This is a genomic window from Aeromicrobium wangtongii (assembly GCF_024584515.1).
In the GTDB taxonomy this organism is placed as follows: domain Bacteria; phylum Actinomycetota; class Actinomycetes; order Propionibacteriales; family Nocardioidaceae; genus Aeromicrobium; species Aeromicrobium wangtongii.
The window spans coordinates 2,642,661-2,754,218 of record NZ_CP102173.1; the positions used below are offsets into that span (position 1 = coordinate 2,642,661).

Consider the following 111,558-nt stretch of genomic DNA (forward strand, 5'->3'; position numbering starts at 1 on the left):
TCCATCGGCGTCGTGTCGACCGTGCCGGCGCAGCTGTCGATGACCAGCCCCCAGGCCGAGCCGTAGTCCTGGGACGGCAGCGTCATCTCGATGTCCTCGTGATGGGCGTTGAACGCCATCAGGAAGGAGTCGTCGACGACCCGCTCGCCGCGGGGGTCGCGATCGGCGATGGCCGCGCCGTTGAGGAACACCACGATCGACTTGCCGAAGCCGTCATCCCAGTTCTGCTCCTGCATCTCCTCGCCGGCGGGCGTGAACCACGCGATGTCGCGCAGCTCGTCGCCCTTGCGGATCGGCTTGCCCTCGAAGAACCGGCGACGCCGGAACACCGGGTGCTGGGCCCGGAACTTCGCCAGCGCGCCCACGAAGTGGGTCATGGCGTCATCGTCCTCGGCGCTCTTCCAGTCGACCCAGGCGACCTCGTTGTCCTGGCAGTACGCATTGTTGTTGCCGCCCTGCGTCCGTCCCAGCTCGTCGCCGTGCAGGATCATCGGCACACCCTGCGACAGCAGCAGCGTCGCCATGAGGTTGCGGCGCTGGCAGTCACGCAGCTGCATGATCTCGGGGTCCTCAGTCGGTCCCTCCACCCCGCAGTTCCACGAGCGGTTGTCGTCCGCGCCGTCCCGGCCGTCCTCGCCGTTGGCCTCGTTGTGCTTCTCGTTGTACGAGACCAGGTCGGCCAGCGTGAAGCCGTCGTGCGCCGTGATGAAGTTGATCGACGCGTACGGGCGGCGGCCGTTGTCCTGGTACAGATCGGACGAACCGGTGATGCGCGAGGCGAACTCGCCCAGCGTCGCCGGCTCGCCGCGCCAGAAGTCGCGCACGATGTCGCGGTACTCGCCGTTCCACTCCGTCCACTGCGGAGGGAAGCCACCCACCTGGTAGCCGCCCGGGCCGACGTCCCACGGCTCGGCGATGAGCTTGACCTGACTGACCACCGGGTCCTGCTGCACGAGCTCGAAGAAGGTCGCGAGCTTGTCGACGTCGTAGAACTCACGGGCCAGGGTCGCCGCGAGGTCGAAGCGGAAGCCGTCGACGTGCATCTCGGTGACCCAGTAGCGCAGGGAGTCCATGATGAGCTGCAGCGCGTGCGGGTTGCCGACGTTCAGCGAGTTGCCGGTGCCCGTGTAGTCCATGTAGAACTGCGGGTCGTCCTCGACGAGGCGGTAGTACGACTGGTTGTCGATGCCCTTCATCGACAGCGTCGGCCCGAGGTGGTTGCCCTCGGCGGTGTGGTTGTAGACCACGTCGAGGATGACCTCGATGCCCGCCTCGTGCAGAGCGCGCACCATGCCCTTGAACTCCTCGACCTGCGCACCGGGGCGCGAGGTGTAGGCGTCGTGCGGCGCGAAGAAGCCGATCGTGTTGTAGCCCCAGTAGTTCTTGAGGTTCTTCTCCACCAGATAGTGATCGGTCACGAACTGGTGCACCGGCAGCAGCTCGATCGCCGTGACGCCCAGGCCCTTGAGGTGATCGATGATCGACGGGTGGCCCAAGGCGGCGTACGTCCCGCGCAGCTCCTCGGGGACGTCCGGGTGGGTCATCGTGAGGCCCTTGACGTGCGCCTCGTAGATGACGCTCTCGTTGTACGGGGTGCGCGGCAGGCGGTCGTTGGCCCAGTCGAAGAAGGGGTTGGTGACCAGCGAGTACGGGACGTGGCCGGCCGAGTCGAGGTCGTTGCGCTCGTCGGGGGCGTCGAAGGAGTAGCCGAACAGCGAATCGTCCCAGTCCACGCCGTGCGAGAACGCCTTGGCGTAGGGATCGATCAGCAGCTTGTTGGGATTGCAGCGCAGGCCCTGCTCGGGCTCGTACGGGCCGTGCACGCGGTAGCCGTAGCGCTGGCCGGGCCCGATGGCCGGCAGGTAGCCGTGATGGACGAATCCGTCGACCTCTTCCAGCCGGTACCGCGTCTCGGTGCCGTCCTCGTCGAAGAGGCACAGCTCGACGAGCTCGGCCACCTCCGAGTACAGCGCGAAGTTGGTGCCGACGCCGTCATACGTCGCGCCGAGCGGATAGGCGCTTCCTGGCCAGGGTCGCAAGGGGTCTCCAGTGCTGGTGGGTGTGGGACGTTCGCGCAGTACCCCCGACCGCGCGGTGCAATCCGATCAGCGGTGTGATGCTGCCGAGGGCGGACGCTCCGCGCGCAGCGGCGCGATGACGGCGCGGACGTGGGCATCGTCGAAGAACTCCTCCAGCGACACCGGCAGGGGGATGCGCCAGTTGGGGTACTGGTCGATCGTCCCGGGCAGATTGGGCTGGCGCCGTTCCCCCAGGACGTCCGTCGGGGCACTCAGCACCAGCCGTGAGGCGGCGCGCGCGATGACGGCGTGCAGCGCGACGACCGGATCGTCGTCCGTGATGCCCTCGGCGGCCACGAGGTCCATCAGCGCCGCCCGGTCGGAGGCTGCCGCCGCGTACGCGTCCTCGGCGCTGCCGTCGAGCAGGTCCAGCGAGGCGCGCAGCCGGACGTGCTCGGCCTCCAGCCAGCCGGTGGCCGTCGGCAGGTCGTGCGTCGTGACGCTGGCCATCGTCTCGGGCTCCCAGTCGGCCGGCCGCTCGAAGGGCTGCCCGGGGGCGTCCCAGTCGCGCTCGAACCACAGGACGGCCGAGCTCAGCATGCCGCGCTCGTGCATCGTGGTGGTGACGACGTCCTCGACCGTGCCGAGGTCCTCCCCCACGATGATCGCCCCGGCGCGGTGCGCCTCCAGGGCCAGCACCGCCAGCATCGCGTCGGCGTCGTAGTGCACGTACGTGCCGCGGTGGGCCGGCTCTCCCGGCGGGATCCACCACAGCCGCCACAGACCGGCGATGTGGTCGATCCGGATGCCGTCGGCGTGCTGCAGCACGCTGCGCACGACATCGCGGAAGGGCGCATAGCCGGCGGCTGCGAGCTCGGCCGGCTTGAACGGGGGCAGGCCCCAGTCCTGGCCGAGCTCGTTGAACGCATCGGCCGGGCAGCCCACGCGCACCACGGGCGCGAAGACCTCGCGCTGCGACCAGGTGTCCGGGCCACCCGCGCTGACGCCCACCGGCAGGTCGTGCACGATGCCGACGCCCATGCCGCTGCCGTGCGCGGCAGCGCGGGCCGCGTCGAGCTGTTCGCGGCACAGCAGCTGGAGCCAGGCGTGGAAGGCGATCCGCTCGGCCAGCTCGACCCGCACCTGCGTGACGGCAGTGCTGGTCGGGTCCTGCAGCGACGCGGGCCAGTCGCGCCAGTCGTCGCCGTGCTGCTCGGCCAGCGCACAGAACGTCGCGAAGTCGCGCAGCTGGTCGTCCGGTTCATGGGCCTGCTCATCGGCGGGACGGTGCGGCCACAGCAGCTCGAGGGCGGCGTGCTTGGCGTCCCAGACGGCGTCGTAGTCGATCAGCTCGGTGTTGCGCTGCGGGGCGAGCGCGAGGACCGCTGCCTGCGTCGCCGGGTCGGCCGCGGCGTAGGCGGCGGTGTCGGTGACCCGCAGGTAGAGCGGGTTCGCGAAGCGCCGGCTGGCCGGCGAGTACGGCGAGCGCTGGATCGGGTGGGCCGGCGCCACGGCCTGCACCGGGTTGACCAGGATGACGCCCGCCCCCTGCTCGGCGCCGGAGCGGCGGGCGAACTCGGCCAGGTCGCCGAAGTCGCCCATGCCCCACGAGTGCTCGGACCGCAGCGCGTACAGCTGCAGCATCCAGCCCCAGGTGGGGTGGATGTCCGGCATCCGCTCGGGGGCCACGATCAAGGTGACGTCCTGCTCGTCGGTGACGATGCGGTGCCAGCCCAGCGGCAGGTCGTCCGGCAGCTCGTCGCCGACCTCACGGCTCGAGCCGTCCTCGAGCTCGACCCGCGCCGCGACCCCGAGGGGCCGCGACCGTCCCTGCAGCGCGACCACCGTTGGCGGCAGCACCGTCCGGCGCTGCTGCTCCCGGACGTCCGCCAGGGCGGCGCGGACGCTCTCGGGCGTCGTGGCATCGACCTCGAGCATGCCGAGGACCGCGACCACCAGCTCCTCGTCGACGACGACGGGCGTGCGGTCGGATCCTTCGTACTCGGTGGCGACTCCGTGGGCGTGGGCCAGCTCGACCAGTTCGGGAGACATTGTCACGGGTCCAGCATGGTGGCCCGGTCCAAGCGACGCGAGCCGGGCGGGCTCAGGAGCCGGTGAAGGTCGCCTTGCCCGGGCCGTTCTCCACGAATGAGGTCATGCCGGCGGTCCGGTCGTCGGTCGCGAACAGGCCCGTGAACTCGGCCCGCTCGATCTCCAGGCCCGTCTGCAGGTCGACCTCGAGGCCGCGGTCGACGGCACCCTTGGCGGCCCGCAATGCGAGCGCCGGTCCGCCCACGAACTGCGAGGCCCACTCGACGGCCTTGGCGTAGACCTCGTCGGCGGGGTGCAGCTGGTCGACCAGGCCGATCGCGAGCGCCTCCTCGGCGTTCACGAAACGTCCGGTGAAGATGATGTCCTTGGCCTTGGCCGGGCCGATGAGCCGCGACAGGCGCTGCGTCCCGCCGGCCCCGGGGATGATGCCGAGCAGGATCTCCGGCTGGCCGAGCTTGGCGTTGTCGGCAGCGAAGCGCACATCCGTGGCCAGGGCGACCTCGCAGCCACCGCCCAGCGCGAAGCCGGTGATGGCCGAGATCGTGGGCTTGCCGATCGCCGCGAGCTCACGCGTGAACGCCTGGATGCCGTGGGCACGCGACACCATCTCGGCGTACGTCAGCGTCGCCATCTCCTTGACGTCCGCGCCGGCTGCGAACACCCGCTCGCCGCCGTAGACGACCACGGCCGCGATGTCGTCACGCGCATCGGCCTCACGGGCGATCTCACCGAGCTCGCCCTGCATCTGCGCGTTGAGGGCGTTCATCTTGGGACGCTCGAGCCAGATCGTGCCCACGCCGTCCTTGACCTCGAGCCGGACGAATTCACTCATCGATTGCCTCCACACCGTCGCGGACGGCTGGCGCGCCGTCGTCGCGACCGAGCATAGGAGGTGCGTCACGTCCTGCGGCGCGGGACCCGTGTCGAGCCTTGACGAGAAACAGTGGCGCGGCTGCGGCCAGCACGACGCCTCCCACGATCATGGCCGAGCCCGTCGAGGCGGACGTCGCGATCGCACCGAGCGTCACCCCGCCGAGCGAGGCACCCGGGTGCAGCAGCATCGACGCGAGCGACAGCACGGTGGCCCGGTGCGTGTTGTCGACCTGCTCGTGCAGCAGCGTCTCGAATACCGCGGCTGACGCCGAGTGCAGCGCATACGTCGCGATCAGCCCGCCGATGAGCCCGACCGGCCCCATCGCGAGCCCCATGCAGACGACCGTCGACCCCTGCAGGAGGCGCAGGGCCACTGACACCTGCACCATGCTCCACCGCCTCAGCAGCAGAGGGACCGCCGCCACGCCCAGCGCCGAGAAGGCCCACGCCGCTGCGGTGACCGGACCCATGATCGAGGCGGCCTCGTCGCGGTCGCCGAGCAGCTCTCCCAGACGAACGGGGGTCAGCGTCTCGAACGCGATGATCCCGAATCCCCAGAACAGCTCCACGGCCACGAGCGCCCGCAGCACGCGCGATGACCTGAGCAGACGGACCCCGTCCCCGATCATGCGCGGCGACTGCCCGATCGCGTGTCGCAGGCTCGCCGGACGGTCGGCCCGGCTCTCGTCCATCAACAGGAGCGCGGCCACGACCTGCACCACCGCGAGACCAGCCGCGATCCAGTACGGCAACGCCAACGACTCGACGCCGTCCAGCGGCGCCCACGCGACCAGGAGCCCGGACAGCACGGCTCCCGTGGCGATCGAGGCCCCGACCACGCTGGCATGCCCCGACAGCCCCTTGGCGACCGTCGCGGTCCGGTCGGTGATCGTCTCGTCGTCGTGCACGGAGTCGACGAACCAGGCGTTCAGCGGACCACTGTCGAGCGCGCGGTAGAGCCCCGCCAGGCCGGCCGCCGCCATGTACGCGCCGACGCTGTGCGCCAGGGCGAAGGCGGTGTACGACCCGACTGCGGCCACCGCGGACGCCACGAAGACCGGCCGGCGTCCGAGGACATCCGTCAGAGCACCGGTCGGCAGCTCGAGGCACAGGACGACCACCCCCTGCAGCGCGAACGCCGCACCCATCTCGGCCACGGACAGCCCGCGCTCCAGCGGGAGCAGCGCCACGACGGGCACGACGAGGCCGGTCGGCAGCCATCGCAGGGCGGCGAGGAACCAGAAGCGCGTCCGGATCGTCATGCCGTCTGCGGCAGCGTCAGGACGTGCAGGGCGACGTGCACGGCTCCGCCGCGGTGCGCATATCCCTCGATCACCGCGTGCACGTCGTCGAGCATCTGCTGCAGCTCGTCCGGGTCGAGCCGCAGGTCGTAGTCGCTGTGCCCGATGCCGGGCATGGGCTCGGTCCATGCCTCGAGACCGTCACACAGGTGCTGCTCCTGCCGGCGGCGCACGGCGTCGAGATACTCCCGGCCGCCGTCGAGGTCGGCGAGGGCGGACGGAAGGACGGTCGCGTCGTGCAGGGCCTGCCACCGACGCTCCCGGCCGGACGGCTGTTCGGGAGCGTCCCCGACGAAGCCGAAACGCTCCAGCTGTCTCAGGTGGTACGACGTCGAGCCGCTCGACTCCCCCAGCGCCCGGGCGAGCTCCGACGCCGTCGCCGGGCCCTCGATGCGCAGGAGCCCCAGCAGCGCCATGCGCAGCGGGTGAGAGACGGCCTTGAGCGTCTCCAGGTCCTCGACGGTCTTGCGGGTGATCGCCATGCCCCGACCCTACGACCGCAAAGAATTCTTTGCAACGAACTCTTTGCATATATTCCGGGCGTATTCCAGCCTGTGCGACACGCGGGCTGCTGGCACACCTGCATCCGGCTAACCTGAGCCCATGACGGTGACACTGCGCGACGGCGACCTCGTCCTGGAGCCCACCTCCGGTTCCGCGGAGTTCACCGGTTTCGCGATCGTGCTGGACGGCGAGCGCGTCGGCACGGTCGCCCTGCGCACCGAGTCGTCGGACATCTGCTCGATCCGCTGGAACTCGCGGATCGAGCAGCCCTTCCTCGTGGCCCGCGCGCTGCGCCTGGCCCTCCAGCACGCCTTCGTGGCGATGGCCGTCGGACGGGTCGAGGTGCGCCTGCCGGTCGGCTCGACGCGCGACATCCGCGCCGCCTCGATGGGTGGCCTGCGCCGTGAGGGCATCATCCGCCTGCCGGGCGAACGTCCCGACCAGCTGCTGATGGCACGACTCGTGGACGATCCCCCGTCCGACACCAGCGCCGGGTTCACCGCGATCCTCAACGCCGGCCTGCCGACCAAGCGGGTCATCGGGCAGGGACTGGTGCGCGACGAGCGGGGCCGGGTGCTGCTGTGCGAGCTGACCTACAAGCGTGAGTGGGATCTTCCCGGGGGCGTCATCGAGGTGGGCGAGGCGCCGTCGGTCGGCCTGGTGCGCGAGCTGGAGGAGGAGCTCGGCATCACGGTCGAGGTGCACGACCTGATCACCGTCAACTGGCTGCCCGCGTGGCGCGGCTGGGACGACGCCTGCATCTTCTTGTTCGACCTCGGCGTCGTCAACAGCTCGATCACCCAGGACATGTCGTTGCAGCCCAGCGAGATCAAGGCCGTGCACTGGTGCGAGCCGGACGAGGTCCGCGACCGGGCGACCGCCGCGGCGATCGAGCTGCTCGCGGCCATCGAGACCGGTCACGTGCCCACCTATCGCGAGGCCCCCAAGGCCGCCGAGTAGCCCCCGGGTTGGACCGAGGATGAGGGTTTTGGGCAGCTGGGACTACCCCAATCCCTCACCCTTGCCCGCGCCGTGGACCGAGGATGAGGGTTTGCGGTAGCCCTGACGACCCGAAACCCTCATCGTCAGTCCCCCCTGGGGCTCAGCGGACGGCCGTCTCGCCGCCCTCGCCGCTGACGACGCCGCCGTACTGGCCCAGCGCGCGCGGCTTGCCGGCGTCGCCGGGTATCTGCAGGAGCACCTGGTGCAGGTAGCTGAGCTTGCCCGAGCCGGAGATGCCCTGCGACAGGAACGCCTGCTGCGGGGACCCCTCGGGCCAGGTGATCGTGAGGCCGTCCTGGACGGTGTAGGTGTCCTGGCGCAGGAGCGTGACGAATGCCAGCGCGCCGCCGTCGGACGTCCGCAACGCGTACCGGACGTCCTGGGCCTCCCAGGTCTGCGAGAACTTCACGCCCTCCAGCCCGCCGTTGGTCGCCGCGGCCGCCCGCATCTGCTTGATGAAGGCGTCGTCGGCGATCGAGGACGCCTCCGGCGCCTTCGGATCGGCGAGCACCGCGGCATACGCCGTCGCGGCGTCCTGCGCCGACATCGGCAGGCCCGAGCCGTTCTTCGGGTCGACGGTCACGGCCGCGCCCGACGAGCGCCGGATCGTCGGGATCGTCGTGCCGGCGAGGGTCTCGGGGCTCGCGGTCAGCAGCCACGGGTCGACCGATGAGGAGCGCTCGAAGATCTGGACCCGGTTGACGCCGAGTGCCTCGTCCCGCACGACGGCGTAGAACCACAGCGGGTACTTGCCGAAGCGGGGCGTCTGGACGTCGGTGACCTCGACCTTCGCGGTGTCACCCTTCTGCGTCTTGGCCAGGCGCTGGGAGACCTCGAAGGATCCGGTGTCGATGGCCAGCACGGCATCGGTCTCGACGGTCGACAGCGGCTTGGGGTCCAGCAGCTCGATGGCCGAGTTGCGGACCTCGCGATAGCGCTCGAACACCTCGGAGACGTCGGCGGGACGCGCCGCGGTCTTCTCCGGCGTGAGGTCGTCGCGCTGGTGCGGCACGGCGCACCCGGCCAGCGCCAGGCAGCAGGCCAGACCCAGCAGGATCGTCCGCCTCATGGCCGCTCCTGCTCGTCGACGACCTCGAAGTCGGCCAGCTCGTCCGCGCTGACCTCGTGCTCGACGCCGTCGTCGTCGACGTACACGTAGACGACGTCCTCGGGCCCGGCCGGCTCCGGATCGGGTGCGGGGGTCCGCTCGACGTTCTCGACGACCTCGACCTCGACCTCCTCGGTGACCTCGAGCTCGGCTGCCTCCTCCGGTGAGATCTCGCGCTCCACCCCGTCCTCGTCGACGTACACGTAGACGATCTCCTCCTCGACGGCCTCGGGGCCCTCGTCGTCCGGGTCGGGTCCGTCCGGGTCCTCCCCGTCGTCCGGCCACGCCGGTCCGCGCAGCAGCCAGAAGCCCGACCACAGCATGGCCAGCCCCACCAGCAGCACTGCTGCGGCCTTCCAGAAGCCGCCCGCGACGCCGTACGCCACCGTGACCTGCAGGCCGGAGAGGTTCGATGAGCCGACCGACAGGATCGCGATCGACACGGTCTCGTCGGGCAGCCGGGTGCTGATCGAGGCACCACCGAGGCCGGCCCCGCTGTCGATCCACCAGTCGAGCGCGGTGGGCGCGCCCGGCAGGTTCGGCTCGCCGTCCATCTCACGGGTCGCGATCTTCCACGGACGGGAGAACCGGGTGATCTCCAACCGCTGCGTGCCACCGACGAAGTCCTGGACGTCGACGGCGTTGCCGACGCCGACGAAGATCGGCTTGCGCACGGGGACCTCGGCCAGGACGTCGACCTGCACGTCTGCCCACCGGATCGCCTTGGGCGCGGTGACCACCGCGATGTCATCGGTCTCGATCGGGTGCGGTCCGGTCGTGATCCGGTTGTCCGGGCCGAGCACCGCCATCACGGCGATGCCCGCGACGGCCACGAGCGCACCGAGCAGGCACAGCGCCCAGCCCGCCCAGGTCGACCGCATCCCCCACGCTTCCTCTCACGACACCGCCCCACGGCGCCGTGCCGACCCTACCGTCGCGAGGCTCCTGACGCCGGGAGGAAACGACCGTTGCGGGGCGGGTCGTCGCGCGACTCAGAACAGGGCGGTCGCCAGTGAGCGACGGGCTGTCATGACCACCGGGTCGGCGATGCCCACGACGGTGAACAGCTCGAGCAGACGTTCGCGGACGGTCTCGCGCTCATCGCCCGATGTCCGGCGCACGAGATCCAGCAGCCGGGCGAAGGCATCCTCGACGTGGCCACCGCTGATGTCCAGGTCGGCCACCAGCATCTGCGCCTGCAGATCATCCGGGTCGGCGGCGGCCGCCGCGCGTGCCGCCTGCAGATCGGCGCCCTTGGTGCGCGAGAGCCACTTGACCCGGGCCAACCGCTCGGCGACCTCGACATCGGCCGGGTACTGCACGCGCAGCTTCTCGTACTCCGCGACCGCGGTGTCGAAGTCGCTGGCCATGAAGGCCTCCTCGGCGGCGGCGAAGCGCGGGTCCTCGGGCTCCTCGGCCTCCTGGTCCTCTGCGGGCGCGCCGCCGACCGGTTGCGCCCGGCCGGTCACCCCGTTCTCGGCGGCGATCTTGACCAGCTCGTCGAAGAACCGGCGCATCTCGGTCTCCTCGACGGTGCCCTGGAACAGCGGCACCGGCTGGCCCTTGACCAGTCCGGCGACGTACGGGACGCCCTGCACGCCCAACGCCTGGGCGATCTGCGGGTTCGCGTCCACATCGACCCGGGCCAGCACGATCTGCCCGCCGTAGCTGTTGACGACGGCTCCGAGGGTGTCGTTGAAGTCAGCGCTCTGCGGCGCCCGGGCCGACCACAGGCCGAGCACCACGACGTACGACATCGACGCCTCGAGCGCGGCGGTCTGGAACGACCTCTCGTCGATGTCGACGACGTACGAGCCCGCTCCCCCTGTCGCAGCGGGCGCCGGGCGCGCGGCGGACTGCTTGAGCGCGGACAGATCGATGGCTCCGGGGCGCGAGAAGTTCATGACGCCATTGTAGGAACAGGGTGCCGCTGAGGTCAGTTGCCGTCCATCAGCCGTTGTTCCATGGTCTTGCCGCGCAGGCCCGAGCGCTGGATGACGCGCTGGATCGTGAGGTCACGCCCATCGGGGTCGCCGATGAAACGGATGTGCCGCAGTCCCTGCGCCTGGGCGGCGGACTCGAAGATGAAGTGCCCGAACCCGATCAGCCGGCCCAGCAGCGGCTTCTCGACGGTGATGTCCAGGATCCGGGTGATGGGCATCGTCGCGATGCGCACCGAGAAGACCCCGCTCATGCGGAAGACCCGCATGTTGGTGATGACGAAGACGTCGCGCTGCTCACGGGCGGTCAGGTACACGGCGTGCAGCACCAGTCCGAGGAACAGCACGATGAAGAGCCAGCCCAGCGAGATGGGTCCGATCACGGCCAGCACGAGCAGCAGCACCGCCGCGATCACCTCCGCGACGGCGCGCCAGTACACGATCCAGTGATGGCGCACGAGATCGATCACCATCTCTCCCTCGTCGGAGAGCAGGTGTCGGTCGACGTCCTGGTCGGGCAGACGATCCAGCAGCGCCCGGATCATCGTTCTCCTAGCTGCTCAGCTCGTTGAAGAAGACGCCGATCTGCTCGAAGGCGTCCATGATGCCCTCGAAGGCGTCGCTCACGGCGTCCGCTGCACTGGCCGGGGTGTTCAACAGGTAATAGATGATGAACCCGACGAGGAGCAGCCCGATGATCTTCTTCAGCACGCGCCAAGTCTGGCCCGTCATCCCGGCCGGCGACGGCAGGCGCGCCGGGCGCGACGCACATACCGCGCCGGTCTCAGAGCGTCTCGACGAGCGTGTCGGCGGCCGCGAACGGGTCGGTCCGCCCGTCCAGCACCTCGGCCGCCAGCGTGTCGAGGCGGGCGTCGCCGGACAGGTGGGCGAACCGCGACCGCACCTCGGTGAGCGCGAGCGCCTCGATCTCACGTCGGACGCGGGCGAGCCGGCGACGGGTCAGCTCCCCCGACTCGTCCAGGTGCCGGCGGTGTTCCTCGATCGCCTCGACGACCTCGTCGACCCCGGCACCGGACGTCGCGGTGGTCAGCAGGATCGGCGGTTTCCAGGCGCCGTCCGGGCGGTCCGTCATGCCGATGACCGACCGCAGCTCGCGGCGGGTCGACTGGGCACCGTCCCGGTCCGCCTTGTTGACCACGAAGACGTCACCGATCTCCAGGATCCCGGCCTTCGCCGCCTGGATGCCGTCGCCCATGCCGGGCGCCAGCAGCACCAGGGTCGTGTCGGCGAGCCCGGCGATCTCCACCTCGGACTGCCCGACGCCGACCGTCTCGACCAGCACGACATCGCAACCGGCCGCGTCGAGCACCCGCAGGGCCTGGGGAGCCGTGGCCGACAGCCCGCCGAGGTGCCCACGGCTGGCCATCGACCGGATGAAGACGCCGTCGTCGAGCGCGTGGTCCTGCATGCGCACGCGGTCACCGAGCAGCGCCCCGCCGGAGAACGGCGAGGTCGGGTCGACCGCGAGCACCCCGACGCGGCGGCCCTGGGCACGCAGCGCGGCCACCAGGGCGGAGGTCGACGTCGACTTGCCGACCCCCGGCGAACCGGTGATGCCCACGATGTGGGCCCTGCCGGTCAGGGGCGCCAGCGCCGCGCTGACCTCCCGCAGGGACGGCGACCGGTCCTCCACCAACGAGATCAGTCGCGCCACCGCCCGTGGTTGCCCGGCACGTGCTTGCTGCACGAGCTCGGCCACGGGAATGGCGCGACTGTTCTTCGTCACGTGAACGCGGTGCCGCGTGCTACTGCTTGGGGACGCGGATGATCAGCGCATCGCCCTGACCACCGCCGCCGCACAGGGCCGCCGCACCGGTGCCGCCACCACGACGGGCCAGCTCGAGGGCGAGGTGCAGGACGACGCGGGCGCCGCTGGCGCCGATGGGGTGGCCCAGGGCGATCGCGCCGCCGTTGACGTTGACGATGTCCTCGGAGATGCCCAGCTCGCGGGCGCTGGCCAGGCCGACGGCGGCGAAGGCCTCGTTGATCTCGACCAGGTCCAGGTCGGCGGGCGTGATGCCCTCCTTGGCGACGGCCTGCTTGATCGCGTTGGCCGGCTGGCTCTGCAGGCTCGAGTCGGGTCCGGCCACGACACCGGCGGCACCGATCTCCGCGATCCAGGACAGTCCGAGCTCCTCGGCCTTGGCCTTGCTCATGACGACGACCGCTGCGGCGCCGTCGGAGATCTGGCTGGCCGAGCCGGCCGTGATGGTGCCGTCCTTGGCGAACGCCGGACGCAGCTTGCCCAGCGACTCGACGGTCGTGTCGCCGCGAACGCCCTCGTCGGCGGACACCACGATCGGGTCGCCCTTGCGGGTGGGGATCTCGACCGGGACGATCTCGTCGTCGAAGACGCCGTTCTTCTGGGCCGTCGCGGCCAGCTGGTGCGAGCGGGCGCTGAAGGCGTCCTGCTCCTCGCGGCTGAAGCTCTGGACGTCCTTGTTGATCTGCTCGGTCAGGCCGCCCATGGCCTGATCGGTCATGGCGTCCCACAGGCCGTCGAAGGCCATGTGGTCGGTGAGCTTGGTGTCGCCGTACTTGGTGCCCTCACGGGAGCCGAGCAGCAGGTGCGGCGCCTGGGTCATCGACTCCTGGCCACCGGCGACGACGACGTCGTACTCACCGGCGCGGATCAGCTGGTCGGCCAGCGCGATCGCGTTGATGCCCGACAGGCACACCTTGTTGATGGAGACCGACGGGACGTCCAGCGGGATGCCGCCCTTGAACGCGGCCTGGCGCGCGGGCATCTGACCGGCGCCTGCGGTCAGGACCTGACCCATGATGACGTAGTCGACCTGGTCGCCGGTGATCCCGGCCTTCTCCAGTGCTCCCTTGATGGCCAGACCACCCAGGTCGGAGCCGGAGAGGGTCTTGAGACCGCCCAGCAGGCGGCCGATCGGGGTGCGTGCGCCGGCAACGATGACGGACTGGGTCATGAGGAGCTCCTTCGAGGACAGTCTCGGTGAAAGACAGTATGTGCACTTTACCCAGCGGTAACGCGCCAGCGACCTGAGTGTGCCTCGGATCACCCGCCCGGGCCGGGTCGGTTGCCATACCCTCATCAGCATGACGTCCCCGTTGGTTCCTGACCACCTCCTGCTCACGATCGATCACGTCGGCATCGCCGTGCCCGATCTCGACGACGCCCTCGAGTTCTACGCCAACACCTTCGGCCTGCACTCGGTCCACGAGGAGGTCAACGAGGAGCAGGGCGTCCGCGAGGCGATGCTGGCCGTCGGCGACTCCGACACCCGCATCCAGCTGCTCGCTCCCCTGAGCGAGGAGTCGACGATCGCCAAGTTCATCGCCCGCAACGGCCAGGGCATCCAGCAGCTGGCCTACCGGGTCGCCGACATCGAGGCCGTCTCCGCGATCCTGCGCGAGCGCGGCGTCCGGCTGCTGTACGACGCGCCCAAGCGTGGGACGTCGGACTCGCGAGTCAACTTCGTGCATCCCAAGGATGCCGGCGGAGTCCTCGTGGAGCTGGTCGAGCCGGCCGCCGCACCGTCCGCACACTGAGTTCTGGATCACACACCTTGCGGATGCCGAGTCAGGTTACGGCTCGGTAACATCGCCGGAATATCTCTACCTGGAGGCCCACCCGTGCAGCAGATTCTCGATGCCATCCTCGCCGGCGACACCGCCCCCGAGGACTTCGCGTCCATCCCCCTTCCCGACTCCTACAAGGGCATCACCGTCCACAAGGACGAGGTCGACATGTTCGAGGGGATGGCCAGCCGCGACAAGGATCCGCGCAAGAGCCTGCACCTCGACGACGTGCCGATCCCCGAGCTCGCACCGGGTGAGGCCCTGGTCGCGGTCATGGCCAGCGCGATCAACTACAACACCGTGTGGACCTCGATCTTCGAGCCCGTCTCGACGTTCGGCTTCCTCGAGCGCTACGGCCGCCTGAACGAGTACTCCAAGCGGCACGACCTGCCGTACCACGTGGTCGGATCGGACCTGGCCGGCGTCGTCCTGCGCACGGGACCGGGCGTCAACGCCTGGAAGCCGGGCGCCGAGGTCGTCGCCCACTGCCTGTCGGTCGAGCTGGAGAGCCCCGACGGCCACGACGACACGATGATGGACCCGCAGCAGCGCATCTGGGGCTTCGAGACCAACTTCGGCGGCCTGGCCCAGCTGGCCATCGTCAAGGCCAACCAGCTGATGCCCAAGCCCGATCACCTCAGCTGGGAGGAGGCCGCCAGCCCCGGTCTGGTGAACTCCACGGCGTACCGCCAGCTGGTGTCCAAGAACGGCGCGCACATGAAGCAGGGCGATGTCGTCCTGATCTGGGGCGCCTCGGGCGGCCTGGGCTCCTATGCGACCCAGATGGCGCTCAACGGTGGAGCCATCCCGGTCTGCATCGTGTCCTCCCCCGACAAGGCCGAGATCGTGCGCTCCCTGGGTGCCGAGCACGTCATCGACCGCTCCGCCGAGGGCTACAAGTTCTGGAAGGACGAGCACAACCAGGACCCGAAGGAGTGGAAGCGCTTCGGCACCAAGATCCGTGAGCTCACCGGCGGCGAGGATCCCGACATCGTCTTCGAGCACCCGGGCCGTGAGACCTTCGGTGCCAGCGTCTACGTCGCGCGCAAGGGCGGCACGATCATCACCTGCGCGTCGACCTCGGGCTACATGCACCAGTACGACAACCGGTACCTGTGGATGAACCTGAAGAACATCAAGAGCTCGCACTTCGCGAACTACCGCGAGGCCTACGAGGCCAACCGCCTGATCGACAAGGGTCTGATCCACCCGACCGTGTCGCGCGTCTACTCCCTGGAGGAGACCGGGCAGGCCGCCCTGGACGTGCACCACAACCTGCACCAGGGCAAGGTCGGCGTGCTCTGCCTGGCCCCCGAAGAGGGCATGGGCGTGCGGAACGAGGAGAAGCGCGCCAAGCACGTCGACGCGATCAACCGCTTCCGCGGCGTCTGAAAACCGACACCACCGACAGGCACCCGTACGGCCGGCAGCGGTCGTACGGGTGCCTGTTTTCTGCGGGTAGGGTTGATCTCACCAGACGACGCTGCCTGCTACCAGCCTCTTCCTTGTCACGATGGGATTCAGCATGTCCGACCAGCCCGGTTTGTCCATCTTCGACTCAGCCTCGAGCGCCCGCCCGACGTCATTCCCGGTGGCGCGCCGCGGCGGCTACGACAGCGATGCCGTCGATGCCTGGGTGCGCACCCAGACCGCGGAGTTCCACCGGCTGAGCGAGGCGCTGCGGATCAGCCAGAGCGAGAACGAGAAGCTCGCCGAGACCGTCCAGGAGCTCACCGAGCGGGTCGAGAACATCCAGACCCCCAGCTACGCGGGGCTCGGACACCACGCCGCGCAGCTCCTGGGACTGGCCGAGCAGGAGGCCGATGACGTCCGCAGCCGGGCGGCTCGCGAGGCCGAGGAGCTGGTCAGGCACGCCGAGGAGGAGGCCGTCATCGTGCGGGCCACCGCACAGCACGAGGCCGAGGAGCTGCGTGGACGTGCGGTCGTCGAGCTGGAGCAGAAGCGCAAGCAGCTGCTCGAGGACGCCGAGGCCATGCGCGCCCAGGCCGCCGCCGACACCGCCGACCTGCGCGCGCAGGCCGAGCGTGAGGCCGCCCAGCTCAAGCTCGCCGCCGAGCAGGAGGCCCAGAACCTGCACCTGACCGCGACCCGCGAGGTCGAGCAGGCCCGCGCCGCGGCCGACCGTGAGGTCACCGAGGCCCGCCGTGTGCTGGCCGTGGAGAAGGAGCGCCTGGCCCGCGAGGCGACCGAGAACCACGCCTCGGCCATGGAGAAGACCGCCAAGCTCGTGCAGGACGCCGAGACGCGTGCCAGTGCCGCCGAGGAGCGCGGCCGCGACGTCATGGCCCAGGCCGCCAAGGCGCGTGAGGCCGCGGTCGCCGAAGCCGCTCGTCTGGTGGAGGCCGCCAAGGTCGAAGCAGCACAGGTGGTCGCCAGCTCTGGTGCCGAGGCCAAGAAGATCCGCGCCACCGCGACCGCCGAGGTCGACCGCCAGACCCGCGCGCTGCGCGCCGAGGTCGAGGAGCTGCAGCGCCGCCGCGACGGCATCATGGCCCAGATGGGTCAGCTGCGCGACATCGTGGCCAGCTTCGCCCCCGAGATCAGGGTCGAGAACCCGACCGTCGCGGCCGACGACACCGCGGCATCGGTCGAGGACGACGAGGACACCGTCGAGGCGGCGGATGCCGGGGTCACGGACGTCGAGCCCGAGGCCGACAACGACAGCACGCCGGAGAAGCGCGCCCCGAAGGCTGGCTGAGGCTAGTCCGCCGGCTGCACGGGGACGTCGCTGAACGCGGCGACCGTGCGGTCGGCGTACGCCGAGGAGTCCGCGCGCTCCATGGGGCCGTCCCAGGTGTCCGGCAGCGGCACGCGGACCTCCGGGGCGAGCTTGCGGGTGATCTCGTCGAGCACCCGCTCGGAGTCGCCGACCCACAGGTGCTTGGCGCCGTCGACCGCGATCACCTCGGCCTGCGGGATCGCCGCGAAGCGCTCGCGCGCCTCCGGCGGCTGCAGGTAGTCGTCGTGCTCGGGCACGATCGCGGTGACCGGCTTGCCCGACTGCGCCCAGGCGTCCAGGTGCTCGGGCTTGGAGTAGCGCAGCGGCGGTGACAGCAGGACGATCCCGGCGACCGACGGCTCGAGGCCGTACATCAAGGTCAGGTCGGTGCCGAAGGACCAGCCGACCAGCCAGATGTTGGGCAGGTCGGCGAACTCGGCGTGCTCGACCGCAGCCGCGACGTCGAACCGCTCCCCCACCGCGTTGTCGAAGGCGCCCTCGCTCGTGCCCTGCACGCTGGAGGTGCCCCGCGTGTTGAAACGCAGCACGGCGATGTCGGCCAGCGCCGGCAGGCGGTAGGACGCCTTGCGGAACAGGTGGCTGTCCATCATGCCGCCGTGCGTGGGCAGCGGGTGCAGGCAGATCATCGTGGCCACCGGCGGCCGCTCGGGCGGGAGCGCCAGCTCACCGACCAGCTTCAGGCCGTCGGCGGTCTCGAGGGTGATGGGCTCCCGCCGGGCAGGCAGGACGGAGTTTCCACGGATTCGCTGAGTCAATGATCTAGTGCTTCCTCGTCCAGCAGGCGGTGTGCCAGTGCCGGCGTTCGTCGATGGCGGCGTCGCTGAGCAGGGACTTCTCGACCGGCCAGGCCACGACGTGCCGCATCCCGCGGCGGATGAGCTGGGAGCAGCCTGGGCACCGGTAGTCCTTCAGGGACGAGCCCTGGGTCGGCCGCACGAACCAGTCGCCGTCGGCCTTGCGCTCCTGCACCTCGCTGCTCGCCCTCAACGGCGGCGCCGTCGGTCGGGCGACACGTCTGCGGGGCATGCGTCCAGTCTACGGTCGGACCGGACGCTGCCCGCAGCCCGCACGCGCCGTCAGTAGGTGTGGAAGCCCTCGCCGGTCTTGCGCCCCAGCTTGCCCTCGGCGACCTTCTGCTCCAGGGTCCGGGCGGGCTGCCAGCCGGCGTGGCCGAAGGTGCTGACCAGCGATCGCTGGATCGCCAGGGACACGTCGTTGCCGACGACGTCCAGCAGCTGGAACGGGCCCATCGGCAGCTGGGTCGACCGCAGCGCCTCGTCGATCTCCTCGACGCTCGCCACCCCGGCCTCGGACAGCTTGATCGCGTCGTTGAGGTAGGGGAACAGCAGGGCGTTGACGATGAAGCCCGCGCGGTCGCCGCACGAGACCGGGTGCTTGCCGATGGCCAGGCACAGGGCGCGGACGGTCTCGTCGACCTCCTCGGACGTCTCGTCCGCCGTGACGACCTCGACGAGCTTCATGACGGCCGCCGGGTTGAAGAAGTGCATGCCGATGACGTCCTGGGGACGCTTCGTCGCCGCGGCGCAGGCGTTGATCGACAGCGATGACGTCGTGGTGGCCAGGATCGCGCCGGGCTTGGCGATGGCGTCCAGGTCGGCGAACAGCTCGAGCTTGACGTCCAGGTCCTCGGCGATGGCCTCGACGACCAGATCGGCGTCGGCCAGGGCCGAGCGCTCCGTGGCGCCCGTCAGGCGGGCCAGGACCGTCGCCTTGCCGTCCTCGTCGAGCTTGCCGCGGGAGACGGCCTTGTCCAGGCTCTTGGTGATCGCCGCGACGACACCGGCGATCTTGTCGTCGCTGCGGCCGATGACGGTCACGTCGTAGCCGGCCTTGGCGAAGACCTCCACGATGCCGGAGGCCATCGTGCCGGTGCCGACGACGCCGACCCGGCTGATCTCGTGGCGCAGCTGCGGCACCGGGACGTCCCCGGCGGCGGCGCTGGCGAAGGTCGTGCCGTCGGCGGCCTGCGTCGTCAGGACCGAGGCCGGCTGGTGCACCTCGTCGCCGGTCTCGGCGTAGAGCTTGTCCAGACCCGTCACGAGGGCCTGGGCGCCGATGGCGTCCGCCAGCGCAAGGGGCCCGACGGGGTAGCCGCAGCCGAAACGCATCGCCGCATCGATGTCGTCGCTGGTCGCGTACCCGCTCTCGTACATCGTGGCGGCGTGGTTCAGATAGGGCAGCAGCAGTCTCCGGACGACATCAGCGGCCGGGTCACTGTGGGTGAGACGATCGACGATCTCCTGCATGGCTACTCCTCAGTAATAAAGCGGTCGTGCCACACTAGCGTGACCTTGTCCACTGCCCTAGGGGGAAGCATGCATCGACGCGTGACGCTCGCCACTGCCATCGGCGGCGCCATTCTGACCGTTCTCGCGGGCTGCGGTTCTGACGGCTCTGCCGGCGAATCCACACCCGCTCCGACGACCCCGTCGGAGACGGCCAGCGCGACACCGTCGGTCGATCCCAGCAGTCCTGATGCGACCACCCTCAGCGGCGACTGGCAGATCCCGGCCGAGGACTACGTGCTGCACCTGGCCGATGACGGCACGTTCGTCGAGGACTTCCAGGGGGTCGTCGACTTCCGCACCGGCAAGTACCAGGTCGACGGCGACACCATCTCGCTGGTCGGCGACGACGGCAACACCGACAAGGGCACGATCGAGGGCGAGACGCTGAAGTTCACGCTCGGCACCGCCACCCGCGTCGAGTGAGACTGGTCATCGCCCGCTGCCAGGTCGACTACGCAGGACGACTGGCGGCACATCTTCCGTTGGCCACCCGGCTCATCATGGTCAAGAACGACGGCTCCGTGCTGATCCACTCCGACGGCGGCTCGTACAAGCCGCTGAACTGGATGAGCCCGCCGTGCACCCTGCGCGAGGGCCAGTCCGATGACGGGGTCATCGAGTGGACGGTCACGGCCGGCAAGACGGACGACACGTTGCGCATCCGCATCGAGGAGGTCCTGCACGACTCGGCCCACGAGCTGGGCGTCGACCCCGGCCTGCAGAAGGACGGCGTCGAGAAGCACCTGCAGGAGCTGCTGGCCGAGCACACGACCGCGCTCGGCCCCGGCATGAGCCTGGTCCGACGTGAGTTCATGACCGCGATCGGCCCGGTCGACCTGCTCTGCCGCGATGCGAGCAATGCCTCGGTCGCGGTCGAGATCAAGCGCCGGGGCGACATCGACGGCGTCGAGCAGCTGACCCGCTACCTGGAGCTCATGAACCGCGATCCCGCACTGCGCCCCGTCCGGGGCATCTTCGCGGCGCAGGAGATCAAGCCCCAGGCGCGGGTACTGGCGGCGGACCGCGGCATCGAGTGCGTCGTGGTGAACTACGACGAGCTGCGCGGCATCGACGACCCGTCCCTGCGCCTGTTCTGACCCCGCTGCGCTTACTGCAGCGGGACGTTGAAGAACGTGGTGCCGAGCTTCTCCCAGCGCTCGATCTCGCAGCCGTCGGCGCGGCTGAACGTCGCGTCGATCTTCTCGCCGTCGAAGGTGCCGGTGACCGACGCGGTCTGGGGGCCGCCGTAGATCGTCGTGCAGGCCCGGTCCTTGGGCACGGCATCGAACACCGAGGCCCCGGCCTCCGCGAGCGCGTCGCAGGCCTGCTGCGCCTGCGGGTGATCTCCCCCAGCCGGATCGCAGGTCAGCCGGTAGGTGGACGTCTTGGCGTCCTCCGCAGGCGTGACCACGATCTTCAGGGACGTCGCGGACGCCGACGGGTCGCCGGACCCCTTGGGGGCGGAGTCGTCGCTCGAGCCGTCCGAACCGCATGCCGACAGCACCGCCAGCACGGCGGCTGCGGCGATCGTCGCGCTACGCACCGGCGATGGGCGGTGCGGTCGGGTCGGACTGCTCGCCCTTGTCCTCACGGGCGACCCAGTCCTCGATGCGCTCGTAGTCGTGCTTGGAACGAGTCACCACGGCCAGCAGATCGCTCATCTTGGCCAGCTCCTCGACCTGCTCCTTGATGAACCACTGCATGAACTGGTCCGAGGCGTAGTCGTGGTTCTCGCGCGCGATCCGGGTCAGGTCGTTGATCTGCTCGGTCACCTGCTTCTCCTGCGCCAGCGCCGCGACGACGGGCTCGACGACGTCCTCGAAGTCCAGCCGGGGCGCGGGCAGGCCGGGGATGCGCGGCGTGTGATCGGCGTCCAGCAGGTACTGGACCATCATCATCGCGTGATCGCGCTCCTCGCGGGCCTGCTGGTAGAACAGCGCGGCCATCTGGGGCATGGTCAGCGCGTCGTAGTACGTCGCGATCGCGATGTACTGCTGGTGAGCGCTGAACTCGTGACCGATCTGCTCGTTGAGCCGTTCGACGAATGCTGGTGCAGCCATGTGTCCCATGTTCCTTGTCTAGCACCAAAGTGAGGTGAGCCTCACCTTGCGCTGGTATCGTCTCGAATGTGTCACCGAAGCCCAAGAAGAAGTGCTGCAGCGACAAGCCTGCCTGCAAGCGCTGCCCCTTGCGCATGATGCGCGAGGGAACCCTTCCCGAGGGCTACACCGTCAAGAAGCGCAAGCTCGTCAAGGTCAAGTCATCGGCCAAGAAGTCCGGTTCGAAGACCTCGACGAAGATCGCCGCCTGAGCGGTGACCCGAGCGTAGGGCAACGTAGGCCCTCGGTGCCACGAAGGCGTGGCTAGCCTCAGGACCCGTTGAGCCTGCGAGACGAGCGGCGACCTCCTACCGTGGAGCGATGACCGATCTCACCGCACAGTCGCAGAAGCTGCTGGCCCTCCACGCCGATCCCGCCCTGCTGAAGGTCGTGAACGTCTGGGACGCCATCACCGCCCGCGTCGTCTCGGGCGTCGACGGGATCGAGGCGCTGGCCACCGCGAGCCACTCGATCGCCGCCGCGCACGGCTACGAGGACGGCGAGCACATCCCCGTCGACCTGATGATCGAGGCGATCGGCACCGTGGTCGCCGCGACCGATCTGCCGGTGACCGCCGATCTGGAGGCGGGCTACGGCAATCCCGGCGAGACGGCCCGCAAGGCGATGTCCGTCGGCGTGGTGGGCGCCAATCTCGAGGATCAGATGAAGCCGCTGCCCGAGGCCGTCGCCGCCGTCGAGGCCGTCCTGGCCGCCGGCCACGCCGAGGGCATCGACTTCGTGCTCAACGCCCGCACGGACGCCTTCGTCCTGGCCGGTGACCGGCCGCACGCCGATGTCCTGGCCGATGCGATCGAGCGCGGCTCGGCGTACCTCGCCGCCGGCGCCCCGCTCGTGTTCGTCCCCGGCCTGCTGACCGAGGACGACGTAACGGCGTTCGTGGACGCCTGGGGACCGCAGAAGCTCACCGTCATCGGGGTGCCCGGCTCGCTGCCGCTGGAGCGCCTGGAGGAGCTGGGCGTCGCCCGCGTGTCGTACGGCCCCACCAGCCAGTCCGTCGCCCTCATGGCCCTGCAGGACCTCACCCGGGACATCGTCGCCGGCGGCGCCCTCCCCGCCGACTTCCGCCCCCTCAACTGACGCCGCTGGCCCTGACGTCTTGACCACGACACGCCGAGCGGGTCGGTCAAGACGTCAGGCCCAGCGTCAGGCGAGGTCGTTGGCGGCGCGGATCTCGTCGACGATGCGGTCCATGATCGCGGTCATGCCGAAGTCCTTGGGAGTGAACACCGCGGCGACCCCGGATGCCTCGAGCCGGCGGGCGTCCGACTCGGGGATGATCCCGCCGACGATGAGCGGGACGTCGCCGATGCCAGCCTCGGCCATCGCGGCCTGCACGTCCGGCACCAGCTCCATGTGCGACCCCGACAGGATCGACAGGCCGATGCAGTGGACGTCCTCGGCCACGGCCGCGGCGACGATCTGCGCAGGCGTCAGGCGGATGCCCTGGTAGACGACCTCGAAGCCGGCGTCACGGGCACGGACCGCGATCTGCTCGGCACCATTGGAGTGACCGTCCAGCCCCGGCTTGCCGACCAGGAAGCGCAGCCGCGTGCCCAGCTCGTCGCCCGTCTGCTGGACCCGCTCACGCACGGCGGTCAGCTCGGCGCCGGCCTCGGCGGCGGCGGACACGCCGCTGACGCCCGTGGGGGCCCGGTACTCGCCGAACACCTCACGCAGCGCGCCGGCCCACTCCCCGACCGTGGCGCCCGCCCGGACCGCGGCCAGCGTCGCCTCCATCAGGTTCGCATCGGTCTTGGCCTCGCTCTGCAGGCGAGCCAGCGCCTCGTCGACGGCACCCTGGTCACGCTGCTCGCGCCACTGCTGCACGTCGGCGATGGCATTGGCCTCCGCCTGCGGATCGGCGGTCATGATCGCGGTGTCCAGATCGGCGGTCAGCGGGGACGGCTCGGTCTCGACATAGGAGTTGACGCCCACGACCAACAGGTCACCGGCCTCGATCTTGGCCCGGCGCTCGGAGTGCGAGCCGACGAGCGCCTGCTTCATGTAGCCGGACTCGACGGCCGCGACGGCGCCACCCATGGCCTGCACCCGGTCCATCTCGGCCTTGGCGCCCTCGCACAGCTCGGCGACCTTGGCCTCGATGACGACCGAGCCCTCGAAGATGTCGTCGTACTCCAGCAGGTCGGACTCGAAGGCCAGCACCTGCTGCAGGCGCAGCGACCACTGCTGGTCCCACGGACGCGGCAGGCCGAGGGCCTCGTTCCAGGCCGGGAGCTGCACCGCGCGGGCGCGGGCGTCCTTGCTGAGCGTGACTCCCAGCATCTCCAGCACGATGCGCTGGACGTTGTTCTCGGGCTGCGCCTCGGTCAGGCCCAGGGAGTTGACCTGGACGCCGTAGCGGAAGCGGCGCATCTTCGGGTCCTGCACGCCGTAGCGCTCGCGGGTGATCTCCTCCCACAGGCGCCCGAAGGCGCGCATCTTGCAGGTCTCCTCGACGAAGCGGACGCCGGCGTTGACGAAGAACGAGATGCGGCCGACGACCTTCTCGAACTCCTCCTGCGGCACCTGCCCGGAGTCGCGCACCGAGTCGAGCACGGCGATCGCCGTGCTGAGGGCGTAGGCGAGCTCCTGCGTCGGGGTCGCTCCGGCCTCCTGCAGGTGATAGCTGCAGATGTTCAGCGGGTTCCACTTGGGGATCGTGCTGACGGTGTACGCGATCATGTCGGTCGTCAGCCGCAGCGACGGGGCCGGCCCGAACACGTACGTGCCGCGGGACAGGTACTCCTTGATGATGTCGTTCTGGGTCGTGCCCGACAGCAGCGCCGGATCGACACCCTGCTCCTCGGCCGCGACCTGGTACATCGCCAGCAGCCACATCGCCGTGGCGTTGATGGTCATCGAGGTGTTCATGGTGTCCAGGGGGATGTCCTGGAACAGACGCCGCATCGCGCCCAGGTGCGGGATCGGGACGCCGACCTTGCCGACCTCTCCCCTGCTGAGCTCGTGATCGGGGTCGTAACCCGTCTGTGTCGGCAGGTCGAAGGCGACCGAGAGACCGGTCTGACCCTTCGCCAGATTGCGCCGGTACAGAGCATTCGACTCGGCAGCGGAGCTGTGACCGGCATATGTGCGCATCACCCAGGGCTTGTCAGGCATGCGGGTCAGGTTACCTGTCCGTAACCTGCCACGGCGAGACTGCGGCGCGGATCACATGCACGTCCTGCTCGCACCCGCCCCGGCCGCGAGCAGGACGCGGCGCCTCTACACTCCAGTCCATGGTGAACCTGACGCGTATCTACACCCGCACCGGCGACGACGGCACGACGAACCTGGGCGACATGAGCAAGACCAGCAAGCTGGACCTGCGCATCGCCGCCTACGCCGACGTCGACGAGGCCAATGCGCAGATCGGCTTCGCGATCTCGCTCGGCACGCTCGACCCGGACGTCGTGGCCATCCTGACCCACATCCAGAACGACCTGTTCGACGTCGGGGCCGATCTGTCGTGCCCCGTGGTCAAGAACCCGGAGTATCCGCCTCTGCGGGTCGAGACCGACTACATCGACCGCCTCGAGGCGTGGTGCGATCACTACAACGAGCAGGTGCCGAAGCTGCGTTCGTTCATCCTGCGCGGGGGGACGCCCGCTGCCGCGGCCGTCCACATTGCGTGCACGGTGACACGCCGTGCCGAACGATCAGCCTGGGCGGCGATCGAGCAGCACGGCGAAACCATGAACATCCTCACCGCCAAGTACCTCAACCGGCTCAGCGACCTGCTGTTCATCCTGGGCCGTCACGCCAATCGTGAGACGGGCGATGTGCTGTGGGTGCCGGGCGGCGAGCGCTGAGGATCAGTCCCAGTCGATGCGCAGCGTCGAGACGCCGCCGCCGATCGGCTTGGGGGCATCCCAGTCGATGGCCTTGCTCGGCTTGGCCGGCTTGGGCGCGTCCCAGTCGATGATCTTGGCCTTCTTGACCTTCTGAACCTTGGCCGAGACCGAGTCACTGGCCGGGGCGGCAGAAGCTGCGGGAACCACTCCGAAAAACGCGACGGACGATACGAAAACTCCGACGACAAGACGCTTCATCACTGCGGTCACCTTTGGTCCGGGGGGAACGGGCCGAGACCCGAAGAATGTCCCATGATTGTGCCCGCCCCCGGGGCCGGCGTCAATCAATTTCAGACAACGTTGTTGACACGTTGTCCAGGCGGGGACGACTCGAGCCAGGACAGCAGCCCGGTGAGCGCGTTGGGGCTCATCGCGAGCTGCTTGACCCCCACCGGGTTCTCGGTGCTCACGATCAGGTGACCGGGGTGGATCGCGTGCACCTCGTCGCCGACCGGGTCACGCCTGCCATCGATCTGCACCTCACCGCGGGTGAAGCGGTACCGCGGACGCCACGACAGCGAGAACGTGCGGAACCAGCACAGCTCGGTGTCGCCGTAGACCGCCAGGCCGTGCATCCAGCCCTTGGCCTGGGCCTCGCTGCTGCGCGTCACGCTCATGTCGAAGGTGCCGCCGGCGCGGGCGATCACTCGCCCGCGCACCAGCAGCCCCACGAGAAGCAGCACCAAGAGGACCACGACGAACAGCAGGGAGTCGACCATCCACCACCACAGCGGCACGGCAAACCCTCCTCAGCCAGACCCCGAGTCCTAGGACGTCTTGTCGACGAGACGCAGCTTGGCCTCGGCGCGACGCACGGCGGCGTCGTCATCGTCGGCGCGGGCAGCGTCCAGGTCGGCCTTGACCGCCGCGGCGTCGATCTCCGAGGCGAGGAAAGCGTCCTCGCTCAGGATCGACACGTGGTTGTCCGAGACCGACAAGAACCCCTCATCGACCGCTGCACGAACCGTCTCGCCGTCCAGCGGCCTGATCTCGACGACGCCGGCGACCAGCAGGGACAGCAGCGGAGCGTGCCCGGGCAGGATGCCCAGGTCGCCCGACACCGTCCGCGCCAGCACCTCGCCGGCCTGGCCCGACCACACGACGCGGTCGGCGGCCACGAGCTCGACCTGGATGGCCTTGCTTGCATCGTTCGCCATCAGAGGCTCTTCTGGATTTCTTCCCACTTCTTGTCGACGTCTTCGAGACCGCCGCACATGAAGAAGGCCTGCTCAGCCACGTGATCGTACTCGCCGTCACAGATCTTGGTGAAGCCGTCGATCGTCTCGTCGATGGAGACGGTCGAGCCCTCGATGCCGGTGAACTGCTTGGCCACGTAGGTGTTCTGCGACAGGAAGCGCTGGATACGACGCGCGCGCGACACGAGCGTCTTGTCCTCTTCGCTGAGCTCGTCGACACCGAGGATCGCGATGATGTCCTGGAGCTCCTTGTTGCGCTGCAGGATGCTCTTGACGCGGTTCGCGGTGTTGTAGTGATCAGCGCTGATGTAGCGCGGGTCGAGGATGCGCGAGGTCGACGTCAGCGGGTCCACGGCCGGGTAGATGCCCATCGACGCGATCTCACGGTTAAGTTCGGTCGTGGCGTCCAGGTGCGCGAACGTCGTGGCCGGAGCCGGGTCGGTGTAGTCATCGGCCGGCACGTAGATCGCCTGCAGCGAGGTGATCGAGTGACCGCGCGTCGAGGTGATGCGCTCCTGGAGCACACCCATCTCGTCGGCCAGCGTCGGCTGGTAACCCACGGCGGACGGCATGCGGCCGAGCAGCGTGGAGACCTCGGAACCGGCCTGCGTGAAGCGGAAGATGTTGTCGATGAACAGCAGCACGTCCTGCTTCTGCACGTCGCGGAAGTACTCGGCCATCGTCAGGGCCGACAGGGCGACGCGAAGACGCGCTCCCGGCGGCTCGTCCATCTGGCCGAAGACGAGGGCGGTCTGTCCGAGGACGCCGGCCTCCTCCATCTCGACGATGAGGTCGTTGCCCTCACGGGTGCGCTCACCGACACCGGCGAACACCGACACACCACCGTGGTCGCGGGCCACGCGGGCGATCATCTCCTGGATCAGCACGGTCTTGCCGACGCCGGCGCCACCGAACAGGCCGATCTTTCCGCCGAGCACGTACGGCGTCAGAAGGTCGATGACCTTGATGCCGGTCTGGAACATCTCGGTCTTGGACTCGAGCTGATCGAAGGCAGGCGCCTTGCCGTGGATGCCACGACGCTCCTTGACCTCCCAGACCTCACCCTCCTTGAGGTTCATGACGTCGCCCGTGGTGTTGAACACCTTGCCGAGCGTCTCGTCACCCACCGGCACCATGATCGGTCCGCCGGTGTTGATGACCGTCGAGCCGCGGACGATGCCGTCGGTGGGACGCAGGCTGATCGCGCGGACCAGTCCGTCACCGATGTGCAGGGCGACCTCGAGGGTCAGCGTCTCGGTGACGCCGTCGATCGTGGCGTCGACCTTCAGCGCGTTGTACATGTCGGGGATGGCGTCGCTCGGGAACTCGATGTCGAGCACCGGGCCGATGACGCGCGCGACCCGGCCGGTGGCCAGCTCGGTGGTCTGGGTCTCTGCGGTGTTGGTAGGCATCTCTCTCACTCACTCCCAGCGGAGGCGTCAGCAAGCGCGTTGGCGCCGCCCACGATCTCGCTGATCTCCTGGGTAATACCGGCCTGGCGGGCCTGGTTGGCTGTTCGGGTGTACTTCTCGATGAGGTCCTGCGCGTTGTCAGTGGCCGACTTCATGGCCTTCTGACGGGCCGCGAGCTCCGAGGCCGAGGCCTGCAGCAAGCAGTAGTAGATGCGGCTGTGGATGTACTTGGGAAGCAGCGCGTTGAGGACCTCGTGTGCCGACGGCTCGAACTCGTAGAGCGGCAGGAGGTCTTCCTCGGCCGGGGCCTCGGTTCCCGCCACGACTTCCAGCGGGAGCAGACGGATGACGTCCGGCACCTGCACCAGCATCGACTTGAACCGGGTGAACACCACGTGCAGCTCGTCCGCCGCAACGAGCGGGTCGAGCTCGTCCGCCTCGTCATCGCCGTCGATGTGGAACGTCCGGACCAGCGTGTTGCCGATCTCTCGCGCGTGGGAGTACTCCGGCTTGTCGGAGAAGCCCGTCCACGACTTCACGTAGTCGCGGCCGCGGAAGTTGTAGTACGCCTCGGCCTTGCGGCCCGAGAGGTACAGATCAACGTCCTTGCCCTCGCTCCTCAGCTTCTCGACGAGACGCTCGGCCTCCTTCATGACCGATGCCGAGTAGGCACCCGCCAGACCGCGGTCGCTCGCGATGACCAGGACCGCGGCCTTGTTCCGGTCGCTCTTCTCCGTGGTCAGCGCGTGCTCGACGTTGGAGAAGGTGGCGACAGCAGCCACGGCGCGCGTGAGCTCACGGGCGTACGGCGCTGCCGCCGCCGCCCGCTGCTGCGCCTTGATGATGCGCGACGCAGCGATGAGCTCCATGGCGCGGGTGATCTGCTTGGTCGCCTGGGTGGACCTGATCTTCGCGCGTAGCTCGCGTACCGATGCTGCCATCGTCAGCCCCGCTTCTGCTTGACGATCTGCTCCTGCGAGACCTCGTCGTCAGTCAGCGGCTCGAACTCTTCGTGCCCGGCCTTGATCGAGTGACCCTCGGAGGTCTCGAACTGATCGGTGAACGAGTCGTACGCAGCCTCGAGAGCCTGCTTGTTGTCGTCCTCGAACTTGCCGGTCTCACGGATGGCAGCCAGCACATCGCTGTGCGAACGCTTCAGGTAGTCCAGGAACTCGGACTCGAAGCGGGAGATGTCCTCGACGGGGACGGCGTCGAGCTTGCCCGTCGAAGCGGCCCAGATCGAGACGACCTGGTGCTCGACCGGGAACGGCGCGTACTGACCCTGCTTGAACAGCTCCATGATGCGCTGACCACGGGCGAGCTGCTGCTTGGACGCGGCGTCGAGGTCGGACGCGAACATCGCGAACGCCTCCATGGCCCGGTACTGGGCCAGCTCGACCTTGAGCGAACCGGTGACGGCCTTCATCGACTTCTGCATCGCGGCGCCACCGACGCGCGACACCGAGATGCCGACGTCGACGGCGGGACGCTGGTTGGCGTTGAACAGGTCCGACTGCAAGAAGATCTGGCCGTCGGTGATCGAGATGACGTTGGTCGGGATGTACGCCGAGACGTCATTGGCCTTGGTCTCGATGATCGGCAGGCCGGTCATCGAGCCCGCACCCAGCTCGTCGCTGAGCTTCGCGCAACGCTCGAGCAGCCGCGAGTGCAGGTAGAAGACGTCACCCGGGTAGGCCTCGCGGCCCGGCGGACGACGCAGCAGCAGCGACACGGCGCGGTATGCCTCGGCCTGCTTGGACAGGTCGTCGAACACGATCAGAACGTGCTTGCCCGCGTACATCCACTCCTGGCCGATGGCCGAGCCGGTGTAGGGGGCGAGGTACTTGAAGCCGGCCGAGTCCGAGGCGGGAGCCGCGACGATCGTCGTGTACTCCAGCGCGCCGGCCTCTTCGAGGGCGCCACGCACGGCAGCGATGGTCGAGCCCTTCTGACCGATCGCGACGTAGATGCAGCGGACCTGCTTGGTCGGATCGCCCGACTCCCAGAAGGCCTTCTGGTTGATGATCGTGTCGATCGCGATCGCGGTCTTGCCGGTCTGGCGGTCGCCGATGATCAGCTGACGCTGGCCACGGCCGATCGGGGTCAGCGAGTCGATCGCCTTCAGGCCCGTCATCATCGGCTCGTGCACGCTCTTGCGCTGCATGACGTTGGGCGCCTGGAGCTCCAGGGCGCGACGCTTGTCGGTCTTGATCTCGCCGAGACCGTCGATGGGCGTGCCCAGCGGGTCGACGACACGACCCAGGTAGGCGTCGCCCACGGGGACCGAGAGGACCTCGCCCGTGCGACGGACGGTCTGTCCCTCTTCGATGCCGGAGAACTCACCCAGGATGACGACACCGATCTCGCGGACGTCCAGGTTGAGCGCGAGGCCCAGCGTGCCGTCCTCGAACTCGAGGAGCTCGTTGGCCATGGCCGAGGGAAGCCCCTCGACGCGGGCGATGCCGTCACCGGCACTCGCCACGATGCCGACCTCTTCGGTCGATGCAGCGCTGGGCTTGTAGTCGGCCACGAACTTCTGCAATGCGTCGCGGATCTCGTCCGGACGGATCGTGAGTTCCGCCATGTGTCTGCCTGCCTTCTTGGATTTGGAGAAAGTGCTGTCGGGGAGAGTGTTACTAGCCTGCAAGGCGCCGGCGGGCGATCTCAAGGCGAGTGGACATGGAGCCATCGACGACCTCTCCGGCGACGGAGACGGTGATGCCTCCGATGACCGCGGGGTCGATGACGATGTTCAGGTGGACGTCGCGTCCGTACTTCGCGGCCAGCGCGGCCGCCAGACGGTCTTCCTCGCTGGCGTCGAGCGCCGTGGCGACCCGCACCTCGGCGAGCAGCCGGTTGCCACGAGCCGCTGCCGTCTCGGCGAACGCAGTCAGCGCCCGCTCGAACGAACCGGTCCGTGCCGCGACGGCCTGACGGGTGAGCGCCAGCGTGGTGCCCGTGACCTTGTCGCCGAGCAGGTCGTCCAGCAGCTGCGCCTTGGCCGCCACGGGCTGCGCCCGGTCGGAGACGGTCTGGCGCAGCTCGCCGTCGGACCGCACCAGGCGGCCCACCTCGAACAGCTCGGTCTCGACCGCGCTGAGCTCGCCGGCGGCGTCAGCCGCAGCGACCAGCGCGGTCACGCCGGCCAGCTCCAGGCCATCGCTCATGTCGCGACCCGATGCCCAGCGCGCGGCGGCCGCGATCTGGACGATCTTGGCCGTGTCCGGGCTGACCCGCGGGCCGAAGACCTGCTGGGCCAGTCCGGCCCGGGCCGGCTCCTCGGTGGACGGGTCGGTCAGGACCCGCCGCAGGACCGGGTTCTGGTCGAGCACGGCGACGACGCCGAACAGCTCGCCGCCGAGGTCACCCAATCCGGACGTGACCGCACCGACGGCGGCCAGGACCTCGTCGAGAGACTTCGCAGAAATGCCTCGCATCAGTTCGCCGACTCCTCGAGCTCGGCGATGAACCGCTCGACCGTGCGCTTCTGGGCCGCGGAGTCGTCGAGAACCTCGCCGACGATGCGACCCGCGAGTGCGGTGGCCATGGATCCGACCTCACCCTTGAGCTGCGCGAGGACCTGAGCACGCTCGGCCTCGACCTGCGCGTGCGCGGTCGAGGTGATGCGCTCGGCCTCGGCCTGGGCCTGGGCGCGCAGCTCGATGATGATCTGCGTCCCCTGCTCCTTGGCCTCCTCGCGGATGGCGGCAGCTTCCTGACGCGCTCCCGCGAGCTGGGCGGTGTACTCCTCGAGGGCGGCCTTGGCTTCCTTCTGGGCAGCCTGAGCCTCCTCGATGCCACCCTCGATGGCAGCGGTGCGTGCGGCGTACGCCTTCTCGAAGTTCGGGACGACGTACTTCCAGACCGCGAACACCACGATCGCGAAGACGACCAGGCCGAGGACCAGCTCGCTCCATTCAACCGCGAGCGGGCTGTGCTCTTCACCCTCGGCAGAGGCGAGCAGTGTCGTAAACATGGCGATTCCTGTCGGCTACTGGATCAAAGAACGAATGCGAGGGCGATGCCGATGATGGCCAGTGCCTCCGCGAGGGCGAAGCCCAGAATGGCAATTGCCTGCAGGCGAGCCTGCGCCTCGGGCTGACGCGCGACGCCGTTGATGTAGGCGGCGAAGATCAGGCCGATGCCGATGCCGGGGCCAACTGCAGCCAGGCCGTAGCCGATCATGTTGAGGTTGCCGTCCACGGCAATTCCTTTCGTTGTGACGCAAGAGACGCGTCGGTGTTGGGACGTATGAAGTTGTGGGTATGGGGGCTGCCGGTCAGTGCTCGTCGGCGAGCGCGCCGCCAATGTACATCGCGGTGAGCAGCGTGAAGACGTATGCCTGCAGGAACATGACCAGCAGCTCGAGGAAGCTCACGAGGATGCCGAGGACGAACGACAGGACGCCGACGGGGGCGTACGCGAGCTTGTCGGACTCGAAGATGAGGTAGGCCGCACCGGTCGAGAACAGGATCAGCAGCAGGTGGCCGGCGAACATGTTGGCGAACAGACGAAGAGCCAGCGTGGCGGGCCGCACGATGATGTTGGACAAGAACTCCAGCGGGATCAGCAGGACCAGGATCGGGCCCTTCATGCCACCGGGGACGGTCTGGCGGCGCAGGTAGCCGAAGAATCCGAACCGTGCGATGCCGACTCCGTTGTAGATCAGCCAGGTCAGCGCCGCGAGGCCGTAGACGTAGCTGATGCGCGAGAACGTCGGGAACTGCAGGAACGGGATCACGCCGTAGTAGTTGTTCACGAAGACGAACAGGAACAACGAGAACAGGTACGGCACGAACTTCATGAAGTCCTGCGTGCCGATCGAGTCACGGGCGATGCCGTTGCGGACGAAGCCGTAGACGGCCTCGCCGGCGAACTGCAGGCGGCCGGGGACCACCGCGGCCGGGCGGGCCATGACATAGGTGACGGCGATGATCAAGATGCCGGACAGGACGATCAGGAGCATCGACTTGGTGACGTCGAGGCCACCGATGCTGAACGCGGGCGGGAGCTGGAAGTTGCCCGGGCCCGGGGCGGTGAAGCCTTCGGCTACGAAAGTCAGCGATGCTGCGGTCGTCACGTACATACCCTTCAGATGGCGCGGTCACTAGTCGGTGCGGCTACGGCCTGCGTCATGCTCTGCGGAACCGGCGGTTCCGCTGGCGTCAGTGCCCGCGGTGCCGTCTGATGCCACAAGGGACGTGACTCCTCGACCAGGTCTTGGTTGTTCCCGTCCTTGCGCGCTTAGGTTATCAGGCCCTCAGCGTTCGGTGTCGTCCAGGTCGTAAGTGGGAATTCTGGTCCGCTTGGACGCCCGTATCTGCAGGAAGGTCCACGCCAGCGTGGCGACGATGACGGTGCCTCCCAAGGACCGGTCGTCCAGGTGCGCCCCCAGTCCGTCCCGGTCGAACAGCACCGTGAACAGGGCGAGCAGTGCGATCACCTTGGTCAGGAAGAACATCATGGCGACCAGCAAGGACAGGTGCGGGCTGACCTTGGTGATCGGCCCGAGTGCCGCTGGGCTCGAGACGAAGAACAGGCAGACGATGGCTCCGCCGACCAGGGCGCCGGCGACTCCGTCACCGCCCTCGATCAGGCCGGCCACGACGGCACACAGGGCGGTCACGACCAGGGTCGGCAGCACCACGGTGCGCAGCGTGGTCATCGGTGGTCCTCGTTCATGACCAGACCTTCTCTTCGAGCTTGGGGAGCAGGAACACCGCTGCGACGGTCAGGACCGCCAGCGCGCCGAATCCGGCGATCGACTGCCAGCCGCTGAACAGGCTGATGACGACGCTGCCGAAGGCCACGAGTCCCGCGAAGGTGTACATCAGCAGGACCGCGCGCCGGTGCGAGTGGCCGATCTCCAGCAGGCGGTGGTGGATGTGCATCTTGTCCGGGCTGAACGGTGAGCGCCCCGCACGGGTGCGCCGGACGACCGCCAGCGCCAGGTCGACGAACGGGACCAGCAGGATCGTGAACGGCAGGATCAGCGGCAGCAGGGTTGGCAGGAAGCTCCGCTCGGCTCCCCCGATGCCCTCGGAGATCGCGGTCGCCGGGAACTGACCGGTCAGGCTGATCGACGAGCAGGCCAGCACGAAGCCGATCAGCATCGAGCCGGAGTCGCCGATGAACATCCGCGCGGGAAAGAAGTTGTGCGGCAGGATGCCGATGCACGCGCCGGCCAGCGCCGCCGTGAGGAGCGCGGCCGCGATCGCGCGGGTCTCGCCGTTCTCGACCGCCAGGACGAAGGCGTAGGCGAAGAAGGCCACCGCGCCGATCGCGACCATGCCCGCGGCGAGGCCATCGAGCCCGTCGACGAAGTTGACCGCATTGGCGGTGCCCACGATCAGCAGGACCGTGAAGATCAGGGCCTGCGCCTGGTCGAGCCCGATGTAGTTGCCGTACAGCGGCAGGTAGACGAACTGCACGCCCTGCGCGACCACGATGATGCCGGCCAGCACCTGGCCGGCGAACTTGCTGAGCGCGTCGAGCTCGAACAGATCGTCCACGATGCCGACGATGCAGATGACCGTGCCGCCCAGCAGCACCGCCCGGACGTCCTTGAAGACGCCGTCGTCGGCGAGCGACAGGAAGGGCAGGCTCATGGCGACGACCGAGGCGGCGAGGATCCCACCGAGCATCGCCGGACCGCCGAAGTAGGGGGTGGGGATCGCGTGCACATCGCGGTCGCGGACCCGCGCGACCGCCCCGAAGTGGTGGGCGGCCTGGCGCGCGATGGACGCCAGCAGGTACGTCACGCCCAGGGCGACGCCGAAGACGACGAGGTACTCGCGCACTACGCGGCCGGCTCGATCGTGTTGTTGAAGCGGTGCAGGACCTCGAGCGGAATTGCGCCCTGCCGCAGCACGCGCGGCGTGGAGCCGGCGGCGTCCAGGATCGTCGAGGGCGTGCCGGACGCGGTGGGGCCGCCGTCGAGGTACACCGCCACCCGGGGGCCGAGCATCTCCTGCGCCTCCTCCACGGTCTGCGCAGCGGGTCGGCCGGTGGAGTTGGCGCTGCTGACGGCCAGCGGGCCGGTCTGCTTGAGCAGCGCGAGCGCGCGCGGGTCGTTGGGCATGCGCACCGCGACGGTGTTGTGGGTCTCGCCCAGATCCCAGGTCAGCGACGCCTGCTGCTGGCAGATGACCGTCAGCGGCCCGGGCCACAGCTCGGCGACCATGGATCGCAGCCACGCCGGGATGTTGATCGCGAGCGCGTCCAACGTCGTCGGTGCCCCGATCAGGACCGGCGGGGGCATGTCGCGTCCACGCCCCTTGGCGTCCAGCAGGTTCTGCACGGCGCGGGGCGAGAACGCGTCCGCGGCAACCCCGTACACCGTGTCGGTGGGCAGCACGACCAGCTTGCCCTCCTCGAGAGCCGCCTGTGCTGCCAGCAGCCCGCGGCTGTACTCCTCGTCCACGCTGCAGTCGAACTTCACCCGGTCATCCTAGGGCGCGGCATCTCCTACGTCGCTGCCCCCCGTGGCTCGTTCCTCACCACGGCCGGGCTTCGCCCGGGCGCCTGCCTTCGCTCGCTTCGCTCGCTCGGCCTGTGGTTGCGGGGGGTGCACTAGAACCAGCTGATGTGGTGGAACAGGAAGGCGATCGCCAGGAACTGGATCAGCCGGCCGGTGAAGACCATCGTCAGGAACAACCACTGGGGCTGCTTGGAGGCACCGGCCAGCAGCGTCACGATGGCCAGCGGCGGGATGCCCGTCAGCGAGGAGACGAAGGCCGTCAGTCCCCCGCTGTAGGGGCGGTCCAGCAGGGTCAGCAGCCAGTCGTTGACCCGCCTGATCCACCGGACGAAACGGGTCCGCCCGAGGCGTCTGGTCCCCCGCCGCGACCACGCGCTCAGCGCATTGCGCGGCGGTCTGGGCTCGACCATGCGGATCTTGCGGGTTCCCTGCCGCGCGAGCTGGAAGACGACGGCCTTGCCGATCGTCGTCGCGAACACGTGCACCAGGATCAACAGCACCAGGAACGGGCGGCTGTTGACCATGGCGCCCGTTGCGACGACGTAGACCTCGGCGTTGACGAAGATGGGGACGAGGGCCGCCCCGATGCCCACGGCGAATGCGACACCGATCAGTGCCAGCTCGTCACCGCCCATGACGTGACAGCCTATCGCCGCGGCTTGCGCGCGGTGACGAAGCGGGGACGGCCGGCGAGATCGTCATGATCGCGCACGTCGGCCCACCGGGCGGCGAAGACCGCCGGGGCGGACTCGCCCTGCGCGTCGGCGTGCTCGGCACCCACCACTCCCCCGGCCTTGAGCAGTCGCCAGGCGACCTGGTCGATGACGCGCATCGCGTCGAGCCCGTCGTCGCCGGACCACAGTGCCAGCGCCGGGTCGTGGTCGCGCGCCTCGGGGGCGACGCTCTCCCACGCGTCCAGCGGGATGTACGGGGGGTTCGCGACGACGATGTCGACCTGCCCGTCGAGGTCGCCGAAGGCATCGGCCATGTCACCCAGCCGCAGGTCGACACCCGTCCCGACCAGGTTGCGCTGCGCCCACTCGAAGGCCGACTCGTCCAGCTCGACGGCGTGCACCTGCGCGGTCGGCACCTCGTGGACGACGGACAGCGAGATCGCGCCCGCGCCCGCGCACAGCTCGACGACGACCGGCGAGTCGAGGGTCTTGGCGTGGTCGATCGCCCAGCCCGCCAGCAGCTCGGTCTCGGGCCGCGGCACGAAGACACCGGGGCCGACCTCGACCTCGACGTAGCGAAAGCCGGTCGACCCGGTCAGGTGCTGCAGCGGGACGCGGGAGGCCCGCGCCGCGACCAGGTCGTTGAACTGCTGCACCTGCATGCCGTGGGGCTTGGCGCTGCCGATCAGCATCATCCGCGGGACGCCGGTGACGTGGCTCAGCAGCACCTCGGCGTCGTGGCGGGGCGACGACACGCCACCGGCCGCGAGCTCGGCCGTGGCCTGCTCCAGCAGGCGCTCGGCCTGCGTCCGCAGGGTGCTCACGAACCGGACTCGACCGACGCGAGCCGCTCGGCCAGCTCGGCGTCGACCAGCGACTTGATGACGTCCTCGAGGGCGCCGTCCATGACCTGGTCGAGGTTGTAGGCCTTGTAGCCCGTGCGGTGATCCGACACCCGGTTCTCGGGGAAGTTGTAGGTGCGGATGCGCTCGGAGCGGTCCATCGTCCGGATCTGTGACTTGCGGACGTCGGACGCCTCGGCGTCGGCGGTCGCCTGGGCGGCCTCCAGGAGCCGGGCGCGCAGGATGCGCATCGCCTGCTCCTTGTTCTGCAGCTGGCTCTTCTCGTTCTGGCAGCTGGCCACGATGCCGGTGGGCACGTGGGTGATGCGCACCGCGGAGTCGGTCGTGTTGACGCTCTGGCCACCGGGGCCCGACGAGCGGTACACGTCGATGCGCAGATCGGCGTCGCGGATCTCGACGTCGACGTCCTCGGCCTCGGCCAGCACCAGGACACCGGCCGCGGAGGTGTGGATGCGGCCCTGGGACTCGGTCACCGGGACACGCTGCACGCGGTGCACACCGCCCTCGAACTTCAGCAGGGCGTGGGGGGCCTCCCCCGGCTCGGGGGTGCCCTTGGACTTGACGGCCATCGTGACGGACTTGTAGCCGCCCAGCGCCGACTCGGTGGCGTCCAGGATCTCGGTCTTCCACCCGCGGTGCTCGGCGTAGCGCGTGTACATGCGCAGCAGGTCGCCGGCGAACAGCGCCGACTCCTCGCCGCCCTCGCCGCCCTTGATCTCCATGATCACGTCCTTGGCGTCCGCGGGGTCGCGGGGAACCAGCAGCCGCTGCAGCCGCTCGGACAGCTCGTGCAGGCGCGGCTCGAGGGACTCGATCTCCGCGACGAACGACTCGTCCTCGGCGGCGAACTCGCGCGCCGCCTCCAGGTCATCGGTGGCCTGCTGGAAGTCGCGGTAGGTCTTGACGATCGCGCTCAGCTCGGCATAGCGCTGGCCCAGCTTCTTGGCCAGACCCGGGTCGGAGTGCACCGAGGGATCGGCCATCTTCTGCTCCAGCTCGGCGTGCTCGGAGACGAGGGTCTCGACGGCCTCGAACATGGACAGCTCCTGAAGTGTGGTGATGGGCGGACGGATCCGCGGGGGCGACACAAACAACAGCGCCGACCCGTGCCCGAGGGGCAGGGGTCGGCGCTGGGAGGTCGCTACTGCTTCTTGGCGTAACGCTTCTCGAAGCGGGCGACGCGTCCGCCCGTGTCGAGAATCTTCTGCTTGCCCGTGTAGAACGGGTGGCAGGCGGAGCACACGTCGGCGCGCAGGACGCCCTCGGGAGCGGTGCTCTTGGTCGTGAACGTGTTGCCACAGGTGCAGGTGACCTGGGTCTCGACGTAGTTGGGGTGGATGCCGTTCTTCATGGATGTCCTCTCGGCGGTCGCTGGGTCGTCCCGCGGGGTGCGGAGCCGTGAACCAGAACCAAGGATGAATTGTGCCAGTTGACATGCGGTACAAGGAAATCGGTCCCGGATTAATTCCCCTGCCGCGCCGGATTCGCCTACGGTGCAGCATGGCCACCGTCACCTCGGCCGGGCCGGGCCGACACGCGCTGCCGTGGCTCGTGCGCCTCGGCGTGGGTGTCGGCTGCCTCGCGCTGATCGTCGCCAAGGACGTCAGGGAGCACGGGCTCGAGCGCGACGGCGCATGGGGCCTGAGCCTTCCCATGGCGGTGGCGATCCTGGTGGCCGGGGTGGTTGCCGCCTTTCCCTTCGCGGTCATCGAGGGTGTCCTCGCCCGCAGGGACAGCCACCTGCGGATCCAGTGCCTCGCCGCCGCGGCCGGCGCAGCGGTCGTCGGGTGGTTCGCCGGCCTGCCCGTCGGCCTTCGCTTCTTCGGGAGCAGGGACCCGGCGAAACAGGAGTACATCGAGATGGCGGCATCTTCGTTCCTGGTGATGGCGGCGGCGTACTCGCTGCTGGTGCTCCTGATGCGGTCGCACCGGGTGCGGGTCCGCTCACGGCGGTGACCACCACGTGGGCAGTCACGACTCACGCCCCCTCCCGGCTGGCACACTGCTGGCTGTGTCCCCCGCCACTTACGCCGTCATCGGCGCCGGGCCCTCTGGGCTCGCCGCCGCCCGCAACCTGGACCGCCGCTCCATCGCGTGGACGGGGTTCGAGCTCGGCCCCGACGTGGGCGGCCTGTGGAACATCGACGCCCCACGCAGCACCGTCTACGAGTCCGCGCACCTGATCTCGTCGCGCACCACCACCGAGTTCACCGAGTTCCCGATGCGCGACGACGTCGCGGACTACCCCGGTCACCGCGCTCTCATGGCGTACTTCAGTGATTTCGCCGACACCTTCGGCCTGCGTGATCGGTTCCGGTTCGGCACCGAGGTGATCCGCGTCGAGCCGGCCGATCCGCGCTCAGGAGGGTGGGACGTCACGAGCCGCGGGCCGGACGGCGTGACGACGACCGAGACCTTCGCGGGCGTCATCGTGGCCAACGGCACGCTCTCCGAGCCGAACGTCCCCCGGTTCGAGGGCGAGTTCAGCGGCGAGGTCATGCACACCAGCGCGTACAAGTCGGCGGAGGTGTTCCGTGGCAAGCGGGTGCTCATCGTCGGCGCCGGCAACAGCGGCTGCGACATCGCCGTCGACGCGGTCCACCACGCGGCCTCCGTCGACCTCAGCGTGCGCCGGGGCTACTACTTCGTGCCCAAGTACCTGTTCGGCAAGCCCGCCGACACCCTCAACCAGGGGCGTCCGCTGCCGGCTCGCATCAAGCAGGCGATCGACACCCGCGTCCTGCGCATGTTCACCGGCGACCCCGTCCGCTTCGGCTTCCCGAAGCCGGACTACAAGATCTACGAGTCCCACCCGGTGGTGAACACGCTGGTGCTGCACCACATCGGGCACGGCGACGTCGACGTGCGCAAGGACGTGGCCCGCCTCGACGGCGACGTCATCCACTTCGTCGACGGGTCGTCCGGGACGTACGACGTCCTGGTGCTCGCGACCGGCTACCGGCTGCACTACCCGTTCATCGACCGCTCCCACCTGGGCTGGACCGGCGCCGCGCCCGACCTGCACCTGAACATCTTCCCCGCCCAGCACGACGACCTGTTCGTCCTGGGGATGATCGAGGCCTCCGGGATCGGCTGGCAGGGACGGTACGAGCAGGCCGAGCTGGTCGCGGCGTACATCGCGGCGAAGGCGGCCGGCAGCCCGGCCGCAGCCCGGTTCCGCGAGCAGGTGCACGGCCCGCGCCCCGACCTCACCGGTGGCTACCACTACCTGGGGCTCGAGCGGATGTCGTACTACGTCAACAAGGACGCCTACCGCCGGGCCGTGGGCCGGGCCATCGAGGAGCTGACCGCATGATCACGAGCGCCGATGTCGACACGATCTCGATCGCCTTCAACGAGAGCTCCCTGACCCTGCTCAAGATCGTGATCGGCACGATCCTGTTCGGAGTCGCCCTGGACACCCGCATCGAGGACTTCCGGGCCGCACTGCGCAAGCCGCGGGCCATGGCGGTCGCGATCGGCGGCCAGTTCCTCCTGCTGCCGGCGATCACGTTCCTGCTGACGCTGGTCCTGGACGTCCGGGGATCGGTCGCGCTCGGGATGATCCTGGTCGCGTGCTGCCCGCCGGGCAACGTCTCCAACATCTTGACGCACCGCGCGCGGGGTGATGTCGCGCTGTCGGTGTCGATGACCGCGGTGTCGAACGTCCTCGCCATCTTCCTGATGCCGCTGAACTTCGCACTGTGGGGCGGGTGGCACCCCACCGGTGAGAAGTTCCTGCGCGACATCGACGTCACGCCGTGGGACATGCTCAGCGAGGTGGTGCTGGTCATCGGCGTGCCCTTCGTGCTCGGCCTCACGGTCGCCCGCCTGTGGCCGCGGGTCGCGTCAGGCGCCCACGCCTGGGTCAGCCGGATCGCCTTCCTGGGGCTCGCGGCCATCATCGTGGTCGGCGTTGCGAAGAACTGGGACATCTTCACCGACTACATCGGCATCGTCCTGCTCGCGGTGTTCCTGCACGACGCGCTGGCGCTGGCGCTGGGCTACGGCATCGCCCGGGGCTCGGGGCTGGCCGACTACAGCCGGCGGGCGATGACCTTCGAGGTCGGCATCCGCAACGCGGGCCTCGGCCTGCTGCTGGTCTTCGAGTTCTTCGACGGACTCGGCGGCATGGCACTGGTCGCCGCCTGGTGGGGCATCTGGGACATCATCGCCGGTCTGGCCGTCGCGACGTGGTGGGCCCGCCGCGCCCCCACCCGCGAGCGGGTGGACGCATGAGCGGCCCCCGCGTCCTCGTCACGGGCGCCAACGGCTTCCTGGGACGATCGGTCGTCGCGGGCCTCGCCGCCTCGCCGGACGTCGAGCTCGTGGTCGGCACCGATCTGCGCCTCCCCGATGCGCCGACTCCCCGAGTCGTCCACGAGATCGCGGACGTCACTCATGCCGCAGCGGTCGACGACGCGATCGGCCGCCACGGCATCGACACCGTCGTGCACCTGGCGTCGATCGTGAACCCGGGCCCCGGCATGTCGCAGGACCTGGCCCACCGCGTCGACGTCGACGGCACCCGGCACGTCCTGGACGCGTGCATCGCCCACGACGTCCGCCGGCTCGTGGTCTCCTCCAGCGGCGCCGCGTACGGCTACCACGCGGACAGCCCGCCGTGGATCACCGAGGACCAGCCGGTGCGCGGCAACGACGCCTTCGCCTACAGCCGGCACAAGCGGCTCGTCGAGCAGATGCTGGCCGTCGAGCGGGAGGCGCACCCCCGCCTGGAGCAGGTGGTGCTGCGCATCGGCACGATCCTGGGTCGCACGGTCGACAACCAGATCACCGACCTGTTCCGGGCCAAGCGCCTGCTGCGCATCGCGGGCTCGGACTCCCCGTTCGTCTTCATCTGGGACGAGGACCTCGTCGCGATCGTGCTGCAGGCCGTGACCGGCGACGTGACGGGGATCTTCAACGTCGCCGGCGACGGGGCGATGCCCATCCAGGAGATCGCCGCGGCGCTCGGCAAGACGACCCTGCCGGTCCCCGAGCCCGTCCTGCGGGCGGCGCTGGCGGTCGCCAAGCCGTTGCGCCTGACGCAGTACGGCCCCGAGCAGACCAAGTTCCTGCAGTTCCGCCCCGTGCTGGACAACACCCGGCTCAAGGACGTCTTCGGCTACACGCCGACGCACACCTCGCGGGAGGCGTTCGCCGCCTGGCAGGCCGCCCAGGACCCCACCCGGCTCTGAGCCTCCGCAGGCCCGGCGTCCCCCGTGACGGTCAATGGCGAAGCGGCACCGCCCAGACCTCGCCGTCGACCGTCACCACGTAGGCCGTCCGGTGGATGATCTCCAGCGACGTGGGACGGTCGAGGTCGGCGGCGACGACGTCGAAGCCCCCGGACCCGTTGGCCTTGATCAGCGAGCCGGTGTCGGGCAGCCCAGGCGCACCCGCGGGGTCACCGCTGTACGTGCCATTCGAGATCGCGTACAGGGCGCCACCGTGCCGACCCCCTCGGCCGGAGCCGGCGAGCTCGACGTCCGTGAGGATGCTGGCCCCGGACGCCACCTCGCGCGGCTCCGTCGAGCCCAGGCGGACCGCCATGATCTTCCCGTCAGCCGGGTCGTGCGGGACCGCCCCCGCCTCCGCGAAGTAGAGGCGGCCGTGCCTGATGTCCATGCCGGCGGGAACGACGTTGCCAAGGGTGAGGATCTCCCTGACGGCGCCGCTCGTCGTGACCGTCAGGATGCGGTTGTGGTGTCCGTCGCTCACCAGGAATCCACCCCGCCACGGTTGCAGGGCGAACTGGAGCCCGGACGGGACGTCGAACGCAGTCGCGGGCGGGTGGGTGATGGACCACCTACCGATGTCGGCGACCACGGTGTGCGCGCCGCCGCGGGTGTTCACGCGGTACAGCCCGGCCGTCGAGGTTCCCCCGACATCGGGTCCGACCAAGGTGACCAGCGCGTAAGCCGTGTGCCCGCGGAACGCGACGTCCGTCACTCCGCCGAGCCCGACGCTGGGGAGCATTTTCGGCAGGCCGGACGCGAACGGCGACGTCGCCCCGGTGCGTGGGTCGATCCGGACGATCGTGCCGGCCACCGGCTCGGCCACGTACAGGGCGCCATCTGGGCCGACGGTGCTTCCCGACCCACTCCCCAACCCTCCGGCGAGGAGCCGGGGCGCCGAGGCTGACGACGGGGAGGGGTGGTCCAGGTGGCGCGAAGGGCTGGATCCGCCGGCGACGGCAGGGGCCGTCGTCGCCATGACCAGCGCGACGGTTGCGAGCAGCGAGGTGCGACGAGCTGACTTCATGCTTGCCTCCGATGAGTTCGGGCGCACTCACCGGGGCCGAGGCCTTGTGGTTGGTCGCGGCGCCAAGCGGCGCGCGTACTTCGTGCCCATGCTTCACCTCTTGCGCCCGGATGACAATGGACGCAGCAGCCTTTCCGTGCGGCTAGGCCGGGAGCAGCTTCTCGATGTCGGCCTTGATCTTGTCGGGCGTGGTGGCCGACGAGATGCGCTTGACCACGTTGCCGTCGGTGTCGACCAGGAACTTGGTGAAGTTCCACTTGATCGCCGACGGGCCGATGCCGCCCTTCTCCTCCTTGAGCCACTTGTAGAGGGGGTGGGCGTCCTTGCCGTTGACCTTGATCTCGGAGAACAGCGGGAACGTCACGCCGTAGTTCTTCTCGCAGAACGCGGCGGTCGCCTCGTCGCCGTCCGGGTTCTGGTGACCGAACTGGTCGCACGGGAAGCCCAGCACGACCAGACCGCGGTCGACGTACTCCGCGTACAGCTCCTCGAGGCCCTTGAGCTGCGGCGTCAGTCCGCACTGCGTCGCGGTGTTGACCACCAGCAGGACCTTGCCCTTGTAGTCGGCCAGCGAGCGATCGGTGCCGTCGATGGCGGTGGCGGTGAACTCGTGTGCGGTCGTCATGGGGACATCGTAGGGTCGCCGTGGCTCACGGCCACCCGAATATCGGCTGTCGGGACGTGCTTGCCCCCAGACATGCGAGAGGGACGCACCCGGTCTCCCGGATGCGCCCCTCGTCGTGGGACGCGGTCAGCTCTTGCGCGCGGCGCCGTCCTTCAGCGTCGTGTTGACCTGCATCAGGAACTCGGCGTTGCCCGGCGACTTCTTGAGCTGGTCCAGCACGAGCTCGAGGCCCTGCTGGCTGTCCTGCTCGGCCAGCGACCGGCGCAGCTTCCAGATCACGTCGAGCTCGGCCTTGGGCATCAGCAGCTCCTCGCGGCGGGTGCTCGACGCGACCAGGTCGATGGCCGGGAAGATGCGCTTGTCGGCCAGGTCGCGGCGCAGGCGCAGCTCCCAGTTGGCGGCACCCTTGAACTCCTCGAAGATCGCCTCGTCCGTGCGCGAGCCGGTCTCGACCAGCGCGGTGGCCACGATGGTGAGCGAGCCGCCGTCCTCGAGGTTGCGGGCCGCGCCGAAGAACTGCTTGGCGGGGTGGAGCGCCGAGGAGTCGACGCCACCGGACACGACGCGTCCGGACGTCGGGGCCGTCTGGTTGTACGCGCGTCCGAGCCGCGTGATGCCGTCCAGCAGCACGACGACGTCGTGCCCCAGCTCGACGAGACGCTTGGCGCGCTCGATCGCGAGCTCGGCGACCATCGTGTGATCCGAGGCCGGGCGGTCGAACGTCGAGGCGATGACCTCGCCCTTGACGCTGCGCTGGAAGTCGGTGACCTCCTCGGGTCGCTCGTCGACCAGGACGATCATCAGGTGGCACTCGGGGTTGTTGGCCGTGATCGCGTTGGCGAGCTGCTGCATGGCCATGGTCTTGCCGGCCTTGGGCGGCGAGACGATCAGGCCACGCTGTCCCTTGCCGATCGGGGCGACCAGGTCGATGATCCGGCCGGCGACCCCACCGGCCTCGCCCTCGAGGTGCAGACGCTCGGAGGGGTGCAGCGGCGTGAGCTTGGAGAACTCGACCCGCTTGTTGGCCTCCTCGAGGCTCATCCCGTTGACCGAGTCGATCTTGACCATCGGGTTGAACTTCTCCTTGCGCTCGCCCTCACGGGGCTGGCGCACCTGGCCGACGACGGCGTCCCCGCGGCGAAGGCCCCACTTGCGGACCATGGAGAGCGAGACGTACACGTCGTTGTCGCTGGGCAGGTAACCCGTCGTGCGCACGAAGGCGTAGTTGTCCAGGATGTCCAGGATGCCGGCGGCGGGCACCAGGACGTCGTCCTCGGTGTAGGAGGTGTCGACGTCGAGGGTGCCGCGTCCGGCGCCGGCGTTGCGGTTGCGTCCGCGACGGTTGCGGCGACGTCCGCCCATCTCGTCGTCCTCATCGGTGGCCGGACCGTTGTGCTGACGGCCCTGGGCCGCGGCGCCGGCCTGGTTGTTCTGGCCGTTCTGCTGGCGGTTGGTGTGACCGCCCTTGTCGCGCTCGCCCTGGTTGCGCTCACCCTTGTCGCGATCGCCCTGGTTGCGCTCACCCTTGTCGCGATCGCCCTGGTTGCGCTCACCCTGGTTGCGCTCACCCTTGTCGCGATCGCCCTGGTTGCGCTCACCCTGGTTGCGGTTGCGGTTGCGCGAGCGGTTGTTGCCGCCCTCGTTGTCCTCGTCCTTGACGGAGTCGTCGGCGGACGAGTTGTCGCTCCGGCCGTGCGATGCCGAGTCGGACTGGTCAGCGCTGTCGTCCTTTGCGGACTTGTCGTTCTTGGGGGCCTTGGCGGTCTTCGCGGCGCGGGCCGGCTTGTCGTCCTTCTCGGGGGCGTCGACCTTCTCGGCGTCATCGGCCTTGGCCGGCGCGGCTGCCTTGGCACGGCGCGCACGGGCGGGCTTCTCGGCCTTGGCCGGTGCCTCGTCGGTGGCGGGTGCGGTCTTCGCGTCGGGGACCACAGCGGCGGGCGGCGTCGTGTCGACGGCCTTGCCCGACGCCGCCTTGACAGCAGCCTTCGTGGAGGTGCCCGCATCGCCGCGGGCGATCTTGATGGCGTCGATGAGAGCGCCCTTGCGCATCTTCTCGGCGCCGGTGATGCCGAGCTCGGAGGCGATGTCCTGCAGCTCGGCGAGCACCTTGCCACCGAGTCCGCCGCTGGTGCGCTTGGGGGCGGAGGACGCCGCTACGGGCGTGGAGGCATCAGGTGTCGTGGTGGTGTCAGTCACGTAGTTTCCTTTGGATGAGGCCACACGGCCAGTGCTCCGGGAAGCCGGATCGCATCAAAGCGGGGCCCGTATCTGACGGGCAGCTCGCGTGGCGCTGCTCACTTGCGTTGTCACGTGTCGGGGAGTTGAACTCGACTCCGACTTGTCCACCATAACATCACGGCGTCGCGGCGTATTCCATTCAAGACGTCTTGGCAGCTAGGGCCGGACGACCGTCGCGCCGTCTGCGTCGACGGCCAGCTCGTGCACGGTCCACCCCTGCGGAGCGGCCTCGGCCACCCCCCGCGCGAAGGCCAGGACCGTGGGTCCGGCTCCGGAGATGATGGTCGGCACGCCGTCGACGCGCAGCTGCCGCAGCAGCTTGTACGAGTCGGGCATCGCCTCGGCGCGGTAGGACTGGTGGATCCGGTCCTCGGTCGCGGAGATCAGCCGGTGCGGCCGGCCGGTCAAGGCCGCGACGAGCAGCGCCGAGCGTCCTGCGTTGAGCGCCGCGTCCCGGTGCGGCACCGTCTCGGGCAGCAGCCCTCGGGCCTTGGCAGTCGACACCGCCGACGGCGGGATGAACACCGTGACGTCCACATCGGTCGTGAGGCGCTCGACCTCGGCCGCGGCCCCGTCGATCCAGGCGATCGTGAGACCGCCGAAGAACGCGGCGGCGACGTTGTCGGGATGGCCCTCCAGGTCGACCGCCAGCTGGTAGGCGGCGGCGTCGTCCAGCAGCTCGTCGCCACCGTCGACCATGGCGCGGGCCAGGACGATGCCGCCGACGATCGCGGCGGCCGACGAGCCGAGCCCGCGTCCGTGCGGGATGACGTTGACGCACGTCAGGCGCAGGCCGGGCGGGCGTCCGCCCATCAGGTCGAAGGCCGCGTGCATCGCCTCGACGACCAGGTGCGTCTCGTCGAGCGGGACGCCGTCCTTGCCCTCACCGGAGACCCGGACCTCCAAGCCGTCGTCGATGACCTCGGCGGTGATCTCGTCGTGCAGTGCCACGGCAAGGCCCAGCGCGTCGAAGCCAGGACCCAGGTTGGCGCTGGAGGCCGGGACCCGGACGGTGACCGGCCCGTCGACGAAGCTCACGCGAGCCCGGCGGCTGCCGCGGCGGCGTCGACGTCCGCGTCGATGATGGCGTCGACCAGTGCGCCGACGCCCGACAGCGCCGTGTCGATGTCTTTGAGGCCGTGACCCGTGACGGTCACCGCGATCGTCTGGCCTGCCTCGACCTCACCGGCCGCAGCGGCGGCGAGCAGCCCGGCGACGCCGGCTGCCGACGCGGGCTCGACGAAGATGCCCTCATGGGACGCGAGGTCGCGCTGGGCCTGCAGGATCTGCTCGTCGCTGACCGACGCGATGCGTCCGCCGGACTCGTCGCGGGCGGCCGTCGCGAGGTGCCACGAGGCCGGGTTGCCGATGCGGATGGCCGTCGCGATCGTCTCGGGCAGCGCGATCGGCGCGCCCTGCACGATCGGGTCGGCGCCCTGGGCCTGGAAGCCCCACATCGCGGGGGTGCGGGTCGCGATGCCGGCGTCGGCGTACTCGCGGTAGCCCAGCCAGTAGGCCGAGATGTTGCCGGCGTTGCCGACCGGCAGGACGTGCAGGTCAGGGGTCGCGCCGAGGGCGTCGACGATCTCGAAGGCGGCGGTCTTCTGCCCCTGCAGGCGCACGGGGTTGACCGAGTTGACCAGCGCGACCGGATAGTGGTCGGCCAGCGCGCGCGACAGCTGCAGGCACTCGTCGAATCCGCCGCGGACCTGGATCACCTCGGCGCCGTGCATCACGGCCTGCGCCATCTTGCCCGCGGCGATCTTGCCGTGCGGCACGAGAACGATCGGGGTCAGCCCGGCCTGCGCGGCGTAGGCGGTCATGGAGGCCGAGGTGTTGCCGGTCGAGGCGCACACGACGGCCTTGGCACCCTCACCGACGGCGACCGAGACTGCCGCGGTCATGCCGCGGTCCTTGAACGAGCCCGTGGGGTTGCTGCCCTCGACCTTGATCCACACGTCGCCGCGCACGATGCCCGACAGCCACTTGGAGTGCACGAGCGGCGTGCCGCCCTCCCCCAGCGTGACGACGGGGGTCTCGGGGGTCACCGGGAGCCACTCGCGGTACTCCTCGATGACGCCTCTCCACAGATGTGCCATCAGAATCCTCCCTCGACGCGCATCACCGATGTCACGTCTCGAACCATGTCCAGCTCCCGCAGCGAGGCGACGGTCGCCGACAGGGCGGCGTCCTGCGCCTCGTGCGTCACGATGACCAGCTGGGCGTCCGACCCGCTGCCCTCCTGACGCACCGTCTTGATCGAGACGCCGTACTCGGCGAAGGCGCCGGCGACCGAGGCCAGCACACCGGCACGGTCGTCGACGTCGATCGACACGTGGTAGCGGGTGCGGGCCCGTCCCATGTCGAGCACCTCGAGCTGGGCGTGCGTCGACTCACCGGGCCCGAACACGTTGCTGCGTCGGTTGCGGGCCACCGAGACCACATCGCCCAGGACCGCGCTGGCCGTCGGCGCGCCGCCGGCACCCGGGCCGTAGAACATCAGCTCGCCGGCCGACTCGCTCTCGACGAACACCGCGTTGTAGGCACCGCGGACGCTGGCCAGCGGGTGTGTCTGCGGGATCATCGCCGGGTGCACACGGGCCGACACGGCCTCGCCATCGGGGGTCTCGTGGCGCTCGCAGATCGCGAGCAGCTTGACGACGCACCCCATCTCCTCGGCCGACCGGACATCGGCAGCGGTGACGTCGGTGATGCCCTCACGGTGCACGTCGCCGATCGTGACCCGGGTGTGGAAGGCCAGGCCGGCCAGGATCGCGGCCTTCGAGGCGGCGTCGAATCCCTCGATGTCGGCGGTCGGATCAGCCTCGGCGTAGCCGAGGCGCTGGGCCTCGTCGAGTGCCTCGGAGAAGCCCTGACCCGTCGTGGTCATGGCGTCGAGGATGAAGTTGGTGGTGCCGTTGACGATGCCCAGCACCCGCTCGACGCGGTCGCCGGCCAGCGACTCGCGCAGGGGCCGGACGATCGGGATCGCGCCGGCGACGGCGGCCTCGAAGTACAGGTCACGCTCGGCCTTGTCGGCTGCCTCGAACAGCGTCGCGCCGTCCTCGGCGAGCAGTGCCTTGTTGGCCGTGACGACCGATGCACCGTGGTCCAGCGCCGTCAGGATCAGCTCACGGGCCGGCTCGATGCCACCGATGACCTCGATCACGACGTCGATGTCGCCGCGCGAGACCAGTCCCATGGCATCGGTCGTGAACAGCTCGTCGGGCAGGTCCAGCTCGCGGGCGCGGCCCAGCCTCCGCACGGCGATGCCGGCCAGCTCCATCGGCGCGCCGACCCGCTGGGCCAGCTCGTCGGCGTCCCGCGTCAGCAGCCGCGCGACCTCCGTGCCGACGACTCCGCAGCCCAACAGGGCGACTCGGAGCGGACGTCCGGGGGTCCACGAGGAGGTGCTCACCGGGCAAGCGTATCGGCGACGACGTCATCCCGGTCCACTCCCCTCGCTGGGCGAGACATCCATGCACTGAGCCACCGGTGCCCGCGACTCAGGCCCGAGCAAGACATCGTGTCTGACTAGGATCTGCCCGGCGGGGTCAACGGCTTCCGCCTGATCTGCTTGCACGATTGGTTCTGGGAGGACCTCGATGACCATTCCACTAGTCCACCGCCCGAGGCGCCGATCGACGGCGCTCGTCGGCGCCGTCGTCGCGATCTGCCTGGCCCTGACCGGCTTGACGGCGCAGTCGGCGTCGGCAGCCGACACGGGCTCGATCACCGGCGCGGTGTTCACGCAGGCCGTCGGCGGAGCAAAGACACCGGTCACCGGGGGGTACATCTTCCTGCACCGCCTGAACGCCGACGGCTACTACGACAGCGTCGACAGCGATCCCACCGATCCGGGGACCGACGGCTACCCCTTCACCGGCAGCACGTTCGAGCTCGGCGGACTGGCGGCCGGCACCTACACGTTCGAGGTGGCCAGCGTCGGCACCAACGATGCCAAGTTGTACCAGCGCGAGTACTACAACGACGCCGAGTACCTCCACGACGCGACGCCCATCCAGGTCGGGACGACCCGGGTGCAGCTCCCCGACATGGTGCTGGAGCAGGCCGGTCAGATCTCCGGAAGGGTCACCGACGCGGCCGGCAAACCACTGGCCGGCGCCAGCGTGATGTTCGAGCGCACCAGGTCCGGCGGCAGCAAGGGCGTGCAGACCGATGCCAACGGCTACTACACCTCCGTCCAGGATCCCGGCGAGGGATTCGGTGAGGGTCTGGTCAGAGGCGACTACCGCGTCGTCGCCTCCAAGTACAGCTCCTCGTCCGACCCGGACGCGCCGTCGTACGAAGCCGAGTACTGGAACAACGCGACCAGCTATGACAGCGCCACGGCCGTGACCGTGCAGCCCGGCAAGACCGCCACCAACATCAACTTCACGCTCGCTGAGGCGCCCCGCGTCCGGCTGACCGTCAAGGATCCGGCCGGCAACCCGGTGCCGAACGCCGATGTCGGCATCTACTTCTTCAACGAGGGCGCGTGGGCCCCGTACGCCGCGGGCCCGAACGTGACGGGCCCCGACGGCGTCTACCGCAAGACGGTCCGGATCGGAGAGCGCTACAAGTTCTTCATCGAGCCTCCGGCCGGCGTCGGCGGAGTCACGGAGTGGTACGACAACGCGTACTCCGAGGCCACGGCACGCGAGGTCAAGGCCACCTCGCACGGTGAAGTCATCGACATCGAGATCAAGCTCGGCCCCGCGCCCGTGGTCGACGGCTCGACGCCCACCATCACCGGGACACCCCAGGTCGGCCAGCAGCTCACCGCGAACCCCGGCACCTGGGGACCGGAAGGCGTCAAGCTCGCCTACCAGTGGTTCGCGAGCGGAACACCCATCCAGGGCGCCACACAGGCCACGTACACGCCCTCGATCGGCGACGCCACCAAGGCCCTCACCGTGCGGGTCACCGGCACCCTCGCCAACCACACCACCACGGTCAAGACGTCCGCAGCGACGGCCCCAGTGGCGACACCCGCGGTCGTCGGCTCGACGCCCACCATCACCGGGACACCCGAGGTCGGCCAGCAGCTCACCGCGAACCCCGGCACCTGGGGACCGGCAGGCGTCAAGCTCGCCTACCAGTGGTTCGCGAACGGAACACCCATCCAGGGCGCCACACAGGCCACGTACACGCCCTCGATCGACGACGCCACCAAGGCCATCACCGTGCGGGTCACCGGCACCCTCGCCAACCACACCACCACGGTCAAGACGTCCGCAGCGACGGCCCCAGTGGCGACACCGCCCGTGGTCGCTCCCGTCGTCACGGGAGCTGCCCCGGTGATCAGCGGGACGCCCCGCAGCGGCAGCACGCTGGTCGCCTCGCCCGGCGCCTGGGGTCCGGCAGGCGTCTCGGTGGCCTATCAGTGGCTCGCCAACGGCGCCCCGATCCCGGGGGCCACCGGCGCACAGCTCCGGCTGACCAATGCGCAGGCCGGCAAGCGGATCACCGTGACCACCACCGGATCGCTCCCCGGGGCTGCACCGGTCACCACGACGTCCGCGGCGACGTCGGCCGTCAAGGGCGTGCTGACCCCCAAGAAGGTCTCGATCACCGGCACGGCCAAGGTCGGCAAGAAGCTGCGTGCCAAGACGAGCTCGTGGGGTCCGTCCCCGGTCAGGTCCAGCTACACCTGGTACCGCAACGGCAAGCGGATCCCGGGGCAGACGAAGAGCACGTACACGTTGCGCAAGGCCGATGCCGGCAAGCGCATCACGGTGCGCATCACCCGCACCAAGAGCAACTACGTCAGTGCCAAGAAGGTGAGCGCGAAGACCGGCAAGGTCAAGAAGAAGTAGCGCCCGGTCGGTGCCGCGGGCCCCCGCCGCGGCACCGACCGTCGGGTGCGAGGGTGTACGCGTGCCTGCCCCACCCGAGCCCCCTGACCCGGGCGATCGGCGACAGTCGTGCAGAGCCGGGTTCCGCGCCGCGATGCCGTACTCCGCGGTCGGCTTCCTGCTGTCGATGTCCTTTGGCATCGTTGCCCGCGAGGCCGGGTTCTCGGCCGTCGCGGCGATCGTCATGTCGGCGATCGTGTTCGCCGGATCCGCGCAGTTCGCCGCGGTGTCGATCATCGCCTCGGGCGGAACCGCCGGGGCCGCGGTCGCCGCCGCCGCGCTGATGAACTCGCGATTCCTGCCGATGGGCATCGCCCTGGGGCCGTCCCTGCCCGGCGGCCCCGTCGTGCGCGCGGCCCAGGGACAGGCCGTGATCGACGCGTCGTGGGCGATGTCCAACCGCGGCGACGGGACGTTCGACCGCTGGTTCCTGTTCGCGTCGACCGCCCCGCAGTACCTCACCTGGATCGCCGGGACGGCATGCGGGGCGCTGGGCGGCGACCTGTTCCGCGATCCCTCCCGCTTCGGGCTCGACGCGATCTACCCGACGTTCTTCCTGGCCCTGCTGATCGCCGAGATCAAGGATCGGACGACGCTGGCCGTCGCCGCGACCGGCGGCCTCGTGGCGCTCAGCCTGGTCCAGGTCGCGCCGCCGGGACTGCCCGTGCTGGCCGCCAGCCTCGTCGCCCTGTGGGGACTGCGCCGGGACAGGGGCACCGCGTGACCGCGACCATCTGGTGGACCATCGCCGGGTGCGCCCTGGTCACCGCGGTCATCAAGGCCATCGGCCCGGTGGCGCTGGGCGGCCGGGACCTGCCGCCCAGGCTGGTCGGCGTCATTGCCCTGATGGCGCCCGCGCTGCTCGCAGCACTGGTCCTCACCAGCACGTTCGCGGTCGGCGACGAGTGGCGGATCGGCGCGAGCACCGTCGGCGTGGCCGTGGCCGGCGTCATCCTGTGGCGACGCGGTCCGCTCCTGCTGGCCGTCGTGACCGCGGTCGCCGTCACCGCCCTGCTGCGGGCCGTGACCTAGACGTTCACCGGGGCGGCGCCTCCACCCGCATCGCCATGACGACACCGAGCGCTGCGACGGCACTCGCGAAGCCGAGCACCAGGACGTACCCGACCATCTCGTCGACGTGCAGCATCACGGCGAACAGGACGCTGCCGAGGGCGAGCAGGAGCGACTGCGCCACGGCATCGCTGATCTGCATGCCGGCGCTGTTCGCGCCCTGCTCGGCCGCACCGGAGTGGTCGAGCAGCAGCACACCCAGCGTCGACAGGGCCATGCCCATCCCGAGTCCACCGACGCCCCAGACCGCAGCCACGACCGCCACCGGCACCTCGTCGCGGAGGGCGAGGAAACCCGCCGCGGTCCCGGCCAGCACGCAGACCGAGCCGAGCCTGACCCGCAGCGGCTTGGACGCCAGGACGGGGACGTGGGCAGCGAGCCACGAACCGGCGAACCACAGGACGGCGCCACTGGTCAGCAGCAGTCCTGCCTGGGCAGCGCTCAGTCCGCGGTGCTGGACCAACGAGAGCGGCACGTACGTCTCGGCGCCGACGAAGGCGGCACCGAGCAGGCTGCGGGTCGCGATCACCCGCGGGAGCCCGGGTCGGCCGCGCCACGAGCCCGGCGGCACGAGCCGGGGTCCGTACCGCAGGGTGACCGCGAGGGCGGCGACCAGCAGCACCGGCCACCACGTGACCGCCCGCTGACCGGCAAGGCTCACCGAGAGGACGCCTGTGGCGACGAGCGCGGCCCACCACACCCGCCGACCCTCCAGGACGACGGCAGGGTCCCCGCCGATCCGGTCGAGCGCCTGCCAGATGAGTCCGAGCGACGCGAGCGCCACGGCGGGAACGGCGAGGAACACCCACCGCCACCCGACCAGGTCCGCGATCGTCCCGGCGATGAGCGGGCCCACGAGGGCCGGCAGCACCCAGGCACTGGTCATGACGGTGAACACCCGCGCGCGCACGCCCTCGTGGAACGTCCGTCCGATCACGACGTAGAGCCCCACCGAGATGAAGCCGATCCCGAGGCCCTGCACGGCCCGGCCGATCAGGAAGACCGGCATCGAGGAGGCGAGCCCGGCGACGAGCAGCCCCAACGAGAAGACCATGACGCCGCTGCGCACGCCCAGCGCGGGTCCGTGACGGTCCATGAGCGGTCCGGCCAGCGTCATCGACACGACGCCCACGGCCATCGGCGCGGCGAAGGACAGGGCGTACAGCGCGAGCCCGTCCAGCTCCTCGGCCACCACGGGCATCACGGTGGCGACCGCGAGGGACTCGAACGCGACGAGGAACGCGAGGGAGAATATGCCGGCCACCACCCGCCCGTGCGGGCCGAGCCAGAGCCGCTCCCCCGCCGGTGCCGGCGGGACGTCCTTTGTCCCGGGCCGGCGCTGTCCGGTCACGCGCATGCTGCTCCTTCGTCGTCGGTGCGACCACTTCACAACCTCAACTGCAGTTGAGGTCAAGTCGGCGCGGGGTCTACGGTCGGGACATGACGTCCCGGCACCCGGAGCTCACCCCCGGCCAGGTGGCCGAGCGATCCGGCGTCGCGGTGTCGGCCCTGCACTTCTACGAGCGCGAGGGTCTCATCGCAAGCCATCGGACCGCCGGCAACCAGCGACGCTATCCCCGCGAGGTCCTGCGCCGCATCGCCTTCATCCGCGTGTCGCAGGGGCTGGGCATCTCGCTGGCGCGGATCCGCGAGGCCCTCGGCACGCTCCCCGACGACCACGTCCCGACCAAGGCTGACTGGTCGCGACTGTCCCGGCGGTGGCGCGCCGACCTCGACGCCCGGATCGACCAGCTGCAGCGCCTCAGGGACGACCTCGACGGCTGCATCGGGTGCGGCTGCCTGTCGCTCACGAGCTGCGCCCTCTACAACGCCGAGGACGTCCTCGGGACCACGGGACCGGGGCCCCACCGGCTCCAGCGGCGCGAACCCACCGGGGACGTCATCCCGGGCGGAGCGCCTCCGCCACGTACGGGATGACGTCCGCGGGGTCAGCCGACGTCGAGCGCCAGCAGATCGTCCTCGGTCTCGCGGCGCAGGATCACCCGGGCCTCACCGTCACGCACCGCGACGACCGCCGCCCGCGGCACGTGGTTGTAGTTGCTCGCGAGCGAGCGGCAGTACGCCCCGGTGCCCGGAACGGCGAGCAGGTCGCCGGCGCGCACGTCACCGGGCAGGAACTCGTCCTTGACCACGATGTCGCCGGACTCGCAGTGCTTGCCGACGACGCGGCTGAGGACCGCCGGGGCGTCCGAGGCGCGGGAGGCCAGCGTGCACGAGTAGTCAGCGCCGTAGAGAGCAGGCCGGATGTTGTCGCTCATGCCGCCGTCGACCGACACGTAGCGGCGTGACGCGCCGCCGTCCAGCGCGACCGTCTTGGTGGTGCCGACCTCGTACAGCGTGAAGGTCGACGGCCCGGCGATCGCCCGTCCGGGCTCGATCGACAGGTGCGGGACGGCGATGCCCATCGCGGCGCACTCGTCGCCGACGATCTTGAGCATCCCGCGGGCCAGGTCGTCGGGCGTGGAGGGAGTGTCCTGGGTCGTGTACGCGATGCCGAAGCCGCCGCCGAGATCGAACTCGGGCAGCGCGACCCCGAGCTCGGACTGGATCTGGGCGTGCAGGCGCAGCACCCGCCGGGCCGCGACCTCGAAGCCGTCGGTGACGAAGATCTGCGAGCCGATGTGCGAGTGCAGGCCCCGCAGCTCGAGGCCCGGTGCCGCCAGCACCCGCCGGACGGCGTCGAGAGCATCGCCGCCGGAGATCGAGAAGCCGAACTTCTGGTCCTCGTGCGACGTGGAGATGTACTCGTGGGTGTGCGCCTCGACGCCCGCCGTGACCCGGATCATGACCGGGGCCGTGACTCCGAGCTCGGCGGTGAGGGCGGTCAGCCGGTCGATCTCCTCGACCGAGTCGATGATGATGCGGCCCACGCCCACCTCGAGCGCGCGGCGCAGCTCGCCGACCGACTTGTTGTTGCCGTGCAGGCCGATGCGGGCCGGCGGGAAGTCCGCCTTGAGGGCGACGGCCAGCTCACCGCCGGAGCAGACGTCCAGGTTGAGCCCCTCCTCGGCGATCCAGCGGGCCGTGGCGACGCACAAGAAGGCCTTGCCGGCGTAGTAGACGTCGGCACCGGGGAATGCCTGCTTGAACGAGCGCGCGCGACGCCGGAAGTCGTCCTCGTCGACGACGTAGGTGGGCGTGCCGAACTCGGCCGCCAGGTCGAGGACCGACTCCCCCGCGACCGTCAGCACGCCATCGACCTTCGACACCCCGTCGGACCACAGCTGCTGGACCAGCTGGTTCGGGTCCTCGGGATTCCTCAGCCAGGCCGGACCACGGTCGCCCGCCTGTCCGTGCAGGGCGCCCGCTTCGTGGGACCTCACATCCGCTCCGGCGCGGTGACGCCGAGCAGGCCCAGGCCGTTGGCGATGACCTGGCGGGTCGCGGCCACCAGCATCAGCCGGGCACGGTGCAGGTCGGACGGCTCCTCGTCACCCTTGGGCAGCACGTGGGCCGCGTCGTAGAACTTGTGGAACGCCGCGGCGGTGTCCTCGAGGTAGCGGGCGACCCGGTGCGGTTCGCGCAGCTCTGCGGCGCGGGCGACGACCTTCGGGTAGTCCGCCAGCGAGCGCAGCAGCGCGCCCTCCTGCGGGACGACGAGCAGGGACGGGTCGAAGGTCGCCTCGTTGATCGTGACGCCCAGGTCGACCGCGTTGCGCAGGATCGACGACAGCCGGGCGTGGGCGTACTGCACGTAGAAGACCGGGTTGTCGCTGGTCTGGCTGGCCCACAGGTCCAGGTCGAGGTCGATCGTGGAGTCCATCGAGTAGCGCGCCAGCGCGTACCGCGAGGCGTCCACACCGATCAGGTCGACCAGGTCCTCCAGGGTGATGACGGTGCCGGCCCGCTTGCTCATGCGCAGCGGCGCGCCGTCCTTGACCAGGTTGACCATCTGGCCGATCAGGATCTCCAGGTTGACCTCGGGGGTGTCGCCGAACGCGGCGCACATGGCCAGCATCCGCGACACATAGCCGTGGTGGTCGGCACCCAGCATGATCAGGCAGCGGTCGAAGCCGCGCTCGCGCTTGTCCAGGTAGTAGGCCAGGTCGCCGGAGATGTAGGCCGGCTCGCCATCGGACTTGATGACGACGCGGTCCTTGTCGTCGCCGAAGTTCGAGGTGCGCAGCCACGTGGCGCCCTCGTGCTCGTACATCATCCCGAGCTCGCGCAGCCGGCTGATGGCCCGGTCGACCGCACCGGACTCGTGCAGGTCGTTCTCGTGGAAGTAGACGTCGAAGTCGACGCCGAAGTCGTGCAGGCTCTGCTTGATCTCGGTGAACATCAGGTCGACGCCCTCGGCGCGGAACGTCTCCAGCGCCTCGTCGTCGGGCAGCTCGGCCGCGCCGGGCACCTTGGCCGTGACGGTCGCCGCGATGTCGGTGATGTACTGGCCGCCGTAGCCGTCCTCGGGGGCATCCTCACCGCGGGCGTCGGCCAGCAGCGAGCGGGCGAAGCGGTCGATCTGCACGCCGTGGTCGTTGAAGTAGTACTCGCGCGTCACGTCCGCACCGATCGCCGACAGGATGCGGCCCAGCGAGTCGCCCACTGCCGCCCACCGGACGCCGCCGATGTGGATCGGCCCGGTCGGGTTGGCGCTGACGAACTCCAGGTTGACCTTCTGGCCCGCGTACAGGTCGCTGGTGCCGTACGACGAGCCGGCCGCGACGATCTGCGGGGCGATCGCGCCCTGGGCGCCCGCGTCGACCCGGATGTTCAAGAAGCCGGGCCCGGCGATCTCGGCGCTGGCGATCCCGTCGGCGGCGGCCAGGCGGTCGGCGAGCAGCTGCGCGAACTCACGCGGGTTCATGCCGGCCTTCTTGCCCAGCTGCAGCGCGATGTTCGTGGCGTAGTCGCCGTGCTCCTTGACCTTGGGTCGCTCGACCGTGACTTCGGCCGGGACACCGCCCGGCAGGTTGATGTCGCCCGCCTCGCTGAGGGAGGTCAGGGCGTCGATGATCGTGGTGGAAAGCTGCTCGGGGGTCACCGCACAAGCCTATCTCCCGGCAGGACAGGGCCTTGAACGTGGACGACCCGCAGGGCTGCGCTCGCGTCCGGGAAGCAGATCCCGGGAGTGCAAGCGCTGGTCGAGCGGACAAGACTCGACGCCCTGCGGGTCGGGTGACTGCGGGAATTCGCCGCCACCGTCCAGTTCACAAGAACTGAGGTCCTTGTGGCTAGCGGACAGCCACCTCACAAGTCCAAGACGAATACATTCTTCGGACCACCTCCTCTCCGTGTACCAAAAACGGTACGACGAGCGGACGGGTCGTTCAAGGGTTTTCGCGTCGGTCCTTGGTGCGCTCCAGTACCTCGGAGACGGTCTCGACCAGGAAGTCGGGGTCGAAGGGCTTGGTGACGTACGCATCGACACCGGCCTGCTTGGCGCGCTGGATGTCGGCCGGATGACCCTGGGTCGTCACCATCACGATCCCGATGCCCCGCATGCGCTCGTCGGCGCGGATGGCCGTGACCGTGGCCATCCCGTCGAGCCGCGGCATCATGACGTCGACCGTGATCAGATCGGGCATCACATCGCGGTGGGCAAGGATCTGGAGACAGTCAGCACCGTCCACCGCCTCGTCGACGTCGAACCCGGCCAGCTGGAGGTTGGTCCGGATCAGGAAACGAATCGAGGCGGTGTCGTCGACGACGAGCACACTGGGCATGGACATCACCGTAGTGGGCGTGCGGTAGGCTCACACCGCAGTTGGCCGCATTGGCCCCCGTAGCTCAGGGGATAGAGCGCCGCCCTCCGGAGGCGGAAGCGCAGGTTCGAATCCTGCCGGGGGCACCACCACTGGAATCGGCCGGGACACGGTCCTCCCGCAGGGCACAGGCCGTCCGAGCCGCAGCCTGCGAGGCGGTTGCGACGTCGTCGGACCGCGGTAGCGTCGGGAGCACGCCGACGAAGGGACACATCATGCCCACACGCACAGCACGCACCGCCTGGGATGGCGGCTTCGAGGACGGCTCCGGCCAGGTCGAGCTCACCGACTCCGGCCTCGGCACGTTCGAGATGTCGTTCAAGAAGCGCTCCTCCGAGGACGGCGGCGGAGCGACGAACCCCGAGGAGCTGCTCGGGGCCGCCCACTCCTCGTGCTTCACGATGCAGCTGACAGCCGTGCTGGGCCAAAAGGGTGCCACGCCGATCTCGATCGAGACGACCGCCAAGGTCACGCTCGGCGAGGACTCCGCGGACGGCGGCTTCAAGATCAGCAAGATCGCCCTGCGGGTCCGTGGCGAGGTCGAGGGCATCGACGAGGCCGGCTTCCTGGAGGCAGCCGAGGCCGCGAAGGTCGGCTGCCCGCTCAGCAAGGCGCTCGCCTCGGTCCCCGAGATCACGCTGGACGCGGCGCTCGAGACCGCGTAGCCGACCGGCGCCCGACGGCTCTGTCGGTGCCGCGCGGGATGCTCCTGGCATGAAGCCGGTCATCGGACGCCTGCACGCGCACGGGCTGGACACCCCGCGGTTCGACACCGCCGTCGAGGTCGTCCGCCATCTCGGCTGCGTGCAGTCACAGCTGCACGACATGGCGCTGTGGGGCGTCGCCCGGCGCACCACCGATCTGACCCTCGCCGATCTGCAGACCGCCTTCGACCGGGGTGACTTCGTGCGCACACACGTCCTGCGACCCACATGGCACTTCGTGGCTCCCGAGGACGTCCACTGGTTGCTGGCGCTCACCGGTCCACGGGTCGAGCGCCAGCTCGCCGTCACCAACCGCACCCTGGGCCTCACCCGCCAGACGGTGGAGCGCGGAGTGGCCGTGATCGCCGAGGCCGTCTCCCCCAGCGCCCCGCTCACCAGGGCCGAGCTCGCCGACTGCCTGGCCGGTGCCGGCCTCGACCCGACCGGCCAGGCGCTGGCGCACATCGTGATGCAGGCCGAGCTCGACGGCCTCGTCGCCAGCGGGCCGATGCGGGGCAAGCAGCACACCTACCGGACGCTGCCGCCTGCCCCGGCGCTCCCCGGGCGCGACGACCTGCTCGCCGCGGTCGCCCGCCGGTACGCCGCCGGGCACGGTCCGTTCCGGGACAAGGACCTGGCGTGGTGGACGAGCCTGACCCTCACCGACAGCCGGCGGGCGATCGAGCTGGCCCAGCTCCAACCGATCGAGACCGATCATGGGCCGCACTGGACACACGAGGCACCCGTGGACGTCGAGGTGCCTGCGGTCCTGCTGCTGCCTGCCTTCGACGAGTACATCTCCTATGCCCGCGATCCCGACGACCTGGCCGATCTGCGCGGACCCGCCGCCGACCTGGCCCGGGGAACCGGGCTGCTGGTGGTGCGTGGCCGCCTCGCCGGCACCTGGACGCGCAGCGTGTCCGCCCGCCGTCTCGAGGTCCGCATCGACACCCCTTCGCCGGCCGCGACGCTGCATCGCGCGATCGATCAGGAGGCCGCCGACTTCGCCAGATTCCTGGGCCGCGATCCGGTCGTGACATACACGTCCTAGGGCTTGGGAGCGGTCCGCGCACGTCGCGCAGGCTCGCTGTGACCAAGCCGTCACGACACCGTGCCGGTTCCGGGTCGAACCTGCCTGCGCCGGACTGGACCGCCGCGTTACTCTGTCAAGGAACTTTTCGCATGTCTGCCAGCACACAATCGGAAGAGGCGATCGAGGCTGTGGCCGAGTCCTCACAAGACCATTCAACCCCTGATTTCGGCACCAACCAGTGGCTCGTCGAAGAGATGCACGACCGCTTCACGGCCGACCCCTCGTCCGTGGACGAGACGTGGGTGAAGTTCTTCACCACCGGTGACGGCGCTTCGTTCAACAGCAGCGCGTCGACGTCGTCCAACGGCACCGCCGCTGCGGCCGCGCCGGCGGCCGAGGCCCCCCGCGCGCCGCTGACCTCGCCGGAGTCCGATCGCAAGCCTGCTGCCAAGACGCAGCCTGCGACGGCGTCGGCTCCCGAGGAGAAGGCCCCGGACTCCCCCGCCCCGGTCGCTCCGGTACCGGCCACGCCTCCCGCGGCGGCCAAGAAGTCGCCGGCCAAGCCCGCCGAGGCCAAGCCGGCCGCCGGTCCCGGCGATGTCGAGAAGGTCGTGCTGCGCGGCGCCGCCGCCCGCACCGTCCAGAACATGGACGCGAGCCTGTCGGTACCGACCGCGACCAGCGTCCGGTCCGTACCGGTCAAGCTGTTGTTCGACAACCGCACGGTGATCAACAACCACCTCGCCCGCGCACGCGGCGGCAAGGTGTCGTTCACCCACCTGATCGGCTACGCGATCGTGCAGGCCGTCAAGGCCATGCCCGAGATGAACACCGGCTACGAGGTCGACGCCAAGGGCAAGCCGAACCAGCTCAAGCCCGAGCACATCAACTTCGGTCTCGCGATCGACCTGCAGAAGCCCGATGGATCCCGTCAGCTGCTGGTGCCGTCGATCAAGGCCACCGAGACCATGAGCTTCGCGGAGTTCTGGGCGGCCTACGAGACGATGGTGCGCAAGGCCCGCGACGGCAAGCTGGAGGTCTCGGACTTCCAGGGCACGACGTTGAGCCTGACCAACCCCGGTGGCATCGGCACCAACCACTCGGTGCCCCGCCTCATGGCCGGCCAGGGCGTCATCATCGGCGTCGGCTCGATGGAGTACCCGCCGGAGTTCCAGGGCGCGTCCGAGCACACGCTGGCGCAGATGGCGATCTCCAAGATGGTCACCCTGACGTCGACGTACGACCACCGCGTCATCCAGGGCGCCCAGTCCGGTGAGTTCCTCAAGCGCGTCCACGGCCTGCTGCTGGGCGAGAACGGCTTCTACGACGAGATCTTCCGCTCGCTGAAGATCCCCTACGAGCCGATCCGCTGGGCCCAGGACATCGCGGTCAGCCACGATGACCAAGTCCACAAGCAGTCCCGCGTCCTGGAGCTCATCCACGCCTTCCGCGTGCGCGGCCACCTCATGGCCGACACGAACCCGCTGGACAGCTCCCCGCGCAGCCACCCCGATCTCGACACCGCCTCGCACGGCCTGACGCTGTGGGACCTGGATCGCGAGTTCGCGACGGGCTCGTTCAAGAGCGACAAGCGCTTCATGAAGCTGCGCGAGATCCTCGGGATCCTGCGCGACTCCTACGCCCGCACGATCGGCGTGGAGTACATGCACATCCAGTCCCCGACCGAGCGCGAGTGGTTCCAGGAGCGCATCGAGCGCCCGCACACCAAGCCGCCGCGCGAGGAGCAGCTGCGCATCCTGCAGAAGCTCAACCAGGCCGAGGCCTTCGAGACCTTCCTGCAGACCAAGTTCGTCGGCCAGAAGCGATTCAGCCTCGAGGGTGGCGAGACCACGATCCCGTTCCTCGACGAGATCTGTGAGGCTGCTGCCGCCGACAAGCTCGAAGAGGTCTGCATCGGCATGGCCCACCGAGGCCGCCTCAACGCGCTGGTCAACATCGCCGGCAAGCGTGCCAGCCAGGTGTTCCGCGAGTTCGAGGGCAACATCGACCCGCGCACCGTGCAGGGCTCCGGCGACGTCAAGTACCACCTGGGCGTCGAGGGCGAGTTCACCTCGGGCAACGGCGACAAGGTCAAGGTCTCCATCGCGGCCAACCCGTCGCACCTGGAGGTCGTCGACCCCGTGCTCGAGGGCATCGCCCGCGCCAAGCAGGACCGCCTCAACCGCGGACAGGAGTACCCGGTCCTCCCGGTGCTCGTCCACGGTGACGCGGCCTTCGCCGGCCAGGGTGTCGTCGCCGAGACGCTCAACCTCTCGCAGCTGCGCGGCTACCGCACCGGCGGCACGATCCACCTGATCGTCAACAACCAGGTCGGCTTCACCACGTCGCCGTCCTCGTCGCGCTCCTCGACGTACTGCACCGATGTCGCCCGGATGATCCAGGCACCGGTGTTCCACGTCAACGGCGACGACCCGGAGGCGTGCATCCGTGTGGCCCAGCTGGCCTACGAGTACCGCCAGACGTTCAACAAGGACGTCGTCATCGACCTGGTCTGCTACCGCCGTCGCGGCCACAACGAGGGCGACGACCCCAGCTTCACCCAGCCGCTGATGTACGACACGATCAACGCCAAGAAGTCGGTGCGCAAGCTCTACACCGAGGCCCTGGTCGGACGTGGCGACATCACGCTGGAGGAGGCCGAGGCCGCCCTCAGCGACTACCAGGCGCAGCTCGAGCGCAACTTCGCGGAGGTCAAGGAGGCGTCGAGCCCCGACCTGGACTACACGCGGACACCGGACTACCCCGAGAAGCCCGAGCACACCGGTGAGCTGATCACCGCGATCACGCCCGAGACGATGAAGGCCGTCGCGGACGCCTACACGAATGTCCCCGAGGGCTTCACGGTCCACCCGAAGGTCCTGCCGCAGCTCCAGCGCCGCGCGCAGTCCATCTCGGCGGGACCGATCGACTGGGGCACCGGCGAGATCCTGGCCATGGGATCGCTGCTGCTGGATGGTCGTCCGATCCGCATCTCGGGTCAGGACACCCGCCGTGGCACGTTCTCGTCACGCTTCGCCACCATCATCGACCGCACCAACGCGGACGAGTGGACGCCGCTGGCCAACGTCGGCGACGAGCAGGCCACGTTCCACGTCTACGACTCGCTGCTGAGCGAGTACGCCGCACTCGGCTTCGAGTACGGCTACTCGGTGGCCCGTCCCGAGGCGCTGACGATCTGGGAGGCCCAGTTCGGCGACTTCGTCAACGGCGCCCAGTCCGTCATCGACGAGTACATCTCCTCGGGCGAGACCAAGTGGGGTCAGAAGTCGGGCGTCGTGCTGCTGCTGCCGCACGGCTACGAGGGCCAGGGACCCGATCACTCGTCGGCGCGCATCGAGCGCTTCCTGACGCTGTGCGCGGACGATGCGATGACCATCGCGCAGCCCTCGACCCCGGCGTCGTACTTCCACCTGCTGCGTCGCCAGGCGCTGGAGAGCGAGCACCGTCCGCTGGTGGTGTTCACGCCGAAGTCGATGCTGCGCAGCAAGGCAGCGGCATCGCAGCCCGACGACTTCACGGCCGGCTCGTTCCGTCCGGTCATCGGCGATGACAAGGTCGACCCGGCTTCGGTCGAGCGCGTCCTGGTCTGCTCCGGCCGCGTGACGTGGGACCTCATGGCCGAGCGGGAGAAGCGCGAGTCGGGTCAGTCCCGCACCGCGATCGTCCGTCTCGAGCAGATCTACCCGCGTCCCGTCGACGAGCTGAACGCCGAGATCGCCAAGTACCCCAATGCCCGCGAGGTGCGTTGGGTGCAGGACGAGCCCGCCAACCAGGGTCCGTGGCCGCACATCGCGCTGCACTTCAGCGGCGAGTTCGGTGGTCTCCCGCTGCTGCGGGTCTCGCGTCCGGAGTCGTCGGCCCCGTCGGTCGGTTCGCACAACCGTCACGTCGAGGAGCAGGCCACGCTCATGCAGCAGGCCTTCGCCTGAGGTCTGGTCACGATGTACTTCACGGATCGCGGTATCGAGGAGCTCCAGAGCCGGCGAGGTGACGAAGAGGTCACCTTCGCCTGGCTCGCCGAGCAGCTCAGCACGTTCGTGGACCTGAACCCGGACTTCGAGATCCCGGTGGAGCGCCTCGCCACGTGGCTCGCCCGCCTGGACGACGACGACGAGTGAGACCGTGGGCGCCCGCGCCAGGCTCTGAGCCAACACGACAAATAGCCACCCCGCCGCACCTCGGTGGGGTGGCTATTGTCGTGTCATGGCCAAGATGATGAGCTGCCCGTGCGGGCAGCAGCTCGTGGGACGAACCGACGACGACTTCGTCGGCGCAGTCGATGCGCACCTGCGCGACGCCCACGGCGGGCGCTCCTACCCGCGCGAGGCGATTCTGTCGATGGCGACGTCGATCCCCGACGACACCGTCACGGACTGACCCACACCGGCGACGTGCGCTTCGACCAGCCCCCGGTCGTGCGGGTCAGCCGCGACCCGCACGCGACGTACGACCGCCGCGTCTGGCCGCACACGATCCCGGCGGTGGCACAACTCATGGCCGATGGCCTGGACCTGCCTCCCGGCGTCACCTTCCTCGTGGGCGAGAACGGCTCGGGCAAGTCGACGCTGGTCGAGGCCATCGCGGGCGCGTACGGGCTCTCGCCCGCGGGCGGCAGCTCGCACGGGCTCCACCAGACCCGGGCCACCGAGTCGCCCCTGCACCGCGATCTGCTCGTCCAGCGGGGCATCGGCACCGGCCACTGGGGATTCTTCCTGCGCGCCGAGACGATGCACGGCTGGTACACCTACATGGACCAGCACGGTGGCGGCAACGACGCGGACTACCACGCGATGAGCCACGGGGAGTCGTTCCTGGAGGTGCTGACCCGCAAGTTCGACTCGCCGAGCTTCTACTGCCTCGACGAGCCGGAGGCCGCGCTGTCGTTCAGCTCGACGCTGAGCCTGATCCGCGTCCTGCACGATGTCGTGCAGGACGGTGGGCAGGTGCTGTGCGCGACACACTCCCCCGTCCTGGCGTCGATGCCCGGAGCGCACATCCTCGAGGTCGGCGCGTGGGGACTGCGCGAGACCGCCTGGAACGACCTCGAGCTCGTCCGGCACTGGCGGGCGTACCTGGACGCCCCGATGCGCTACCTGCGGCACACCCTCGCAGAGGACTGACCGCGCCCAGGGCTCACCAAGATTTGGCCCCTTAGCAACCGTTTCGTGCCGCGTGAGCGTTCGAAATGGTTGCTAAGGGGCCAAATCTTGGTCGGGGCGTGGCTAGAGGGTCAGGACGATCTTGCCGAAGACCGAACCGTCGATGATGCTCTGCAGGCCATCGGCGGCCTGGTCCATCGGGATCTCCCGGTCGATCAGCGGACGCGTCCCGGTCACGTCCATGAACTGCGCGAGCGCGTGCAGCTCGTCGCGGGTGCCCATCGTCGAGCCGTGGACGCGCATCTGCTGGAAGAAGATCCGGGTGAGCTCGGCGTGCGAGGGCGCGTCGCCGGACGTCGCGCCCGAGATGACGATCGTCCCGCCGGGACGCATCGACTTCACCGAGTGCGACCACGTCGCGGCGCCGACGGTCTCCATCACCGCATCGACCTTCGTGGGCAGCCGGGCGCCGGACTCGAACGCCTCGTGGGCGCCGATCTCGACGGCCCGGGCCCGCTTGTCCTCGTCGCGGCTGGTCGCGTAGACCCGGAAGCCGGCCGCGCGGGCCAGCGTGATCGCCGCCGTCGCGACACCGCCGCCGGCGCCCTGCACCAGCACCGTGTCGCCCTGCTTGAGGCCGGACTGCGTGAACAGCATCCGGTAGGCCGTGAGCCACGCCGTCGGCAGGCAGGCGGCCTCGGCGAACGACAGGCCCGCCGGCTTCGGCACGATGTTGCGGGTCGGCACCGCCACCCGCTCGGCGAACGTCCCCTGGTGGCGCTCCGACAGCAGCGACCGGCGGGGGTCGAGGGTCTCGTCACCACGCCACGACGGATCGCTGATCACCGCGTGCACCAGGACCTCGTTGCCGTCCTCGTCGTACCCGGCGGCGTCGCAGCCCAGGATCATCGGCAGCGACTTCTCGGCGAGGCCGACGCCGCGCAGGCTCCACACGTCGTGATGGTTGATCGAGGCCGCCTTGACGGTCACGGTCGTCCACCCGTCGGGGACCTCGGGCTCGGGGCGCTCCCCCACGACGAGGCCGTCCAACGGGCTGTCGGGACGGATCTGGCCGGCGTAGACCGCGAACATGGGAGCTCCTTCAGTAGGGACGGCGGGCGAGGCCCTCACGACGTGCAGTGTCCGTCACGGCCCGCGCCACGGCGGTCGCGACACGCGGGTCGAACGGCGAGGGGATCACGTAGCTCTCGCTGATCTCGTCGCCCACCAGATCGGCGATCGCGGTGGCGGCGGCCAGCTTCATGCCCTCCGAGATGCGGGTCGCGCGGACGTCGAGCGCACCGCGGAAGATCCCCGGGAAGACCAGCACGTTGTTGATCTGGTTGGGGAAGTCCGAGCGGCCGGTGGCGACCACGCGGGCGTACTTGTGGGCGACATCGGGATGGATCTCCGGGTGGGGGTTGGCCATCGCGAACACGATCGCCTCCGGCGCCATCCGGGCGACGGCCTCCTCCGGCACCGTTCCGCCGGAGACACCGATGAACACGTCAGCCCCGTCCAGCGCGTCCGCGATCGTGCCGGGACGGGCCCAGGCGGACGTCTGCTCGGCCAGCCACCGCTTGACGTCGTTGAGGTCCTCACGGCCGGGGTGGATGACACCCGACCGGTCGACCACGGCGATCCTGCGGACCCCTGCGGACTGCAGGATCTTGGTGATGGCGACACCGGCGGCGCCCGCGCCGGAGATGACGACCTTGAAGTCCTCGAGGTCGCGGTCGGTCAGCCGGGCAGCGTTGATGAGCGCCGCGAGGGTCACGACCGCGGTGCCGTGCTGGTCGTCGTGGAAGACCGGGATGTCGAGCCGCTCGATGAGTCGGCGCTCGATCTCGAAGCAGCGGGGACTCGAGATGTCCTCGAGGTTGATGCCGCCGAATGACGGCGCGAGCCGCACGACCGTCTCGACGATCTCGTCGACATCGGTCGTGTCGAGGGCGATCGGGATCGCATCGACGCCGCCGAACTGCTTGAACAGGATCGCCTTGCCCTCCATGACCGGCATGGAGGCCGCGGGGCCGATGTCCCCGAGGCCGAGGACCGCGGTCCCGTCGGTCACCACGGCGACGGTGTTCGAGACCCAGGTGTAGTCGTGGGCGAGCTCCGGGTCGGACGCGATGGCCTCGCAGACCCGCGCGACACCGGGGGTGTACGCCAGGGAGAGGTCATCGGTGTCGCGGATGGGCACGGACGACTCGATGCTCATCTTGCCGCCGCGGTGCAGGGCGAAGACCGCATCGTCGGGGTCGATCAGGTCGTGGGGCAGGTCGATGTCTGTAGCAACCATTGAAGGTATTCCTCGGGAAACGTGAGCTGTCTCAACGGGACCGATCAGGTCGCCGGATGCGGCGTCAGGCCGCAGATCTGTTCGTACCGCCGAAGCGGGATGTCACGGGTTGTGCCCGGGCCAGCAGTCTTACACGGATCGGTCGTCGCGGAACGCCCGGGTCACGGGCGGAGCGAGCAGACAGGCCAGCACCGCCACCGCCGGCAGCGCGATGGCCGCGCTGATCCAGGCCGCATCCCCGCGGAAGTTCCAGGCCAGGCCGAGCTGGATGAGCTGGGCGAAGACCAAGGGGCTGCGGGCCCACGCATCGCCGGCCACCAGGCGCCAGGCGGCCCAGAGCAGACCCGCGGCGATGATCGCCAGGAAGAGGGTGGTCACGATGCCCAGGCTCACCCGGTCCGAGGACACGCTGAACAGCTCGAGCGCCGCCAGGACGGCAAAAGCCAGCCCCTCCAGCGACACGATCACCGCGGCAGTCACGAGCAAGGTGCGGGCCGTCCCAGACGGCCGTCCGGGAGACGTCACGAGGCAAGCCTAGAAGACACGCCCAGGCAAGCCCGAACGGCATGTGACTCATCCGACAATTCGCCGGGTCCAGTTGCCCTTGTAAAGCGCCCCGAATGTTGAAACCATGGAGTCACTGCCCGCTGAACAGGTCAAACAGGCCTGCCTGCGGGCGCAACACCGAACGGGAAGGAGTGTCCCCATGGATTGGCGCCACAAGTCGGCATGCCTCGATGAGGATCCTGAGCTCTTCTTCCCCATCGGCAACACGGGTCCCGCCATCTTGCAGATCGAAGAGGCCAAGGTCGTATGCCGCCGCTGTGATGTTCGCGAACAGTGCCTTCAGTGGGCACTCGAGTCCGGACAGGACCACGGTGTGTGGGGAGGCTTGAGCGAAGACGAACGTCGAACGCTGAAGCGTCGCAATGCTCGTGCACGTATTCGTACGGCTTGAGCAAACGCACGTATCGGTGAACCCCGTGGCCAGACGGCCGCGGGGTTCTTTGTATCTCCGGGACCTCACCGGCCCGGCACTCAGACCTGCAGCGAGATCGCGACCGTCGTGCCGCCACCGACGCGCTCCTCGAACGACAGGGTCCCCCCCAGCTCACTTTGGACCAGCGTCGTCACGATCGACAGCCCCAGGCTGCTGGCCGGATCGAAGTCCGCGGGCAGCCCGACGCCGTCGTCGCTGACCCGCAGGCGGATCTTGTCGCGGATGCGATTGACCGCGAGCGTCAGCGTCCCGCCCGATCCCTCGTAGGCGTGCGCCGACGCGTTCTGGATGAGCTCGGTCAGCACCATCGACAACGGCGTGGCGATCTCGCCGGGCAGCAGCCCGAAGCTGCCGAACCGCTCGGGCTTGACCAGGCTCCCCCCGGCCGGGCCGTTGGAGACGTCCAGGACGTTGCGCAGCAGACGGTCGGCGATGTCGTCGAACTCGACGAAGTCGCTGAACGACTGGCTCAGCGTCTCGTGGACCAGCGCGATCGACCCGACCCTGCGCACGGCCTCCTCCAGCGCTGCGCGTGCCTCCGGGTTCTCCATGCGTCGCCCCTGCAGGCGCAGCAGCGCGGCCACGGTCTGCAGGTTGTTCTTCACCCGGTGGTGGATCTCGCGGATCGTGGCCTCCTTCGAGACCAGCTCGCGCTCGCGCAGACGCAGCTCCGTGACATCACGCAACAGGATCAGCGCGCCACTGGGCTGTCCGGCCGAGCGCAGCGGGATGACCCGCAGCAGCAGCGAGGCCGAGCCGTTCTCGACCTCGGCCTCGGCGCTCTCCCGGCTGCCCAGCAACGCCCGCGCACCGCGGTCGGTGGGACGGCGTCCGACCAGCCGGGTCGTCACGTCGCCCAGCTGGGTGCCCACTAGATCACCGGCGAGTCCGAGCCGGCGGTAGGCCGACATCGCATTCGGGCTCGCGTACCGGACCGCACCGCGGGAGTCGGTGCGGATGAAGCCATCGCCGACCCTCAGCGAGTCGGACAGATCGGTTCGGGTGCCCGGGACCGGGAACTCGCCACGGCGGATCATCTCGGCCAGCTCGCCGGCCGCCTCCAGGTAGGAGTTCTCCAAGGCGCTGGACGAGCGCAGGGCGGTCCCGCTGCGGCGCCGGGAGATGACCGCGACGGTGTGGCCGGCCCGGCGCACCGGGATCACCTCGGCCGGCCCCCGGCTGCCATCGGGCTGGTCCTCGGCGCCGGCCACGGGACGTCCGGTGGCCAGGGCGATCTCGAGCGAGTCGTCGCGCCCGGTCGGCAAGAAGGTGCCTGCGACGTCCTCGAGCAGCGTCGTGGGGCCGGTCGTGGGACGGATCTGCGCCCCGGCCCACATCCCCTTGGCCTCGCTGTCGGGGACCCAGAGGACGAGATCGGAGAAGGACAGGTCGGCGATGATCTGCCAGTCCGCGACTAGGTCGTGCAACCACGCCACGTCGTCGGTGGACAGGGAGGTCTGGAACTTGGCGATGTCGTCCAGCGAGGGCATCGACTCAGGGTAGGGCAGAGGTCCCACCCGAGCCGCGTGGCAGGATGTGTGGGTGTCTGGGACGTACTGGCAATCGGTGATGCAGAGCGGGATGGATGTGCCCGCGGACCGCAGCCTGGACGAGTCCACCGTGGAGCTCGTCGAGATGCTCGGCCATCCGAATCCCCGCATGCGCGAGGACCTGGCCTATCCCCTGCTGACCACCTGGCTCACGCGCGGCGTCTACGACGACCTGCTCACCGGGCTCGGCGACGGGATCACCCCCGGCATGCGTCAGGGGCTCGGCCGCGACGGCGACATCTCGGTCGTGCGCCGCTCCTACAGCGCCCTGATGCTGGCCGAGATCATCGGCCGCGACAACAACGAGCACCTGGTGTCGTCGTCCTCGGTGCTGGACTGGGGCGACCGGGCCACCACCTGGTACGTCCGCGAGCAGGACCACCGCGGCTGGATCCCCGAGCTGGGCTGGGCCAACACGATCGCCCACGGCGCCGACCTGCTCGCTGCGCTGGCCCGCTCACGACACTTCGGGCGCCTCGAGCTCACCGTGCTGCTGGACGTCATCGCCGATCGCGTGCTGGCGCCGACCGCCTACATCTGGGGCCACGGCGACGTCGACCGCCTCGCCTACGCCGTCATGACCCTGCTGCACCGCAACGAGCTCGACCCCGGCATCGTCGAGCCGTGGCTCGCCCGGCTGGGCGAGGGCATCAGGCCACCACGCACCCGTGGCCACCTGGCGGCCGAGTGGCCACCCCCCAGCGTCCGCAACACCTCATCGTTCCTTCGGGCGCTGCACCTGCAGCTCGCCCTGGGCGTGCAGGGCCGCGACGACCTGCGCACCGACGCCGAGCTCTTCGCCCAGCCTCCGGCCCACCGCGCCGACCTCCTGCTGGCCGTGCTGGACCAGATCCGGGCCGAGCAGCCGTGGCTGTACCGCCCCACGACGAAGGCGCGTCCACTCGGCGGAGAGCGTACCGTCAAGTAACCTGCGTCACATGACGACTGAAACCGACGGACAGGCCGACCCGACCACCGCTGCCGCGCTCCACGGGGGGATCCTGGCCCTCGACGTGGCCCGCGCCCACGGGGTGGAAGCACTGTTCACCCTGTCGGGCGCGCACGTCTTCCCGATGTACGACGCGGCGGTCAAGACCGAGCCGGCCATGCCGATCATCGACGTGCGCCACGAGCCGACCGCGGTGTTCGCAGCCGAGGCGATCGGCAAGCTGACCCGCACCCCCGGCCTGGCCGTGCTGACCGCCGGCCCCGGCGTGACCAATGGCGTCAGCCCTGTGGCGCAGGCCAGCTTCGCCGGATCGCCGCTGGTCGTCGTGGGCGGCCGGGCACCCAACAACCGCTGGGGAACGGGCAGCCTGCAGGAGCTGGACCAGCCGCCGATCTTCGCGTCCATCTCGAAGTCGGCGACGACCGCGCGCACCGTCGACGACATCGCACCGACGATCGACGAGGCGTTCACCCTGGCCGGCTCCTCGCACCGCGGCCCGACGTTCGTCGACGTGCCGATGGACGAGTTCTTCAACAGCAGCGCACCCGGCCACGAGTCCCGCGGACGGACGCGCGACGTCATCGAGCCGGACACCGACGACCTGCGGCGCATCGCCGGGCTGCTCACCGACGCGGCGCGTCCCGTGCTGGTGCTGGGCACCGATGTGTGGGCCGACGGGGCGGAGGACGCGGCACTGCACTTCGTGACCGAGACCGGCATCCCGGTCATCGCCAACGGCATGGGCCGCGGCATCGTCCCCGGCGGGCACCCGCAGCTCGTGACGAAGGCCCGGTCGACCTCGTTCAACACCGCCGACCTGGTCATCGTGGTCGGCACGCCCCTGGACTTCCGGCTCGGCTACGGCGTCTTCGGCGGCAAGGACGGCGCCACGCCCGCCCGGACCGTGCACCTCGCGGACTCGCCCGGCCAGGTGTCGGGCCACGCCGAGCTGGCCGGCTCGGCCAGCGGTGACCTGACCGCGGTGTTCACCGGTCTGCTGGCCGCCCTGCAGTCGGCCCCCGGCAGCCGCCCGGACTGGACTCCGTGGCTGTCGACCCTGCAGACCGAGGTCGCCGCCGCGACGGCGCGCGACAACGAGCTGCTGACCGCCGAGGCGGACCCGATCCACCCGGCCCGCATCTACGGCGAGCTGCTGCCGCGCCTGGCCGATGACGCCGTCGTGATCGGCGACGGCGGCGACTTCGTCTCGTTCGCCGGCAAGTTCGTCGAGCCCAAGCGCCCCGGCGGCTGGCTCGACCCCGGACCCTACGGCTGCCTCGGCGCCGGCATGGGCGCCGCGATGGCCGCCCGCATCACGCGCCCGTCCAGCCAGGTCGTGCTGCTGTACGGCGACGGCGCCGCGGGCATGTCGCTGATGGACGTCGACACGCTCGTGCGCCATGACCTGCCGGTCGTCATGGTCGTCGGCAACAACTCGGCATGGGGCCTGGAGAAGGGCCCGATGCAGTGGATCTACGGCTACGACGTGGCCGCCGACCTCGCGCCGCAGACCCGCTACGACCAGGTCGTGACCGCTCTGGGCGGCGGTGGCGAGATGGTGACCGATCCCCGCGAGATCGGGCCGGCCCTGGACCGGGCCTTCGCCTCGGGCATCCCGTACCTCGTCAACGTCATGACCGATGTCGACGCGGCCTACCCCCGTGCCACGACCGGCATCTGAGGTCGTCGTCCGGATCGCCCGCGAGGACGAGTACGAGGCGATCGGCGCGCTGACGGTGGCCGGCTACCAGGCGGACGGGTACCTGACGCGCGCGAACGGCTCCTACGACGACGGGTACGCCGGCTGGCTGGCCGACGCCGCGGCACGCGGGCGGCACGACACGCTGCTGGTGGCGACCGTCGACGAACGTCTGGTCGGCACGGTCACGTGGTGCCCGCACGGCTCCGCCTCGGCGCAGATCGCCCAGCGCCCGGACCAGGGCGAGTTCCGCACGCTCTCGGTCGACCCGGTGGCGCGCGGACGCGGCGTGGCACGGGCCCTCGTCCAGGAGTGCCTGGATCGGGCACGGGCTGAGGGGCTCACCGAGGTGCTGCTGTGCTCACTGGACGAGATGACACCGGCGCACCGCCTGTACACCTCGATGGGCTTCGTCCGGCGGCCCGAGCTGGACTGGTCCCCCGCCCCGGGCACGAATCTGCTCACGTTCTCGATCGACATGGCCGGGGAGGGTCGGCGGGGCGACGGCAGATAACCTTGCTCGGATGCCCGTGGACGTTGCTGCTCCCCGATCCGCCGCGGCCCTCATGCGCCGCGGCATCTGGCGGCACCGGCGCAAGCTGCTCGGCTGCTATGCGCTGATCTGCTGCTGGATGCTGTGCGAGGCGCTCGTCCCGGTGCTCATCGGCGTCATCATCGACCGGGCCGTGGCCACCGGCGACTTCGCCGAGCTCGCGATCTGGGGCGGTGCCCTCATCGCGCTGTTCGCCGTGCTCAGCTACGCCTACCGGTTCGGCTCTCGGCTGGGTGTGGCCGCGATCCAGCTGGAGATGCACCAGCTGCGCCTCGAGGTCGGCGAGCACGTGCTCGGCCCAGCCGGGGCGCGCACGGGGCTCCTGCCCGGCGAGACGCTGTCGTTGGCGACCTCCGACGCCGAGACGATCGGCGAGTTCCTGTGGCACGTCGGGTACACCTTGGCCGGGCTGGTCGGCATCGCCCTGAGCGCCGTCGTCCTGCTGCGCATCGACCTGGGCATCGGACTGGTGGTGCTGCTCGGGGTGCCCCTGGTGCTGGTGCTGATCCAGGTCGTGACGCCGCTGATCGCCCGCGACACGAACGACCAGCAGGCCGGCATCGCCCGCGCGACCGGCATCGCCACCGATCTGGTGACCGGCCTGCGCCCGCTGAAGGGCGTCGGCGCCGAGGACGTCGCGACGCAGCGCTACCGGGTGCAGAGCGCCCTGGCCCGCGACGCCAGCATCCGCACCGCCCGCTCGGTGGGCTACATGTACGGGCTGACCGGGGCGCTCAGCGGGCTGTTCCTGGCCCTGGTGGCCTGGCTCGCCGGAACCCGGGCGCTGGACGGGGACATCAGCATCGGTGAGCTCATCGCGATCGTGGGCCTGACCCAGTTCCTGGCCGAGCCCATCGCCGGGCTCGGGCAGACCAGCGCGCAGGCCGCGCGGTCGTTCGCCTCGGCCGGACGGCTGGCGGAGTTCCTCGGCACACCACCGCTCGCGACGTCCGGCATCACGGTGCTGGACGACCCGGACGCCGAGCTCGTCGTGGGTGACCTGACCAGCGGTCCGCTGCACGACGTCGACATCGCGCCGACCCGCGGGGAGCTGCTGGGCGTCGTCGTGGACGACACCGCGAGCAGCGACACCCTCGTGCGGCTCGTGCGCGGTGAGGTGCTGCCCGAGGACCGGCAGGGCGCGCTGACGCTCGGCGGGCACCCGGTGGACGAGCTCACGATCGACTCCCTGCGCTCGCGTGTCGTCGTCAGCCAGCACCACGTCGACCTGTTCGAGGGGACGCTGCGCTCGACCATCGACCCCGACGACCATCTCGACGAGGCGAGCCTGGCCGCCGTGCTGGAGGCCTCGGCCGCCGGAGACGTCGTGGGCCTGCACCCCGACGGACTGCTGCAACCCATCACCGACGGCGCCGCGACGTTCTCGGGCGGCCAGCGGCAGCGCATCGCCCTCGCCCGGGCCCTGGCCACGCGCGCACCGCTGCTGGTGCTGGCCGAGCCCACGAGCGCCGTCGACGCCATGACCGAGCAGCGCATCGCCGACGGCATCCGTGCCCTCCGGCACCCGGACGGCAGCGACCTCACGACCGTTGTCATCACGTCCAGCCCGGCGCTCCTGGCCGCTGCCGACCGCGTCCTGCTGGTCCACGCCGGCCGCATCGTCGCGGCCGGGACCCATCACGACCTGGCCCAGCGCAACGACTACCGGGACGCGGTGCTGCGATGAGCCGCCACCTGCTGCCCATCGCCACCCGGGGCGAGACCACCCGCCTGGCCGCGTCCCTGCTGCGCGCCCACCGGGGTCCGCTGACCGTGGCAGCTGCTGCCTTCGTCGTGGTGGGACTCGCCGGGCTCGTCGGCCCCTGGGTGCTGGGACGGATCGTCGACGCCGTGACGACGGGCGGCGACTCGTCCGTCGTGCTGAACGGCGCGCTCCTCATCGCGGCGGCGAGCATCCTGATCGGCGTCGGCACGTCGGTGTCGGTGCTGTTCCTGGCCAGGGCCGGGGAGCCCGCGCTGGCCGACCTGCGGGAGCAGGCACTGGACCGCGCCCTGCACCTGGATGCCCACCGCCTCGAGGAGGCCGGGGCGGGCGACCTGCTCTCGCGCATGGGCGACGACGTGCGCTCCGTGGCCCAGTCACTGACGCAGATCGTCCCGCTGCTGATCCAGTCGCTCGTCGCGATCGTCTTCACCGCCGGAGGCCTGTTCGCCCTCGACTGGCGACTCGGGCTGGCCGGGCTCGCCAGCGCGCCGTTCTACGCGATGGGCCTGCGCTGGTACCTGCCGCGATCGGGGCCGTACTACGCCCGCGAGCGCATCGCCCAGGGCGAGCGCGCCCAGGTGCTGGTCAGTGGTGTCCAGGGGGCGTCGACGCTGCGGGCGCTGTCGCGCGAGCGCGTCCAGCTCGACAGCATCGCCCACCACTCGCGCCACGCCATGACGATCTCGCTCGACGTCTTCCGGCTGTTCACGCGCTTCGGCGCCCGGCAGAACCGGTCGGAGCTCATCGGCTTGTGCCTCGTGCTGGGCACCGGCTTCGTGCTGGTGCGCCATGACCTGGCGACCGTGGGAGCCGTGACGGCGGCCGCGCTGTACTTCCACCGGCTGTTCAACCCCATCGGCGCCCTGCTGATGATCTTCGACGACATCCAGTCCGCAGGGGCCTCGCTGGCACGGCTCGCAGGAGTCGCGCGGCTCGAACCGTCCCCCGCCTCGGACGCCCCGTCGCCGGTACGCGACGGACGCTTCGAGCTGGTGGGCATCAGCCACGAGTACGTACCGGGCCACCGCGTGCTGTCCGATGTCACGATCCGCGTCGCCGACGGCGAGCGGGTCGCCCTCGTCGGCGCGACGGGTGCGGGCAAGAGCACATTGGGCCTCATCGCCGCGGGGCTGCTGCGACCGACTGCCGGACGCGTCTCGGTGGGCGGATTCGCGGAGTCCTCGCTGCACCCGTCCCACCTGCGCGCCGCCGTCGCGCTCGTGACCCAGGACGTCCACGTGTTCTCGGGGACGGTGCGCGACAACGTGGACCTCGCCCGTCCCGGCGCGAGCGACCCCGAGATCCGTGGCGCGCTGGAGACGGTGCGTGCGATGTCGTGGGTCGACGCCCTCCCCGACGGACTGGACACCGTCGTGGGCGATCACGGACACCGGTTGACCCCGGCCCAGGCGCAGCAGCTCGCGCTGGCCCGCGTCCTGCTGCACGACCCGCTGGTCGCGGTGTTCGACGAGGCGACGGCCGAGGCCGGGTCGAGCGGTGCCCGCGAGCTGGAGGAGGCGGCCGTTGCCGTCGCCCGCGGCCGGACGTCGCTGGTCGTGGCGCACCGGCTGACCCAGGCGCGCACGGCCGACCGGGTCATCGTGATGCACGAGGGACGCATCGTCGAGGAGGGCACCCACGACGAGCTCGTGGCCGCCGGCGGCCGGTACGCCGACCTGTGGTCCGCCTGGTCGACCTGACCCCACGCTGACGCGTGGCTTACGCACGCCGACGCGTGGCTTACGCACGCTGACGCGTGGCTTACGCACGCCCACGCGTGGGTTACGGACGCCGACGCGTGGGTTGTCATCGACGACAACCACACCCCACGGTTCGCAACCCACGCGTCACGGTTCACAACCCACGCGTCAGCGTGCATAAGCCACGCGTCACGGTTCACAACCCACGCGTCACGGTGCGCAACCCACGCGTCGGCGTGCGTAAGCCACGCGTCAGCGTCGTCTACGGTGTGGGGATGCAGTCTGCGAGCATCACCCGCGTCGTCACGTCAGATGACACCGCCCGGGCCCTGGGCTCGGGCGACCTGGACGTCCTGGCGACGCCACGACTGCTCGCCTGGCTCGAGGAGGCGACCTGCGCGGCGCTCGACCTGCCGGCCGAGCGGACCAGCGTCGGGACGCGCGTCGAGCTCGAGCACCTCGCTGCCAGCCCGGTCGGCGCAGAGGTCATCGCAGCCGCCCACGTCATCCATACCGACGGGCGGCTGGTGCGCTTCCAGGTCGTGGCCCAGGACTCCGGCGGCACGCTGCTGGCCACCGGTGAGGTGCGCCGGGTCGTGGTGGACCGGGAGCGATTTCTGTCCCGCATCAGGCCTGTGGGAGACTGAGACATCGACTTTTGAGGAGGAACACCATGGGCAAGACTGGCCGCAAGCGTCGCGCACGTCGCAAGAAGGGCGCCAACCACGGAAAGCGCCCCAACGCGTGATCTGAGTGCACCTGCACCGAAGCCCCCGTCCATGATGGACGGGGGCTTCGTCGTACGTGGGATGCGAAGGAGCTAGGCGCGCTGCTCGGTGATCTGGACCTGCACGGTCCGGATCCTCATCAGCACCTTCTCGCGCAGTGGATCGGGCGCGACCTCCGAGCACGAGCGGGACACCAGCGACTTCACGACGCGCTCCAGGTCGTACTCGGTCAGGCAGCTCGTGCACTCGTCGATGTGCGACTGGATCTCGGCCGAGCTCGCGGTGTCGATCTCGTGGTCGATGAACAGGTAGAGATTCTCCAGGGCCTTCTCGCAGTCGGGGCCCTCGCAGTTGCTCGACGTCGTCATGCCTTGTCACCCGCTCCCGTCACTGCCATGCCACGATCGCGGGCGTAGTCGGCCAGCATCTCGCGCAGCAGTCGGCGTCCACGGTGCAGACGCGACATCACGGTGCCGATCGGCGTGCCCATGATCTCGGCGATCTCCTTGTACGGAAAACCTTCGACATCGGCCAGGTACACCGCGTACCGGAAGTCGTCCGGGAGCGCCTGCAAAGCATCCTTGACGTCGCTGTCAGGCAGGTGCTCGAGCGCCTCCATCTCGGCCGACTTGAGGCCGGACGATCCGTGGGACTCGGCCCGCGCGATCTGCCAGTCCTCGATCTCGTCGGTGACCTGCTGCGGCTGGCGCTGCTTCTTGCGGTACGTGTTGATGTACGTGTTGGTCAAGATGCGGTACAGCCAGGCCTTGAGGTTCGTGCCCGGCTTGAACTGGTGGAACGCGCTGAACGCCTTCGAGTACGTTTCCTGGACCAGATCCTCGGCATCGTGCGGGTTGCGCGTCATGCGCAGCGCAGCCGAGTACAACTGGTCGAGGAAGGGCAGCGCGTCGACCTCGAAGCGTGCTTGCTTCTGCTCCGGGGTCTCGGTGTCCCGTGCGTCGGGAACGTCAGGGGTTTCGGGGGTGACGGTCATCGCATCCCAGCCTACTCCCGGGGGCCGAGTCCCGCGCAGCGGCGTGATCGTACGATCCAGCGCCGGATGGGTCTGTGTCAGCATGTGTCCTCCTGCCGTGTTCAACGGCGGGAGGGGGGCCGCTATTCCGTCGGGAGCGGCGCGATCAGCTCGGGCCCGTTGTTGCGGACGTTGTTGACCGCGGTGGACACCGGGTACGCGGCCAGCCGCCCCGGGGCGGCGGGGATCAACAGGTCCAGCAGCTCGTCGGTGGCCCGCGGGGCGGGGTCGAGCCAGGTGTCGTAGGCATCCTCCGGCAGGAACATCGGCATGCGCTCGTGGATGTGGCCCAGGTCGTCCTCGGCGGTGGTGGTCAAGATCGTGTAGCTGACGACCCACTCATCGGCCTCGCGGTCCTTCCAGAACTCGTAGAGACCGGCCATCGCCAGGACCGAGCCATCCTTGGGCGTGATGTAGAAGGGCTGCTTGACCGGCTTCTTCTTGCCGTCCTGCGGCTCCCCCGCGTACCACTCGTAGTAGCCGTCGGCCGGCACCAGCGCCCGGCGCTTGGCGAAGGCCTTCTTGAACGCCGGCTTCTCCGCGACGGTCTCCGAGCGCGCATTGATCATGCGGTTGCCGATCGACGGGTCCTTGGCCCAGCTGGGGATGAGCCCCCACCGGGCGGTCAGCAGCTCGCGGTGCACGGCGGGCGCCGAGGCGTCCTCGCGTCGCCCGATCACGACGGGCGCCAGCTTGGTGGGCGCCATGTTGTAGTCGGCCTCGAGCTCGACGAAGGAGTTGGCCAGATCGGTCTCGAACACCCGGCTGAGGGTCGAGGACGTCTGGGTCGTCGCATAGCGGCCGCACATGCGTCCAGCGTGCCACAGCGCACCGACACGACGCTGCGCCCGACCGGCCCGGGCACGGCGTTCGGGCAGGCTGTCCGGTATGAATGGATCATGACCCTCTTGCGCATAGTGGCCCGCCCGATGCTCGCGTCGATGTTCGTCTACGGGGGCGCGATGGCGCTCAAGCAGCCCGGCGCGCGCGCCGCGAAGGCGCAGCCGGTGGCCGACCTGATCAAGAAGATCGCCCCGCAGGTGCCGGTCAGCGGCTCGAGCGTGACCCGCGTCAACGGCGCCGTGCAGCTCACCGCCGGCCTGGGGCTGGCCACCGGGCACCTGCCCCGGCTGTCGGCGTTCGTCCTGGCCGTGACGCTGCCGCCCACGACGGTCGTCGGCCACCGCTACTGGGACGAGACCGACCCGGCCGCCCGCACCAACCAGCGCATCCACTTCATGAAGAACATGGCACTGACCGGCGGCCTGCTGATGGCGACGCTCGACCCGGAGCCGCACAAGAAGTTCATCGGCCGGCGCGCCAAGGACAAGGTCACGGGCGCGGCCGCCTCGGTCGCCGATCAGCTGGAGAGCCTGCGCGGCTGATCGTGCGGGCGTCCCGGCGATAGGCTGACCTGCGATGACTGCCCCTCTGCCCTGGCCCGCGCCCCATCGCGACACGCCGTTCGTCGGCGACGTGATGGTGCCCGGCTCCAAGTCCCTGACCAACCGCGTCCTGATCCTGGCTGCCCTGGGCGACGGACCGTCGGTCATCACCCGTCCGCTGGCCTCCCGCGACACCGACCTGATGGCCGCGGCGCTCACCGCGCTCGGCGCGACGATCGAGCGCGACGCCACGACCTGGACGGTCACCCCGCCGGCGGCGGTGCGCACCGACGCCGTGACGATCGACTGCGGGCTGGCCGGCACGGTCATGCGCTTCGTGCCGCTGCTGGCGGCGCTGGGCGGCGCCCCGGTGACGTTCGACGGCGACGAGCACGCCCGCGTCCGCCCCATGGCGACGACCATCGCGACGCTGCGCAGCCTGGGCCTGCAGGTCGACGACGAAGGACGCGGCAGCCTGCCGTTCACGGTGCACGCGACCGGCGGCGTGACCGGCGGCGAGATCCGGATCGACGCCTCCGCGTCCAGCCAGTTCGTGTCGGCGCTGCTGCTGGTCGGCGCCCGGTTCGAGAAGGGGCTCGACCTGCGCCACACCGGATCGTCCCTTCCGTCGATGCCGCACATCGACATGACGGTCGCCGAGCTGCGCCGCCGCGGCGTCCGTATCGACACCGACGAGCCGGGCCGCTGGATCGTCCATCCCGGCACCATCCGGGCCCTCGACGTCGAGATCGAGCCCGATCTGTCCAATGCCGGCGTGTTCATCGCCGGTGCCCTCGTCACCGGCGGCAGCGTCCGCGTCCGCAGCTGGCCGCGTCACACCGACCAGGCAGGCGACGCGTGGCGCACCATCGTGCCCGCCTTCGGTGGCACGGTCGCCGAGGACGGCGCCGATCTGCTGTTCTCCGCCGGCGAGAGCCTGACCGGCGTCGAGCTGGACCTGCACGACGTCGGCGAGCTGACCCCGGTCATCGCCGCGATGGCGGCGCTCGCCGACGGACCGTCCCGGCTGAGCGGTGTCGCGCACCTGCGCGGGCACGAGACGGACCGACTGGCCGCCCTCGTCACCGAGATCAACCGGCTCGGCGGGGACGCCGAGGAGCTCGAGGACGGCCTGCTGGTCCGGCCCCGGCCGCTGCACGCCGAGACGTTCCGGACCTACGACGACCACCGGATGGCCCACGCGGCCGTCGTCCTCGGGCTGCGGGTGCCCGGTCTGCTGGTCGAGAACGTCGACACGACGATCAAGACCTATCCCGACTTCGCGCCGGTGTGGGAACGACTCATGACGCAGGCGCCATGAGGGAGCGCGACGAGCACGAGCGCTTCGACCGTCCGCGGCGGCACACCAAGCCGCGGACGAAGGTCCGGCCCAACTACGACGATGCCGCCACCGCCCGCGTCGTGACGATCGACCGGGGCCGCTACACCGTGACGCTGGACCCTTCGACAGGCTCAGGCCCTTCGACAGGCTCAGGGGGCGGGGACGGCTCAGGGGGCGATGGGGGCAGCCGGACGATCACGGCGATGAAGTCGCGCAACCTGGGACGCAAGGGGGTCGTGGTCGGCGACCACGTCCGCGTCGTCGGCGACGTCAGCGGAGCCGAGGGGTCGCTGGCGCGCATCGTCGAGGTGACCCCGCGGCGCACCGTGCTGCGGCGCACCGCGGACGACGACGACCCCATCGAGCGCATCATCGTGGCCAATGCCGACCAGCTGGTCATCGTCGCCGCACTGGCCGATCCACCGCCCCGCCCAGGCCTGATCGATCGCTGCCTCGTCGCCGCCTTCGACGCCGGCATGGAGCCACTGGTGTGCCTCACCAAGTCCGATCTCGGCTCCCCCGACGAGCTCGTCGCGATGCTCGAGCCGCTCGGCGTCCGGGTCGTCGTGACCCGCCAGGACGGTGACCTGGACAGCGTCCGTGACGCCCTGCGGGACCGCACGAGCGTCCTGGTCGGCCACAGCGGCGTCGGCAAGTCGACGCTGGTCAACGCACTGGTGCCCGATGCCAACCGGTCGGTGAGCTACGTCAACGCCGTGACCGGCCGCGGCCGGCACACCTCGACCTCGGCGATCAGCCTCGAGCTGCCGTTCGGCGGCTGGATCATCGACACCCCCGGCATCCGCTCGTTCGGCCTGGCCCATGTCGAGGTCGACGACCTCATCAAGGCCTTCCCGGACCTGCAGGACGTCACGCGCGACTGCCCCCGCGGATGCCTGCACTCGGCCACCGAGCCGGAGTGCGCGCTGGACGTCGCGGTGGCCGACGGGACGCTGGCGCCCGAGCGGGTGGAGTCGTTCCGGCGCATCCTGGCCAGCATGAACCAGCGCGACGACTACTGATCGACCCGTCCTCGCAGGTGTGCCGCGACGTCGGCGTGGTCCCGCACGCCGTACCCTGAGGGTCATGGCTCACTCGTACAACGACGACCTGCGCCTCGCCCACGTGCTCGCCGACAACGCCGACAACTTGTCGATGGAACGGTTCCTGGCCAACGACCTGCAGGTCGACACGAAGCCGGACATGACGTACGTGACCGAGTCCGACCAGGCCGTGGAGGCCGCGATCCGGCGCACCCTCAAGTCCGCCCGTGGACGCGATGTCGTCCTCGGCGAGGAGCAGGGTCAGGACGCCGTCGAGTCGGTCGGCGGCCGACGATGGATCGTCGACCCGATCGACGGCACCGCCAACTTCGTGCGCGGCGTCCCCGTCTGGGCCACGCTGATCGCCTTGGAGGAGGACGGCGAGATCGTCGCCGGCTGCGTCTCCGCCCCCGCCCTCGGGCGCCGCTGGTGGGCCAGCAAGGGCACCGGCGCGTTCACCGGCAAGTCCTTGATGTCATCGCGCCAGATCAAGGTCTCCCAGGTATCCGACCTGGAGGCCGCCTCGCTGTCGTACGCCTCGCTCGGCGGCTGGGACGTCATCGGCAAGGGGCAGGCCTTCGCCGCCCTGATGCGCCGCTGCTGGCGCACCCGCGCGTACGGCGACTTCTGGTCGTACATGCTGCTGGCCGAGGGTGCCGTCGACATCGCGACCGAGCCCGAGCTGAACCTGTGGGACATGGCGGCCCTCGACATCATCGTGCGTGAGGCGGGCGGCACGTTCACGAGCCTCGCGGGGGCCCCGGGCCCGTGGGGCGACAACGCGCTGGCGTCCAACGGCCGGCTGCACGATGCGGCGATGGCCTATGTCGGCCACTTCCCCGACCAGGGGCCGCCCGACCAGTCGTGGACCGACGAGCCCGAGGACGACGCGCCGCCCGCGGAACCCAGCAACGTCCACGCCTTCGAGTTCTCCCGGGAGCCGGCGGACGAACGTCCCTGAAGCATCGCCTTGGGGGTGTGACCGGCGCTACAGTGCGAGGATCCGATGAAGGAGCCCGCCATGCGTGTCCAGGACGTACTGACCTCCAAGGGAAGCACCGAGGTCTTCACCATCTCCCCCGGCGCCACGGTTCGCGAGCTGCTGGACGTGCTCGCCGAGCTGAACGTCGGTGCCCTCGTCGTCAGTGATGACGGCACCTCGATGCTCGGCATCGTGTCCGAGCGTGACATCGTCCGCAAGCTGCGCGGTGTGCAGGACGCCAGCTCCGTGACGGTCGCCGACCTCATGACCACCGATGTGCAGGTGTGCTCCCCCGACGACTCGTTCAAGGCGCTGATGGCCGTCATGACCGAGCACCGTGTGCGCCACGTGCCGGTGATCGACGACGGACACCTGCTCGGCGTGCTGAGCATCGGCGATGCCGTCAAGCACCGGATGGATCAGCTGGAGTTCGAGCGCGACCAGCTGAACAGCTACGTCGCCGGCGGCTGACCGCCCGCGCGTCGGCGATGTGCCGCATACTGGCCGACGATGAGTCATGACGGACGCCTGAGCCTGCCCGAGGGCGAGATGAGCTGGCGCTTCTCCCGGTCGTCCGGGCCGGGCGGCCAGCACGTCAACACGACCGACAGCCGCGTCGAGCTGATCTGGTCGCTCGCCGACACCACTGCCCTGTCCCCCGCGCAGAAGGAGCTTGCCGCGACCCGGCTGGCCGGACGTCTGGTCGACGGGACCATCACCGTGGTGTCGTCGCAGTACCGGTCGCAGCACCGCAACCGCGAGGCCGCACGCGTCCGCCTCGAAGAGCTCGTCGGCCAGGCCATCGTCCCGGAGAAGGCGCGGCGCACGACGAAACCGAGCCGGCGGGCGAAGCAGCGCCGTCTGGACACCAAGAAGCGCCGCGGGGCGATCAAGCAGGGCCGCAGCGGGACGTGGGAATAGCCCGCGGGTGGGAATCGTTGTCATCTGTCCGGGAAGATTCCCGGTCACGGAAGGACGATCGCCATGAAGGTCCGCAACTCGCTGTCATCGCTGAAGAACCAGGCCGGCTCGCAGGTCGTGCGTCGCCGCGGCCGCACGTTCGTCATCAACAAGGCCAATCCCCGCCTGAAGGCCCGCCAGGGCTGACCAGCCGGCACCGTGCCCCGATCCGCCCGCGGCGGGTCGGGGCATCTGCATGATTGGCCGCCCCTCCGGCGGGTACCCGCTGCGGAACCGACACCTTGGAGGAACCGTGACCGAAGCCCCGCCCGAGCCCGGACTGCCCGAGCAGGACGCCCCCGAGAAGCCAGAGGCGCCCGATCTGCCGGACCCGGCCTTCCCCGAGGCGCTGCCCGATGCCGAGCCGGGCGCCGAGCCCGATCGCGAACCGGCCACCGAGCCCGCAGCCGAGTAGAGCGCGGCGTGCCCGGCCGCGTGCCCGGGCACGCCCTAGGCTTTCGGCCATGGCCACTGTGATCCTGGTGCGGCACGGCCGCACCACTGCGAATGCCAGCGGCGTCCTCGCCGGCCGCACCGCCGGCGTCCGGCTCGACGACGTCGGGCGCCGTCAGGCCGACCGAACCGCCGAGCGACTGGCCGTCGTGCCGCTGGCCGGTGTCGTCACGAGCCCGCTGGAGCGATGCCGGCAGACGACGCGCGCGATCCTCGCCCACCAGGACGCGGCGGTGCCCACCTCCGTCGAGCGCGGCATCACCGAGTGCGACTACGGCGACTGGCAGGGACGCAAGCTCGCCGAGCTGGCCAAGGAGGAGCTGTGGTCGGTCGTGCAGTCACAGCCGTCCGCGGCCGTCTTTCCCGGCGGTGAGTCGCTCGCCATGATGCAGGCCCGCTCGGTCGCGGCGATCCGTCGCCACGACGCGGCCTTCGAGGCCGAGCACGGACGCGGCGCGGTGTGGGTCGCGGTCAGCCACGGCGACATCATCAAGTCGATCCTGGCCGATGCGCTGGGGATGCACCTGGACCTGTTCCAGCGCATCAACGTCAACCCGGCCTCGGTGTCGATCATCCGGTACGGCACGAGCCGCCCCGACGTCCTGGCCACCAACACCGATGCCGGCGATCTGTCCTGGCTGCGCACGAAGCCGGCCGACGAGGACGCGCAGGTCGGTGGCGGGGCAGGCCATGAGGCGCCCGCTGCGGCGCGCTCCTAGGATTGTTGGCATGCCCCCGATCGTGCACGGATTCGACTGGCCCGACCGTCTGGTGGTCGGCACCGTCGGCCTGCCGGGAGAACGCACCTTCTACCTGCAGGCCCAGACGGGCGCTCGCCTGGTCAGCGTCGCCCTCGAGAAGGAGCAGGCCGCGGCCCTGTCCGAACGCGTCGAGGAGGTCCTGGACGCCCTGATGGGCGAGGAGGGCAACCCGTTCAGCGTCCCGGCCCTCACCCCCGAGGGGCTCGTCGACAACGCTCCGCTCGCGCAGCCCGTCGAGGAGCAGTTCCGCGCCGGCGCCCTCAGCTTGGGCTGGGACCCGACGACCGCCCAGCTGGTGATCGACGCCTTCCCGATCCCGGTCATCGACCCCGACGAGCTGGAGGGCCTGGAGCCCGACGACGAGATCGAGATCGAGCCCGACGAGGTGCTGCGCGTCCGCATCCCGGTGGGCCTCGCGCGGGCCTTCGCCAAGCGCACCCGCGAGGTGGTGGGGGCCGGACGCCCGATCTGCCCCCTGTGCCGCCAGCCGATGGACGGCGACGACCACGTCTGCGAGCTCCCTGACGGGTTCCGTTGACCACGGACGCCGATCTCCAGTGCGGCGACATCGAGCTGGAGGGGCGGATCATGCCGGCCTCCAACGCGACCTTCGTCGGGAGCATCGGTGCGGTCAAGATCGTCTACAAGCCGGTCGCCGGCGAGCAGCCGCTGTGGGACTTCCCCGACGGCAACCTGGCCAGACGCGAGGTGGCGGCGTACCTGGTCTCCGAGGTGCTCGGGTGGGACGTCGTGCCACGGACCTGGCTGCGCGACGGGCCCATGGGGCCGGGCATGGTGCAGCTGTGGCAGGACGTCGACCCCACCCAGGACGCCGTCGACCTGGTGCCGTCCGACGCGGTGCCGGAGCACGGCTGGCGGCACGTGTTCGACGGCTTCGACGCCCACGACCGTCCGGTCTCGCTGATCCACGAGGACTCCCCCGAGCTTCGCCGGATGGCGGTGTTCGACGTCATCACCAACAACGCCGACCGCAAGGGCGGTCACGTGCTTGAGATGCCCGGCGGGCACCGGTACGGCATCGACCACGGCCTGACGTTCCACGCCGAGCACAAGCTGCGGACCGTGCTGTGGGGCTGGGTCGACGAGGCGCTGACCCCGTACGAGCTGGAGGGAGTCGAGCGGGTCCGCGCGGCGCTGGCCGGTGAGCTCGGCAGCGCCCTGGGCGATCTGCTGACGGAGTGGGAGATCAGCGCCTTCGCGGCGCGCTGCGACGCGATGCTGCGTAAACCTCGCTTTCCCCGTCCCCGCGGGCACATGCCGGCCATCCCGTGGCCGCCGTTCTGATGGCCGCCGACGCGCTGCTGATCGGCTGCGGCGACCTGGGAGCCGACATCGGTCTGCGCCTGGCCGCCCAGGGGCACGATGTGGTCGCGATCCGCCGCCGCGGCGATCTCGTGCCGTCGCCGCTGACCGGTGTGTCGGCCGATCTCACCCGGGAGCGCCCCGTCCTGCCGGCGCTGGACCTGGACCGTCTCGTGGTCGCCCTCACCGCCCGGCCACGCAGCGAGCAGGCGTACCGGCAGACCTATGTCGAGGGCATGCAACGGGCGCTGGACGCCGTGGACGCAGCCGGGCAGCGACCGGCACGAGCCGTGCTCGTGTCGTCGACCGCGGTCTACGCCGATGCCGACCCGGGCCGGCTGCTGGACGAGACGACGCCGCCGGAGCCCGGCGACGGGCCGGGTCGGATGCTGCTCAAGGCGGAGCGGGTGTTCCTGGACCGCGTGCCGGCCGGGACGGTCGTGCGGTTCTCCGGCCTGTACGGGCACGGCGAGCCGCGCCTGGTCGCCCAGGTGCAGCGCGGCGAGGTCAGCGATCCGCACCGTTGGACCAATCGCATCCACCGCGACGACGCCGCGGCAGCCGTCGTCCACCTGCTGACCATGGACGACCAGCCTGAGCGCCTGTACATCGGCACGGACGACGAGCCGGCGCTGCTGGGCGATGTCGCCGCGCACGTCGCGGCGCAGCTGGAGCTGCCCGCCCCACCGAGGGCGGATCCGGCCCGCGGCCACGGCAAACGGCTGAGCAATGCGCGCCTGCGTGCCAGCGGCTGGGTGCCACAGTTCCCGACCTACCGGCAGGGATACGTCGCCGACCAGTGAGCCGCGCGGGTGGACTGCGGGTGAACTGTCTCGAAACGCGAGATGACGGCCCGTCACGACAGGCTCTCCCCTAGATTCGGGCAGTGACCGACAGCGAGCCACCTCTTGTGTCCACCGCCTGGCTGGCGACACATCTCGAGCACCCCACGCTGCGGATCCTGGACGCGACCGTCGACCTCACCCATCCCGGCGACCCGGGCACCAGCTGGGCGGTGGCGTCGGGAGCCGCTGAGCACGCGGCCGAGCACATCCCCGGAGCGCTGCACGCCGATCTGCTCTCCCAGTTCTCGGCGCCGACCGGGATCTTCCAGCGGCCCGACGCCGATCAGGTGACGGCCGCGCTGGCCGAGCTCGGCATCGGCAGCTTCTCGCGCATCGTGATCTACGATCGCGCCGCCACGGTGTGGGCCGCCCGCCTGTGGTGGGTGCTGCGATCGTTCGGGATCGAGGCCTCCGTCCTGGACGGCGGGCTCACGGCCTGGCAGGCGGAGGGCAGGCCCACCACGTCCGAGCCGACGCCGGTCACCCCGTGCCGGCCCCCGGCCGTGACCGACCGGAGCGAGCTGTTCGCGGACTGCGAGGAGGTGCTGTCGGTGGTCAGGGACGGCGGCGCCTGCCTGGTCAACACCCTGAGCACATCGGAGTTCACGGCGTCCGAGCCCACCTTCTTCGCGCGCGGTGGCCGCATCCCGGGCAGCCTGAACGTGCCCTCCTTCACCCTGCTGGCCGGCGACAACACCTTCCTGCCCGTCCAGGCCCTGCGCAAGCGGTTCGCCGATGTGTTGACCGGGCCGGACCGCAAGATCCTGTACTGCGGCATCGGGGTCGCGGCCTGCGTCGACGCGCTGGCCCTGACCCTGCTTGGAGAGACCGACGTCGCGGTCTACGACGCCTCGTACGAGGAGTGGGCCGCCGACCTGTCCCTCCCGGTCGAGGTGCACGCCTGAGAGGGCGGTGAGCTCAGTCGCCCGTCCGGGCTCCGGCCGGCGCGGTACGCCCGGGCCGCGACCTGAGCCCGCCCGGTCACGGATCGGGCCAGGACTCCTGCTCGGCACCGCCGGCCAGCCCGGGCCACAGCCGCAGCAGCAACGTCAGGGCGAACCGCTGACCGGAGTCGAGCAGATCCACCTCGCCGACCTCCGCGACGCGGCGCAACCGGTACCGGAAGGTGTTGGTGTGCACGAACAGGGCCTCGGACGCCTTGGTGACGTCGCCGAAGGCGTCGAGCCAGGCCTGGAGGGTCGGCACCAGCTGACCGTCGTGCTGCCGGTCGTACTCGACGAGCCGGGCCAGCGGACCGGTCAGCTGCTCGCCGCGCGCGATCGTCCGGTCCCGCAGCTCCATCAGCAGGGACTCGGTCTGCACGTCGGCCAGCCGCGCCACCGATCGGGATCCCCCGGCCTCGCGCAGCACCCGCAGGATGCGATCGGTCGTGGCCCGGGCGCGCACGATGTCGGACAGATGGGTCGCAGCGGGCCCGACCGCCACGATCGGCCGGGACCGGTCGCCGATGCGTCCGAGGAAGTCCGTCGCGATGCGGGTCGCCCGCGCCTCGGCCTCCTCAGGCGATCCGCCCGCCGCCACCAGGCCGTACGCGACGCCGTCGATCAGGGCTGACGCCGAGCGGGGGTTGACCGCGCTGAGGTGCATCGCGAACGCATCGGCCAGCCTTTGCTGCTCGTGCGCGGCCGACGGATCGCCCTGGTGGGATGCGCCGGGGCCGGCCAGCGTGCAGGCCAGCACCAGCAGGCGCGCATCGGCAAGGCCCAGCCGCTCCAACGACTCCCGGGCGCCCTGGCCGCCCTCGAGCACCGAGCTGAGCAGGTCGGCACGCACCCGGCGGCCGGTGTCGGCGCCCGCCCGGACCCGCAGCAGATGCAGCGCGACCAGCTGCGCCGTGTCCCGCAGCGCCCCGGCACGCGCCTCGCTCAGCGGGCCCGTGACGGCCGCCCAGATCGAGCCCAGCACCTCGTCGCCGGCGCGGACCGCCACCGCGACCCGGGGCAGCGTCACCGAGCCGTCGTCCGCGACGATCTCGTCGACGTAGATCGGCTGATCGGATCGGTGCAGGTCGCGGAAGACGCCGCGCTCGTTGAGGATGCGCGCATAGCGCTCCGGCACCTGGCGACCCAGGATCGTCTCGACCCGCGACGAGTCGGCCTCGTCCTGCCGGCTGGAGAAGGCCAGCACCCGCGAGCTGTTGTCCTCGATCGTGACCGGGGCGTCGAGCAGCGACGAGATCGCGTTGGCGACCGCGAACAGATCACCCGACGGCAGACCGCCCAGCGTCTCGGAGGCCGGACCGCCCACATCGCCCTCGGCGAGCACGGACCGCAGCATGGTCGCGATGTGCGCCCACGGCGCTCCACGGCTCAGCCCCAGCAGTGCCACACCGGATGCCTCGGCGGCTGCCCGCACCTCGTCGGTGAACGGGACGGGAGCGCGGATGACCAGCCCTGCCGCGTCCTGGCGGCCCAGGTCGCCCAGCAGCCCGGCGATCTCGGTCGGGTCGTCGATCGCGACGCCCAGGACGAGCGCGTGCCGGGGCAGCACCGGCGCGTCGACCCGGTCGTGGATCACGATCCCGCCGATGTCGTCGACGCGGCTCGTGTCGCCGTGCACCAGGTCGAGCAGGGTCGCGCCGAGGTCGTCCAGGACGCGCACCAGGCTGGCACGAGGACGCGGGGTGGAGCTCGGCATGGCACTGCTTTCGACACGGAGCGGGGCGGCACCAGCGTACGGCGTGCCGGTCCGCCCCACGCCCCTTCCGGCGTGCCCGTCGCGTTCAGCCGCTGACCCACTCGGTGTGCGTCGTGACGTCCGCCAGGCGCTCGGGGACCGGCAGCACGCCGATGCCCGGTCCGGTCGGCACCGACAGCATCCCGTCGTCGAGGACGAAGGGCTCGGTGATGTCGGTGCGGTAGTAGCGGTCCGACGCCGAGGTGTCGCCCGGCATCGTGAACCCGGGCAGCGCCGCCAGGGCGATGTTCGCGGCGCGACCGATGCCGGTCTCGAGCATCCCACCGCACCACACCGGCACCCCGTTGGCGGCACACACATCGTGGATGCGGCGTGACTCCAGGTAGCCGCCGACTCGTCCGGGCTTGACGTTGACCACCTGGCAGGCGCCCAGCCGGATCGCCGCCGCGGCCGACTGCGCCGAGGTGATCGACTCGTCCAGGCACACCGGCGTCGTGATCTGCCGCGCGAGGTCGGCGTGCCCCAGGATGTCCTCCTCCTCCAGGGGCTGCTCGATCAGCAGCAGGTCGAACGGGTCGAGGCGCGCCAGGTGCCGGGCGTCGGCGAGCGTGTAGGCGGTGTTCGCGTCGACCTGCAGCAGCACGTCGTCACCGAACCGCTCCCGCACGGCGCGCACCGGCTCGACGTCCCAGCCGGGCTCGATCTTGAGCTTGATGCGGACGTACCCCTGGTCCAGGTAGCCGTCGACGGCGTCGAGCAGCTGCGGGACGCTGTCCATGATGCCCACCGAGACACCGCACGGCACCCGGTCGTGGACCGCGCCCAGCTCACGTCCGAACGATCGGCCCTCGGCGCGCAGCTCGGCGTCCAGCACCGCCATCTCGAGCGCGGCCTTGGCCATCCGGTGGCCCTTGAACGGCGACAGGACCGTCGCGACCCGCGACGCGTCGAGGGGCCCGGACGCGGCCAGGGCGGGCACGAGGAAGCGGCGCAGGACGTCCGCGGCGCCCGCGACGTACTCCGAGGAGTAGAGCGGGTCGGGCATCGTGACGCACTCGCCCCACCCCTCCCCCTCGTCCGTCACGAGACGCAGCAGGAGCAGGTCGCGGGTGACCTGCGTGCCGAAGGAGGTGCGGAACGGCGAGACGAGCGGCATCGAGACGTGGATCAGCTCGACGCCCTCGAGCTTCACAGCTGCCTCCTCACGACGTACCACCCGGATCGGTCGAAGCCGGTGATGCGCGCGCCGTCGGCCAGCAGCTCCGACAGCACGTCCCTGACCGCGGTTCGCCAGCGGTGGGCCAGCTCGGGGTCCGTGGACCGCAGCAGGCTGATGTCGCGCGGGACGGCGACCAGCGACACCGCGCCGTCGAGCCGTCCGGCGACCGGGCCACCGTCCGCTCCCAGGCCGACGGCCGTCACCGCCCCGGCCCGCAGCTCGTCGTCGACGGCCTCGGACGTCCGGTCGCCGGAGCAGGCGCGCTCGACCGCGGGATCGCGCAGGCGCCAGCGCACCAGCAGCCGGTCGGACTCGTCGCTGCCGTTGATCGTGTCGGTCAGCGGACCGTAGAAGTTGGGCAGGTACTCGGCCGGCCGGGCGGCGAGCTTGACCAGGTTGAAGTAGGCGTTGCGGCTCACCAGCGGGTCGAACGTCCAGGCGATCTCGGAGATGTCGCGCTCGAGCGCCCACGCGCGCTGGTGCAGCTTGAGCGCGAAGCCGACGTGCCGGCCGACCATCGTGCGGTCGACCCCGGCGATGTGGCTGTGGAGGGCGTCATCGGCCGGCGCGTGGAAGAAGCCCACGCACGCCCCGACCAGGCGGCCGTCGGCAGTAAACGCACCGCCGACGTAGTTGCCGGCCTTCGTGAAGGCACGCAGCAGCTCGAGCGTCAGGGGCGGGTTGTCGTTGCGGCCCCACACCCGCGCATACAGGTCGAGCACCTGCTCGAGCTCCGGGAGCCCGCTGAGCTCGCGCACGTCGACACCGGCGGCCGACGCCGCGGCCTCCGCGACGCGCGCGGCGTCGAGCTGGGGGGCGAGGGCAAGCTTGGTCATGGCATCCGTCCTGTGGGGGTTCTGGGGTGTCGTCATCGCCGGCCGGCCCCTGCGGTGTCGCACTCGGCGGTCGGGACCGCCAGCAGCTCGGTGATCAGCGAGCGGACGAGCCGGGTGCGTCCCGGCAGCTCGTCCACGAGGACGTGCTCGTCGTCGGCGTGGGCGCCACCGCCCACGGCTCCGAGCCCGTCCAGCGTCGGCGTGCCGACCCCGGCGGTGAAATTGCCGTCGGATGCGCCGCCGACCGCCATCGCCGGGACGGGTGGCAGCCCGAGCCGTTCGGCGATCGCGCGGACCCGGTCCAGCAGCTGGGCGGAGGACTCGGCTTCCATGGGCGGCCGGTTGGGGCCGCCGGTCACGAGCGTCCGGGCGCCGGGCAGCACGGGGCCGAGCGACCGGATCGCCAGGTCGACGCGGTCCTGCTCGGCGAGCGTGCGGACCCGGACGTCGACCGCGAACGATCCCTCGGCGGGGATCGTGTTGGTCGTCGCGCCCGCCCGCGCCGCGGTGGGCGTCACCGTCGTGCCGGTCAGGGGGTCGCCGAGCGCCGCGACGGCCAGCGCCTGGTGGGCCAGCTCGAGCGTCGCGTTGATGCCGCGCTCGGGCTCGAGGCCGGCGTGCGCCGCACGTCCCCGCACGACGACGTCGTAGAGCGAGACGCCCTTGCGGGCGGACTTCAGCGCCCCACCGGGGCCGGCACCTTCCAGCACGAGGGCGGCCGACGCGATGCGCGCCTCGTCCTCGATCATCGCCCGTGACGACGGAGAGCCCAGCTCCTCGTCGCCGGTGACCAGCACGGTGACGCCGTCCAGCCCTGCGGCGGCCTGGAAGGCCATCGCCAGCCCCGCCTTCATGTCGAAGCAGCCGGGACCGCGCAGGACCCCGCCCTCGACGGTGCACGGCCGGGTCGCGAGGGAGCCCGTCGCCCACACCGTGTCGTGGTGACCCACGAGCAGCACGCGCGACGGTCCCGTGCCCAGGCGCCAGCGCAGGTGGGTCCGGCCGTCGAGCACGATCCGCACCGGCTCGACCCCGAGCCGGCGACGGCCCACCCGCGCGACGACCTCCGCCGAGCGGGCGACCGCCTCCAGGTCGGCGGAGGGCGACTCGCACTCCACCATCTCCCGCGTGTCGGCGATGAGCGCGTCGAGATCCATCTCAGCTCACCCGCGGCGTCGCGCGGACGCCGAAGTGCAGGTAGCGCTCCCCGGTCGGCAGCTCGAAGAACGTCACCGGCGCCCACGTCTCGGCCTCCGGCGGCTTGGTCACGAAGACGTTCTCCGAGAACGGCACCAGCGGGTACTCGTCGACGGGATCGGGCACCATCTCGGCCAGCGGCCCGACCAGCGTCGTGCGGAGCCAGGGCTCGCCATCAGCCACGAAGACCTCCATGATGACCGACGACCGTTCGTAGCGGCCGACGTACGGCGCGATGTCGACGTCCACGGCCGGCTCCGGCGGCGCGATCGGGCGCGGCATCGTGACGCCGGCCAGCTCTGCGACGATCTCGCGGTACAGCGCCTCGTACAGGTCGCGGCTGCTGTCGCTGTTGGTCAACATCGTGACCGCCAGCCCCGCCTCGGGCAGGACCCGGAGGAAGGCGGACTGGCCGATCGTGTTGCCGTCGTGCCCGTACAGGCGCTGGCCGTCCCAGCCGAACCGGATCCAGCCCAGCCCCCACGAGTCACCCAGGGAGTACTTGTCCGGCAGGTCGGCCTGGTGGGCCGACATCGCCGCGGCCGAGGCCTCGCTGAGCAGCCGGGTCCCGTCGGGAGCGACGCCGCCCGCCATGTGCAGCCGCGCGAACGCCAGGACGTCCGGCGCGCTCGCCGCGACCAGGCCGGCGGGGCCGATCGAGCGCGGCAGCTGCCAGATCGGCGCCACCTGGGGGCGGTCGTCGACCGTCAGGTGACCGACCGCGGCGGCGTGCAGCAGCGCGTCCTCGGGGAGCGTGAGGGCGTGCTTCATCTGCAGCGGCGTGAAGATCCGGTCGCGCAGCGCCTGGTCCCACGTCGTGCCGGTGAGCCGCTCGATGACCAGTCCCAGCACGGAGAACCCGGAGTTGCAGTACGACCACGTGGCGCCGAGCGGGTGGTTCTGGGCCTCGCCCTCGAGCAGGGCGACATACTTCTCCAGGCAGTCGTCGCCGCGGCCGGTGTCGGTGAAGACGTCGCCGTCGATGCCGCTGGTGTGGGTCAGCAGGTGGCGCAGCGTGACCTGCTTGGTCACCTCGGGATCGGACAGCGTGAGGTCCGGCAGGATCTCGACGACCGGGGCGTCCAGGTCGGCCAGGCCCTCGTCGACCAGCTGCATCACGACCGTCGCGGTCCACACCTTGGTGATCGAGCCGATCTGGAAGACCGAGTCCGCAGTGACGGGTGCGCCGGTGTCGACGTTGAGCACGCCGTGGGACGCCACGACCATCTCGTCGTCCCCCTGGGCGTCGAGGCGCAGCACGCCGAGCTGCACGCCGGGGACGCCGTAGCGCTCGGCCAGCTGGGACAGGCGGCGCTCCCAGTGCGCGGTGTCGATCCGCGCGCGGCCGGCGCGCAGCGTGTGCTGCTCGACCCAGTCGACGACGCGATGCGCGTAGTCGAGTCGCTGCGACGGCGGTCCGAGCAGGATGAACGCGTGCGATGCCCCGGGGTACAGCACGAGCTCGGTGGGCACCCCGCGCGAGCGCAGCGCGCTGTGCCACTGCTGGGCCTGCCCGACGGGGCAGGTCAGGTCGGCCAGCCCGTGCAGCACCAGGGTCGGGGTCGTCACGTTCGCGACGTTGGTCAGCGGCGACATCGCCGCGTAGTTCGGCGGATCGTCCCAGGGCGCGCCGCCGAGCTCGTAGGTGCTCAGGCAGGTGCCGTCGTCGGCGGTGCCGAACTCGCTGACCAGGTCGCTGACGATGCCGCCCGCGACACCGGCCTTGAACCGGTCGTCGTGGCCGGTGAGCCACCCGGTCATGAAGCCGCCGTAGCTGTAGCCCGTGACGGCCAGCCGGTCCGGATCGGCGACACCCTCCGCCACGAGGGCGTCGATCGGCTGCAGGAAGTCCTGCGCGTCCGCCACTCCCCACGCGCCGTTGACGCCGTCGAAGAAGGCCTCTCCGTACCCGTCGCTGCCGCGCGGGTTGACCAGGAGCACCGCCCAGCCGCGTTCCACGAGCTCCTGGTGGTACGGGTGCATCTCGTCGGCGGCCCCGTTCCACGCATTGTGCGGCCCTCCGTGCACGTCCAGCAGCAACGGCCGCGGCCCCTCGCGCTCGGGGTCGCGCAGCAGCCAGGCCTGCACGTCGGTGCCGTCGGCGATCGAGAACGTCCGCGCCTCGGGACGGAACATCTCGATGCCGGCCAGGGCCGCACCGTGGTCGGTCAGGACCGTCTCCTCCCCGCTGACCAGGTCCAGCGCGACGATCTCGCCGTAGGACGTCGCCGTGGCCAGCGCGACGACGGCGGTGTCGCCGACGACCGACAGGCCGGAGACGACCCGGTCCGCCCCGTCGAGCAGCGCCCGCCCCTCGGGCGCTGCCGGGTCGTCGAGGGTCCAGACATGCGTGCAGCCGCGGTCGCGGATGCAGAACAGCAGCCGTCCGGCTGCATCACGCTGCGGTCGGCCGCCGGGGTACGCCGGCGCACCTGCCATGACGTTGCGGTCCAGGTGGGCCGTGAGGCTGACCGGCTCCCCGCCGGCCAGGGGCACCCGCAGCAGGTGCTGGTGGCCGACTGGGTCACCCGGGTGGCCGACGACCAGCAGGTGCTCGCCGTCGGTGTCGTACGCGACCGTGCCGGCGACTCCGTCGGCCAGCGCCACGGTGTGCGGGACGGCCAGGCGGTCGTCGACGTCGAGCAGCAGCACCCCGGTGCGGAAGGTCAGGTCGCTGTCCTCGCCGATCCTGCGGGTGAAGGCCAGGGTTCGTCCGTCGGGGGCCCACGCGGGCTGGCCGGCGTGCTCGACCCCGTCGGTCACCTGACGGCAGGAGCCGGACACCACGTCGAGCACGTGCAGCTGGTGCCGCACCGCGCCGAACATCCCGGCGCCGTCGGTCTGGTAGTCCAGTCGGGACGCCACGAGTGGGCCGGAGCCGTCGGTCGGGTCGACCGGCGCCGTGAAGGCGAGCCGCTGGCCGTCGGGGCTCCACACCGGTGCACCCGCGCCGGACGACAGGTCGGTGAGCCGACGCGGCTCGCCACCGCCCGGCGTGAGCACGTGGACCTGCCCGGCACGCAGGAACGCCAGCTGCGATCCGTCCGGCGACCAGGCCGGAGCCGTGTCCTCGGGACCTGCGGTCAGTCGCTCGGGCCGTCCGCCGGCGGCCGGGACGAGCCACACCTCGTCGTGGTTGCGGTTGTGCTCGGTGTCGAGGGTGCGCAGGACGTACGCCACCTGGGACCCGTCGGGCGACAGCGCCGGCTGGGACGGCACCGCGATCGCGGTGAGGTCGTCGATGCTCATGCGGCGGGTCATGGGGAACTCCTTCGTCGGGTGCGTCCGGGCACGGCGGCCAGCAGGTCACGCGTGTAGTCGTGGGCCGGGGCCGTGAGCACCTCGGCGGTGGGGCCGTGCTCGACGATCCGGCCGCGGTACATGACGGCGACCTCGGAGGCGACGTAGCGCACCACCGCCAGGTTGTGGGAGATGAACAGGATCGACAGGCCCAGCTCGGCCTGCAGCTCACGGACCAGGTTCAGGACGGTGCCCTGGATCGACACGTCCAGTGCCGAGGTGATCTCGTCGGCGACGACGACCGAGGGCCGGGCCGCGAGCGCCCGGGCCAGCGCGACCCGCTGACGCTGGCCGCCGGACAGCTCGGACGGTCGCGAGTAGGCGCGGGCCGAGCCGATGTGGACCAGGTCGAGCAGCCGGTCGACCTCGCCGCGTCGCTCCCTCCGCGGGACGCCGCGTGGGATCGCCTCGGCGACGCTCTCGCCGATGCTCATGCGGGGATCGAGCGACGAGAACGGATCCTGGAAGATCATCTGCACGGGGCGGTGGCGTCCCTTGGTCGGCACCGGCTCCCCGTCCAGCAGGATCCGTCCGCTCTCCACGGGCGCCAGCCCGACCGCGGCGCGCGCCAGGGTGGACTTGCCCGATCCGGACTCGCCGACCAGGCCCACGACCCGCCCCGCGGGCACCACGAGACTCACCCCGTCGACGGCGGTGTTGCCGCCGTAGCAGACCCGGACGTCCTCGAATCGCAGCTCGCTCACGATGCCTCCGTCCGGGTCGGCTGGAGCGCCAGGTCGACGGGCTCCCTCGCATCCATCGGCTCGCCGGCGTGCCAGCACGCGACCCGGCTGCTGCCGTGGGGCGCGAGCGGAGGGTCCTCGACCACGCAGCGCTCGGTCGCCAGCGGGCAGCGGGCCGCGTAGGCGCATCCCTGCGGGACGTCCGACGGGTCGACGGGACGTCCGGGGATCACCACCAGCGGGACGTCCAGGTCGGTGTCCATCGACGGCACCGCAGCGACCAGCGCCCGCGTGTACGGGTGCTGGGCCGCGGTGGTGAGATCGCCCGCGGCCAGGTCCTCCACGATGCGTCCGGCGTACATGACCAGCACGCGGTCGCACACCTCCGCGACCACCGTGACGTCGTGGCTGATCAGGATCAGCGCGACGCCGTCGTCATCGCGGATCGTCGCCAACAGGTCGAGCACCTGCTGCTGCACCGTGACGTCGAGGGCGGTGGTGGGCTCGTCGGCGATGATGAGCTCGGGACTGCCCATGACGCCCATGCCGATCATGGCGCGCTGGCGCATGCCCCCGGAGAACTCGTGCGGGTACTGGCGAGCGCGCTGCTCCGGATCGGGGATGCGCACGGCGCGGAGCCGGTCGACGGCGCGGGCCATCGCCTGCTTGCGGTCCATGCCGTGGTGCTGGCGCGAGAGCTCCGCGAGCTGGGCGCCGATCCGCCGGGTGGGGTTGAACGAGGTCATGGGGTCCTGGAAGACCATCGCGAGGGACGTCCCCAGGAAGCGGCGCTGGGCCCGGCTGTCGGGGGCGAGCAGGTCCTCGCCGAGGAACCGGATGCGCTCGGCGTCGACCCGGCCCGGGTCGTCGATCAGCCGGGAGATGGCCAGCGCGGCCAGCGACTTGCCGGAGCCGGACTCGCCGACGATGCCGACCGACTCGCCGCGGCGCACCCCGAAGCTGATGCCCCGGACGGGACGCACAGGGCCGCCCTGCGCCGGGAACGTGACCTCGAGGCCACGCACGTCGAGCAGGAGGTCGTCGGCGGATGACGTCCGGGCCGGCTCGGGTCGGTCGGTCAGGCGGCGCAGCGGCGCGGGGACCGGCGTCCGGGAGCGGCCCAGCGGCACCCCCGTCGAGACGCCCGCGACCTTCGCGAGCGACTCGCCGAACAGGTTGAAGCTCAGCCCGGCGATCAGCACCGCGAGCCCGGGGGCCAGGGCGGCGCCGGGATTGACGTACAGCGAGCCGACGCCGTCGAAGAGCAGACGGCCCCAGTCGTACGCGGGGGCCTGCACGCCGAGCCCGAGGAAGGAGAGGCCGGCGAACGACAGCAGCGCACCACCGGCGCCGATCGTCGCGTTGACGATCAAGGGCTCGGCGACATTGGGCAGGATGTGGCGGATCAGCACCCGGAAGCGTCCGACCCCGGCGGTCCGTGCCGCCGCGACGTAGTCGAGCGAGGCGACGCCCGCGACCATCGTCTGCACCAGGCGGGCGAACGCCGGCGCACCGGCCAGACCGATCGCCAGGACCGCACCTGTCGCGCCGATGCCGAACACCACCGCGAAGAACAGCGCCAGCAGCAGCCCCGGGAACGCGACCGCGATGTTGACCGCCGCGACGACCAGCCGGCCGGCGCGGCGGCCCAGCACCAGCGGCGCCGTGCCGAGCACGAGCCCCACCACCACGGCGATCGCCGTCGCACTCAGCGCCAGCTCGATCGACAGCCGGGTCGCGACCAGCGTCCGGAAGAAGATGTCGCGGCCCAGGTTGTCGGTGCCGGCCCAGTGCTCGGCGCTCGGCCCGGCCAGGATGTCGTTGGTGTCGGTCTCGCGGGCGGCATCGCCCCACAGCAGCGGGGCCACCACCGCCAGCACCAGCATCGCCACCGCGAGTGCCGCAGCGGCCAGGCCGAGCGGACTGCGTAGCACCGCGGTGTAGCGGTTGGGGCGGCGCGGGACGGTCGCGGTCGTGTCCTGGCTCATCGGTCACGCCTCCCGGATCATCGATCGGGGGTCGAGCAGCGCCAGGGCGACGTCGACGATCGTGTTGATCAGCAGCACGCCGATGCCGTACATCAAGATGATGCCCTGCACGACCGGGTAGTCCTTGTTGAGGATCGAGGACACGATCGTGCTGCCCAGGCCCGGCCACGCGAACACGTTCTCGACCAGCACGGTGCCGGCGACCATCGCGCTGAGCAGGATGCCCGACAGCGTCAGGGCGGCCGTGAGGGCGTTCGGCAGGGCGTGGGACAGGTACACCCGGGCATTCGGCAGTCGCTTGGCGCGCGCCGTGCGGATGAAGTCCTGCTGCAGGACCGTCACCATCTCGACCCGGATGACCCGCGCCAGGATGGCTGCCGGCCCGATCGCCAGCGAGAGGACCGGCAGCACGTAGGCCGATGGCGATGCGTTGCCCGCGACCGGCAGCACCGCCAGCTGGACACCGAACACGTACACCAGGGCGACGCCGATCATGAAGTCCGGGATCGTGCCCAGCACGACGCTGGTGGTGGTGAAGCCGAGCTCGGTGCGCCGCCCGTGGCCGCGGCGGGTCAGCACCCCGGCACCGATGCCGACGGGGACGGCGATGGCCAGTGCCAGCAGGAACCCGAGCGCCGCCAGCCACAGGGTGGCCGGGAGCCGCTGGGAGATGATGTCGGCGGTGGACAGCTGCGAGATCAACGACGTGCCGAAGTCGCCGGTGAACACGCCCTTCAGGTAGTGCAGGTACTGCTCCCACAACGGGTCGTTGAGCCCCAGCGACTCCCGCTTGCTGGCGACCAGCTCGGGGGTCGCGGTGGAGCCGAGCGCACCACGCACCGGGTCACCGGGGATCAGGTGGATCATCAAGAAGGCCGCGGTCACCAGCACCCACAGCGACACGACCAGTCGGCCGAGACGTCGGACGGCGAACCGGGCCCACGGGTTGGCGGTCCTCGCCACCCGTGGGACCGGTGCGACCACCGGGGTCTGCATCGCGACCATGGGTCAGTTCGCCAGCATCCGGATGCTCGTGGGAACCATCTGGCCGGGGTAGTCGAACTTGGCCTTGGCGCGGTACGCCTTGCCGATCGTGTTGGCGAACGGGATGACGTCGGCCGCCTCGACCAGGGCCGACTCGGCCTCCAGCCACGTGTCACAGCCCTCCTGCCCGTCCATCGCCGCGGCCTTCTTGACGCCGGCCTCGTACGTCGCGTTCTTGATGTTGGCGAAGTTGGTGCCGTCGGGCGCCCCGGGCCCGGACAGGAACGGGACCAGCTGGTCGGGGCTGTTGACGTTGACCGGCAGCCACGCGATGTCCCAGTCCCTCGTGCCGAACACGGTCTCCTGGATCGCGGTGGAGTTCTGGGACTTGGCCTTGACCTTGACGCCGGCGTCCTTCCACTGCTCGACCGCCAGCTCGGCCGCGGCGCTCACGCCGCCGCCGGCGGACGGGCTGTACACGAAGGTGAGCTCGGGCAGGTTGGCCGCCGACAGCACGGCCTTGGCTGCGGCGACGTCCCTCTTGGGCATCGCCCCGGAGACGGAGTCCCCCTGGCAGGCGATCGGGTCGAGCGCCGCGAACGTCGTGGCCGCCTTGCCGCTGCCGGAGGTCAGCACCTTCTGCAGCTCGCCGAAGTCCAGCGCCTGCGTCAGCGCCATCCGCACCTTCGCGTCAGCCGTGGCCCTGCCCTCGGTCTGGTTGTAGAACTGCTCGCCGGACAGCACCGCGGTGTCGTACGTCGAGAGCTTGGCCGCGTCGAGGCGCTTGCGGTCCGACCCGGTCACGACCGCGCCGTTGAGCTCGCCCGACAGCAGCAGGTTGGCCGCGGTCGACTCGTTCTCGATGACCTTGACCACGATGTTGTCGGGCATGCCCTTGGTCGCGGTGGTGGCGCCGTCCGGACCCCACGTGTAGCCGTCGCGGATCTTGTAGGTGAACTGGTTGCCCGAGGCGGCCTTGGTCAGCTCGTACGGCCCCGTGCCGACGGCGGAGCTGGCCAGCAGCTTGCGGTCGGCGAGCCCCTTGGAGCACACGATCGAGATGTTCGCGAGGCCCTGCAGGACGAACGGAGCCGGCTCGGCCAGCGTGATCTCGACGGTCCGGGTCGCGTCATCGGCGGTGGTCTTGGCACCCGCCGGCAGGAACGTGCCGAGCAGCGGGCTCTCGTTCTTCGGGTCGGCGATGAAGTCGTAGTTCGCCGCGACGTCCGATGCCTTGAGCTCGGTGCCGTCGGAGCAGGTGATCTTGTCCTGCAGGGTCGCGGTGACCTTCGTGCCGTCGACCTTCCAGGTCTTGGCGAGGCCCGACTCGAGCGAGCCGTCCTTGAAGTTGATGTTGACCAGCGGGTCGTAGACCAGGTGGCTGATGGAGATCTGCTGGTTCGACACCGACATGGCCGGGTCCAGGGTTCCCGGGTCGGCGTTCAGCGCCATCGTGAACGTGCCGCCGTCGACGATCGTGCCGCCGCCCGACGAGCCGGACGATCCGCCACCGCACGCCGCGAGGACCGAGGCGGTGAGGCACACGCCGGCCGTTGTCGTGATGATCTTTTTCATCGAAGTCCTCATGTCTCGTGGATGTCGCGTGCGGTTCAGGCGCGCCGGATGGCGCGGCCGATGTGAAGGTACTGCGCGTTGCCGTGGCCGTCGTCGCCGAGGAACCAGTGGGGCATGTGCATGCCGTGCTCGCCCTGTACCGGGATCAGCGCATCGTCCCGGAAGAAGACGAGCTCCTGACGCGGCTGGTCCTCCATGTCGGCGAACATGCCCTTGAGGACCGTGTCGATCCACACCCGGCCGTCATCGTCCTGCGACACGATCAGGTCCATCACGTCGGCGGAGTAGGTGCCGACGTACCGACCGGCATCGATGCGCTCCGGCTCGGCCGGCGGCGTGGGCAGCTCGGGCAGCGCGGTGTCGGACAGCTCCTCGACGATGTGCCCGACGATCTCGTGGTACAGCGAGATGACATCGCCGCCGTTGACGAGCAGGGCGACCGCCAGCCCGGCCTCGGGCACCAGGCGCAGGAAACCGTTCTGGCCGATCGTGCTGCCGTCGTGACCGATGATGTCGCCCTCGGCGACGTCGAACCGCTCGAAGCCCAGGCCCCAGGACGAGCCCATGATGCCGGTGTACGGCACCTCGACCGCGTGGGCCTGCATCGCCGCAGGCGTCCCCGGTGCGAGCACCTGGGTTCCGTCGGGGGCCGCGCCGTCCTCCATGTGCATGCGGGCGAAGGCGATCAGGTCACGCGGACGCATCGCCAGCATCGACCCCGCCGGGGCGTTCGAGCGGGCCATCGCCCAGATCGGGGCGGGCACGTAGCCGGAGTCCGGCCCGGTCTGGATGTGTCCGACCGCGGCGCGGAACAGGATCGCCTCGTAGGGGCCGGTGGCCGTGTGGGTCAGGCCGAGCGGTGCGATGACGTGCTCGCGCAGGGCCACGTCATAGGGCTTGTCGCGCAGCACCTCCACCAGGCGCCCCAGCACGCAGTACCCGGCGTTGTTGTACGAGAACTGCTCGCCGGGCTCGAACAGCTGCGGGACGTCGGCCAGCAGCGCCACGTACTTCTCGAGGCAGTCGTCGCCGGTACCGGTGTCGGTGAAGATGTCGCCCTCGAAGCCGGCGGTGTGGTTGAGCAGGTGTCGCGTGGTGATGATCGCGGCCGCGGACTCGTCGGCGATCCGGAACTCCGGCAGATACGTGCGCAGTGGCTCGTCCAGGTCGACGGCCCCCTCGTCGACCAGCTGCATCACGAGGGTGCTCGTCCAGAGCTTCGTGATGGAGCCGATCTGGAAGACCGAGTCGGGGGTGGCCGCCACGTCGGTGGCCTTGCTGAGGACGCCCGCCGCGCCGTCGACGACTGCCCCGTCGTGCAGCACCGCCCAGGCGGCGGCGGGGACGTCGTGCTTCTCGAGGAGCGCCGGGAGCTGCTCGTCGAGCCAGGTCTTCGTGTCGTTGAGGGTGGTCACGCCCTCGACGGTAGAAGTCATCCCCCGTGCTGTGTTCGTCCGCACCGACAAGCCGGGCCGGGCCGAGTCGTCGGTTGCGACAGGACGACCCGTCCCGCGTCCCGATCCACCGCGTGGCCGCGGGAGGGCGGTGGCTCAGCCACGTGTCGTGGACAGCGCCGGTGGCTCACCCACCCGTCGATGCCCACGACAGGTGGCTCACGCACCGACGCAGCGCGGACGGGTGGCTCAGGCACCGCCCCACGCGTCGGGCGGCTGTCCACAGCGACGTGACCGGTACCTTGTGGGCATGACAGCCGACCGCGCACGCCGGGCCGCGCCTGCGTGGCTCGACGGCGTGGGACTCGCGCTGCGTCAGCTGGTCGGCGGGCTCGGTACGGCAGCCCTCGCGTTCCTGGTGCTGATCTGGGTCGTGCTCGTGCTGGCCGCCTGCCTGTTCGGCATCGGCCTGGTGCTGGTGCCCGAGACCGTGCGCGCAGTCGGCGCGGTGGCCGCCCGCGAGCGGGCCCGGCTCGGCCGGTGGGGCCGTCCCGTCCCCGAGGCGCCACCGCTGCCGGAACGCCCGACGCTCGGCTGGGCCGTGCGCGACGCGACGGTGCGGCGCGAGGTGCGCTGGCTGGCGATCCACGGCACGTGGGGGCTGCTGCTCGGCCTGGTCGGCCTCGCCCTGCCCTGGTCCGCGATCAGGGACGTCACGCTACCCCTGTGGTGGTGGCTGGCTCCCAGCGGCGAGGTCAGCGCCGCCCTGTGGTTCTGGCTGGTCCACTCCTGGTCCGATGCGCTGTGGGTGTGCCTGTCGGCGTTCGGCTGGGCGCTCCTGACCATCCTGCTCGCCCCGGGGCTGGCCCGTCTCCAGTCCCGTCCGGGTCGTGCCCTGCTGACTCCCCCTCCCGGCGTCGACCTGTCCCTGCGGATCGCGACCCTGACCGCGACCCGCGCCGCGGCCCTGGACGCCCACGCGACCGAGCTGCGCCGCATCGAGCGATCGCTGCACGACAGCACGCAGAACCCGCTGGTCGCCGCCAACGTCCTGATCGGCGCCGCCCGGCGCAAGCTGGCCACCGATGCCGGTGCCGCCGACGAGCTGCTGGAGCTGGCGCAGACCTCGGTCGAACGGGCACTCGGCGAGCTGCGGGCGACCGTCCGCAGCATCCTGCCCCCGGTGCTGGCCGACCGCGGCCTGGCCGGGGCGATCGCCGGCCTCGCCTCGACCTCCGGCGTGCCGGTCGAGGTGGACGTCACGGCCGACCGGTGTGCGGCGTCAGTCGAGGCCAGCGCGTACTTCATGGTCTCCGAGGCGCTCACCAACATCTCGCGGCACAGCCACGCCGCCCGGGCCCGGGTCACGGTGCGCCGGCACGAGGGCGACCTGGAGGTCGTGGTGACCGATGACGGGGACGGCGGGGCGAACGAGGACGCGGGCTCGGGACTGGCCGGCATCCGCCGCCGGATCGAGGCGCACGACGGATGGTTCGAGGTGTCCAGCCCTCCGGGCGGCCCGACCGTCATGACCGGGAGGATGCCATGCGGATCGTGATCGCCGAGGACGACGCCCTGCTGCGCGAGGGCCTCGCCCTGCTGCTGCGGGCCGAGTCGCTGGACGTCGTCGCCACCGCGTCGAATCCTGCCGATCTGCTGGCCGCGATCGACGAGCACCACCCCGACGTCGCGGTCATCGACGTGCGGATGCCGCCCACCCACACCGACGAGGGCATCGTCGCGGCGGTCGAGGCGCGGCGCCGCCAGCCCGGTCTCGCGATCCTGGTGCTGTCGGCGTATGTCGAGCAGGCCTTCGCCACCGAGCTGCTGACCCACGGCGTCCAGGGCCTCGGATACCTGCTCAAGGAGCGGGTCGGGCGGGTCGAGGAGTTCCTGGAGGCACTGCACCGCGTCGCGGCAGGCGGCACGGCGCTCGACCCGGACGTCGTGGCCCAGCTGCTGTCGCGCCACCAGCGAGATCCCCGCCTGGCCCGCCTGACCGGGCGCGAGGACGAGGTGCTGGCGCTGATGGCCGAAGGGCTGGGCAACATCGCGATCGCGGCCCGGCTGCACGTGACCGAGGGAGCGATCCACAAGCACGTGCGCAACATCTTCGCGAAGCTCGACCTGGCTCCCGACGACGAGGCCGACCGGCGCGTGGCGGCGGTGCTGCGCTACCTCGACGGCGCCGGATGAGCGCCCGCCCGCGGCGCCGGTGGTAGTGCTGGCTGTACCTCGAAGAGGCCCGTTCGCAGGATCGTGACGGGGCCCCCGGGCTCCTAGCGTTGGAGACATGTTCTTCACCTCTGATCCCACCGAGCGTCCGGTCTCCCCGGATGCGCCCGCGATCGCGCTGGACCACGTCAGCCACACGTATGACGGAGGCGTCCTCGCCCTCGACGACGTGTCCCTGACCGTCCAGCGCGGGGAGTTCCTCGCCGTCATGGGCCCCTCGGGCTCCGGCAAGTCGACGCTGATGCACAGCGCAGCAGCCCTCGAGGTCCCCACGTCCGGCACGGTCCGGATCGACGGGCGCGACACCCGCGGCCTGTCCGAGACCAAGCGCACCGAGCTGCGTCGCGACCTGGTCGGCTTCGTGTTCCAGTCCTACAACCTGGTGCCCTCGCTGTCGGTCTCCGACAACATCACGCTGCCGCTGCGGCTGGCCGGGCGTGCGCCGGATGTGGCCTGGATCGCGTCGCTGGTCGACCGTGTCGGCCTCAGCGGCCGGCTCGAGCACCGCCCGGCCGAGCTGTCCGGCGGCCAGCAGCAGCGCGCCGCGATCGCCCGGGCCCTGGTGGCCCGGCCTGCCGTGGTCTTCGCCGACGAGCCCACCGGCGCCCTCGACCTGCGCACCGCGCAGGAGGTCCTGGAGCTGTTCGGCGAGGTCGCCGAGGACCTCGGCCAGACCATCGTCATGGTGACCCACGACCCGGCGGTCGCGGCCCGCGCCGGTACCGCCGTCGTCATGGCGGACGGACGCATCGTCCAGACCGTGCAGCAGCCGACGGCCGCCGACCTGGCCGGCCGACTCGTCGCGATGAGCGGGGTCTGAGCCATGATCACGATCGCCCTGCGGATGGCCCGCCACCGCATCACCTCCCTCATCGCCGTCGCGTGCGCCGTGCTCGGCGGCGCCGCACTCGTCACCGCCACCGGCGTGCTGGCCGAGTCCGGCCTGAGCTCGCACGCCCCCCTCGGACGTCTTGCCGGCGCCGACATCGTTGTCACCGCCCAGCAGAGCGTGCCCGTCCCCGAGGACCTGGATGCGGCGCTGCCGGAGCGCCGGCGCATCGACAGCTCGGTGGCCGACGACCTCGCCGGCGTCCCCGGTGTGCGACGGGCCGTGGCCGATGTGTCCTTCCCGGCGTCCCTGCTCGGCCGCGACGACCGCCCCGTCGACCTCGGCGACCCGGCCGTCGCGGCCCACAACTGGTCGGCGGCCCACCTGCTGGGCGACCGCCGGACCGACGGCCGCGCGCCGACCGGCACCGACGAGATCGCGCTGGGCGCCACCGCCGCGGCCAGGGCCGACGCCGCCGTGGGCGACACCGTGCGCGTCGTCGCGGCCGGTCGCCCGCAGCAGGAGTACCGCGTCTCGGGCGTGCTGCCCGGCGGCGGGGACGAGCTGTACCTCAGTGACTCGGCCGCCGCGACGCTCGTGTCCGACGGGACCGGGCAGGGCTCGCCGCAGGCCGACCTCATCGGCCTGCAGGTCGAGAAGGGATCGACCGGTTCGGTGGCCGCCGCGGTCGAGAAGACGCTGCGGGGCACGGACCTGGTCGTGTCCACCGGAGCGGCCCGCGGCGACACCACCGCCCCCGACGTCACCGCAGCGCGCGGCCTGCTGCTGATCGTCGCCGCCTCGTTCGCGGGGACCGTCGCGATGCTCGTGGCCTTCGTCCTGGCCGGCGCCGTGACGGTGTCCGTCGCCGGGCGTCGCCGCGAGCTGGCGCTGATCCGGTCGATCGGCGGCACCCCGGCGCAGGTGCGCGGGCTCGTCGCGAACGAGACGGCCATCGTCGCAGCGCTCTCCGCGCTGCCGGGCATCGCCCTGGGCTATGCCATCACGGGCCAGCTGGCCGATCTGCTGCGCTCGGTCGGCATCCTGCCCGACAGCCTGCCCCTGACCGTCGGCCCGCTGCCGGGCCTGGCCGCCCTCGTCACGATGGTGGTGGCGGCCTACATCGCCGCCCAGGCCGCGTCCCGCCGGACCTCGCGGATGACGTCGACCCAGGCGATGGTCGAGTCCGCGACCGAGGCCCGCCGCCCGTCGCGGGTGCGCGGCTGGGTCGGCCTGGGCCTGCTGGCCGCCTCGTTCGTGATCTCCGTCGGCCCGCTGGTCATGCCGGACGAGAACGGTGCCGCGGCGACCGCGTCCGTCGGCATCCTGGCGGCGATCGGCCTGGCCGTCTGCGCACCGATGCTGCTGGGCCGCGTGGTCGAGGCCTTCGCCGGCCGGGTCCGGACGGGCGCCTCGGCGCCGACCTGGCTGGCCGTCGCCAACCTGCGGGTGTTCAGCCGCCGCTTCTCGGGGGTCATGGCCGCCTCGGCGATGCTGATGATCTTCACCCTGACCTACGCCTTGTCCCAGACCACACTGATCCGCGCGATGGAGGACACCGCGCGCGACGGGACCATGGCGCAGCTGAGCGTCACCGGCGGCGCGCTGGGCGGTGTCCCCAACGACGTGCTTGCCGACATCCGCGCCGCGGACGGCGTGCAGGCCGCCGCACCCGTGTCGACGACGTCCGTGGCGTGGACCCACCGCACGCTCGGCGATGAGGCGACCGAGCCGGAGTCGGCGATGATCCTGACGCCGCAGGCGTCCAAGGTCCTCGACCTGGACGTCCAGCACGGCAGCCTCCGGGGACTGACCGGCAACACCGTCGCGGTCGGTTCCGACGTGGCGTCCTCGCGCGATGCCGAGGTCGGCAAGGTCGTCCGGATGGCCCTGGGCGACGGGACCGACGTCAAGGCACAGGTGGTCGCCGTCTACGGTCGCCAGCTCGGCTTCGGCTCGATCGTCCTGTCCCGCGACCTGGCGCTGCAGCACACGACGTCCCGTCTCGACCAGGGCATCCTCGTCCGGGCCGACGACATGGACCGGGCCACCCGGTCGCTGGCGGCGCTCACCGCGTCCCACCCCGGCCTCGCCGTGGAGGACGTCGCACACCCGGACGGTCCGTCCGCGACCACGCAGAGCCTGGCGCTCAACGCGGCGACGCTCGTGGTCCTGCTGGGCTACCTGACCCTGACGATCGCCAACCGGATCGTCGCGATGACGACCCAGCGGCGTGGCGAGATCTCCGCGATCCGGTTCGCCGGGGCCACCCGTCGCCAGGTGCTGGCCATGACCCGTCGTGAGGCGTTGATGACGGCCACCGTCGCCAGCGTCGGCGCGCTGGTGGTCGCCGCGGTGCCGCTGCTGTTCCTCAGCATCGGCTTCCTCGAACGCCCGTGGCCGGCCGGACCGGTCTGGCTGCTGCCCGCGACGGTTCTGCTGGTCTTCGCGATCATCCTGGGCTCGGTCGAGCTGCCCACCCGCCACCTGCTGCGCTCGTCCCCTACCCAGACCGGACGATGACCTCGCCCCGAACCGAAATTTGGCGTCTGAGCAACCGTTCCACGACGTGTAACCGTCAAGAACGGTTGCTCAGACGCCAAAATTCGGTCGGGTCAGCCTAGAGTTGGTCCGTGCCAGAACAGTCCTCACCGCCAGCCGAGCCCACAGCGACCGAAGGCCGAGGACGAGCCCGGCAGAGCGCGATCTATCGCGACGGGGTGCTGGGACGGCGGCCATCGGTGCCGACCGACTTCGCGGAGCTCGAGCGCCGGGCGCGCCGCGCCAGCTCCGCCAAGGCCTGGGCCTACGTCGCCGGCGGAGCCGGCGAGGGACAGACGATGCGCAACAACCGGGCCGCCTTCGACCGCTGGTCGATCGTGCCCCGGATGGCGCACGGCGAGGCGGTCCGCGACCTGTCGGTCGACCTGCTCGGCACGCGACTGCCCACCCCGCTGCTGCTGGCGCCGGTCGGCGCCGGCCAGCTCATCGATCCCGACTGCGACCTGCACGTGGCCCGCGCCGCCGAGGCGACCGGTGTGCCGTACATCTTCACCAACCAGGGCGGGACGCCGATGGAGCAGGCCGCTGCGGCGATGCCCGGCGGCCGGCACTGGATGCAGCTGTATTGGAGCACCGACGAAGGGCTCGTCGACAGCCTCATCGGCCGGGCCGAGGCCAGTGGCGCACAGGCGCTGGTCGTCACGCTCGACACGACCCTGCTGGGCTGGCGGCCCCAGGACCTGAACCTCGGCTCGCTGCCGTTCGCCCAGGGCAAGGGCATCGGCCAGTACACGTCCGACCCGCGTTTCCGCGAGATCGTCGCCGAGCGCATCGCGGCGGCCAAGAGCTCCGGGGCCGCCTCGGACGTCAAGATCACCTTGGGCGCCATCCGCTCGCTGCTGACGATGACCCGCGAGCACCCGGGATCGTTCTGGTCCAACCTGCGCTCCCCCGTGCCGCGGGCCTCGGTGGAGACCTTCCTGGACATCTACTCCAACCCGGGGCTGAGCTGGGACCACCTCGAGACGCTGCGCGGCCGCACCCGCCTGCCGATCGTCCTGAAGGGCATCCTGCACCCCGACGACGCCCGACGCGCCCTCGAGCTGGGTGTCGACGCGATCGTCGTGTCCAACCACGGCGGACGCCAGGTGGACCGGTCGATCGCCTCGCTGGACGCGCTGGTCTCGGTGCGGGACGCGATCGGTCCGGAGCCCACGGTGCTGTTCGACAGCGGCATCCGCACCGGGGCGGATGTCTTCATGGCGCTGGCCCTCGGGGCCGATGCCTGCCTGCTGGGCCGCCCCTACATGTACGGCCTCGCCGTGGCCGGCCAGCAGGGCGTCGAGGACGTCATCTCCAACATCATCGCCGAGCTGGACCTCACGATGGCGCTGACCGGCGCCACCCACGCCGGCGCGATCCCGGGGGACCTGGTGGTCGCGAACCCCTCGCGCTAGGCGCGGCGCCTGTTCACGGTCAGCGCTGCTGCGGTGACCGCGAGCACCACGGCCGCGACCACCGCGCCGACGACCACCTCTGTGGTGCCGTCGTCCCGGCCGGTGACGGCGATGCCGATCATTGCCCAGATGCCGGCGGCGGCGTAGGCCAGCAGGCCGCCCGTCCTGACCAGCACAGCCAGCAGGACCACCGCGGCCACCGCCAGCACGACGAGCTGCCACGTCAGCTCCTCGGCCTCGACCGGCCCGGCATCGACCAGGGCGGTGGACGCATTGAGGAAGAACGCGGCGGTGACCCAGCCGGCGTACAGTCCCACGGACGCCTGCGTGAGCACCGCGAGCCAGCCGGGCGTGATCCGCGCACCGGCGACGGTGAGCACTGCGTCGACGCCGGCGACGAGCATCAGGAGCAGAGCGGCCGCGGTGGCCAGGCTGCTGTCGAGCCCGGCCAGCACGATCCACAGCGCCCCGCCGAGGTACAGCACGAGCAGGTCGACCTGCAGGCGGCGCGGCACGCTGCCGGGCCCGCGCACCAGCACGGCGACGGCCTGCACGATCGCGAGGGTGTAGATGACGCCCCAGATCGAGAACGCCCAGCCGACCGGGGTGATGAGCAGCTCCGGTCCTGATCCCTCGCCAGGCGAGCTGCCCGGCCCGTTGGCGGTGATGACGGGAGCGACGACCTCGACGACCG

The 111,558-nt window shown here is 70.5% G+C and carries 112 protein-coding genes and 1 tRNA gene (2 of these 113 running past the window's edge); 50 read left to right on the plus strand and 63 right to left on the minus strand.

What is annotated here, in order from left to right; translation table 11 throughout:
• The 5 genes from glgX to NQV15_RS12975 form a co-directional block, all read right to left on the minus strand.
• Positions 1–2,039 carry the 5' portion of a glycogen debranching protein GlgX gene (gene glgX / locus NQV15_RS12955; RefSeq protein WP_232401990.1) on the minus strand. Its footprint begins 76 nt before the window's first position, so only the first 2,039 of its 2,115 coding nucleotides appear in the window; the start codon lies at positions 2,037–2,039; the stop codon falls past the left edge of the window.
• A 66-nt stretch (positions 2,040–2,105) separates the two neighbouring features.
• Positions 2,106–4,070, minus strand: a complete 1,965-nt coding sequence (gene malQ, locus NQV15_RS12960; protein ID WP_232402109.1) for a 4-alpha-glucanotransferase — start codon at positions 4,068–4,070, stop codon at positions 2,106–2,108.
• Between the two features lie 52 nt (positions 4,071–4,122).
• The gene (locus NQV15_RS12965) at positions 4,123–4,902 is read right to left on the minus strand and encodes an enoyl-CoA hydratase/isomerase family protein (protein ID WP_232401987.1); all 780 of its coding nucleotides are present in this window, start codon (positions 4,900–4,902) and stop codon (positions 4,123–4,125) included.
• Positions 4,895–6,205 (minus strand): MFS transporter, encoded by a 1,311-nt coding sequence (locus NQV15_RS12970; RefSeq protein WP_232401976.1) that lies wholly within the window; start codon positions 6,203–6,205, stop codon positions 4,895–4,897. The genes NQV15_RS12965 and NQV15_RS12970 overlap by 8 nt, the downstream gene beginning before the upstream one ends.
• The gene (locus NQV15_RS12975; RefSeq protein ID WP_232401966.1) at positions 6,202–6,726 is read right to left on the minus strand and encodes an ArsR/SmtB family transcription factor; all 525 of its coding nucleotides are present in this window, start codon (positions 6,724–6,726) and stop codon (positions 6,202–6,204) included. Before NQV15_RS12975 ends, NQV15_RS12970 begins: the two co-directional genes overlap by 4 nt.
• Before the next feature lie 121 nt (positions 6,727–6,847).
• On the opposite strand from NQV15_RS12975, the gene NQV15_RS12980 reads away from it, so the two are divergent.
• Entirely contained in the window at positions 6,848–7,708 is an 861-nt protein-coding gene (locus NQV15_RS12980) for an NUDIX domain-containing protein (RefSeq protein WP_232401964.1), read from the plus strand.
• A gap of 142 nt (positions 7,709–7,850) precedes the next feature.
• On the opposite strand, the gene NQV15_RS12985 is transcribed toward NQV15_RS12980, so the two are convergent.
• The 7 genes from NQV15_RS12985 to NQV15_RS13015 all read right to left on the minus strand — a co-directional run bounded on the left by NQV15_RS12985 (position 7,851) and on the right by NQV15_RS13015 (position 13,755).
• Positions 7,851–8,819: a hypothetical protein gene (locus NQV15_RS12985; RefSeq protein ID WP_232401961.1), complete on the minus strand. Its 969-nt coding sequence runs from the start codon at positions 8,817–8,819 to the stop codon at positions 7,851–7,853.
• On the minus strand, positions 8,816–9,739 hold the full coding sequence (locus NQV15_RS12990) for a hypothetical protein (RefSeq protein ID WP_232401959.1): 924 nt from the start codon (positions 9,737–9,739) through the stop codon (positions 8,816–8,818). The genes NQV15_RS12985 and NQV15_RS12990 overlap by 4 nt, the downstream gene beginning before the upstream one ends.
• Positions 9,740–9,850: 111 nt before the next feature.
• Positions 9,851–10,762, minus strand: coding sequence for a tetratricopeptide repeat protein (locus NQV15_RS12995; protein ID WP_232401957.1), 912 nt, complete (start codon positions 10,760–10,762; stop codon positions 9,851–9,853).
• A 32-nt stretch (positions 10,763–10,794) separates the two neighbouring features.
• Entirely contained in the window at positions 10,795–11,343 is a 549-nt protein-coding gene (locus NQV15_RS13000) for a PH domain-containing protein (RefSeq protein ID WP_232401955.1), read from the minus strand.
• Positions 11,344–11,350: 7 nt separating this feature from the next.
• Positions 11,351–11,509, minus strand: coding sequence for a hypothetical protein (locus tag NQV15_RS13005; RefSeq protein ID WP_232401953.1), 159 nt, complete (start codon positions 11,507–11,509; stop codon positions 11,351–11,353).
• A 73-nt stretch (positions 11,510–11,582) separates the two neighbouring features.
• Positions 11,583–12,545, minus strand: a complete 963-nt coding sequence (meaB, locus tag NQV15_RS13010; RefSeq protein WP_232401951.1) for a methylmalonyl Co-A mutase-associated GTPase MeaB — start codon at positions 12,543–12,545, stop codon at positions 11,583–11,585.
• Between the two features lie 19 nt (positions 12,546–12,564).
• Entirely contained in the window at positions 12,565–13,755 is a 1,191-nt protein-coding gene (locus NQV15_RS13015; protein WP_232401949.1) for an acetyl-CoA C-acetyltransferase, read from the minus strand.
• Positions 13,756–13,885: 130 nt separating this feature from the next.
• Here NQV15_RS13015 and mce point away from each other — a divergent pair, with 130 nt between their 5' ends.
• The 3 genes from mce to NQV15_RS13030 all read left to right on the plus strand — a co-directional run bounded on the left by mce (position 13,886) and on the right by NQV15_RS13030 (position 17,087).
• A complete protein-coding gene (gene mce / locus NQV15_RS13020; protein WP_232401947.1) occupies positions 13,886–14,338 on the plus strand; it encodes a methylmalonyl-CoA epimerase in 453 nt (150 codons plus the stop codon).
• Between the two features lie 84 nt (positions 14,339–14,422).
• On the plus strand, positions 14,423–15,760 hold the full coding sequence (ccrA, locus tag NQV15_RS13025) for a crotonyl-CoA carboxylase/reductase (protein ID WP_232401945.1): 1,338 nt from the start codon (positions 14,423–14,425) through the stop codon (positions 15,758–15,760).
• A gap of 133 nt (positions 15,761–15,893) precedes the next feature.
• Positions 15,894–17,087, plus strand: a complete 1,194-nt coding sequence (locus NQV15_RS13030; protein ID WP_232401934.1) for a coiled-coil domain-containing protein — start codon at positions 15,894–15,896, stop codon at positions 17,085–17,087.
• Between the two features lie 2 nt (positions 17,088–17,089).
• On the opposite strand, the gene NQV15_RS13035 is transcribed toward NQV15_RS13030, so the two are convergent.
• Genes NQV15_RS13035 through NQV15_RS13045 form a run of 3 tightly spaced genes read right to left on the minus strand, consistent with a single transcriptional unit; the run spans position 17,090 to position 19,396 of the window.
• Positions 17,090–17,884, minus strand: a complete 795-nt coding sequence (locus tag NQV15_RS13035; RefSeq protein ID WP_232401932.1) for an alpha/beta hydrolase — start codon at positions 17,882–17,884, stop codon at positions 17,090–17,092.
• 4 nt (positions 17,885–17,888) lie between these two features.
• A complete protein-coding gene (locus NQV15_RS13040) occupies positions 17,889–18,155 on the minus strand; it encodes a hypothetical protein (RefSeq protein ID WP_232401931.1) in 267 nt (88 codons plus the stop codon).
• A gap of 50 nt (positions 18,156–18,205) precedes the next feature.
• Complete coding sequence (locus NQV15_RS13045; protein ID WP_232401929.1) at positions 18,206–19,396, minus strand: 3-hydroxyacyl-CoA dehydrogenase NAD-binding domain-containing protein; 1,191 nt, start codon at positions 19,394–19,396, stop codon at positions 18,206–18,208.
• Between the two features lie 69 nt (positions 19,397–19,465).
• Between NQV15_RS13045 and NQV15_RS13050 the strand changes: the two genes are divergently transcribed.
• Positions 19,466–19,861, plus strand: coding sequence for a hypothetical protein (locus tag NQV15_RS13050; protein WP_232401927.1), 396 nt, complete (start codon positions 19,466–19,468; stop codon positions 19,859–19,861).
• Positions 19,858–20,535 (plus strand): endonuclease NucS, encoded by a 678-nt coding sequence (gene nucS / locus NQV15_RS13055; RefSeq protein ID WP_232401925.1) that lies wholly within the window; start codon positions 19,858–19,860, stop codon positions 20,533–20,535. Before NQV15_RS13050 ends, nucS begins: the two co-directional genes overlap by 4 nt.
• 11 nt (positions 20,536–20,546) lie before the next feature.
• Here nucS and NQV15_RS13060 read toward each other — a convergent pair whose 3' ends face one another.
• Both NQV15_RS13060 and NQV15_RS13065 read right to left on the minus strand, forming a co-directional pair.
• Positions 20,547–20,981, minus strand: a complete 435-nt coding sequence (locus NQV15_RS13060; protein ID WP_232401923.1) for an SSI family serine proteinase inhibitor — start codon at positions 20,979–20,981, stop codon at positions 20,547–20,549.
• Positions 20,974–21,498 carry a ferritin gene (locus NQV15_RS13065; protein WP_232401921.1) on the minus strand — a complete coding sequence of 175 codons (525 nt, stop codon included), beginning with the start codon at positions 21,496–21,498 and terminating at the stop codon, positions 20,974–20,976. The genes NQV15_RS13060 and NQV15_RS13065 overlap by 8 nt, the downstream gene beginning before the upstream one ends.
• A 68-nt stretch (positions 21,499–21,566) precedes the next feature.
• On the opposite strand from NQV15_RS13065, the gene NQV15_RS13070 reads away from it, so the two are divergent.
• Both NQV15_RS13070 and NQV15_RS13075 read left to right on the plus strand, forming a co-directional pair.
• Positions 21,567–21,749 (plus strand): hypothetical protein, encoded by a 183-nt coding sequence (locus tag NQV15_RS13070; protein WP_232401919.1) that lies wholly within the window; start codon positions 21,567–21,569, stop codon positions 21,747–21,749.
• A 109-nt stretch (positions 21,750–21,858) separates the two neighbouring features.
• Entirely contained in the window at positions 21,859–22,635 is a 777-nt protein-coding gene (locus NQV15_RS13075) for an isocitrate lyase/PEP mutase family protein (protein ID WP_232401917.1), read from the plus strand.
• Positions 22,636–22,701: 66 nt separating this feature from the next.
• Here the strand turns inward: NQV15_RS13075 and NQV15_RS13080 are convergent, their stop codons facing one another.
• Positions 22,702–24,675, minus strand: a complete 1,974-nt coding sequence (locus NQV15_RS13080; protein WP_232401916.1) for a protein meaA — start codon at positions 24,673–24,675, stop codon at positions 22,702–22,704.
• A 119-nt stretch (positions 24,676–24,794) separates the two neighbouring features.
• Between NQV15_RS13080 and NQV15_RS13085 the strand changes: the two genes are divergently transcribed.
• Entirely contained in the window at positions 24,795–25,367 is a 573-nt protein-coding gene (locus NQV15_RS13085; protein WP_232401914.1) for a cob(I)yrinic acid a,c-diamide adenosyltransferase, read from the plus strand.
• Positions 25,368–25,370: 3 nt separating this feature from the next.
• Here NQV15_RS13085 and NQV15_RS13090 read toward each other — a convergent pair whose 3' ends face one another.
• The 17 genes from NQV15_RS13090 to rpmE form a co-directional block, all read right to left on the minus strand.
• A complete protein-coding gene (locus tag NQV15_RS13090) occupies positions 25,371–25,556 on the minus strand; it encodes a CDK5RAP3 family protein (RefSeq protein WP_232401913.1) in 186 nt (61 codons plus the stop codon).
• A 143-nt stretch (positions 25,557–25,699) separates the two neighbouring features.
• Positions 25,700–26,146 carry a DUF2550 domain-containing protein gene (locus NQV15_RS13095; protein WP_232401911.1) on the minus strand — a complete coding sequence of 149 codons (447 nt, stop codon included), beginning with the start codon at positions 26,144–26,146 and terminating at the stop codon, positions 25,700–25,702.
• A gap of 30 nt (positions 26,147–26,176) precedes the next feature.
• Positions 26,177–26,566 carry a F0F1 ATP synthase subunit epsilon gene (locus NQV15_RS13100; RefSeq protein WP_232401908.1) on the minus strand — a complete coding sequence of 130 codons (390 nt, stop codon included), beginning with the start codon at positions 26,564–26,566 and terminating at the stop codon, positions 26,177–26,179.
• On the minus strand, positions 26,566–28,017 hold the full coding sequence (gene atpD, locus NQV15_RS13105) for a F0F1 ATP synthase subunit beta (protein WP_232401906.1): 1,452 nt from the start codon (positions 28,015–28,017) through the stop codon (positions 26,566–26,568). Before atpD ends, NQV15_RS13100 begins: the two co-directional genes overlap by 1 nt.
• 5 nt (positions 28,018–28,022) lie before the next feature.
• Positions 28,023–28,958 carry a F0F1 ATP synthase subunit gamma gene (locus NQV15_RS13110; RefSeq protein WP_232401905.1) on the minus strand — a complete coding sequence of 312 codons (936 nt, stop codon included), beginning with the start codon at positions 28,956–28,958 and terminating at the stop codon, positions 28,023–28,025.
• Positions 28,959–28,960: 2 nt separating this feature from the next.
• Positions 28,961–30,601 (minus strand): F0F1 ATP synthase subunit alpha, encoded by a 1,641-nt coding sequence (gene atpA / locus NQV15_RS13115; RefSeq protein WP_232401903.1) that lies wholly within the window; start codon positions 30,599–30,601, stop codon positions 28,961–28,963.
• 52 nt (positions 30,602–30,653) lie between these two features.
• Positions 30,654–31,454 (minus strand): F0F1 ATP synthase subunit delta, encoded by an 801-nt coding sequence (locus NQV15_RS13120; RefSeq protein ID WP_232401902.1) that lies wholly within the window; start codon positions 31,452–31,454, stop codon positions 30,654–30,656.
• Positions 31,454–31,993, minus strand: a complete 540-nt coding sequence (locus NQV15_RS13125; protein WP_232401900.1) for a F0F1 ATP synthase subunit B — start codon at positions 31,991–31,993, stop codon at positions 31,454–31,456. The genes NQV15_RS13120 and NQV15_RS13125 overlap by 1 nt, the downstream gene beginning before the upstream one ends.
• 23 nt (positions 31,994–32,016) lie before the next feature.
• Positions 32,017–32,220, minus strand: coding sequence for an ATP synthase F0 subunit C (gene atpE / locus NQV15_RS13130; protein WP_108578844.1), 204 nt, complete (start codon positions 32,218–32,220; stop codon positions 32,017–32,019).
• Between the two features lie 76 nt (positions 32,221–32,296).
• Positions 32,297–33,097 (minus strand): F0F1 ATP synthase subunit A, encoded by an 801-nt coding sequence (gene atpB / locus NQV15_RS13135; RefSeq protein WP_257125051.1) that lies wholly within the window; start codon positions 33,095–33,097, stop codon positions 32,297–32,299.
• Between the two features lie 180 nt (positions 33,098–33,277).
• Positions 33,278–33,682 carry a hypothetical protein gene (locus tag NQV15_RS13140; RefSeq protein ID WP_232401896.1) on the minus strand — a complete coding sequence of 135 codons (405 nt, stop codon included), beginning with the start codon at positions 33,680–33,682 and terminating at the stop codon, positions 33,278–33,280.
• Positions 33,683–33,695: 13 nt separating this feature from the next.
• Positions 33,696–34,817, minus strand: coding sequence for a glycosyltransferase family 4 protein (locus NQV15_RS13145; protein WP_232401894.1), 1,122 nt, complete (start codon positions 34,815–34,817; stop codon positions 33,696–33,698).
• Entirely contained in the window at positions 34,817–35,458 is a 642-nt protein-coding gene (locus NQV15_RS13150; RefSeq protein WP_232401893.1) for an L-threonylcarbamoyladenylate synthase, read from the minus strand. The genes NQV15_RS13145 and NQV15_RS13150 overlap by 1 nt, the downstream gene beginning before the upstream one ends.
• A gap of 131 nt (positions 35,459–35,589) precedes the next feature.
• Positions 35,590–36,132 carry a VTT domain-containing protein gene (locus tag NQV15_RS13155; RefSeq protein WP_232401881.1) on the minus strand — a complete coding sequence of 181 codons (543 nt, stop codon included), beginning with the start codon at positions 36,130–36,132 and terminating at the stop codon, positions 35,590–35,592.
• An 11-nt stretch (positions 36,133–36,143) separates the two neighbouring features.
• Entirely contained in the window at positions 36,144–36,995 is an 852-nt protein-coding gene (prmC, locus tag NQV15_RS13160; protein WP_404801303.1) for a peptide chain release factor N(5)-glutamine methyltransferase, read from the minus strand.
• Positions 36,992–38,071, minus strand: a complete 1,080-nt coding sequence (gene prfA / locus NQV15_RS13165; protein ID WP_232401872.1) for a peptide chain release factor 1 — start codon at positions 38,069–38,071, stop codon at positions 36,992–36,994. Before prfA ends, prmC begins: the two co-directional genes overlap by 4 nt.
• A 104-nt stretch (positions 38,072–38,175) precedes the next feature.
• Positions 38,176–38,385: a 50S ribosomal protein L31 gene (gene rpmE / locus NQV15_RS13170; protein ID WP_232401863.1), complete on the minus strand. Its 210-nt coding sequence runs from the start codon at positions 38,383–38,385 to the stop codon at positions 38,176–38,178.
• Between the two features lie 149 nt (positions 38,386–38,534).
• On the opposite strand from rpmE, the gene NQV15_RS13175 reads away from it, so the two are divergent.
• The 4 genes from NQV15_RS13175 to NQV15_RS13190 are packed head-to-tail and all read left to right on the plus strand — an operon-like array spanning position 38,535 to position 42,232.
• Positions 38,535–38,990: a hypothetical protein gene (locus tag NQV15_RS13175; protein WP_232401858.1), complete on the plus strand. Its 456-nt coding sequence runs from the start codon at positions 38,535–38,537 to the stop codon at positions 38,988–38,990.
• 55 nt (positions 38,991–39,045) lie between these two features.
• On the plus strand, positions 39,046–40,350 hold the full coding sequence (locus tag NQV15_RS13180) for a flavin-containing monooxygenase (RefSeq protein ID WP_232401855.1): 1,305 nt from the start codon (positions 39,046–39,048) through the stop codon (positions 40,348–40,350).
• Complete coding sequence (locus tag NQV15_RS13185) at positions 40,347–41,273, plus strand: bile acid:sodium symporter family protein (protein ID WP_232401853.1); 927 nt, start codon at positions 40,347–40,349, stop codon at positions 41,271–41,273. Before NQV15_RS13180 ends, NQV15_RS13185 begins: the two co-directional genes overlap by 4 nt.
• Complete coding sequence (locus tag NQV15_RS13190; RefSeq protein WP_232401851.1) at positions 41,270–42,232, plus strand: SDR family oxidoreductase; 963 nt, start codon at positions 41,270–41,272, stop codon at positions 42,230–42,232. The genes NQV15_RS13185 and NQV15_RS13190 overlap by 4 nt, the downstream gene beginning before the upstream one ends.
• Positions 42,233–42,263: 31 nt before the next feature.
• Here NQV15_RS13190 and NQV15_RS13195 read toward each other — a convergent pair whose 3' ends face one another.
• The 6 genes from NQV15_RS13195 to NQV15_RS13220 form a co-directional block, all read right to left on the minus strand.
• The gene (locus tag NQV15_RS13195) at positions 42,264–43,298 is read right to left on the minus strand and encodes a ScyD/ScyE family protein (protein WP_232401849.1); all 1,035 of its coding nucleotides are present in this window, start codon (positions 43,296–43,298) and stop codon (positions 42,264–42,266) included.
• 142 nt (positions 43,299–43,440) lie between these two features.
• Positions 43,441–43,923, minus strand: coding sequence for a glutathione peroxidase (locus tag NQV15_RS13200; RefSeq protein WP_232401847.1), 483 nt, complete (start codon positions 43,921–43,923; stop codon positions 43,441–43,443).
• 126 nt (positions 43,924–44,049) lie between these two features.
• Positions 44,050–46,119, minus strand: a complete 2,070-nt coding sequence (gene rho / locus NQV15_RS13205; RefSeq protein WP_232401845.1) for a transcription termination factor Rho — start codon at positions 46,117–46,119, stop codon at positions 44,050–44,052.
• Positions 46,120–46,317: 198 nt separating this feature from the next.
• The gene (gene thrB, locus NQV15_RS13210; protein WP_232401843.1) at positions 46,318–47,199 is read right to left on the minus strand and encodes a homoserine kinase; all 882 of its coding nucleotides are present in this window, start codon (positions 47,197–47,199) and stop codon (positions 46,318–46,320) included.
• A complete protein-coding gene (gene thrC / locus NQV15_RS13215) occupies positions 47,196–48,260 on the minus strand; it encodes a threonine synthase (protein ID WP_232401841.1) in 1,065 nt (354 codons plus the stop codon). Before thrC ends, thrB begins: the two co-directional genes overlap by 4 nt.
• The gene (locus tag NQV15_RS13220; RefSeq protein WP_232401839.1) at positions 48,260–49,579 is read right to left on the minus strand and encodes a homoserine dehydrogenase; all 1,320 of its coding nucleotides are present in this window, start codon (positions 49,577–49,579) and stop codon (positions 48,260–48,262) included. Before NQV15_RS13220 ends, thrC begins: the two co-directional genes overlap by 1 nt.
• Positions 49,580–49,766: 187 nt before the next feature.
• Between NQV15_RS13220 and NQV15_RS13225 the strand changes: the two genes are divergently transcribed.
• The 3 genes from NQV15_RS13225 (at position 49,767) to NQV15_RS13235 (ending at position 53,051) form a co-directional block, all read left to right on the plus strand.
• The gene (locus tag NQV15_RS13225; protein WP_257125052.1) at positions 49,767–51,980 is read left to right on the plus strand and encodes a carboxypeptidase-like regulatory domain-containing protein; all 2,214 of its coding nucleotides are present in this window, start codon (positions 49,767–49,769) and stop codon (positions 51,978–51,980) included.
• A gap of 61 nt (positions 51,981–52,041) precedes the next feature.
• Positions 52,042–52,743, plus strand: coding sequence for an AzlC family ABC transporter permease (locus NQV15_RS13230; RefSeq protein ID WP_232401835.1), 702 nt, complete (start codon positions 52,042–52,044; stop codon positions 52,741–52,743).
• Positions 52,740–53,051: an AzlD domain-containing protein gene (locus NQV15_RS13235; protein ID WP_232401834.1), complete on the plus strand. Its 312-nt coding sequence runs from the start codon at positions 52,740–52,742 to the stop codon at positions 53,049–53,051. The genes NQV15_RS13230 and NQV15_RS13235 overlap by 4 nt, the downstream gene beginning before the upstream one ends.
• Positions 53,052–53,055: 4 nt before the next feature.
• On the opposite strand, the gene NQV15_RS13240 is transcribed toward NQV15_RS13235, so the two are convergent.
• Positions 53,056–54,447: an MFS transporter gene (locus tag NQV15_RS13240; RefSeq protein WP_232401830.1), complete on the minus strand. Its 1,392-nt coding sequence runs from the start codon at positions 54,445–54,447 to the stop codon at positions 53,056–53,058.
• 83 nt (positions 54,448–54,530) lie between these two features.
• Between NQV15_RS13240 and soxR the strand changes: the two genes are divergently transcribed.
• Complete coding sequence (gene soxR, locus NQV15_RS13245) at positions 54,531–55,028, plus strand: redox-sensitive transcriptional activator SoxR (protein ID WP_232401828.1); 498 nt, start codon at positions 54,531–54,533, stop codon at positions 55,026–55,028.
• Between the two features lie 11 nt (positions 55,029–55,039).
• Here soxR and lysA read toward each other — a convergent pair whose 3' ends face one another.
• The 3 genes from lysA to NQV15_RS13260 form a co-directional block, all read right to left on the minus strand.
• On the minus strand, positions 55,040–56,434 hold the full coding sequence (gene lysA, locus NQV15_RS13250) for a diaminopimelate decarboxylase (RefSeq protein WP_232401826.1): 1,395 nt from the start codon (positions 56,432–56,434) through the stop codon (positions 55,040–55,042).
• Positions 56,431–58,095, minus strand: coding sequence for an arginine--tRNA ligase (gene argS / locus NQV15_RS13255; RefSeq protein ID WP_232401824.1), 1,665 nt, complete (start codon positions 58,093–58,095; stop codon positions 56,431–56,433). The genes lysA and argS overlap by 4 nt, the downstream gene beginning before the upstream one ends.
• A 286-nt stretch (positions 58,096–58,381) precedes the next feature.
• Complete coding sequence (locus NQV15_RS13260; protein ID WP_232401822.1) at positions 58,382–58,777, minus strand: response regulator; 396 nt, start codon at positions 58,775–58,777, stop codon at positions 58,382–58,384.
• A 53-nt stretch (positions 58,778–58,830) separates the two neighbouring features.
• Here NQV15_RS13260 and NQV15_RS13265 point away from each other — a divergent pair.
• From NQV15_RS13265 to NQV15_RS13295, 7 genes are all read left to right on the plus strand, one after another.
• Positions 58,831–58,905, plus strand: a tRNA-Arg gene (locus NQV15_RS13265).
• 126 nt (positions 58,906–59,031) lie between these two features.
• Positions 59,032–59,481 (plus strand): OsmC family peroxiredoxin, encoded by a 450-nt coding sequence (locus tag NQV15_RS13270; protein ID WP_232401820.1) that lies wholly within the window; start codon positions 59,032–59,034, stop codon positions 59,479–59,481.
• A 49-nt stretch (positions 59,482–59,530) separates the two neighbouring features.
• Entirely contained in the window at positions 59,531–60,571 is a 1,041-nt protein-coding gene (locus NQV15_RS13275; RefSeq protein WP_232401818.1) for a winged helix DNA-binding domain-containing protein, read from the plus strand.
• A 131-nt stretch (positions 60,572–60,702) separates the two neighbouring features.
• Positions 60,703–64,503, plus strand: coding sequence for a multifunctional oxoglutarate decarboxylase/oxoglutarate dehydrogenase thiamine pyrophosphate-binding subunit/dihydrolipoyllysine-residue succinyltransferase subunit (locus NQV15_RS13280; protein ID WP_232401816.1), 3,801 nt, complete (start codon positions 60,703–60,705; stop codon positions 64,501–64,503).
• A gap of 12 nt (positions 64,504–64,515) precedes the next feature.
• Positions 64,516–64,692 carry a DUF6104 family protein gene (locus NQV15_RS13285; RefSeq protein ID WP_194839850.1) on the plus strand — a complete coding sequence of 59 codons (177 nt, stop codon included), beginning with the start codon at positions 64,516–64,518 and terminating at the stop codon, positions 64,690–64,692.
• An 85-nt stretch (positions 64,693–64,777) separates the two neighbouring features.
• The gene (locus NQV15_RS13290; RefSeq protein WP_232401814.1) at positions 64,778–64,951 is read left to right on the plus strand and encodes a hypothetical protein; all 174 of its coding nucleotides are present in this window, start codon (positions 64,778–64,780) and stop codon (positions 64,949–64,951) included.
• Between the two features lie 14 nt (positions 64,952–64,965).
• Positions 64,966–65,694, plus strand: coding sequence for an AAA family ATPase (locus tag NQV15_RS13295; RefSeq protein WP_232401812.1), 729 nt, complete (start codon positions 64,966–64,968; stop codon positions 65,692–65,694).
• A gap of 102 nt (positions 65,695–65,796) precedes the next feature.
• Here the strand turns inward: NQV15_RS13295 and NQV15_RS13300 are convergent, their stop codons facing one another.
• From NQV15_RS13300 to NQV15_RS13310, 3 genes are all read right to left on the minus strand, one after another.
• The gene (locus NQV15_RS13300; RefSeq protein ID WP_232401810.1) at positions 65,797–66,765 is read right to left on the minus strand and encodes a zinc-binding dehydrogenase; all 969 of its coding nucleotides are present in this window, start codon (positions 66,763–66,765) and stop codon (positions 65,797–65,799) included.
• A gap of 10 nt (positions 66,766–66,775) precedes the next feature.
• Complete coding sequence (locus NQV15_RS13305; protein ID WP_304523581.1) at positions 66,776–67,975, minus strand: NAD(P)-dependent malic enzyme; 1,200 nt, start codon at positions 67,973–67,975, stop codon at positions 66,776–66,778.
• A 129-nt stretch (positions 67,976–68,104) separates the two neighbouring features.
• Complete coding sequence (locus NQV15_RS13310; protein ID WP_232401808.1) at positions 68,105–68,500, minus strand: hypothetical protein; 396 nt, start codon at positions 68,498–68,500, stop codon at positions 68,105–68,107.
• A 181-nt stretch (positions 68,501–68,681) separates the two neighbouring features.
• Between NQV15_RS13310 and NQV15_RS13315 the strand changes: the two genes are divergently transcribed.
• A complete protein-coding gene (locus tag NQV15_RS13315; RefSeq protein WP_082530375.1) occupies positions 68,682–68,933 on the plus strand; it encodes a WhiB family transcriptional regulator in 252 nt (83 codons plus the stop codon).
• Between the two features lie 80 nt (positions 68,934–69,013).
• Here the strand turns inward: NQV15_RS13315 and NQV15_RS13320 are convergent, their stop codons facing one another.
• Positions 69,014–70,465, minus strand: a complete 1,452-nt coding sequence (locus tag NQV15_RS13320; RefSeq protein WP_232401806.1) for a sensor histidine kinase — start codon at positions 70,463–70,465, stop codon at positions 69,014–69,016.
• Between the two features lie 91 nt (positions 70,466–70,556).
• Between NQV15_RS13320 and NQV15_RS13325 the strand changes: the two genes are divergently transcribed.
• From NQV15_RS13325 to NQV15_RS18235, 7 genes are all read left to right on the plus strand, one after another.
• Positions 70,557–71,453, plus strand: a complete 897-nt coding sequence (locus tag NQV15_RS13325; protein ID WP_257125053.1) for a DUF2785 domain-containing protein — start codon at positions 70,557–70,559, stop codon at positions 71,451–71,453.
• Between the two features lie 10 nt (positions 71,454–71,463).
• Positions 71,464–73,155, plus strand: coding sequence for an acetolactate synthase (locus NQV15_RS13330; RefSeq protein WP_232401802.1), 1,692 nt, complete (start codon positions 71,464–71,466; stop codon positions 73,153–73,155).
• The gene (locus tag NQV15_RS13335) at positions 73,136–73,687 is read left to right on the plus strand and encodes a GNAT family N-acetyltransferase (RefSeq protein ID WP_232401800.1); all 552 of its coding nucleotides are present in this window, start codon (positions 73,136–73,138) and stop codon (positions 73,685–73,687) included. Before NQV15_RS13330 ends, NQV15_RS13335 begins: the two co-directional genes overlap by 20 nt.
• Before the next feature lie 10 nt (positions 73,688–73,697).
• Positions 73,698–75,413 (plus strand): ABC transporter transmembrane domain-containing protein, encoded by a 1,716-nt coding sequence (locus NQV15_RS13340; RefSeq protein ID WP_232401798.1) that lies wholly within the window; start codon positions 73,698–73,700, stop codon positions 75,411–75,413.
• Entirely contained in the window at positions 75,410–77,152 is a 1,743-nt protein-coding gene (locus NQV15_RS13345; protein ID WP_232401796.1) for an ABC transporter ATP-binding protein, read from the plus strand. Before NQV15_RS13340 ends, NQV15_RS13345 begins: the two co-directional genes overlap by 4 nt.
• A 275-nt stretch (positions 77,153–77,427) precedes the next feature.
• Positions 77,428–77,799, plus strand: a complete 372-nt coding sequence (locus NQV15_RS13350; RefSeq protein ID WP_232401794.1) for a thioesterase family protein — start codon at positions 77,428–77,430, stop codon at positions 77,797–77,799.
• A 26-nt stretch (positions 77,800–77,825) separates the two neighbouring features.
• Positions 77,826–77,900, plus strand: a complete 75-nt coding sequence (locus NQV15_RS18235; protein WP_369797015.1) for a 50S ribosomal protein bL37 — start codon at positions 77,826–77,828, stop codon at positions 77,898–77,900.
• Positions 77,901–77,972: 72 nt separating this feature from the next.
• Here NQV15_RS18235 and rsrA read toward each other — a convergent pair whose 3' ends face one another.
• The 3 genes from rsrA to NQV15_RS13365 form a co-directional block, all read right to left on the minus strand.
• Positions 77,973–78,248 (minus strand): mycothiol system anti-sigma-R factor, encoded by a 276-nt coding sequence (rsrA, locus tag NQV15_RS13355; RefSeq protein WP_232401792.1) that lies wholly within the window; start codon positions 78,246–78,248, stop codon positions 77,973–77,975.
• Complete coding sequence (locus NQV15_RS13360) at positions 78,245–78,874, minus strand: sigma-70 family RNA polymerase sigma factor (RefSeq protein WP_232401790.1); 630 nt, start codon at positions 78,872–78,874, stop codon at positions 78,245–78,247. Before NQV15_RS13360 ends, rsrA begins: the two co-directional genes overlap by 4 nt.
• Before the next feature lie 122 nt (positions 78,875–78,996).
• Positions 78,997–79,722 (minus strand): SOS response-associated peptidase, encoded by a 726-nt coding sequence (locus tag NQV15_RS13365; protein ID WP_232401788.1) that lies wholly within the window; start codon positions 79,720–79,722, stop codon positions 78,997–78,999.
• Positions 79,723–79,812: 90 nt separating this feature from the next.
• Here NQV15_RS13365 and NQV15_RS13370 point away from each other — a divergent pair, with 90 nt between their 5' ends.
• The 13 genes from NQV15_RS13370 to NQV15_RS13430 all read left to right on the plus strand — a co-directional run bounded on the left by NQV15_RS13370 (position 79,813) and on the right by NQV15_RS13430 (position 88,912).
• Positions 79,813–80,298: a DoxX family protein gene (locus NQV15_RS13370; protein WP_232401786.1), complete on the plus strand. Its 486-nt coding sequence runs from the start codon at positions 79,813–79,815 to the stop codon at positions 80,296–80,298.
• Between the two features lie 34 nt (positions 80,299–80,332).
• Positions 80,333–81,619 carry a 3-phosphoshikimate 1-carboxyvinyltransferase gene (aroA, locus tag NQV15_RS13375; protein WP_232401783.1) on the plus strand — a complete coding sequence of 429 codons (1,287 nt, stop codon included), beginning with the start codon at positions 80,333–80,335 and terminating at the stop codon, positions 81,617–81,619.
• Positions 81,616–82,662 carry a ribosome small subunit-dependent GTPase A gene (rsgA, locus tag NQV15_RS13380; protein ID WP_232401781.1) on the plus strand — a complete coding sequence of 349 codons (1,047 nt, stop codon included), beginning with the start codon at positions 81,616–81,618 and terminating at the stop codon, positions 82,660–82,662. The genes aroA and rsgA overlap by 4 nt, the downstream gene beginning before the upstream one ends.
• Before the next feature lie 64 nt (positions 82,663–82,726).
• Positions 82,727–83,644, plus strand: coding sequence for an inositol monophosphatase family protein (locus tag NQV15_RS13385; protein WP_232401770.1), 918 nt, complete (start codon positions 82,727–82,729; stop codon positions 83,642–83,644).
• A 60-nt stretch (positions 83,645–83,704) separates the two neighbouring features.
• Positions 83,705–84,136: a CBS domain-containing protein gene (locus NQV15_RS13390; RefSeq protein WP_232401768.1), complete on the plus strand. Its 432-nt coding sequence runs from the start codon at positions 83,705–83,707 to the stop codon at positions 84,134–84,136.
• 39 nt (positions 84,137–84,175) lie between these two features.
• Positions 84,176–84,586, plus strand: a complete 411-nt coding sequence (gene arfB / locus NQV15_RS13395) for an alternative ribosome rescue aminoacyl-tRNA hydrolase ArfB (RefSeq protein WP_232401766.1) — start codon at positions 84,176–84,178, stop codon at positions 84,584–84,586.
• Positions 84,587–84,649: 63 nt separating this feature from the next.
• Entirely contained in the window at positions 84,650–84,772 is a 123-nt protein-coding gene (gene ykgO / locus NQV15_RS13400; protein WP_232401764.1) for a type B 50S ribosomal protein L36, read from the plus strand.
• A gap of 106 nt (positions 84,773–84,878) precedes the next feature.
• A complete protein-coding gene (locus NQV15_RS13405; RefSeq protein WP_232401762.1) occupies positions 84,879–85,040 on the plus strand; it encodes a hypothetical protein in 162 nt (53 codons plus the stop codon).
• Between the two features lie 49 nt (positions 85,041–85,089).
• Positions 85,090–85,797 carry a histidine phosphatase family protein gene (locus NQV15_RS13410; protein ID WP_232401760.1) on the plus strand — a complete coding sequence of 236 codons (708 nt, stop codon included), beginning with the start codon at positions 85,090–85,092 and terminating at the stop codon, positions 85,795–85,797.
• 10 nt (positions 85,798–85,807) lie between these two features.
• Positions 85,808–86,377, plus strand: coding sequence for a DUF3090 domain-containing protein (locus NQV15_RS13415; protein ID WP_232401757.1), 570 nt, complete (start codon positions 85,808–85,810; stop codon positions 86,375–86,377).
• Positions 86,374–87,144 (plus strand): SCO1664 family protein, encoded by a 771-nt coding sequence (locus NQV15_RS13420; protein ID WP_232401755.1) that lies wholly within the window; start codon positions 86,374–86,376, stop codon positions 87,142–87,144. Before NQV15_RS13415 ends, NQV15_RS13420 begins: the two co-directional genes overlap by 4 nt.
• Entirely contained in the window at positions 87,129–87,965 is an 837-nt protein-coding gene (locus NQV15_RS13425; RefSeq protein ID WP_232401752.1) for an NAD-dependent epimerase/dehydratase family protein, read from the plus strand. Before NQV15_RS13420 ends, NQV15_RS13425 begins: the two co-directional genes overlap by 16 nt.
• 83 nt (positions 87,966–88,048) lie before the next feature.
• Complete coding sequence (locus NQV15_RS13430) at positions 88,049–88,912, plus strand: sulfurtransferase (RefSeq protein ID WP_232401735.1); 864 nt, start codon at positions 88,049–88,051, stop codon at positions 88,910–88,912.
• Between the two features lie 76 nt (positions 88,913–88,988).
• On the opposite strand, the gene NQV15_RS13435 is transcribed toward NQV15_RS13430, so the two are convergent.
• From NQV15_RS13435 to NQV15_RS13480, 10 genes are all read right to left on the minus strand, one after another.
• Positions 88,989–90,665, minus strand: coding sequence for a PucR family transcriptional regulator (locus NQV15_RS13435; RefSeq protein WP_232401734.1), 1,677 nt, complete (start codon positions 90,663–90,665; stop codon positions 88,989–88,991).
• Between the two features lie 85 nt (positions 90,666–90,750).
• Positions 90,751–91,857 (minus strand): o-succinylbenzoate synthase, encoded by a 1,107-nt coding sequence (menC, locus tag NQV15_RS13440; RefSeq protein WP_232401732.1) that lies wholly within the window; start codon positions 91,855–91,857, stop codon positions 90,751–90,753.
• Positions 91,854–92,720 (minus strand): GNAT family N-acetyltransferase, encoded by an 867-nt coding sequence (locus NQV15_RS13445; RefSeq protein WP_232401730.1) that lies wholly within the window; start codon positions 92,718–92,720, stop codon positions 91,854–91,856. The genes menC and NQV15_RS13445 overlap by 4 nt, the downstream gene beginning before the upstream one ends.
• A gap of 32 nt (positions 92,721–92,752) precedes the next feature.
• Positions 92,753–93,877 carry a M20 family metallopeptidase gene (locus tag NQV15_RS13450; protein ID WP_232401728.1) on the minus strand — a complete coding sequence of 375 codons (1,125 nt, stop codon included), beginning with the start codon at positions 93,875–93,877 and terminating at the stop codon, positions 92,753–92,755.
• A 1-nt stretch (position 93,878) separates the two neighbouring features.
• Entirely contained in the window at positions 93,879–97,178 is a 3,300-nt protein-coding gene (locus tag NQV15_RS13455; RefSeq protein WP_232401725.1) for a serine hydrolase, read from the minus strand.
• Entirely contained in the window at positions 97,175–97,921 is a 747-nt protein-coding gene (locus tag NQV15_RS13460; protein WP_232401723.1) for an ABC transporter ATP-binding protein, read from the minus strand. Before NQV15_RS13460 ends, NQV15_RS13455 begins: the two co-directional genes overlap by 4 nt.
• On the minus strand, positions 97,918–99,888 hold the full coding sequence (locus tag NQV15_RS13465) for a dipeptide/oligopeptide/nickel ABC transporter permease/ATP-binding protein (protein WP_232401713.1): 1,971 nt from the start codon (positions 99,886–99,888) through the stop codon (positions 97,918–97,920). The genes NQV15_RS13460 and NQV15_RS13465 overlap by 4 nt, the downstream gene beginning before the upstream one ends.
• Positions 99,889–99,891: 3 nt before the next feature.
• The gene (locus NQV15_RS13470; protein WP_232401710.1) at positions 99,892–100,893 is read right to left on the minus strand and encodes an ABC transporter permease; all 1,002 of its coding nucleotides are present in this window, start codon (positions 100,891–100,893) and stop codon (positions 99,892–99,894) included.
• 3 nt (positions 100,894–100,896) lie between these two features.
• Positions 100,897–102,447, minus strand: coding sequence for an ABC transporter substrate-binding protein (locus tag NQV15_RS13475; protein ID WP_232401709.1), 1,551 nt, complete (start codon positions 102,445–102,447; stop codon positions 100,897–100,899).
• A gap of 35 nt (positions 102,448–102,482) precedes the next feature.
• Positions 102,483–103,862: a serine hydrolase domain-containing protein gene (locus NQV15_RS13480; protein ID WP_232401706.1), complete on the minus strand. Its 1,380-nt coding sequence runs from the start codon at positions 103,860–103,862 to the stop codon at positions 102,483–102,485.
• Between the two features lie 289 nt (positions 103,863–104,151).
• Between NQV15_RS13480 and NQV15_RS13485 the strand changes: the two genes are divergently transcribed.
• The 5 genes from NQV15_RS13485 to NQV15_RS13505 all read left to right on the plus strand — a co-directional run bounded on the left by NQV15_RS13485 (position 104,152) and on the right by NQV15_RS13505 (position 110,864).
• Complete coding sequence (locus NQV15_RS13485; RefSeq protein ID WP_232401704.1) at positions 104,152–105,399, plus strand: sensor histidine kinase; 1,248 nt, start codon at positions 104,152–104,154, stop codon at positions 105,397–105,399.
• Entirely contained in the window at positions 105,387–106,037 is a 651-nt protein-coding gene (locus NQV15_RS13490; protein ID WP_232401702.1) for a response regulator, read from the plus strand. Before NQV15_RS13485 ends, NQV15_RS13490 begins: the two co-directional genes overlap by 13 nt.
• Positions 106,038–106,134: 97 nt before the next feature.
• Complete coding sequence (locus NQV15_RS13495; RefSeq protein ID WP_232401700.1) at positions 106,135–106,896, plus strand: ABC transporter ATP-binding protein; 762 nt, start codon at positions 106,135–106,137, stop codon at positions 106,894–106,896.
• 3 nt (positions 106,897–106,899) lie between these two features.
• Positions 106,900–109,428, plus strand: coding sequence for an FtsX-like permease family protein (locus NQV15_RS13500; RefSeq protein ID WP_232401698.1), 2,529 nt, complete (start codon positions 106,900–106,902; stop codon positions 109,426–109,428).
• A gap of 110 nt (positions 109,429–109,538) precedes the next feature.
• A complete protein-coding gene (locus NQV15_RS13505; protein ID WP_232401696.1) occupies positions 109,539–110,864 on the plus strand; it encodes an alpha-hydroxy-acid oxidizing protein in 1,326 nt (441 codons plus the stop codon).
• Here the strand turns inward: NQV15_RS13505 and NQV15_RS13510 are convergent.
• Positions 110,861–111,558, minus strand: the 3' portion of a protein-coding gene (locus NQV15_RS13510) for a hypothetical protein (protein ID WP_232401694.1). Its footprint extends 79 nt past the window's final position; the window shows 698 of its 777 coding nt (coding positions 80–777); the start codon falls outside the window, past its right edge — the gene reads right to left on this strand; its stop codon occupies positions 110,861–110,863. The genes NQV15_RS13505 and NQV15_RS13510 overlap by 4 nt on opposite strands.

What these genes read in the sequence shown, in the direction of transcription:
- malQ (WP_232402109.1), bottom strand. Translation starts at nt 4,070, where the DNA reads ATGTCTCCCGAACTGGTCGAGCTGGCCCACGCCCACGGAGTCGCCACC.
- NQV15_RS12965 (WP_232401987.1), bottom strand. Translation starts at nt 4,902, where the DNA reads ATGAGTGAATTCGTCCGGCTCGAGGTCAAGGACGGCGTGGGCACGATC.
- NQV15_RS12970 (WP_232401976.1), bottom strand. Translation starts at nt 6,205, where the DNA reads ATGACGATCCGGACGCGCTTCTGGTTCCTCGCCGCCCTGCGATGGCTG.
- NQV15_RS12975 (WP_232401966.1), bottom strand. Translation starts at nt 6,726, where the DNA reads ATGGCGATCACCCGCAAGACCGTCGAGGACCTGGAGACGCTCAAGGCC.
- NQV15_RS12980 (WP_232401964.1), top strand. Translation starts at nt 6,848, where the DNA reads ATGACGGTGACACTGCGCGACGGCGACCTCGTCCTGGAGCCCACCTCC.
- NQV15_RS12985 (WP_232401961.1), bottom strand. Translation starts at nt 8,819, where the DNA reads ATGAGGCGGACGATCCTGCTGGGTCTGGCCTGCTGCCTGGCGCTGGCC.
- NQV15_RS12990 (WP_232401959.1), bottom strand. Translation starts at nt 9,739, where the DNA reads ATGCGGTCGACCTGGGCGGGCTGGGCGCTGTGCCTGCTCGGTGCGCTC.
- NQV15_RS12995 (WP_232401957.1), bottom strand. Translation starts at nt 10,762, where the DNA reads ATGAACTTCTCGCGCCCCGGAGCCATCGATCTGTCCGCGCTCAAGCAG.
- NQV15_RS13000 (WP_232401955.1), bottom strand. Translation starts at nt 11,343, where the DNA reads ATGATCCGGGCGCTGCTGGATCGTCTGCCCGACCAGGACGTCGACCGA.
- NQV15_RS13015 (WP_232401949.1), bottom strand. Translation starts at nt 13,755, where the DNA reads ATGACCCAGTCCGTCATCGTTGCCGGCGCACGCACCCCGATCGGCCGC.
- mce (WP_232401947.1), top strand. Translation starts at nt 13,886, where the DNA reads ATGACGTCCCCGTTGGTTCCTGACCACCTCCTGCTCACGATCGATCAC.
- NQV15_RS13030 (WP_232401934.1), top strand. Translation starts at nt 15,894, where the DNA reads ATGTCCGACCAGCCCGGTTTGTCCATCTTCGACTCAGCCTCGAGCGCC.
- NQV15_RS13040 (WP_232401931.1), bottom strand. Translation starts at nt 18,155, where the DNA reads ATGCCCCGCAGACGTGTCGCCCGACCGACGGCGCCGCCGTTGAGGGCG.
- NQV15_RS13045 (WP_232401929.1), bottom strand. Translation starts at nt 19,396, where the DNA reads ATGCAGGAGATCGTCGATCGTCTCACCCACAGTGACCCGGCCGCTGAT.
- NQV15_RS13050 (WP_232401927.1), top strand. Translation starts at nt 19,466, where the DNA reads ATGCATCGACGCGTGACGCTCGCCACTGCCATCGGCGGCGCCATTCTG.
- NQV15_RS13065 (WP_232401921.1), bottom strand. Translation starts at nt 21,498, where the DNA reads ATGGCTGCACCAGCATTCGTCGAACGGCTCAACGAGCAGATCGGTCAC.
- NQV15_RS13075 (WP_232401917.1), top strand. Translation starts at nt 21,859, where the DNA reads ATGACCGATCTCACCGCACAGTCGCAGAAGCTGCTGGCCCTCCACGCC.
- NQV15_RS13080 (WP_232401916.1), bottom strand. Translation starts at nt 24,675, where the DNA reads ATGCCTGACAAGCCCTGGGTGATGCGCACATATGCCGGTCACAGCTCC.
- NQV15_RS13085 (WP_232401914.1), top strand. Translation starts at nt 24,795, where the DNA reads ATGGTGAACCTGACGCGTATCTACACCCGCACCGGCGACGACGGCACG.
- NQV15_RS13100 (WP_232401908.1), bottom strand. Translation starts at nt 26,566, where the DNA reads ATGGCGAACGATGCAAGCAAGGCCATCCAGGTCGAGCTCGTGGCCGCC.
- atpD (WP_232401906.1), bottom strand. Translation starts at nt 28,017, where the DNA reads ATGCCTACCAACACCGCAGAGACCCAGACCACCGAGCTGGCCACCGGC.
- NQV15_RS13110 (WP_232401905.1), bottom strand. Translation starts at nt 28,958, where the DNA reads ATGGCAGCATCGGTACGCGAGCTACGCGCGAAGATCAGGTCCACCCAG.
- atpA (WP_232401903.1), bottom strand. Translation starts at nt 30,601, where the DNA reads ATGGCGGAACTCACGATCCGTCCGGACGAGATCCGCGACGCATTGCAG.
- NQV15_RS13120 (WP_232401902.1), bottom strand. Translation starts at nt 31,454, where the DNA reads ATGCGAGGCATTTCTGCGAAGTCTCTCGACGAGGTCCTGGCCGCCGTC.
- NQV15_RS13125 (WP_232401900.1), bottom strand. Translation starts at nt 31,993, where the DNA reads ATGTTTACGACACTGCTCGCCTCTGCCGAGGGTGAAGAGCACAGCCCG.
- NQV15_RS13140 (WP_232401896.1), bottom strand. Translation starts at nt 33,682, where the DNA reads ATGACCACGCTGCGCACCGTGGTGCTGCCGACCCTGGTCGTGACCGCC.
- NQV15_RS13155 (WP_232401881.1), bottom strand. Translation starts at nt 36,132, where the DNA reads ATGGGCGGTGACGAGCTGGCACTGATCGGTGTCGCATTCGCCGTGGGC.
- prfA (WP_232401872.1), bottom strand. Translation starts at nt 38,071, where the DNA reads ATGTTCGAGGCCGTCGAGACCCTCGTCTCCGAGCACGCCGAGCTGGAG.
- rpmE (WP_232401863.1), bottom strand. Translation starts at nt 38,385, where the DNA reads ATGAAGAACGGCATCCACCCCAACTACGTCGAGACCCAGGTCACCTGC.
- NQV15_RS13175 (WP_232401858.1), top strand. Translation starts at nt 38,535, where the DNA reads ATGGCCACCGTCACCTCGGCCGGGCCGGGCCGACACGCGCTGCCGTGG.
- NQV15_RS13185 (WP_232401853.1), top strand. Translation starts at nt 40,347, where the DNA reads ATGATCACGAGCGCCGATGTCGACACGATCTCGATCGCCTTCAACGAG.
- NQV15_RS13190 (WP_232401851.1), top strand. Translation starts at nt 41,270, where the DNA reads ATGAGCGGCCCCCGCGTCCTCGTCACGGGCGCCAACGGCTTCCTGGGA.
- NQV15_RS13195 (WP_232401849.1), bottom strand. Translation starts at nt 43,298, where the DNA reads ATGAAGTCAGCTCGTCGCACCTCGCTGCTCGCAACCGTCGCGCTGGTC.
- NQV15_RS13200 (WP_232401847.1), bottom strand. Translation starts at nt 43,923, where the DNA reads ATGACGACCGCACACGAGTTCACCGCCACCGCCATCGACGGCACCGAT.
- thrC (WP_232401841.1), bottom strand. Translation starts at nt 48,260, where the DNA reads ATGGCACATCTGTGGAGAGGCGTCATCGAGGAGTACCGCGAGTGGCTC.
- NQV15_RS13225 (WP_257125052.1), top strand. Translation starts at nt 49,767, where the DNA reads ATGACCATTCCACTAGTCCACCGCCCGAGGCGCCGATCGACGGCGCTC.
- NQV15_RS13240 (WP_232401830.1), bottom strand. Translation starts at nt 54,447, where the DNA reads ATGCGCGTGACCGGACAGCGCCGGCCCGGGACAAAGGACGTCCCGCCG.
- soxR (WP_232401828.1), top strand. Translation starts at nt 54,531, where the DNA reads ATGACGTCCCGGCACCCGGAGCTCACCCCCGGCCAGGTGGCCGAGCGA.
- NQV15_RS13260 (WP_232401822.1), bottom strand. Translation starts at nt 58,777, where the DNA reads ATGCCCAGTGTGCTCGTCGTCGACGACACCGCCTCGATTCGTTTCCTG.
- NQV15_RS13270 (WP_232401820.1), top strand. Translation starts at nt 59,032, where the DNA reads ATGCCCACACGCACAGCACGCACCGCCTGGGATGGCGGCTTCGAGGAC.
- NQV15_RS13275 (WP_232401818.1), top strand. Translation starts at nt 59,531, where the DNA reads ATGAAGCCGGTCATCGGACGCCTGCACGCGCACGGGCTGGACACCCCG.
- NQV15_RS13280 (WP_232401816.1), top strand. Translation starts at nt 60,703, where the DNA reads ATGTCTGCCAGCACACAATCGGAAGAGGCGATCGAGGCTGTGGCCGAG.
- NQV15_RS13285 (WP_194839850.1), top strand. Translation starts at nt 64,516, where the DNA reads ATGTACTTCACGGATCGCGGTATCGAGGAGCTCCAGAGCCGGCGAGGT.
- NQV15_RS13290 (WP_232401814.1), top strand. Translation starts at nt 64,778, where the DNA reads ATGGCCAAGATGATGAGCTGCCCGTGCGGGCAGCAGCTCGTGGGACGA.
- NQV15_RS13300 (WP_232401810.1), bottom strand. Translation starts at nt 66,765, where the DNA reads ATGTTCGCGGTCTACGCCGGCCAGATCCGTCCCGACAGCCCGTTGGAC.
- NQV15_RS13305 (WP_304523581.1), bottom strand. Translation starts at nt 67,975, where the DNA reads ATGGTTGCTACAGACATCGACCTGCCCCACGACCTGATCGACCCCGAC.
- NQV15_RS13315 (WP_082530375.1), top strand. Translation starts at nt 68,682, where the DNA reads ATGGATTGGCGCCACAAGTCGGCATGCCTCGATGAGGATCCTGAGCTC.
- NQV15_RS13320 (WP_232401806.1), bottom strand. Translation starts at nt 70,465, where the DNA reads ATGCCCTCGCTGGACGACATCGCCAAGTTCCAGACCTCCCTGTCCACC.
- NQV15_RS13325 (WP_257125053.1), top strand. Translation starts at nt 70,557, where the DNA reads ATGGATGTGCCCGCGGACCGCAGCCTGGACGAGTCCACCGTGGAGCTC.
- NQV15_RS13330 (WP_232401802.1), top strand. Translation starts at nt 71,464, where the DNA reads ATGACGACTGAAACCGACGGACAGGCCGACCCGACCACCGCTGCCGCG.
- NQV15_RS13340 (WP_232401798.1), top strand. Translation starts at nt 73,698, where the DNA reads ATGCCCGTGGACGTTGCTGCTCCCCGATCCGCCGCGGCCCTCATGCGC.
- NQV15_RS13345 (WP_232401796.1), top strand. Translation starts at nt 75,410, where the DNA reads ATGAGCCGCCACCTGCTGCCCATCGCCACCCGGGGCGAGACCACCCGC.
- NQV15_RS13350 (WP_232401794.1), top strand. Translation starts at nt 77,428, where the DNA reads ATGCAGTCTGCGAGCATCACCCGCGTCGTCACGTCAGATGACACCGCC.
- rsrA (WP_232401792.1), bottom strand. Translation starts at nt 78,248, where the DNA reads ATGACGACGTCGAGCAACTGCGAGGGCCCCGACTGCGAGAAGGCCCTG.
- NQV15_RS13360 (WP_232401790.1), bottom strand. Translation starts at nt 78,874, where the DNA reads ATGACCGTCACCCCCGAAACCCCTGACGTTCCCGACGCACGGGACACC.
- NQV15_RS13365 (WP_232401788.1), bottom strand. Translation starts at nt 79,722, where the DNA reads ATGTGCGGCCGCTATGCGACGACCCAGACGTCCTCGACCCTCAGCCGG.
- NQV15_RS13370 (WP_232401786.1), top strand. Translation starts at nt 79,813, where the DNA reads ATGACCCTCTTGCGCATAGTGGCCCGCCCGATGCTCGCGTCGATGTTC.
- aroA (WP_232401783.1), top strand. Translation starts at nt 80,333, where the DNA reads ATGACTGCCCCTCTGCCCTGGCCCGCGCCCCATCGCGACACGCCGTTC.
- rsgA (WP_232401781.1), top strand. Translation starts at nt 81,616, where the DNA reads ATGAGGGAGCGCGACGAGCACGAGCGCTTCGACCGTCCGCGGCGGCAC.
- NQV15_RS13385 (WP_232401770.1), top strand. Translation starts at nt 82,727, where the DNA reads ATGGCTCACTCGTACAACGACGACCTGCGCCTCGCCCACGTGCTCGCC.
- NQV15_RS13390 (WP_232401768.1), top strand. Translation starts at nt 83,705, where the DNA reads ATGCGTGTCCAGGACGTACTGACCTCCAAGGGAAGCACCGAGGTCTTC.
- arfB (WP_232401766.1), top strand. Translation starts at nt 84,176, where the DNA reads ATGAGTCATGACGGACGCCTGAGCCTGCCCGAGGGCGAGATGAGCTGG.
- ykgO (WP_232401764.1), top strand. Translation starts at nt 84,650, where the DNA reads ATGAAGGTCCGCAACTCGCTGTCATCGCTGAAGAACCAGGCCGGCTCG.
- NQV15_RS13410 (WP_232401760.1), top strand. Translation starts at nt 85,090, where the DNA reads ATGGCCACTGTGATCCTGGTGCGGCACGGCCGCACCACTGCGAATGCC.
- NQV15_RS13415 (WP_232401757.1), top strand. Translation starts at nt 85,808, where the DNA reads ATGCCCCCGATCGTGCACGGATTCGACTGGCCCGACCGTCTGGTGGTC.
- NQV15_RS13435 (WP_232401734.1), bottom strand. Translation starts at nt 90,665, where the DNA reads ATGCCGAGCTCCACCCCGCGTCCTCGTGCCAGCCTGGTGCGCGTCCTG.
- NQV15_RS13445 (WP_232401730.1), bottom strand. Translation starts at nt 92,720, where the DNA reads ATGACCAAGCTTGCCCTCGCCCCCCAGCTCGACGCCGCGCGCGTCGCG.
- NQV15_RS13450 (WP_232401728.1), bottom strand. Translation starts at nt 93,877, where the DNA reads ATGGATCTCGACGCGCTCATCGCCGACACGCGGGAGATGGTGGAGTGC.
- NQV15_RS13455 (WP_232401725.1), bottom strand. Translation starts at nt 97,178, where the DNA reads ATGACCCGCCGCATGAGCATCGACGACCTCACCGCGATCGCGGTGCCG.
- NQV15_RS13465 (WP_232401713.1), bottom strand. Translation starts at nt 99,888, where the DNA reads ATGAGCCAGGACACGACCGCGACCGTCCCGCGCCGCCCCAACCGCTAC.
- NQV15_RS13470 (WP_232401710.1), bottom strand. Translation starts at nt 100,893, where the DNA reads ATGGTCGCGATGCAGACCCCGGTGGTCGCACCGGTCCCACGGGTGGCG.
- NQV15_RS13475 (WP_232401709.1), bottom strand. Translation starts at nt 102,447, where the DNA reads ATGAAAAAGATCATCACGACAACGGCCGGCGTGTGCCTCACCGCCTCG.
- NQV15_RS13485 (WP_232401704.1), top strand. Translation starts at nt 104,152, where the DNA reads ATGACAGCCGACCGCGCACGCCGGGCCGCGCCTGCGTGGCTCGACGGC.
- NQV15_RS13490 (WP_232401702.1), top strand. Translation starts at nt 105,387, where the DNA reads ATGCGGATCGTGATCGCCGAGGACGACGCCCTGCTGCGCGAGGGCCTC.
- NQV15_RS13495 (WP_232401700.1), top strand. Translation starts at nt 106,135, where the DNA reads ATGTTCTTCACCTCTGATCCCACCGAGCGTCCGGTCTCCCCGGATGCG.
- NQV15_RS13500 (WP_232401698.1), top strand. Translation starts at nt 106,900, where the DNA reads ATGATCACGATCGCCCTGCGGATGGCCCGCCACCGCATCACCTCCCTC.